Origin of the sequence: Acidithiobacillus sp. AC3 (assembly GCF_050261095.1) — a bacterium.
In the GTDB taxonomy this organism is placed as follows: Bacteria; Pseudomonadota; Gammaproteobacteria; order Acidithiobacillales; family Acidithiobacillaceae; genus Igneacidithiobacillus; species Igneacidithiobacillus copahuensis.
In genome coordinates this window covers 171,233-286,575 of sequence record NZ_CP189838.1, presented here as the reverse complement: position 1 = coordinate 286,575, position 115,343 = coordinate 171,233, and the positions used below count along the sequence as shown (strand labels likewise).

Annotated in this window: 97 protein-coding genes, 1 tRNA gene, 1 pseudogene and 1 riboswitch (2 of these 100 running past the window's edge); of the genes and pseudogenes, 38 read left to right on the top strand and 61 right to left on the bottom strand. The window is 59.4% G+C overall.

Annotated features, from left to right (window positions below; translation table 11 throughout):
• Window positions 1-411: the 3' portion of a YeeE/YedE family protein gene (locus tag ACQAYK_RS01300; RefSeq protein ID WP_215873135.1), read on the top strand. Its footprint begins 39 nt before the window's first position; only the last 411 of its 450 coding nucleotides appear in the window; the start codon falls outside the window, past its left edge; it ends in the stop codon at window positions 409-411.
• A 14-nt stretch (window positions 412-425) separates the two neighbouring features.
• Here ACQAYK_RS01300 and ACQAYK_RS01295 read toward each other — a convergent pair whose 3' ends face one another.
• The 5 genes from ACQAYK_RS01295 to ACQAYK_RS01275 all read right to left on the bottom strand — a co-directional run bounded on the left by ACQAYK_RS01295 (window position 426) and on the right by ACQAYK_RS01275 (window position 9,565).
• Window positions 426-2,513: a phosphocholine-specific phospholipase C gene (locus ACQAYK_RS01295; protein WP_215873134.1), complete on the bottom strand. Its 2,088-nt coding sequence runs from the start codon at window positions 2,511-2,513 to the stop codon at window positions 426-428.
• Window positions 2,506-3,285: a tetratricopeptide repeat protein gene (locus ACQAYK_RS01290; protein WP_215873133.1), complete on the bottom strand. Its 780-nt coding sequence runs from the start codon at window positions 3,283-3,285 to the stop codon at window positions 2,506-2,508. Before ACQAYK_RS01290 ends, ACQAYK_RS01295 begins: the two co-directional genes overlap by 8 nt.
• A gap of 20 nt (window positions 3,286-3,305) precedes the next feature.
• Window positions 3,306-6,206, bottom strand: a complete 2,901-nt coding sequence (locus ACQAYK_RS01285; RefSeq protein ID WP_226826842.1) for a bifunctional YncE family protein/alkaline phosphatase family protein — start codon at window positions 6,204-6,206, stop codon at window positions 3,306-3,308.
• Window positions 6,207-6,278: 72 nt separating this feature from the next.
• The gene (locus tag ACQAYK_RS01280) at window positions 6,279-8,606 is read right to left on the bottom strand and encodes a TonB-dependent receptor (protein WP_215885456.1); all 2,328 of its coding nucleotides are present in this window, start codon (window positions 8,604-8,606) and stop codon (window positions 6,279-6,281) included.
• A 209-nt stretch (window positions 8,607-8,815) separates the two neighbouring features.
• Window positions 8,816-9,565 (bottom strand): 2OG-Fe(II) oxygenase, encoded by a 750-nt coding sequence (locus ACQAYK_RS01275; RefSeq protein WP_215871190.1) that lies wholly within the window; start codon window positions 9,563-9,565, stop codon window positions 8,816-8,818.
• Between the two features lie 94 nt (window positions 9,566-9,659).
• Between ACQAYK_RS01275 and ACQAYK_RS01270 the strand changes: the two genes are divergently transcribed.
• Window positions 9,660-10,622 (top strand): EamA family transporter, encoded by a 963-nt coding sequence (locus ACQAYK_RS01270; RefSeq protein WP_215871191.1) that lies wholly within the window; start codon window positions 9,660-9,662, stop codon window positions 10,620-10,622.
• Between the two features lie 5 nt (window positions 10,623-10,627).
• Here ACQAYK_RS01270 and lnt read toward each other — a convergent pair whose 3' ends face one another.
• The 7 genes from lnt to ACQAYK_RS01235 are packed head-to-tail and all read right to left on the bottom strand — an operon-like array spanning window position 10,628 to window position 17,640.
• Complete coding sequence (gene lnt / locus ACQAYK_RS01265; protein ID WP_215871192.1) at window positions 10,628-12,124, bottom strand: apolipoprotein N-acyltransferase; 1,497 nt, start codon at window positions 12,122-12,124, stop codon at window positions 10,628-10,630.
• A 5-nt stretch (window positions 12,125-12,129) separates the two neighbouring features.
• Window positions 12,130-13,008 (bottom strand): HlyC/CorC family transporter, encoded by an 879-nt coding sequence (locus ACQAYK_RS01260; protein ID WP_215871193.1) that lies wholly within the window; start codon window positions 13,006-13,008, stop codon window positions 12,130-12,132.
• Entirely contained in the window at window positions 13,001-13,501 is a 501-nt protein-coding gene (gene ybeY, locus ACQAYK_RS01255; protein ID WP_226826844.1) for an rRNA maturation RNase YbeY, read from the bottom strand. The genes ACQAYK_RS01260 and ybeY overlap by 8 nt, the downstream gene beginning before the upstream one ends.
• Entirely contained in the window at window positions 13,498-14,472 is a 975-nt protein-coding gene (locus ACQAYK_RS01250; protein ID WP_215871194.1) for a PhoH family protein, read from the bottom strand. The genes ybeY and ACQAYK_RS01250 overlap by 4 nt, the downstream gene beginning before the upstream one ends.
• A gap of 10 nt (window positions 14,473-14,482) precedes the next feature.
• Window positions 14,483-15,823 (bottom strand): tRNA (N6-isopentenyl adenosine(37)-C2)-methylthiotransferase MiaB, encoded by a 1,341-nt coding sequence (gene miaB / locus ACQAYK_RS01245; protein ID WP_483168032.1) that lies wholly within the window; start codon window positions 15,821-15,823, stop codon window positions 14,483-14,485.
• The gene (locus tag ACQAYK_RS01240) at window positions 15,774-16,175 is read right to left on the bottom strand and encodes a type II toxin-antitoxin system RelE/ParE family toxin (protein ID WP_483167767.1); all 402 of its coding nucleotides are present in this window, start codon (window positions 16,173-16,175) and stop codon (window positions 15,774-15,776) included. The genes miaB and ACQAYK_RS01240 overlap by 50 nt, the downstream gene beginning before the upstream one ends.
• Entirely contained in the window at window positions 16,165-17,640 is a 1,476-nt protein-coding gene (locus tag ACQAYK_RS01235) for a protein adenylyltransferase SelO (protein WP_483167766.1), read from the bottom strand. The genes ACQAYK_RS01240 and ACQAYK_RS01235 overlap by 11 nt, the downstream gene beginning before the upstream one ends.
• An 80-nt stretch (window positions 17,641-17,720) precedes the next feature.
• Between ACQAYK_RS01235 and ACQAYK_RS01230 the strand changes: the two genes are divergently transcribed.
• Both ACQAYK_RS01230 and ACQAYK_RS01225 read left to right on the top strand, forming a co-directional pair.
• On the top strand, window positions 17,721-19,004 hold the full coding sequence (locus tag ACQAYK_RS01230) for a DUF445 domain-containing protein (protein WP_483167765.1): 1,284 nt from the start codon (window positions 17,721-17,723) through the stop codon (window positions 19,002-19,004).
• A 145-nt stretch (window positions 19,005-19,149) separates the two neighbouring features.
• The gene (locus ACQAYK_RS01225; protein ID WP_483167764.1) at window positions 19,150-19,476 is read left to right on the top strand and encodes a hypothetical protein; all 327 of its coding nucleotides are present in this window, start codon (window positions 19,150-19,152) and stop codon (window positions 19,474-19,476) included.
• Here the strand turns inward: ACQAYK_RS01225 and ACQAYK_RS01220 are convergent.
• From ACQAYK_RS01220 to glgC, 5 genes are read right to left on the bottom strand one after another with little or no spacing between them, the layout of a single operon-like run.
• Window positions 19,473-20,258 (bottom strand): glutamate racemase, encoded by a 786-nt coding sequence (locus ACQAYK_RS01220; protein ID WP_483167763.1) that lies wholly within the window; start codon window positions 20,256-20,258, stop codon window positions 19,473-19,475. The two genes, ACQAYK_RS01225 and ACQAYK_RS01220, sit on opposite strands and share 4 nt — an antisense overlap.
• On the bottom strand, window positions 20,258-21,199 hold the full coding sequence (locus ACQAYK_RS01215; protein ID WP_483167762.1) for an ROK family protein: 942 nt from the start codon (window positions 21,197-21,199) through the stop codon (window positions 20,258-20,260). The genes ACQAYK_RS01220 and ACQAYK_RS01215 overlap by 1 nt, the downstream gene beginning before the upstream one ends.
• Window positions 21,196-23,196: an alpha-amylase/4-alpha-glucanotransferase domain-containing protein gene (locus tag ACQAYK_RS01210; RefSeq protein WP_483167761.1), complete on the bottom strand. Its 2,001-nt coding sequence runs from the start codon at window positions 23,194-23,196 to the stop codon at window positions 21,196-21,198. The genes ACQAYK_RS01215 and ACQAYK_RS01210 overlap by 4 nt, the downstream gene beginning before the upstream one ends.
• 12 nt (window positions 23,197-23,208) lie before the next feature.
• The gene (locus ACQAYK_RS01205; protein ID WP_483167760.1) at window positions 23,209-24,906 is read right to left on the bottom strand and encodes a glycoside hydrolase family 57 protein; all 1,698 of its coding nucleotides are present in this window, start codon (window positions 24,904-24,906) and stop codon (window positions 23,209-23,211) included.
• A 4-nt stretch (window positions 24,907-24,910) separates the two neighbouring features.
• Window positions 24,911-26,212 carry a glucose-1-phosphate adenylyltransferase gene (glgC, locus tag ACQAYK_RS01200; RefSeq protein WP_483167759.1) on the bottom strand — a complete coding sequence of 434 codons (1,302 nt, stop codon included), beginning with the start codon at window positions 26,210-26,212 and terminating at the stop codon, window positions 24,911-24,913.
• Window positions 26,213-26,374: 162 nt separating this feature from the next.
• Between glgC and ACQAYK_RS01195 the strand changes: the two genes are divergently transcribed.
• From ACQAYK_RS01195 to ACQAYK_RS01175, 5 genes are all read left to right on the top strand, one after another.
• Window positions 26,375-26,944 (top strand): class I SAM-dependent methyltransferase, encoded by a 570-nt coding sequence (locus ACQAYK_RS01195; protein WP_483167758.1) that lies wholly within the window; start codon window positions 26,375-26,377, stop codon window positions 26,942-26,944.
• Between the two features lie 33 nt (window positions 26,945-26,977).
• A complete protein-coding gene (locus tag ACQAYK_RS01190; RefSeq protein WP_483167757.1) occupies window positions 26,978-27,490 on the top strand; it encodes a chorismate--pyruvate lyase family protein in 513 nt (170 codons plus the stop codon).
• Window positions 27,487-28,353 (top strand): 4-hydroxybenzoate octaprenyltransferase, encoded by an 867-nt coding sequence (gene ubiA, locus ACQAYK_RS01185; protein ID WP_483167756.1) that lies wholly within the window; start codon window positions 27,487-27,489, stop codon window positions 28,351-28,353. Before ACQAYK_RS01190 ends, ubiA begins: the two co-directional genes overlap by 4 nt.
• A 219-nt stretch (window positions 28,354-28,572) precedes the next feature.
• Complete coding sequence (locus tag ACQAYK_RS01180; protein WP_483167755.1) at window positions 28,573-30,711, top strand: primosomal protein N'; 2,139 nt, start codon at window positions 28,573-28,575, stop codon at window positions 30,709-30,711.
• A gap of 99 nt (window positions 30,712-30,810) precedes the next feature.
• Window positions 30,811-31,014 carry a cold-shock protein gene (locus tag ACQAYK_RS01175; protein WP_163098445.1) on the top strand — a complete coding sequence of 68 codons (204 nt, stop codon included), beginning with the start codon at window positions 30,811-30,813 and terminating at the stop codon, window positions 31,012-31,014.
• Window positions 31,015-31,095: 81 nt separating this feature from the next.
• Here ACQAYK_RS01175 and ACQAYK_RS01170 read toward each other — a convergent pair whose 3' ends face one another.
• Entirely contained in the window at window positions 31,096-32,907 is a 1,812-nt protein-coding gene (locus tag ACQAYK_RS01170; RefSeq protein WP_483167754.1) for a DEAD/DEAH box helicase, read from the bottom strand.
• A 59-nt stretch (window positions 32,908-32,966) separates the two neighbouring features.
• Window positions 32,967-33,590, bottom strand: coding sequence for a hypothetical protein (locus ACQAYK_RS01165; protein WP_483167753.1), 624 nt, complete (start codon window positions 33,588-33,590; stop codon window positions 32,967-32,969).
• Window positions 33,591-33,709: 119 nt separating this feature from the next.
• Here ACQAYK_RS01165 and ACQAYK_RS01160 point away from each other — a divergent pair, with 119 nt between their 5' ends.
• From ACQAYK_RS01160 to ACQAYK_RS01095, 14 genes are all read left to right on the top strand, one after another.
• Window positions 33,710-34,717, top strand: a complete 1,008-nt coding sequence (locus ACQAYK_RS01160; protein ID WP_483166925.1) for a sodium:calcium antiporter — start codon at window positions 33,710-33,712, stop codon at window positions 34,715-34,717.
• Between the two features lie 36 nt (window positions 34,718-34,753).
• Window positions 34,754-34,829, top strand: a tRNA-Arg gene (locus ACQAYK_RS01155).
• A gap of 421 nt (window positions 34,830-35,250) precedes the next feature.
• On the top strand, window positions 35,251-36,324 hold the full coding sequence (locus ACQAYK_RS01150; RefSeq protein ID WP_483167752.1) for a tyrosine-type recombinase/integrase: 1,074 nt from the start codon (window positions 35,251-35,253) through the stop codon (window positions 36,322-36,324).
• Entirely contained in the window at window positions 36,321-36,992 is a 672-nt protein-coding gene (locus ACQAYK_RS01145; protein ID WP_483167751.1) for a hypothetical protein, read from the top strand. Before ACQAYK_RS01150 ends, ACQAYK_RS01145 begins: the two co-directional genes overlap by 4 nt.
• Window positions 36,993-37,133: 141 nt before the next feature.
• The gene (locus ACQAYK_RS01140; RefSeq protein ID WP_483167750.1) at window positions 37,134-37,343 is read left to right on the top strand and encodes a hypothetical protein; all 210 of its coding nucleotides are present in this window, start codon (window positions 37,134-37,136) and stop codon (window positions 37,341-37,343) included.
• Complete coding sequence (locus tag ACQAYK_RS01135) at window positions 37,340-37,774, top strand: hypothetical protein (RefSeq protein WP_483167749.1); 435 nt, start codon at window positions 37,340-37,342, stop codon at window positions 37,772-37,774. The genes ACQAYK_RS01140 and ACQAYK_RS01135 overlap by 4 nt, the downstream gene beginning before the upstream one ends.
• A complete protein-coding gene (locus ACQAYK_RS01130) occupies window positions 37,764-38,666 on the top strand; it encodes a toprim domain-containing protein (protein ID WP_483167748.1) in 903 nt (300 codons plus the stop codon). The genes ACQAYK_RS01135 and ACQAYK_RS01130 overlap by 11 nt, the downstream gene beginning before the upstream one ends.
• Complete coding sequence (locus ACQAYK_RS01125; RefSeq protein WP_483167747.1) at window positions 38,660-40,117, top strand: AAA family ATPase; 1,458 nt, start codon at window positions 38,660-38,662, stop codon at window positions 40,115-40,117. The genes ACQAYK_RS01130 and ACQAYK_RS01125 overlap by 7 nt, the downstream gene beginning before the upstream one ends.
• Window positions 40,114-40,395: a hypothetical protein gene (locus ACQAYK_RS01120; protein ID WP_483167746.1), complete on the top strand. Its 282-nt coding sequence runs from the start codon at window positions 40,114-40,116 to the stop codon at window positions 40,393-40,395. Before ACQAYK_RS01125 ends, ACQAYK_RS01120 begins: the two co-directional genes overlap by 4 nt.
• A gap of 327 nt (window positions 40,396-40,722) precedes the next feature.
• Window positions 40,723-40,929 (top strand): hypothetical protein, encoded by a 207-nt coding sequence (locus ACQAYK_RS01115; RefSeq protein ID WP_483167745.1) that lies wholly within the window; start codon window positions 40,723-40,725, stop codon window positions 40,927-40,929.
• 478 nt (window positions 40,930-41,407) lie between these two features.
• Window positions 41,408-41,830: a hypothetical protein gene (locus tag ACQAYK_RS01110; RefSeq protein WP_483167744.1), complete on the top strand. Its 423-nt coding sequence runs from the start codon at window positions 41,408-41,410 to the stop codon at window positions 41,828-41,830.
• 1,318 nt (window positions 41,831-43,148) lie between these two features.
• Window positions 43,149-44,624: an undecaprenyl-phosphate galactose phosphotransferase WbaP gene (wbaP, locus tag ACQAYK_RS01105; protein WP_483166926.1), complete on the top strand. Its 1,476-nt coding sequence runs from the start codon at window positions 43,149-43,151 to the stop codon at window positions 44,622-44,624.
• Between the two features lie 171 nt (window positions 44,625-44,795).
• Entirely contained in the window at window positions 44,796-47,372 is a 2,577-nt protein-coding gene (locus tag ACQAYK_RS01100; RefSeq protein ID WP_483167743.1) for a plasma-membrane proton-efflux P-type ATPase, read from the top strand.
• Window positions 47,373-47,402: 30 nt separating this feature from the next.
• Entirely contained in the window at window positions 47,403-48,794 is a 1,392-nt protein-coding gene (locus ACQAYK_RS01095) for an NAD(P)/FAD-dependent oxidoreductase (protein WP_215872861.1), read from the top strand.
• A gap of 18 nt (window positions 48,795-48,812) precedes the next feature.
• Here the strand turns inward: ACQAYK_RS01095 and ACQAYK_RS01090 are convergent, their stop codons facing one another.
• The 20 genes and pseudogenes from ACQAYK_RS01090 to ACQAYK_RS00995 all read right to left on the bottom strand — a co-directional run bounded on the left by ACQAYK_RS01090 (window position 48,813) and on the right by ACQAYK_RS00995 (window position 72,689).
• Window positions 48,813-49,979: a MalY/PatB family protein gene (locus tag ACQAYK_RS01090; protein ID WP_215872860.1), complete on the bottom strand. Its 1,167-nt coding sequence runs from the start codon at window positions 49,977-49,979 to the stop codon at window positions 48,813-48,815.
• 213 nt (window positions 49,980-50,192) lie between these two features.
• Window positions 50,193-51,188 (bottom strand): NAD-dependent epimerase/dehydratase family protein, encoded by a 996-nt coding sequence (locus tag ACQAYK_RS01085; protein WP_215872859.1) that lies wholly within the window; start codon window positions 51,186-51,188, stop codon window positions 50,193-50,195.
• Window positions 51,166-52,305 carry an NAD-dependent epimerase/dehydratase family protein gene (locus ACQAYK_RS01080; RefSeq protein ID WP_215872858.1) on the bottom strand — a complete coding sequence of 380 codons (1,140 nt, stop codon included), beginning with the start codon at window positions 52,303-52,305 and terminating at the stop codon, window positions 51,166-51,168. The genes ACQAYK_RS01085 and ACQAYK_RS01080 overlap by 23 nt, the downstream gene beginning before the upstream one ends.
• A 289-nt stretch (window positions 52,306-52,594) precedes the next feature.
• Window positions 52,595-53,014, bottom strand: a pseudogene (locus ACQAYK_RS01075) (NAD-dependent epimerase/dehydratase family protein); the annotation flags it as partial.
• A gap of 53 nt (window positions 53,015-53,067) precedes the next feature.
• Window positions 53,068-54,194 (bottom strand): IS3 family transposase gene (locus ACQAYK_RS01070; RefSeq protein WP_480082161.1). Its coding sequence is split into 2 segments (ribosomal slippage): window positions 53,068-53,925 and window positions 53,928-54,194, totalling 1,125 coding nucleotides; the frame shifts between segments, so codons are not numbered across the junction.
• A 60-nt stretch (window positions 54,195-54,254) separates the two neighbouring features.
• A complete protein-coding gene (locus ACQAYK_RS01065) occupies window positions 54,255-54,788 on the bottom strand; it encodes an NAD-dependent epimerase/dehydratase family protein (protein ID WP_483167742.1) in 534 nt (177 codons plus the stop codon).
• Window positions 54,789-54,969: 181 nt separating this feature from the next.
• Entirely contained in the window at window positions 54,970-56,340 is a 1,371-nt protein-coding gene (gene pelG / locus ACQAYK_RS01060; protein WP_215872856.1) for an exopolysaccharide Pel transporter PelG, read from the bottom strand.
• A 2-nt stretch (window positions 56,341-56,342) separates the two neighbouring features.
• The gene (pelF, locus tag ACQAYK_RS01055; protein WP_215872863.1) at window positions 56,343-57,839 is read right to left on the bottom strand and encodes a GT4 family glycosyltransferase PelF; all 1,497 of its coding nucleotides are present in this window, start codon (window positions 57,837-57,839) and stop codon (window positions 56,343-56,345) included.
• A complete protein-coding gene (locus tag ACQAYK_RS01050; protein ID WP_255789986.1) occupies window positions 57,839-58,741 on the bottom strand; it encodes a hypothetical protein in 903 nt (300 codons plus the stop codon). Before ACQAYK_RS01050 ends, pelF begins: the two co-directional genes overlap by 1 nt.
• A complete protein-coding gene (locus tag ACQAYK_RS01045; RefSeq protein WP_226827350.1) occupies window positions 58,738-60,021 on the bottom strand; it encodes a PelD GGDEF domain-containing protein in 1,284 nt (427 codons plus the stop codon). The genes ACQAYK_RS01050 and ACQAYK_RS01045 overlap by 4 nt, the downstream gene beginning before the upstream one ends.
• A 10-nt stretch (window positions 60,022-60,031) precedes the next feature.
• A complete protein-coding gene (locus tag ACQAYK_RS01040) occupies window positions 60,032-60,565 on the bottom strand; it encodes a hypothetical protein (RefSeq protein WP_215872648.1) in 534 nt (177 codons plus the stop codon).
• A 24-nt stretch (window positions 60,566-60,589) separates the two neighbouring features.
• Window positions 60,590-62,062: a hypothetical protein gene (locus ACQAYK_RS01035; protein WP_255789982.1), complete on the bottom strand. Its 1,473-nt coding sequence runs from the start codon at window positions 62,060-62,062 to the stop codon at window positions 60,590-60,592.
• Window positions 62,059-63,699: a tetratricopeptide repeat protein gene (locus tag ACQAYK_RS01030; protein WP_215872647.1), complete on the bottom strand. Its 1,641-nt coding sequence runs from the start codon at window positions 63,697-63,699 to the stop codon at window positions 62,059-62,061. The genes ACQAYK_RS01035 and ACQAYK_RS01030 overlap by 4 nt, the downstream gene beginning before the upstream one ends.
• Window positions 63,696-64,547 (bottom strand): hypothetical protein, encoded by an 852-nt coding sequence (locus ACQAYK_RS01025; RefSeq protein ID WP_215872646.1) that lies wholly within the window; start codon window positions 64,545-64,547, stop codon window positions 63,696-63,698. The genes ACQAYK_RS01030 and ACQAYK_RS01025 overlap by 4 nt, the downstream gene beginning before the upstream one ends.
• On the bottom strand, window positions 64,525-67,287 hold the full coding sequence (locus ACQAYK_RS01020; RefSeq protein WP_215872645.1) for a bifunctional glycoside hydrolase/polysaccharide deacetylase family protein: 2,763 nt from the start codon (window positions 67,285-67,287) through the stop codon (window positions 64,525-64,527). The genes ACQAYK_RS01025 and ACQAYK_RS01020 overlap by 23 nt, the downstream gene beginning before the upstream one ends.
• 128 nt (window positions 67,288-67,415) lie before the next feature.
• Window positions 67,416-68,276 (bottom strand): phosphoribulokinase, encoded by an 861-nt coding sequence (locus ACQAYK_RS01015; protein ID WP_215872644.1) that lies wholly within the window; start codon window positions 68,274-68,276, stop codon window positions 67,416-67,418.
• Window positions 68,277-68,365: 89 nt separating this feature from the next.
• A complete protein-coding gene (gene metF, locus ACQAYK_RS01010; protein WP_215872643.1) occupies window positions 68,366-69,193 on the bottom strand; it encodes a methylenetetrahydrofolate reductase [NAD(P)H] in 828 nt (275 codons plus the stop codon).
• On the bottom strand, window positions 69,193-70,599 hold the full coding sequence (gene ahcY, locus ACQAYK_RS01005) for an adenosylhomocysteinase (protein ID WP_215872642.1): 1,407 nt from the start codon (window positions 70,597-70,599) through the stop codon (window positions 69,193-69,195). Before ahcY ends, metF begins: the two co-directional genes overlap by 1 nt.
• Window positions 70,600-70,616: 17 nt before the next feature.
• Window positions 70,617-70,696, bottom strand: a riboswitch (S-adenosyl-L-homocysteine riboswitch).
• A gap of 9 nt (window positions 70,697-70,705) precedes the next feature.
• Window positions 70,706-71,875: a methionine adenosyltransferase gene (metK, locus tag ACQAYK_RS01000; RefSeq protein WP_215872641.1), complete on the bottom strand. Its 1,170-nt coding sequence runs from the start codon at window positions 71,873-71,875 to the stop codon at window positions 70,706-70,708.
• A 112-nt stretch (window positions 71,876-71,987) separates the two neighbouring features.
• The gene (locus ACQAYK_RS00995; RefSeq protein WP_226827344.1) at window positions 71,988-72,689 is read right to left on the bottom strand and encodes an outer membrane beta-barrel protein; all 702 of its coding nucleotides are present in this window, start codon (window positions 72,687-72,689) and stop codon (window positions 71,988-71,990) included.
• On the opposite strand from ACQAYK_RS00995, the gene ACQAYK_RS00990 reads away from it, so the two are divergent.
• On the top strand, window positions 72,688-73,632 hold the full coding sequence (locus tag ACQAYK_RS00990; protein WP_215872639.1) for a carbohydrate kinase family protein: 945 nt from the start codon (window positions 72,688-72,690) through the stop codon (window positions 73,630-73,632). The two genes, ACQAYK_RS00995 and ACQAYK_RS00990, sit on opposite strands and share 2 nt — an antisense overlap.
• A gap of 1 nt (window position 73,633) precedes the next feature.
• Here the strand turns inward: ACQAYK_RS00990 and ACQAYK_RS00985 are convergent, their stop codons facing one another.
• Window positions 73,634-74,020: a rhodanese-like domain-containing protein gene (locus ACQAYK_RS00985; RefSeq protein ID WP_215872638.1), complete on the bottom strand. Its 387-nt coding sequence runs from the start codon at window positions 74,018-74,020 to the stop codon at window positions 73,634-73,636.
• A gap of 277 nt (window positions 74,021-74,297) precedes the next feature.
• Here ACQAYK_RS00985 and ACQAYK_RS00980 point away from each other — a divergent pair, with 277 nt between their 5' ends.
• The 10 genes from ACQAYK_RS00980 (at window position 74,298) to clpA (ending at window position 86,160) form a co-directional block, all read left to right on the top strand.
• Entirely contained in the window at window positions 74,298-74,513 is a 216-nt protein-coding gene (locus tag ACQAYK_RS00980) for an antitoxin MazE family protein (protein ID WP_226827342.1), read from the top strand.
• A gap of 14 nt (window positions 74,514-74,527) precedes the next feature.
• Window positions 74,528-74,836, top strand: a complete 309-nt coding sequence (locus tag ACQAYK_RS00975; RefSeq protein WP_255789971.1) for a type II toxin-antitoxin system PemK/MazF family toxin — start codon at window positions 74,528-74,530, stop codon at window positions 74,834-74,836.
• Between the two features lie 281 nt (window positions 74,837-75,117).
• Complete coding sequence (locus tag ACQAYK_RS00970; protein ID WP_483167741.1) at window positions 75,118-77,628, top strand: glycogen/starch/alpha-glucan phosphorylase; 2,511 nt, start codon at window positions 75,118-75,120, stop codon at window positions 77,626-77,628.
• 37 nt (window positions 77,629-77,665) lie between these two features.
• Window positions 77,666-79,195, top strand: a complete 1,530-nt coding sequence (gpmI, locus tag ACQAYK_RS00965) for a 2,3-bisphosphoglycerate-independent phosphoglycerate mutase (RefSeq protein WP_215872634.1) — start codon at window positions 77,666-77,668, stop codon at window positions 79,193-79,195.
• Window positions 79,192-80,625, top strand: coding sequence for a murein hydrolase activator EnvC family protein (locus ACQAYK_RS00960; RefSeq protein WP_255789967.1), 1,434 nt, complete (start codon window positions 79,192-79,194; stop codon window positions 80,623-80,625). The genes gpmI and ACQAYK_RS00960 overlap by 4 nt, the downstream gene beginning before the upstream one ends.
• 20 nt (window positions 80,626-80,645) lie before the next feature.
• The gene (locus tag ACQAYK_RS00955) at window positions 80,646-82,064 is read left to right on the top strand and encodes a S41 family peptidase (protein WP_215872633.1); all 1,419 of its coding nucleotides are present in this window, start codon (window positions 80,646-80,648) and stop codon (window positions 82,062-82,064) included.
• 21 nt (window positions 82,065-82,085) lie between these two features.
• Complete coding sequence (locus tag ACQAYK_RS00950) at window positions 82,086-82,658, top strand: DJ-1 family glyoxalase III (RefSeq protein ID WP_255789964.1); 573 nt, start codon at window positions 82,086-82,088, stop codon at window positions 82,656-82,658.
• Window positions 82,659-82,707: 49 nt separating this feature from the next.
• Entirely contained in the window at window positions 82,708-83,484 is a 777-nt protein-coding gene (locus ACQAYK_RS00945) for a peptidylprolyl isomerase (protein ID WP_215872632.1), read from the top strand.
• A 114-nt stretch (window positions 83,485-83,598) separates the two neighbouring features.
• On the top strand, window positions 83,599-83,907 hold the full coding sequence (gene clpS, locus ACQAYK_RS00940) for an ATP-dependent Clp protease adapter ClpS (protein ID WP_215872631.1): 309 nt from the start codon (window positions 83,599-83,601) through the stop codon (window positions 83,905-83,907).
• Window positions 83,908-83,910: 3 nt separating this feature from the next.
• Window positions 83,911-86,160: an ATP-dependent Clp protease ATP-binding subunit ClpA gene (gene clpA, locus ACQAYK_RS00935; RefSeq protein WP_215872630.1), complete on the top strand. Its 2,250-nt coding sequence runs from the start codon at window positions 83,911-83,913 to the stop codon at window positions 86,158-86,160.
• On the opposite strand, the gene ACQAYK_RS00930 is transcribed toward clpA, so the two are convergent.
• The 10 genes from ACQAYK_RS00930 to ACQAYK_RS00885 form a co-directional block, all read right to left on the bottom strand.
• The gene (locus ACQAYK_RS00930; RefSeq protein WP_226827336.1) at window positions 86,157-86,456 is read right to left on the bottom strand and encodes a hypothetical protein; all 300 of its coding nucleotides are present in this window, start codon (window positions 86,454-86,456) and stop codon (window positions 86,157-86,159) included. The two genes, clpA and ACQAYK_RS00930, sit on opposite strands and share 4 nt — an antisense overlap.
• 91 nt (window positions 86,457-86,547) lie before the next feature.
• Entirely contained in the window at window positions 86,548-87,072 is a 525-nt protein-coding gene (gene ppa, locus ACQAYK_RS00925) for an inorganic diphosphatase (RefSeq protein WP_215872629.1), read from the bottom strand.
• Complete coding sequence (gene kdsB / locus ACQAYK_RS00920) at window positions 87,069-87,845, bottom strand: 3-deoxy-manno-octulosonate cytidylyltransferase (protein WP_215872628.1); 777 nt, start codon at window positions 87,843-87,845, stop codon at window positions 87,069-87,071. Before kdsB ends, ppa begins: the two co-directional genes overlap by 4 nt.
• Window positions 87,842-88,024: a Trm112 family protein gene (locus ACQAYK_RS00915; RefSeq protein WP_438266990.1), complete on the bottom strand. Its 183-nt coding sequence runs from the start codon at window positions 88,022-88,024 to the stop codon at window positions 87,842-87,844. The genes kdsB and ACQAYK_RS00915 overlap by 4 nt, the downstream gene beginning before the upstream one ends.
• Window positions 88,021-89,022 carry a tetraacyldisaccharide 4'-kinase gene (lpxK, locus tag ACQAYK_RS00910; protein ID WP_226827334.1) on the bottom strand — a complete coding sequence of 334 codons (1,002 nt, stop codon included), beginning with the start codon at window positions 89,020-89,022 and terminating at the stop codon, window positions 88,021-88,023. The genes ACQAYK_RS00915 and lpxK overlap by 4 nt, the downstream gene beginning before the upstream one ends.
• Window positions 89,023-89,029: 7 nt before the next feature.
• Entirely contained in the window at window positions 89,030-90,175 is a 1,146-nt protein-coding gene (locus tag ACQAYK_RS00905) for a hypothetical protein (RefSeq protein WP_215872627.1), read from the bottom strand.
• On the bottom strand, window positions 90,172-90,855 hold the full coding sequence (locus ACQAYK_RS00900) for a lysophospholipid acyltransferase family protein (protein WP_215872626.1): 684 nt from the start codon (window positions 90,853-90,855) through the stop codon (window positions 90,172-90,174). Before ACQAYK_RS00900 ends, ACQAYK_RS00905 begins: the two co-directional genes overlap by 4 nt.
• A 3-nt stretch (window positions 90,856-90,858) precedes the next feature.
• Window positions 90,859-91,275, bottom strand: a complete 417-nt coding sequence (locus tag ACQAYK_RS00895; protein ID WP_215872625.1) for an ExbD/TolR family protein — start codon at window positions 91,273-91,275, stop codon at window positions 90,859-90,861.
• The gene (locus tag ACQAYK_RS00890) at window positions 91,272-91,889 is read right to left on the bottom strand and encodes a MotA/TolQ/ExbB proton channel family protein (RefSeq protein ID WP_215872624.1); all 618 of its coding nucleotides are present in this window, start codon (window positions 91,887-91,889) and stop codon (window positions 91,272-91,274) included. The genes ACQAYK_RS00895 and ACQAYK_RS00890 overlap by 4 nt, the downstream gene beginning before the upstream one ends.
• Before the next feature lie 98 nt (window positions 91,890-91,987).
• Window positions 91,988-94,177, bottom strand: a complete 2,190-nt coding sequence (locus ACQAYK_RS00885) for a ComEC/Rec2 family competence protein (protein ID WP_483167740.1) — start codon at window positions 94,175-94,177, stop codon at window positions 91,988-91,990.
• Here ACQAYK_RS00885 and ACQAYK_RS00880 point away from each other — a divergent pair.
• Window positions 94,162-94,734 carry a DUF2062 domain-containing protein gene (locus ACQAYK_RS00880; protein ID WP_215872622.1) on the top strand — a complete coding sequence of 191 codons (573 nt, stop codon included), beginning with the start codon at window positions 94,162-94,164 and terminating at the stop codon, window positions 94,732-94,734. The genes ACQAYK_RS00885 and ACQAYK_RS00880 overlap by 16 nt on opposite strands.
• On the opposite strand, the gene ACQAYK_RS00875 is transcribed toward ACQAYK_RS00880, so the two are convergent.
• The 6 genes from ACQAYK_RS00875 to ACQAYK_RS00850 form a co-directional block, all read right to left on the bottom strand.
• The gene (locus ACQAYK_RS00875) at window positions 94,731-95,420 is read right to left on the bottom strand and encodes an ABC transporter ATP-binding protein (protein WP_215872621.1); all 690 of its coding nucleotides are present in this window, start codon (window positions 95,418-95,420) and stop codon (window positions 94,731-94,733) included. The genes ACQAYK_RS00880 and ACQAYK_RS00875 overlap by 4 nt on opposite strands.
• Window positions 95,413-96,657 carry a lipoprotein-releasing ABC transporter permease subunit gene (locus ACQAYK_RS00870; RefSeq protein ID WP_215872620.1) on the bottom strand — a complete coding sequence of 415 codons (1,245 nt, stop codon included), beginning with the start codon at window positions 96,655-96,657 and terminating at the stop codon, window positions 95,413-95,415. The genes ACQAYK_RS00875 and ACQAYK_RS00870 overlap by 8 nt, the downstream gene beginning before the upstream one ends.
• Window positions 96,654-98,138, bottom strand: a complete 1,485-nt coding sequence (gene lysS / locus ACQAYK_RS00865) for a lysine--tRNA ligase (protein ID WP_215872619.1) — start codon at window positions 98,136-98,138, stop codon at window positions 96,654-96,656. The genes ACQAYK_RS00870 and lysS overlap by 4 nt, the downstream gene beginning before the upstream one ends.
• A 21-nt stretch (window positions 98,139-98,159) precedes the next feature.
• Window positions 98,160-99,258, bottom strand: a protein-coding gene (gene prfB, locus ACQAYK_RS00860) for a peptide chain release factor 2 (RefSeq protein ID WP_215872618.1) whose coding sequence is annotated in 2 segments (ribosomal slippage) — window positions 98,160-99,182 and window positions 99,184-99,258 — 1,098 coding nt in all. Because the reading frame shifts where the segments join, the coding sequence is not laid out codon by codon here.
• 278 nt (window positions 99,259-99,536) lie between these two features.
• The gene (fghA, locus tag ACQAYK_RS00855; protein ID WP_215872617.1) at window positions 99,537-100,382 is read right to left on the bottom strand and encodes an S-formylglutathione hydrolase; all 846 of its coding nucleotides are present in this window, start codon (window positions 100,380-100,382) and stop codon (window positions 99,537-99,539) included.
• A 5-nt stretch (window positions 100,383-100,387) separates the two neighbouring features.
• On the bottom strand, window positions 100,388-101,497 hold the full coding sequence (locus tag ACQAYK_RS00850; protein ID WP_215872616.1) for an S-(hydroxymethyl)glutathione dehydrogenase/class III alcohol dehydrogenase: 1,110 nt from the start codon (window positions 101,495-101,497) through the stop codon (window positions 100,388-100,390).
• Between the two features lie 221 nt (window positions 101,498-101,718).
• Here ACQAYK_RS00850 and ACQAYK_RS00845 point away from each other — a divergent pair, with 221 nt between their 5' ends.
• Window positions 101,719-103,902: a TonB-dependent receptor plug domain-containing protein gene (locus ACQAYK_RS00845; protein WP_215872615.1), complete on the top strand. Its 2,184-nt coding sequence runs from the start codon at window positions 101,719-101,721 to the stop codon at window positions 103,900-103,902.
• Window positions 103,903-103,915: 13 nt separating this feature from the next.
• Here the strand turns inward: ACQAYK_RS00845 and ACQAYK_RS00840 are convergent, their stop codons facing one another.
• Window positions 103,916-106,180 carry an FdhF/YdeP family oxidoreductase gene (locus ACQAYK_RS00840; RefSeq protein WP_255789949.1) on the bottom strand — a complete coding sequence of 755 codons (2,265 nt, stop codon included), beginning with the start codon at window positions 106,178-106,180 and terminating at the stop codon, window positions 103,916-103,918.
• Between the two features lie 151 nt (window positions 106,181-106,331).
• On the opposite strand from ACQAYK_RS00840, the gene katG reads away from it, so the two are divergent.
• The gene (gene katG / locus ACQAYK_RS00835; RefSeq protein WP_215872613.1) at window positions 106,332-108,509 is read left to right on the top strand and encodes a catalase/peroxidase HPI; all 2,178 of its coding nucleotides are present in this window, start codon (window positions 106,332-106,334) and stop codon (window positions 108,507-108,509) included.
• Here the strand turns inward: katG and ACQAYK_RS00830 are convergent.
• On the bottom strand, window positions 108,498-110,015 hold the full coding sequence (locus ACQAYK_RS00830; RefSeq protein WP_215872612.1) for an MFS transporter: 1,518 nt from the start codon (window positions 110,013-110,015) through the stop codon (window positions 108,498-108,500). The two genes, katG and ACQAYK_RS00830, sit on opposite strands and share 12 nt — an antisense overlap.
• Window positions 110,016-110,088: 73 nt before the next feature.
• Here ACQAYK_RS00830 and ACQAYK_RS00825 point away from each other — a divergent pair, with 73 nt between their 5' ends.
• Complete coding sequence (locus tag ACQAYK_RS00825; RefSeq protein ID WP_215872611.1) at window positions 110,089-112,563, top strand: heavy metal translocating P-type ATPase; 2,475 nt, start codon at window positions 110,089-110,091, stop codon at window positions 112,561-112,563.
• On the opposite strand, the gene ACQAYK_RS00820 is transcribed toward ACQAYK_RS00825, so the two are convergent.
• The 3 genes in view from ACQAYK_RS00820 to thrC are tightly spaced (at most 2 nt apart) and all read right to left on the bottom strand, a layout consistent with a single transcriptional unit that may run on beyond the window.
• Window positions 112,560-114,320, bottom strand: coding sequence for a single-stranded-DNA-specific exonuclease RecJ (locus tag ACQAYK_RS00820; RefSeq protein WP_215872610.1), 1,761 nt, complete (start codon window positions 114,318-114,320; stop codon window positions 112,560-112,562). The two genes, ACQAYK_RS00825 and ACQAYK_RS00820, sit on opposite strands and share 4 nt — an antisense overlap.
• Window positions 114,321-114,322: 2 nt before the next feature.
• Window positions 114,323-115,282, bottom strand: a complete 960-nt coding sequence (locus ACQAYK_RS00815) for a hypothetical protein (RefSeq protein WP_215872609.1) — start codon at window positions 115,280-115,282, stop codon at window positions 114,323-114,325.
• On the bottom strand, window positions 115,282-115,343 hold the 3' end of the coding sequence (gene thrC, locus ACQAYK_RS00810; RefSeq protein WP_215872608.1) for a threonine synthase. The gene runs 1,072 nt beyond the window's last position; the window shows 62 of its 1,134 coding nt (coding positions 1,073-1,134); its start codon lies beyond the right edge, outside the window — the gene reads right to left on this strand; its stop codon occupies window positions 115,282-115,284. Before thrC ends, ACQAYK_RS00815 begins: the two co-directional genes overlap by 1 nt.

Here is a 115,343-nt window from a genome sequence, read left to right as displayed (position 1 = left end):
GGCATCGGTCTCAATGTTTCCGGGATGACGGACCCGGCAAGAATCAAGGGCTTTTTTGACGTCTTTGGTGCTTGGGATCCCTCTTTGATCTTTGTGATGGCGGGAGCTCTCGGGGTCAGCATGGTAGGTATCACACTGGTGATTCGTCGGGGCAGGGCCCTCCTGGGCGACAAGCTAGGGGTGCCGACGCGCCGGGATATCACCCCCTCACTGCTGATTGGATCTTTCCTCTTTGGCAGCGGCTGGGGACTTGCCGGTTACTGCCCGGGCCCGGCCCTCGCATCCTTCGGCACACTAGAAACCGAAGTCGTGCTGTTCTTTGTTGCCATGATCGCCGGCATGTTTGCCCACAACCTCTTTGAAAAATGGCAGCTCCGTCAATCCGCCAAGGGAAAAAGGGCAACGGCCTGATATGCCTAGCTGAATCACACCCGTAGGACGGGGGCTACGTTGGCGGGGTCGGTCTTGCTCAGATGGCCGGTTTCGACATGCCCTGCCAAACGCCAAACATGGGCCTGGTCGGTAATCCGCAAGTCATACCACTGATCGCTCTGCTCTAGAGAAAAATCTAACGCCCTTTTTTCCCATTTTCCTAAGCGGACGCGACGTTTTTCGGCACCATACGCAGCGTCCTCGATCTCCACTTCGCGCGCTGAGGCGGATCGGTTCTCCAGAACCAACCGAAGATTGCCGCCCGGGAGCAGGTATTCTTCGCTTACCCGTAGCGAAGACTGCCCTTTCCCCTGTAACTTGCGAATGAAGCCATTGGAACCGTAGACAGTCAGTGCAGCGGGAACATCCTTGGGCCAGGCGATATGGTCCTCCAGCTGATGGCCGGCACCGATGGTATAGCGCTGGGGCAAACCCCTGCTGCCATCCCAGTAGGCCCAACAACAGATCCCCAAACTTGACGGGTTCTGGCAGCGAACCAGATAGCCACCGGCGCCGGCTTCGATTTGCAGAGTCTGGCGGTAGTCGATAGGTAGAGCAGGACGCTGACCTTCTTCCTGGGGAGGGATGCCTTGCTGCGTTCCCGCCACCGGTACCTGCGGCAGAGGCAAGTCTGCCACTGCCCGCTGGACCAGATTGAAGTTATTGGCGGTACTGGGCAGAAAGTATTGCCGAAGGTCGGCGCGGGAAAAATCAAAGGCCGAAGTCAGATCACCCGCAACCGCCCGCCGCCACGCTGTGATGTTTGGCTCGCTCACACCAAAGCGCTTTTCCACAAAGCGCAGAACCGAGGTATGGTCGAACACCTCGGAGCAGACCTTGCCCCCCCGACTCCATGGCGAAATAACGATCATAGGAGTGCGCGGCCCCATACCGTAGGGCAGATCGTCGGGAACAAACAATGGAGCTTGACGCGGGTTGACCAGATCGTGCACTTCGCCGGCGGTGCTGACGGTACTTTTCCCGGGCCGCACAGGGGTCGGTGGTTGCGGCGGAATGACATGGTCGAAAATGCCGTCGTTCTCGTCATAATTGAGAAAAACCACGGTTCGTGACCAGACCTTGGGATTGGCGGTCAACGCCGCCAGTACCCGCGCGATATACACCGCGCCATAGGCAGGGGCATAAGAGGGATGCTCGGTATAACCAGCGGGTGCGACAATCCAGGAAACCTGTGGCAGGCGGTCTTGGACGACATCTTCTTGCAACTGGCGAAGGCTGCGCACCGAAATGCCACGCTGGCGCAGAGGAGAGTCACTTGGGGCATTCACGTACTGACGAAACATCTGCAAGGGATTGTCACCGTAGTTCCCTTCAAAAGGTTTCTCCAGGCTCAGGGTGGTCCCCTCTTGGTAGACCTGCCAAGAGATTCCAGCCTTTTGCAAACGCTCAGGATAAGTCGGCCACCAGACGGGCGGGTATTTTTTTGGATCGGTAATGTAATCATCGTTGTTGATCAGGGGACCTCCGCCCTGGCCGCTGGGATCGACCATACCTGTCCAAAGATAACTGCGATTGGGATGGGTCGGTCCCGCCAACGAGCAAAAATAGTGGTCGCAGACGGTAAAGGCATCGGCCAGGGCGTAGTGATAGGGAATGTCCTGGCGCAGATAATAGCCCATGGTCCGGTCGGTCTTGGCCAGCGGCCAAGCATTGAAGAGTCCGCCGGCGTTGGCAGCGTGGGTGCTATACCAGCTATGATCGAGATCACCGACTACCTGGGCAGAGCTGGTCAAAGTATTGAGATGATAGGGAAGAATCACTTCGCTCGCATCAGACAGACGTGGCTGTTCCCAGATGCTTTTGCCGCCAGGAATGGGCAGGGGAAAACGATCGTTGTAACCACGCACTCCCGAGAGATGCCCAAAATAGTGATCAAACGAGCGATTTTCCTGCATGAAAATGACAATATGCTCGACGTCCTCGATGCTTCCACTGGCCGCGTGCGCCGGGGTGGCCAAGGCCCGCTGAATGGATAAAGGCAGAGTGGCAGAGACCGCCCCCATCAGGGCCAGAGATTTGAGAAATTCACGGCGATTGACGCCCGCGTTGCGCTCATTCATGAGATTTTCCTCCATTGGAAAGGACTTTCAGCTCGGCAACAGCCTCGGGGTATCCCTTCTCGGCGGCCTGCTGCAGCCAATGCAATGCTTTTTTATGGTCTTTAGGGACCCCATACCCCTTGCTGTAGGCAAGAAAAAACAGCATATCCGCATACGGATCGCCGTCTGCGGTCGCCTGCTGCAAGGTATGAAAGGTCTCTGCGTAGAGCTCTTTGGCCTTCTGCGCATTTTTGGGAACCCCCCAGCCCTTGGCATAGCTCTCAGCAAGATAAAAAGTGTCAGGGACGATTTCCTTCACATCTTCGGCATAGCGCGCCCAATAAGAAGCCCTGCGCGGATCTGCGGCAAGACCTGGGGCTCCATTCAAGTACAGGACGGAAAGCTCGCGCGCCGACCAAGCATTGCCCTGTAGCGCTGCCCGTGTCAAAAACCGAATTTGTTGCTCCGTATTAGCCGCAGAGGCAGGGTCACGTCTCAAGTAATGGGCGAGAACCTGACTGGCCCAACCACTACCCATTCCACTGGCTTTCACCAGCCAGGGTTTGGCAGACGCGGGGTCGCCTTTGCAGGCCCAATAGGCAGCCATTGCCACCACGCCATCGTAGGATCCAGATTGTGCGGCGCGCTGGATTTGCGCGAGCGCCGCGCTATCCTGCTGCAGGCAGGCGGCGGACGCCTCCGCCAACGGACCTTTCCAGCGCTGCGTGGCGGCGTGAGCACCGTTGCTCATCAGACCGATCGCCGCGATCCCCAGAGCCAGTGTAATTTTCATGACTCCTCGTCGCAAAATCGTCATGGTAGATTTCCTTCATTGGCTTCATACGCGGCAATTGTGGTGCCGTGCGCCGCTGCATAGCGCCGCAGGCGCTCTTGCAAATCTTCATAACTACCTAAACCCTTACTCGCAATCCATTCTTGGCGGAGCTGCTCGGGACCTGCCACCTTCAGTAAGGAGGTCGGGGTATAGCTTTGCGCAGCCGTGGGCTTTGTCAGCCCAGCACCATGGGGATCGGTATGACGTAGCAACCAGTTTTCAGTAAGGACATGACCGGTGGCTCCCGCCTCGCGCCGCAGGAGCAAGCGATCGCTACACTTGCCAGCGTTGAATTCCACCGGTACCTGCATCGGTTGCACGGGCATGGGATCTTGACGCGCTTCTTTCCGCCAGATCCCTCCGATTACCTGAGCATTGGCATCCCACTGCGACATGGGTGGCAAATTCAGTGTGGCTTCGATGGTACGCACGATATTGACCTGCGACAGGGGTTCGGAATCAATCATGCCAGCTTTTACCCAAGGCCCCATCGCCAGAGCAAAGGTGCGATGTGCGTTGATATGATCCGCACCTGACTGCGCGTCATCCTCATTCAAAAACACCAGCATGTGTTTCCACTGCGGCGTGCTCGCCAGATAATGCAGGAATTTGGCAGTCGCATGATCATTATCAGCGACGTAATAATCCGGACTGTAGTAGCAGGGAGATAAACCTGCAGTGTGATCATCGGGAATCCAGATGAAAATGAAATGTGGAAAGCGCTTGCCGGGATGCCGTTCGAGCCAGGAGATTGCCGCTCTCACTCGCGTATTATCCAGCAGCATCCGATCCCAACCCGGATAGGTCTGATCTACGTGTGCCAAGAGTGCCTCGCGGAGAACTCCGTCACGCGCACGGCTTAAATCCTCGCCAAAATCCTCAAACGATACATGCTGCGACAAAAGATCGTTAAACAAATACAAACGCTCTGGGTAGCTCATCCAGGGATTGGTGTAATTTCCCAGATCTTTTCGGCTGTACTGATAGGGGTTGTGACTACCGGGAGCCCCCGGGGTCAGGCTCGAAGAACCTCCGGGTCCGGCATTCCACAACAGCCCCCGATTCGAGTAATACGCAGGCCAAAGGCGTTGTACCACGTCGGAATCCGATGCCCCGTCGGTCCACTGGTGTCCCTGGGCGGTTACCTCACCATCGGCCATAAAATTGACAAAGAGGGTGTTGTGCGGTGCCCAGACATGATAGAGATTTGGCAACTCTCTAGGTCCGTAAAGATCGAATTGCGGATCTGCCCATTTCCCAGCCACCTGATATTTTCCCAGATCCTCATCAAACGTCTTATTTTCCCGCAAAATAAATACCACATAATGAATATGTTGGCGGAGATAGCGGGTAACTTTGGTATTGGCAGTAGCCAAGTCGTGCCGCTGCACGCTGCTAAAGCCATCATCCGCCAAGGCCGTTTTTGTCCATTGCGGTAAAGATTGATCCAGATTATGCAAAGAAACTTTTTGTAAAACGCCATGCATCATGTTACCGACATACTGCCACTGCAAATTTGGACCGGTACCAAACCCTTTGGCAGCGACCACGTACAGATTCTCCCCCTGTATTGCGATAGCGGATGGATACCAGGCTGTCGGTATGAGACCGAGCCTTTTCCCGGTCTGCCCGTTGTAAACGGCGATATCGTCATTGCCAGCATTGGCTACAAAAAGTCTGCCCTGACTGTAGGCGAGCCCATCGGGATAGCTGCCCGGCGGCGCATCCGGATAGGGGCTATCGGAAATCACTTTTTTTGGCCGCAAAGTGACGCTATCGATCTCGACAAGGGCATCACTGTTGGCATCGGCCACCCAAACATCGGGGCTATTCGGTACCGCTACCATCGCTGTGGGGTGTGCTCCCGCCGCCACACTACGCGGCCCGAGCACTGGGGCGGTATGAACTTCTCCCAACACACCCAAGGTCTTGCGATCCAGGACCGTCACTCCGTCGCCCGCCCAGTCACTGACCACCAGGCGTTGCCCACCATCGGCCAAGATCACGGCAAATGGGTAAGCTCCCACATTGACATAGCGAGTCTGGCCTGTCTGGAGATCAATTCGCGCGAGACTATTCGACAGCATTCCAGTGACGTAGAGATGCCGACCGTCAGGACCAAGGACCAGAGAATCGGGATAATATAACCAGGATTTCTTTCGATGATCCCCTTGGTAGGTGTATGGATACTGATTCTTGGGAAAAGGTTGCCAGGCCAAGTGGTAGACGTGCGACAAATGAACACGCTCGTTCTCGACCTGAAGTGCATAAACCGCATTCGCGTTGCCACCAGTGGCGAACCAAGTATGGTTAGGTCCGGCAATCAGTCCTTGAAAGAGATCTGCATGACCGATTGCTAACGTCGGGATTTTTTTTGGATTGGCCTCGGCTTTGAGGGATGCTTTGGCCTCCTGCTCGCGGGTCGCAGCGCTCTGATCGGTAGTGTAGACCGTTCCGGGAGCGCCAGCATGCCTCGCGTCGGTGGCGATACCAGCCCCACCGGGGGTTGCAATGGCCACTTCCTTGCCCGGAACCGCCGAATTCAGAGCGGCAAAACGCGTCTTCCGTTGCAAGTCGTAGTCATACCAAGTGATGGTCTGAAACGGCGTTGCACCGTTTGCCAAGACTCCCACGCCGTCCGGACCGAGGGCCAACTGCGTTGGGAAGTTGGGCGTACTCATCACCGTACCGACGGGCGTCACTTTACGCCAAGTGGGTAATATCCCAGTGTACTCCGCACGGTTGGCCGGAGTGATCGTCACGGGGCTATCGAGGACAGCCGCGTCAGAAGTGGATGATACCGTGGCCAGGCTCAATCCGCTGAACACTACCCATAGGTATCTCCCCATTACACAGCGCCGCTTTTTATGCTTTTCCATGCCCGATCTCCAACCTTCTATCGCGTCCGCAAGTTGTTCCGAGAAGCAACCTCCTTACATGCCTGCGCCAACTCAGAATTTGACGCTCACGCTGCCAAATATTTGCAACGGAGCACCGGCATAGGCAAACAAAGAAGGTTTCTCAGTGGGGTCATAACCTCCAGTCGCAAGGTAAATATCAGATTCATATTTACGGTTTAGCAGATTATACAGCCCCAATGTAAAGGTGGTCTTGCGTACTCCAGGGATAAGCTGGTTGAACGCTACCGTTTGGTAATTGGCAGACAAGTTGACTAGGTTATAGGCGTTTATAGTTTCGTTGGTTGGCCCACCACTGACATTATCATATAGCGTTTGTCCGCCAGAATACTGATCACTAATGGTTGGTTCCACGATTCCTCCGGGCACCCGGATCTTGTAGGAGGCGGAAATATTGAAGGAATAATGAGGAATCCCAGCCAATCTCATACCATCAAAAGACTGACCGGAATTGTTGTGATCGCTGGTATAATAAGAGTGCTGCACGTTGGCCGATCCATAGAGATATAATTGCCACACTGGTTTCCATTTTACATAAGCATTGACACCCTGATAAACCGCATTGCCAAGATTGTATCCGGAAGCATTGAATTGTGTCACAGATCCAGAAACGCCGTTGAGCAGATTCGTCAGATAGTCATGATAATAGTTGATACCGGCATTAAGAGTATTATCGTGAAATCTCAGCCCCGCTTCATAGTCCTGTGCCTTGGTAATCGGAATATCAGCCGGATTGATTTTAATGCTCTGCAAATAGGCGCCATAGGCCAAGTCCGTCTCATTCTGATAGGTTTCGCTATAATTTGCATAAATTGAGAAATTTTTCGTTATCCGATAATTTATACCAACGGATGGTTCCAGACGAGTGAAGTTGGTTTTTGCCCCGGGCGTTGCGGTGATATAAGTGGCCGTCGTATCCGGATTTATCAGATCGCTCATGGAGGTATAAAAACCAGCCAAGGCAAGACCGGGAGTAATCCGCAAATTTCCGTGTAACAGTTTTGCCGTATCCTGGGCAAAGAGATCACTAAAGAGACTGTTGATTTCCACATTATTGTACACATAGGGATTCTGTTGGGAAGTTCCCAAATAGGGATTCCATAGCTCCTCATTGGTATCGTATTGCTGGTAGGACAGCCAGCCACCAAGGGCAACGTCGTTATAGTGAGAGTGCAAAGTCACGTCCAGGCGATCACCAAAGGAATTGTTGGTGGGCGCGTAGTGCTCTGCGGCTTCGGGATTATAGGTTGTCGCACCGTAGTTGAAGTAAGCTTGGTGCAGACGATACGCATGCCGATACCAGGGGGTATTTTTCAGTTGCCAGCCAGCGCCCAGATCAAACAATTGCTGTGAGTAGAGAATCCAGGAGTCGACAATATCGTCCTTGTACCATAGATCAGCAGAAGGAACATAGTAAAATCCACTGGTCTGCTGACTCAGCAGCTGACCGGGCTTGCCATAGCCATTTACGGTGTACCCTGAAATTGGCGTTACAGGGACAGTAAGGCTGTGTGTTGCATCGGATTTTTCATAATAGAACCCAAGGGTGAATAGTCCGTTGGAGAAAGGATGGGCAGTTTTCATGTATACCGACCAGGAGTGCTGCGGCCAGTTGCTCGGCCCCTGAAAAAAGGAATTTGCACTGGTGTATCCGCCAGCTAGGACCGTAGACCAGCCATGGAATGCGCCGGTATTAACCGAGAAACTTGCCGTCTTGCTACCGTAGCTACCGAAGGAAAGGTTCGCTTTCGCGTTGAATTTTTCGGTAGGCTGTAGCGGAACAAAGTTAATTGTTCCTCCCATACTGTCGTACCACCGTTGCTGGGGGTTACCTGGACCATATACCACGTTAACGCCGTGGATCATAGTGAGGATGGGAATCTGACTGGAGTTCCACTGCCCGTCATTGGTGATTTGGTTGTTCATGGGCACGCCATCGAACAACACGCTAATCTGGTTGCGATAGGTATTTCCACTCCACCAACCGATCCCCATGCCGTTTATGGTGATATTGTAGCGCCCCGATCCATTTTGTGGATTTTCGCTCATGATATGGACCCCTGGTGCCGTTGCCAGCAATCCTGCTGCACCGGAGTTGGGGCTGATCATTTTCTTGTTTTCTTCGTTCAGCGTGACCACCGACTGCGTCGACTGGAATACCTGCTTATTCGTTAGTGTCTGGTGCAGGGGCGCGGTTTTCTTATCGTATTCACTCAGCTTCGCAGAGGAGGCCGTACCGTTCACCTCCCCCACATTCACTGCAGACTGGCTGGGGGTGGCATCGGCAGCAAGAGCAGGTAGGGCGGCAACTTGGGCAGACAGGGCGACGGCAATGGACGAAAGCAATAGCTTTTTCTTCATAGCGATCCTCAGCGGTAAGTTTTATGACCGCGAAATCGTATCACCAGAATGTTACACTATGATGAAAGCTAGATGACAGTTTTATGTTATTTTTATGACAAATAGCTGACAAACACGGCATCGATCAGATTTTATTGCACAATTCCAAAAAGTTTCGCCCAAGTGGAAAATCGTTTTGAACGACACAGGATCTGTGGTACTGGACCATACTACCCCGCCAGACGGTAACCGTCTGCGTCCTTGCCACGAATGCGGCGCCAGAGAACTTGGCCACTCAGGCGGTTGGCGACAACGATAAAGACCTTGCGGTAGGCGCCCGGGGGACAGCTCACAGCTTTCACCGCATGCCAGGAGTGATCGGTCTGGGCGAAGAGAAAACTCTGGTTGCCTAAAACCCGCGAGGCGGCCACCTCGCGCAAGTCGGAAAAATCGGGAGCCGAGTGCCGCGGCCATCGGCCAGCATCGTCCGCCAAGACCAAAGTTTGGCCGCCCCAGGACTCGTCCCAATCGTCTTCGGTATTGCAATAGAAAATGTGCGAGCCGATCTTGCGTCGCGCGTCGGTATGCGGGGATACCGACGCGCCAGCCGGGGCGTAATGCCAATGCATGGTCAGGATCACCGGACTGCGCGGGCGCAGGCCGAGCATGGTACGCCAAAAATTCAGGTAGGCCGGGGAGTGCAATTCGGTAATGAACTGCCGCCACAGGGGCGACAATTGCGCATCCAGAGATGGTCGGTACTGCAAGGCCAGACGATCATGATTTTTCTGTCCATGGGCGCGGGTTTTACCAATATGGTTTTCAAACAGTTCCGGCGATGGCAATTGAGCGCAAAGTTGAGGAAAGACTTCGGGGCGGATGAAGTCCCTGATCCGAAGCCAGGGGTAGGGCGCAGTACCCTGAAATCGTTGCGCGTTTGCCGAACACCCCTGCACTGTCTCGTCCCATAGAACCTTCATCGTCTTGTCCTATGCTTGCTATCTGTCGACAGTATAATACAGGCTAGGTATCCATTCCATTTACCGCGCTGGGCAAACTCTCTACTCTTCGTCGATGCTGATTTTTCCATTACGTGTAGCCCATCTGGAAATCCCCCTGTGGATTCCCATCACCCTCTTTGCCGCGATCATGCAGACCTGGCGCACCGGCCTGCAAACGCGACTGAAAGGCACACTGAGCGCCGAGGCCGCAAGCTTTGTGCGTTATCTGTATGCTCTGCCCTTGGAACTTTTGGCACTGCTCTTTCTGCTCTGGCGTTTTGGTGACGACCCATTTATCGGGACGCAGCCGCTCTTTTTGTTCTTCTGCCTGGCAGGTGGCGTCGCGCAGATCCTTGGCACACTCTTTCTCGTGCGCTCCTTCCACAGTCGCGGCTTGGTCACAGGGACCGCCTACGCCAAAACCGAGGCGGCACAACTGGTGATCTTGACGGTACTGTTTCTGGGTTCCGAGATCCAGGCCATGGCCATCCTTGGCATCTTTCTGGCATTGCTCGGCGTCCTGTTGCTGTCTGGGCAGGGCTTCGCATTTGTAGAGCGCGACTTTTGGCGCGGCCTACGCGAGCCCGCCGCCCGCTATGGATTAGCAGCGGCGTTTTCCTTTGCGCTGACCGCCATAGCCCTGCGCGCTGCCAGCCAGCACGGTGATCCCCATCTTCCTGTCTTAGCTCTGGGCTTGTGGATGCTGCTGGTCACCAATACCCTGCAAACCCTCTTGCAGGGGTCCTGGCTCTTATTGCACAAGCGTGCAGACCTGCGCGCCAGCCTGCACCAATGGCGTGTTGCCTGGCCGGTTGGCGTGCTCTCGGCACTGGGTTCCTGGGCGTGGTTCAGCGGTTTTGCATTGACGCAGGTCGCCCTGGTGCGCGGCCTGGGGCAGGTGGACACCCTGCTCGTCTTTCTCTTTGGCCACCGCATCCTGAAAGAACGCCTCGGCCGGGCGGAGATCGTTGCGACGCTCCTGATCGTGCTGGGGGCCTTGTGCATCATCGCGCCCGACATTCATTGGCACGGTTGACACGGTTAGGACTGCGCCTTCCGGCGGGGCCGCAAGGCCCAAAGTAATAGGAGTAACGAAAGGCCGAGGTAGGGCCAGTTGCCATAGCGCGCAAAAGGCGTCTCGCCAGCCATCGGCTGAATGCGCGCATTGAGGGCGGCATAACTGAACTGCGGCAGTTGCGCCAAGACCTGTCCGGTGGGCAGGATCACCGAAGTAATACCGGTGTTGGTGGCGCGGATGTCGGGCTTCTGCTCTTGCATCGCCTGCATTACCGCCATCTGCAGGGTCTGTGCCGAGGCCGTGCTGTGGCCATACCAGGCGTAGTCACTGCTGTTGACGAGGAAGGTTGCCCCTTGAACCACTCCTTTGCGCACATCACGGGAGAAGGACTCTTCATAGCAGATGGTCATTCCTGCCTTTTGCCCGTCCACCGGCAGTACCGAAGATCCGTCTCCCGGGGTAAAGCTACCAAGACCCGGTAGAAAATGATGCACCAACGGGCCGAGAATCCTGGGAAAGGGGATATACTCGCCAAAAGGAACCAGATGTTCCTTGCGGTACCAGCGAACCGGCGCATTTCCGTCGATTTCCATGATGGCATTGTAGTAACGCCCCTGGGCATCTTCGGGAATGCCGATCATCAATACGGCGTGGTATTTGGCAGACCAGGCCTGTAGTTGCTGGATGAGCAGCGGGATCTCCGTTTGAAAGATGGGAAAGGCGGTCTCTGGCAGAACAACGAGCTGTGTTCCCGGCGGACTCGCCACGATCAGGCGCACATAGCGCTCGAGGATGTCGTTGATGCGGCTGGCATTCCATTTTTCGCTGATGGGAATGTTGCCTTGCAAGAGCCGCACCTGCAGCGGCGCGCCGGTGGGATCGGTAAAACGGACGGTGGCGGCAAAAAGGGCCACGGCAAAGATCAGCAGAATGGCCGAAGCGCCCATGGACCAGACCGCAGCATTCCGCCGCTGGCTGATGACCCAGGCGCCAATACTCGCCACCCCCGCCGTCGCCAGTCCCACCCCATATTGGCCAAGCCAGGGGGCATATCCAGAAAGAAAATCTCCGGCCTGGGTATAACCGACCGCCAGCCAGGGAAAGCCGGTCGCCACCCGCGCTCGGAGGAACTCGGCAAAGACCCAGAAGAGGGGCAAAAGCCACCAGCGTGCCGTCGGCGAAAAACGTCTGGCCACGCCCATCGCCAAGGCTGGATAGAGGGCACAATAGGCAGCCAGCAGCGCCACCGCCGCCCCTGCCAGAGGCCAATCCATATGGGCAAAGTTGTGCAGAGTAATAGATAGCCAGTACACCCCGGAACTGAAGGCCGCAAAACCAAAGAGAAAGCCCAGCCCCGCAGCACGGCGCGGCGAGCTGCTCCGCTGCACCAGCAAAAAAAGGAGGCCCAAAAGAACGAAGGCGAGCCAAGCCTGGTGAAAGGGTGCAAAGGCCAAGGGCCAAACTGCACCCAGGGCAAGTGCCGCGAGAGTGGGCCAGGTCCGGATCGGTGAAAAAGTCATGCCGCTTAGAGTTCCGCGTCGCTATCGCGTTCCACCGTCGTTACCCCCGCGGCAGAACTGGGCGCGGTCAGACGGAAACTCTGCACACGCCGGCGATCAGCGCGCAGGACTTCCAGCTGCAGGCCCTGTACGCGCAATTTTTCTCCCACCCGAGGAACGTGTCCCAGCTCCCGACTGACCCAGCCACCCAGGGTATCGGCATCGTCATCCTCCAGCCGTACCGCAAAGGCGGCATTGAAATCCTCCAGAGGAATCAGGGCGTTGACCAGATAATCGCCATCTTCGCGGGGGACGATCATGACGTCTTCGTCGATGTCATACTCATCTTCGATCTCGCCGACAATGATCTCCAGCACATCCTCGATGGTGATCAAACCGGCAACACCACCATATTCGTCCACCGCCAGAGCCATGTGATGACGACCGGTGCGGAATTCGTAGAGCAGGTGGTCGAGATGCTTGCTGTCGGGGATGTAGGTGGCCGGCCGCAAAAGCTCTTCGATCGTTGGTGTGGAACCTTGCTGGCAGGCGCGCAGCAGATCCTTGGCGAGAAGAATGCCGCGCACATCATCACGATCATCACCGACCACCGGATAGCGAGAGTGGCCCAACTCCACCACGCGGCGGATGACCTCGGATACGGGACGGTCGATTTCGATGACTTCCATTTGTGCACGCGGGATCATGACATCGCGGACGGTCATCTCGCCGATGCGAAAGATGCCGTCGATCATGCGTGCCGATTCGGCATCGATGATCTCTCGCTCACTGGCCTCGCGGATCAGCTCGAGCAGACCCTCCTGATCCTCGACATTACCCCGCAGGGACTGGGTGAAACGCTCCCACCAGCCGCGGGAGCGCTCGCTACTTCGGTCTTCACTCATTTGCTTGCATACGATACGGGTCGGCCACACCCAGTTGGGCCAGTAAACGGGTCTCCAGCGCCTCCATGCGGCTGGCTTCCTGCTCTTCCTGATGATCATAGCCGAGAAGATGCAGGGCACTGTGGATGAGGAGATGGCGATAATGGTCACGCAAAGGCTTACCCTGTTCCTCGGCCTCGCGGCTGATGACCGCGGGACAGAGGAGAATGTCGCCCAAAGGACGGCTGCGACCAGGCCAGATTTGCGTCGGTGCCGGGAAGGAAAGGCAATTGGTGGGCTGCGGCCGCTGTCGGAACTGCTCGTTGAGCGCGGCGATCTCAGCACTGCTCAGGAATTGCAGGGAGACCTCCAGACGCTGGCCGTCGGCGTCAGAGTCCGTCAGGGCCAGGGCCAGGGCAGCACGCAACAGGCGCCGGGAGGGAATCCCTGCCCGTTCCGCTGCGCGCAATTCCGGACTCAACTGCATCCGCAAGACGAAACGTGGAGCACTCATGCTGGGGCATTCCCGCGATCATAGGCTTGGACGATTCGCGCCACCAAAGGATGACGCACGACATCGGCACTATGGAAAAAACTCATCGACACCCCTTCGACGCCGTTGAGGATGTCGATGGCCTGCACCAGTCCGGAAGGCTGCCCGCGTGGCAGATCTACCTGGGTGACATCGCCGGTGATGACCACCTTGGCACCGAAGCCCATCCTGGTCAAAAACATCTTCATTTGTTCTGGCGTTGTGTTCTGCGCCTCGTCGAGGATGATGAAGGATTCGTTGAGGGTACGACCACGCATGTAGGCCAGGGGTGCCACCTCGATGATCTGCCGTTCCATCAGCTTGGCAACCTTCTCAAAACCGAGCATCTCGTAGAGGGCGTCATAGAGTGGGCGCAGATAGGGATCGACCTTTTCCGCGAGACCGCCGGGCAGAAAGCCAAGGCGCTCCCCCGCTTCCACCGCCGGGCGCACCAAGACCAGACGCTGCACCTGCTGTTTGTCGAGCTGCTCGACGGCGGCCGCCACCGCCAGATAGGTCTTGCCGGTACCTGCCGGCCCCACGCCAAAGGTCAGATCATGCTGACGGATGGCTTGCAGGTAACGGCGCTGCCGCGGCCCGCGGCCGTTGATCCAGCCCTTACGGGTGAGAATCCCGGCGATCTGTGCGCTGTCGCTGTCGTTCTCGGCCTCCAGGACATGGGCCTGGAGGCAATGATGCACCCACTGCTGGCTCAGGGAGCGTCCCGCCCGCACCTGCCCATAGAGTTGCCGTAACACATCGGCGGCGGCCTGCACGGCGGCAGGCTCGCCACTGAGGTGGTAACGCTCGCCGCGCTGGGAAATGACCACGCCCAGTCGCCGCTCTACCTGCTTGAGATGGGCATCGAGTTCCCCGGCGAGTTCTGCCAGCTGTGCGGCACTGGCCCCCTCGGCGATGAACTCCCGATGTTCCGCGGGCGCGGCAGGCTCCATCGCTGGCGTCTCAGGAGGCCGCACGCATAGCCGTCAAACGCCCACGCAGACTGTTGGGCAGGGCTTCGGTGATCTCCACCGCCAGCATCTGCCCCGCCAGCCCCTTGGGCCCGGCAAAATTGACCGAGCGGTTGCAACCGGTCTTGCCGGTCCACTCGTTGGGGTCACGCCGCGACGGGCCGGTCACCAGGACATTCTGGGTGCTGCCCACCAGGGCGCGGCTGTAGTCCTGTGCCAGCTGATTGATGCGCGTTTGCAGGATGGCGAGGCGCTCCTCCTTGACCGGCTCAGGAACGCTGTCTTTCAGCTTCAGGGCCGGGGTATTGGGACGGGGGCTGTATTTGAAGGAAAAGGACTGGTCGAAGCGCACCTGGTCGATGAGATCCATCGTCGCCTGAAAGTCGGCATCGGTCTCTCCCGGGAAGCCAACGATGAAATCTGAGGAAAAACGGATCTCCGGGCGCGCCTCGCGCAGGGCCGCCACCTTCTCGAGATACTCCGCGATACTATGCTTGCGGTGCATGCGCCGCAGGATACGATCGGAACCGCTCTGTACCGGCAGATGCAGATGCGGCGCCAGAACCGGTAGATCCCGGTGCGCGGCAATGAGGCGCTCGCCCAGGTTGTTGGGGTGTGAGGTGGTATAGCGCAGGCGCTGTAGCCCCGGCAAGAGCGCCAGACGACGCAGGAGATCGGCAAAATCGGCATCACCGATCAATCCAGAAGGTGCACGATAGGCATTGACGTTTTGCCCGAGCAGGGTGATTTCGGCAACTCCCTGATCGAGCAACTGCCGCACCTCACGCACGATCTCCGGCAGCGGCCGGCTGTATTCGCGCCCGCGGGTATGTGGGACCACACAGAATGTGCAAAATTTGTCGCAGCCTTCCTGGACTGTCACAAAGGCGGTCGCCCCCTGCCGCCCCGGTCGCTCCGGCAGGCGGTCGAATTTTTCCAGCTCGGGAAAGCTCAGATCGAGCTGAGGCTGCCGCTCCGCCAGTCGTGCGTCGAGCAGATCCGGCAGGCGATGCAGGGTCTGCGGCCCAAAGACGATATCGACAAAGGGCGCACGGCGGCGCAGGCGCTCACCTTCCTGACTGGCGACGCAGCCACCGACGGCGATCAGCGGCTGGGGATCTCGTTCTTTCAGCGGGCGCCAGAAGCCCAACTGAGTGTAGACCTTGTCCTCCGCCTTTTCGCGGATGGAGCAGGTGTTGAGGATGAGCAGATCGGCTTCCTCCGGACTCTCGATGAGCTCCATGCCGTGACTGCGCGCCAGCAGTTCGGCCATGCGCTCCGAGTCATACTCGTTCATCTGGCAGCCAAAGGTTTTGATGTAGAGATGCCGCAAGTTCGCTTCCAAGACTTCCTTCTAAAACGCCATGATACGAGGGGGATTGGGGGGCTGGCAAGGCGGAGTATCCGGTACGCAATCGATCGCCCACCCGATAGCGCCAGAGGCCACCGAGTGGGCCGGTCAATGCCTTGCCCGTACGCCTCGGGTCTTCCCGTCCGGCGATACGCTCGTCCAGAAAGTCCAGGATCCGTCGTGCCGTCGCTTTGTGGAGCTTGCGTAGCTGCCCTTTGGCGGTCTTGGTGTATTCGTAGTCCTCGAGTTCCGCAAGGCCCTGCTCGATGATTTCGCGCAGATAGTACGCCTTGGTACGCCCGGTATGGGAGGCAAGATAGGTGTCAGGTCCCACAAAAGGTGCGGTACGGTCCGAAGCTGCCGGGCATTGGCTCGCTATAGGGAAGGTAGTCGGGGCGGGCGGTGTAGGGATCGGCAAGGACGGTCAGGAGTTTTTCCAGGGGACGGGAATCGTTGCCCTGGCTGGCCGCAGCGAGGGCGATTTCTACCTGGTGGTTACGTGGGATATAAAGCGGATTGACCGCATCCATGGCTGTGGCGGCAGCGGGCCGCGCATCACCCAGGCGCGCGTGCCAGCGTGCACACCAGGGAGCCCAGCTCTTGGGGATCGCTGGAATGCCCAGGCGCTCTCGCTGCGCTGGGTCCATGGCCTGCAGATCTACTGCTAGACTGCGGAAAGCGAGGGTGAAATCCGCATGTTCCTGGTCCAGCAGCAGTAGAAAATCTTCCATCAGCGCATCATCCTCGGCGCTAACCTCGGTAATCCCGAGTTTTTGCGCAAAGGTCTCCCGCCAGGCCTGCTGGTAGAGCTGCGGAAAACGCTGTAGGGTCTCCGTGAGACGGGCGATGGCTTGGTCGACGTCATCATCCACCAGGGGTACCAGGGATTCTGCCAGCCGCACCAGATTCCACTGACCGATGCGTGGCTGCTCGCCATAGGCATAGCGGCCATTCTGATCGATGGAGCTGAACACCGTCCCGGGATCGTAGGCATCCATGAACGCACAAGGCCCAAAGTCGATGCTCTCGCCGGCGATGCTCATGTTGTCGGTATTCATGACCCCATGAATGAAGCCCACCCCCATCCAATGCGCGATGAGCCTTGCCTGCCGCTGCATCACCGCATCGACCAAGGCGAGATAGCGCTCAGCGCCAGACAGTTCGGCGAGCTCGGAATAGTGACGCGAGATGGCATAATCGGCCAGACGACGCAGCAAGTCCTCCTGCTCGCGCACGGCAACAAACTGGAAGGTGCCCACGCGCAGATGGCTGGCTGCCACCCGCGCCAGAATCGCCCCCGGCAGTGGCTGCTCGCGCTGCACCGCTTCGCCGGTAGCCACCACCGCCAGCGCGCGCGTAGACGGAATGCCCAAGGCATGCAGAGCTTCGCCGATGACGTACTCGCGCAGCATCGGCCCGAGAGCGGCCTTGCCATCCCCCCCGCGGGAGAAGGGAGTACGTCCCGAACCCTTCAGGTGCAGGTCCCAGAGTTTACCGTGGGGATCACGGATTTCGCCCAGCAACAACGCGCGGCCATCGCCAAGTTGCGGGTTGAAAACGCCAAATTGGTGCCCGGCGTAGGCTTGGGCAACGGGGCGGCTACCGGAGGCCAAGCGTTGTCCGGAGAAGAGTGCCGCGCCGTCGCTGCGCAGTACCGCTACCGGCAAGCCCAGTTGTGCGGCCAGGCCCTCGTTCAGGAGCAGGAGCTTGGGGTTGGGGACTGGCGCCGCCTGCCATTCGCTATAGAGCCCCTGCAATTGTTCGGCAAAGTTGCTTTCGAGCTGTAATTCCGCTTCCATTCCCTGCTCCTGTCTGCACCCGCGCACAATGACAGAAAGGCCAATGCCCGGGCAAGAGAGGACAGTGCTATGCTTGGCGCATGCAAAGCCCAACTCCCAGCAATCGTCTGCGTCGGAATCGACGCTGGGCACTCGCCCTTCTCCTGCTCGCTTTCGCCCTCTTTGTCTGGGCCTCATTGGAGAATGGGCAAGGGGGCTACGCTTGGTTGCTCGCGGCCAGCGAAGCGGCCATGGTCGGCGCCCTCGCCGACTGGTTCGCAGTGGTGGCGTTGTTCCGCCATCCCCTGGGAATCCCCTTTCCGCACACCGCCATCCTACCACGCCGCCGCAACCAGCTGGCGCAGCGCTTGGCAGAATTCATCCGCGAACACTTTCTGCAGGAAGACGCCATTTTACGCCTCGTCCAACGCTATTCCTTGGCGAGTGGATTGGCTACCTGGCTACGGCAGCCGAAAAATCGGGCGATCTTTGCCGAACAGGTGCAGCAGCTCGTCTATCGCGCCCTGCAACTGGCGCAACTGGAGCCCTTGCGGCAGAGCCTCGCCAAAAGTCTGGGGGCACAGCTGCGGCAACTGGATCTGTCGCGCTGGACGGCGCAGATCCTGCAACTCCTGACGGAAGATGGTCGCCATCAGGCCTTGCTCAGCGACGCCATCGCCCGTCTCGATGACTGGCTCACCCAGGAGAGCGTGCAAGAAGAATTGGCAGAACAAATCGAGAGACTGCTGCAACGCGCCTACCCAACGCTGTTTTCCTGGCTCGGAGCGGTCGTCGACCCCGCCAATCTGAGTCGCAATCTGGCACGCAATCTGGTTCGTGCGGCGCAGGAGACCCTGAGCGAGATCCATCAGGACCCCGAGCACCCCAAGCGCCAGGCCTTCGATCTTTGGCTCCAGGAAAATCTCTTGCGCCTGCAGCAGGATCCAACGCTACAGGCACGCATTCGGCGCTGGCAGGAAGGGCTACTCGCGCACCCCGCGGCGCGCGACTATGTAAGCCGGGTAGTCAACGATCTACAGCAATGGCTCTTGCAGGATCTGCAGGCACCCCGGTCGCGCAGCCGTCAGCTCTTGCGCAGGGGCGCGGGCTGGTTTGGCGAACTGCTGGATACCCAGCCGCAGTTGCGCCAGGCGATCGACGGCTACGTGGAAGAGAGCGCACGCCGCCTGCTCCCCACGGTGCAGGACAGCTTCACCAAGCACATCGAGGACACCATCCGCGCCTGGCCGATGGCCGACATGATCCGCGTTCTCGAAGAGGGTATCGGCAGCGATCTGCAATACATCCGTATCAACGGCACCGTGGTGGGTCTACTGCTGGGGCTGCTCATCCATGCCCTTTTCGTGCTGCTGGCTACGGGATGAATGGCTCTTTCGGCACTTCCGGCGGAGCAGAGAACGGTCCGATCGGGGCAGTGAAGATCAGGGCAGCACGAATATCTACGGTCGATAGGGCCGGAACATTTTTTGCTTGCCTTGGCACAGTAATATGACCAATGAGGAGTAGATCATGAAGCCGTTGCTTGTCAGCACCCTTGCCTGTGCCGCCCTGCTCTGCAGCAGTCTTGCCTTTGCCGCCAATGCCACTGATGCCCAGAAGGCGATCAGTGCCGCCCAGACCGCTATGGCTAAGGCCGAGAGCATCCACTACCAATGGTTGGACACCCCGACATTCCTCAAGGAAGCAGAAGCCGCAGAAAAGGCCGGTAAATATGATGAGGCGGTCGCCAAGGCACAGCACGCGGAGGAGTTGGCCAATCTCTCCTATGCCCAAGGCGAAGCGCAAGCCAAGAAGTATAACGTCACCCTCGGCAAGAACGGCATTAGCCTCAACTAGAAAGGCAGGATTTGGGCGCGTACTCCCGCGCCCTGCAGGAGCCTTTGGGCAGCAGCCATTTTCTGATCGGCATCCGTCGAAGCGCTGAAGTGCAGGGCCAGCGGCTCGCCGGGGGCCACAGGAACCGGCGGCTCGCACCGATGCAAAAGACGGTAGAGTTGCCGCGCCACGCCATCGTTACCATCAAAGATAGTCTTTCCAGCGGACCACACCGAAATCTCCTCGCGCAGCCAACAGTAGTGGGTGCAGCCCAAGACCAGCGCTGTGGCGTCCCCGGCTTCTGCGGCGATCTTTTCCTGCCAATAGTCGCTGGCACGCTCACGCCAGTCCACGCGTTGTCCCTCGATAATCTCCATCCAGCCCGAGCAGGCCAGCGCCCGTACCCGGCGTTCCGGATCACAATCCCGGAGAAGTTTTTCGAGCTTGGCGCCGCGCACGGTAAGCTCGGTAGCCAACAACAGCAGCTCTCCGCTGCTTTCCTGCAGAGCCACCTTGATGGCAGGCTCGATACCGATGATGGGCATGGACGCGTATTGGCGCAGTGGTGCTGCGGCAGCACTGGTGGCGGTGTTGCAGGCGATCACCAGGGCATCGACATCGAGTTGCAAAAAGCGCTGGTAGGCCGCCTTCGTAAAGGCCTGCACCTCGGCCACCCTACGATCACCATAGGGTGCGTTGGCGGTATCCGCAAAAAAGAAATATTCCGCTTCCGCGAGATAGCGGGTACAGGCCAACCACGTACTCAGACCGCCAAGGCCCGAGTCGAAAACCCCGACCCGCATCAGGCGGTCAGCACTTCTCGGGCGAGCAGGGCCGCGCCACGCATACCGGCTTGATCATCGCCATTGCCGGCGGCGATCTCTACGGTGTCTTGCAGTGCCGGAATCATGTTGCGGCGCAGTTGCTGACGCAGCTCTTCGCCGAAACAATCCCAGGCCGCACTGAGCCCCCCGCCCACGCGAATCTGACGAGAGTCCAGCACCTTGACGACATGCGCCAAGGCTTGGCCGAGATGTTCCGCCAAGGTTTGAAACGCCCGCAATGCTCCAGGATTCTGATCCTGTGCAAGCTGGGCGATGATCTTGGGATCGGCTGCCATGCCGGTGTATTCCAGATAACTGGACACCAACCCCTGCGCCGAGGCGTATTGTTCCAGGCAGCCCTGGTTGCCGCAGCCGCAACGTCGTCCACCGGGCACGACGATGAGATGGCCAATCTCCATCGCCGCACCATCTTCGCCGCGCCACGGGCGCCCGGACTGGATCCAGCCCCCCCCTACTCCCGTACCCAGCCCGACATAGATCAAGGACTGCATTTCGGGATGGTCCTGGCGCAAGGCCCAAAATTCGCCAAAGGCTGCCGCATTGGCATCGTTTTCGAGCAATACCGGCACCTGCAACTGCTCGCTGAGCCGTGCTTCCAAAGCAAAACTTTCGAGATGTGGGATATTGGGTGACTGCCGCAAGAGCCCGTCGGCGGTCACGAAACCCGGAAAGGCAACCCCCACTCCGTCGATCTGCGGGCATTGCTCACGCAAGCGGTGATAGCCACTGGCAAGGGCCTCCAATACCAGCTGCTGCGCCGGACCTACCTCTCCGGCCTGGGCGCAACGTTCCCGCAGGTTCATTTCCGTGCGGTAGCTGGCGACACACTGCGCACCGTCAAAAACGCCAAAGCGTACATTGGTACCGCCCACATCTATCCCGAGATACAAAGCACTCATCTGCGTTCCACCTGAATTTGCAAGGAGGCAGAAAACTCCTCGCCAACGACAGGCCAGGTCAGCTCCAGCACCCAAGCCTGCATGATCTTCTCAAAGCCGGCCTCGGACTGCGAGACCGTCCGGTGCGGCCAAGCCTGCCAGGCTGTCTGCTCAGAAAGCTGAATCTCGACACTGCCCCCCAGCACCGCGTCATCGAGACGAAATTCCCGTGCGCTACCGGAGAGCGTCGCGGCGAAGCCCCCGACCACGGCGGCATCCACAGACAGGCAGCCTGCCGGTCCATCACAACTCGGCATGGCCAGATAGATACGCGTAGTGAACGTCGTTGCGGCAGCCTGTATCCCTTTGCCCGCGTAGCGAACGGATAGACAACCGTTTCGCAGATCAAAGGATTTTTCGAGTTCCCAGGCTTCCTGCTGGGCCAGGAAGCGCGGCGTCTTCGCCCCGGCGATGGCTTGATATTGCAGCGCTTCACCACCCAAGCGATCGACGAAGCTTTGACAGGGGAGATCATCGAAAAGCAGATCGTCCGCGTGAATAGCCGTTTTGAAACTGACCCGGTCATGGGCCGAGGCAATGCCGCCAGCATTCTCCGCTTCTGCCGCGCTTTCCCCCTGACGGATCTTGTCGTAGTAGGCCTCGTCGTGGCGTGCCAGGGTATCGGCAAAATCATGCTCGCTCGGGTAGTGATTCCATTCTTGGATGCTGGCGTAGGGCAGATGCAGCACAATCTGCATCTGCGCATCATGATAGAAGCACTCTTCGCGGCCATCGAGGTCGACATCTTCCCAGATCATCGCCGGCCGTTTGCGCACTTGGTCGAGCCCTGCTTCGAGACGCGTCAGGTGATGGTGCACGGCACGCCGCAAATGCGGAAGATAAATACCGCCAAAGAGCCCGTGCCAATACGCATCGTTGGCCTGCGCCGCGTGCAGATCAGCACGCAGGGCCTCGGTCTGGCGTCGCTTGGGCAGGGCATGAAAACGAGCAGACAACTGCAACATGCGCTTGTGCATCCAGTTGGATTCGGGATAGCGATGCAGGAAGCCCTTCCAGATTCCCCCGCGGATGAGGGCCTTGCGTGCATCCAGACGCCCCGCATCACGCTCCTGCTGCAAGAAGTGCTCGTACTCCCGCGCCACATTGGGGCTCAGGGTCCATTCGTTCATCTCACTGTAGGATACCGTCGGCAGGTAGATCATGCCGCGCGGGCGCCGGGTCTTGCGATAGGCGGCAAAATGCTGGGTTTCGATGCTCTCCGAGGCCAGCACGCCCTCGATAAACTGCGCCAGCCAGCCGCGTTCGTAGACCCAGTTGTAGGTTTCCGGCCAGAGACCGAATTTTTCGATATCATCGAAATAGATCGCCGTACTGCCCGGCTGGCGCACGCCTTGCTCGTGCAGAAACGCAATGGCATCCGCCACCTCGGAGAAGGGCAGCCGGTAGCGTAGCGCCTCGGAGATGGGGAAGACATCAATGCTCTGGCCGTTTTCCTCCGTACGGTAAAAACTGCCGAGATCCTCTCTTTCCAGCCCTGCACAGAGGAAATGGTAATCATCGACCAGCACATAGCGAATGGCGGAGTCGACCAGCGCCGGGACCACCGAGGGATCCCAGACCCGCTCGGTCAGCCAGGCGCCTTCCGGGCGCTGGCCAAATTCTGCTTGCAGCCGGCTGCTCATAGACTGTAATTGTTCGATGCGATCGGTATACGGAATCGCAGCCAGCACTGGCTCGGTATCGCCAGCCCCTACCAGCTCTACCTGCCCACGCGCCACCATGCTGCGCAGGAGATCCATGGTCTGGGGATGCCGTTCGGACATGTAGGCCAGCAACCAGCCACTGCTATGAAAGGCAAAGGCAAAGTCGGGATAGCGATCGAGCACCTGCAAAAACGGGTGATAACAACGTGCTACCGCGTCGTCGACGACCTCGGGAAAATTGCCGATCGGTTGATGGGCATGGACTCCAAAGAGCAGGGGCAGGGCATCGGGCATCGTTTGCTTTCCTCAGGTGTGGCCACGGCGCATGGTACCACCAGCCTCGGCGCTGCCGCCGCCCTGACTGATGGCTTGATCGAGTTCTGCTGGCGCTGGCTGCTCCAGCAAATCGTAGAGTTGCCGCAGGTGATCGCGGTACAGGCCATCAAAATCGCGTACGGCATCACCAGGGTTATAGTCGCCAAACCACCAGAACCAGTCCGACCCCTCACAACGAGCGAGCTGTTGGCGAATCACTTCTTGGCGCTCCGCAGAGAAGCTACCGATCTTCTGGTCCACCGCCAGCTTGGCATGGCAAAGCAGATCCCAGGCACGATTCTTTGCCGGGTCACCAATCCAGGTACTGAAATTTCCATAGACCCAGCTACCCGCGGCGAGCTTGAGCAGGTCTTGGGCGGCATCGCCATGATCGCGCACATAATCGCCAAAGGTACAGAGCTGAATGTGCGGATGGTTACTCAGGAGCCGGTAGAGCTCGCTGAGAAAATAGTAGCCATTGTAGGGGTAGTATTCCCACGCATTCTCGCCATCCAGAATCACGCTTACCACTGGCGCCGGCTGGTCTTCGGTATCGCGCCAGATCGCCTCCAGACGTTGCACGAAGTCCGTGGCCGCATCATGTCCAGACCAAGTCTTGTAGTCGAAGCCGATGCGATCCGAGAGCGAATCATCGCGAAAAAACAGATGCGGTCCCTGGCCGGCCAAGCGATAGGCACGATACAGGTACTCTGCCCTTCCCTGGGCTGGCGAGCGATCCGGAAAGGAGTGATGCAGGCTGCGCCCGAGGACACCCTCCCCCGAGGCTGTCCACTGCAATCCCTCTTCGCCCAGCAACTCCACGAACTCTGCGGAAACCCCGCCTTCGGCCGGCCAGATTCCGCGGGGAGGCTCCGAAAAATGCTGGCGATGACTCGCCAGCGCTCTTCGCAATTGCCGTTGTACTCGCTCTTTGCCACCTGGGTATTGCGGACTCTCGGGCAATGGCGCATCCGGCAATCCGTCGCGCGCCGCCTGAAAATCCAGCAGCAGGGGCGCGATCGGATGCTGGTACGGCGTGCTCGAGAGCTCGATCCGGCCCGCCTGCGCCAAAGCTTGGTAACGCGGCAACAGGCCGGAAATGGTCGCACCGAGACAGTCGAGCAACGCTATGCGGTCGACCGCCGAATAGCCGCTGCCCTTGGCCATCAAATCCTGAATCGTTGCACTTTTTCGGCGCAGGGTCTCGCCAGTCCAGGCCAGGTGATACCAGACCAGGAGGTCGGCGAGATATTGTACCGAGAGGTAATCGCCCATCTCCGCAGCGTCTTGCCGGATGAATTGCCAGAGCTCGTAGAGGCGCCGGTAAGCGGGAAAGGGGTTGAGCATGTGCTCAGGGTCGAGGCGAAAACACTGGTCGAGTATGATGTGCCGGTCTGCCGCGCCAAGGGATTTGAGGTCGGGGGTAGCCAAGGCCCGCAGCAGCGGATCACGAAACTGGCGCGTGCGAAACTGCTCGGCATAGTCGTCGAGCTGCTCGACCAACACCGGAACGAAGTTGAATACCGCCCGCGCCAGAGGATTCTCCTCCAGGTGCGCGACCATGTCGACGTAGTCCTTGCAGGCGTGGAGATAGGTCCAGGGGAAGCGATATATCCCCTGGGCATCGCGGTAATCCGGCTGATGCATATGCCAGCAGAAGACGACGTGCAGGGAGCGCGCTGGCGTCATACCGTCACCTCACAAAGTGTAGTTGCTGTCCGAGAGACTCGGGGGTGATCAGAGTCACGCCATTGGGCGTGCGATGAAAGCGCCGCGCATCCTCTTCCGGGTCTTCTCCCACGATCAGACCGGCAGGGATCACCGTACCCTTGTCGACCACCACCCGGCGCAGCCGCGCGCCTTCGCCCATTCGCACATTGGGGAGAATGACCGAATCCTCGATCAGGGTGTGACCATCATTGACCCGCACGTTGGAGAACAGTAGCGAACGCCGTACCGTCGCACCACTGATAATGCAACCGCCAGAAACGATGCTGTCGAGCGCCACACCGCGACGACCATCATCGTCAAAGACAAACTTGGCCGGCGGCAGCTGTTCCTGATAGGTCCAGATCGGCCAGCGGCTATCGTAGAGATCGAGATCCGGGGTCACATGCACGAGATCAATATTGGCGGCCCAATAGGCATCGATGGTACCAACATCGCGCCAATAGCAGCGATGGCTATTGGAGCCGCCCATGCCGGTGGTCACGCAGCTGTGGCGGAAGCGATGCGCCATCACCCGGTAGCGGGAAATCATGTAGGGAATCAGATCGTTGCCAAAATCGTGGCTGGAATGCGGATCGTCGGCATCGCGAATGAGCTGTTCGTAGAGGAAATCCGTGTTGAAAACATAGATACCCATACTAGCCAAAGCCTTTTCGGGATGGCCGGGCAGCGGGGTCGGGTTTTCTGGCTTTTCCGTGAAACCGACGATGCGATCCTCATGGTTCACCGACATCACGCCAAAGGAACGTGCCTCCTGGAGCGGCACCTCAATACAGGCCACGCTCATATCCGCCTGACTCTGCACGTGCTCGGCGAGCATCTGGCCGTAATCCATACGATAGATGTGGTCGCCGGCGAGGACCATCACGTAGCGGGGTCGATGCGCCCGCAGGATATCGATATTCTGGAAGATGGCATCGGCGGTACCCTTATACCAGCTGGTATTCATGCGCTGCTGCGCCGGGAGAATCTCGATGAACTCGCTGAATTCACCACGCAGGAAGCCCCAACCAAGCTGCAGGTGGCGAATCAGGCTATGGGCCTTGTATTGGGTCAACACCCCGACCCGACGAATGCCCGAGTTGATGCAATTAGAGAGACAGAAATCAATGATGCGAAACTTGCCGCCGAAAGGCACTGCCGGTTTGGCCCGCCAATCCGTCAGCGGTCCCAGGCGGCTGCCACGTCCTCCAGCCAAAACCAAGGCCAGAGTATTCTTGGTGAGGTTACTGACGAAACGCGGTGAATTGGCAACGGCTTCGGACATGATGGCGACTCCGGAAACAAATGGCCTAATAGATTTCCCTTTGCACTTACAGTATAGCTGCCCTGCCGCCCTTCCTTTCTTCCTGCTAGGCTTACAGAAGAAAGTACCGCATACCCAGGCGCCGGAGCAAGGCACCCGCCCTCGAGAGGAAACGCTATTGGCATGAACACACAGCAAAAAAATACCGGATTCTGGCACTTCACCCGCGAATTTTTTCGCGATCCCCGCGGTATTGGTGCGCTGTTTCCCAGCTCCCCATTTCTTGCCAAGCGCATGGCTGGGCTGGTACCTGGCGGCGAGGGAGCAGTAGTCGAGCTCGGACCGGGACTCGGACCGGTGACCCGCGCCCTGCTCGAGGGCGGCATCGCCAAAGCCGATCTCATTCTGATTGAACGCTCTGCCAACATGGTCCAACACCTGCGGCAGGAATTCCCCGGGGTAGAGGTCATTCATGGCGATGCCGCCGAACTGGCCACCCTGATTGGCGACCGCCTGCCGGTACGTGCCATCGTTTCCAGTCTGCCCCTGCGCAGCATCCCGCCGAAGATCGTCGAACGCATTCTGGCGGAATTTCCCAGGTGCGCGCGGCGCGGTACCGCCCTCATTCAGTTTACCTATCACCCCTTGCACTCCTGTACGGGCCTGAGCGCCAAATTTGCCCACCAGCGAGCCAGCTATGTATGGCGCAACCTGCCGCCAGCACGGGTCGATTGCTTTCACTTCGGCGATTGACCACCTTCGGCAAAGGCAGGATCATGGTGATCCATGATCCCTTCGCGTCGCCACCGTCGTCATGCCGCCTGGGCACTCTGGCCTTGGTTATGTCTTCCCGCCTCCCTCACCGCGGCCTTGCGTCGTGCCTACGGGGCAACAGAATGGCCTCGCGCGCGGGTGCTCGGCTGTGGTCGTGCCCGCCCCCATCCCGAGGAACGTCGCGCCCTGGGCCTGAATCGGGCGGCCTGGGTCTACTGGCGAGAGGTGGAGCTGCATGGCCCCGATCCGCAAAAACCTGCCATCTGGGCCCGCTCCAGTTTTCCCTTGCGGGCCATCAGTCAGGGGCTACAACCCCTTACCCGCCATGGTAGCCGTCCCATTGGCAATACCTTGTTCCGCCATCGGCGCTTGCGGCGCAGCCCCATCCAGATCGAGATCTCCCCAGTCTATGGCCAGCGCCGACGCTGGCGGCGCAGCTCGATATTGCAGCGCGGAGCGCGCCGGGTTTGGGTGGAAGAACATCTCCTGCCCGATCTGCCGCGCTGGCGCGGGCGGGGCCGATGAACAGCGCTTGGCGTAGCCGTCTGGCGGCGTATGGGGCGCTGATGCGCATCGATCGCCCCATCGGCACCCTGCTCTTGCTTTGGCCCACCTATTGGGGGCTCTGGCTGGCAGCGGGCGGCACGCCACCCCTGGAATTATTTCTCATCTTTACCCTGGGAACCTGGCTGATGCGCTCGGCCGGTTGCGTCATCAACGACTATTTCGACCGCGACTTCGATCGCCAGGTCGCCCGTACCCGTAACCGCCCCCTGGCCAGTGGCAAGGTTCGCGCCCGGGAAGCGTTGTTGCTGTTTTTTGTGTTGTGCCTCTTGGCGGCCGCGCTCTTGCCGTTTCTGAATCTCCTGGTGTTCTATCTCGCCATCATCGCCGTTGCCATCAGCGCCGCCTACCCCTTGTTCAAACGCTTCACCCATCTACCCCAAGCCTTTTTGGGCCTGGCCTTTTCCTTTGGCATCCCCATGGCCTTTGCAGCAGTGCAGGATCATATACCGCCCATGGCTTGGTGGCTCATGCTCGCCAATGCCTGCTGGGTGATCGCGTACGATACCGCCTACGCCATGGCCGACCGGCCCGATGACCTGCGCGCCGGAGTTCGTTCTACCGCCATCTTGTTTGGACGCTTCGACTGGCTTGCCATTGCGGCTTTCGAGCTGGTCATGCTTGCCATTCTGTTGGTCATCGGTCTAGAGCTGCAGCTCCACTGGCCGTACTGGTTCAGTTTGACCGGCGCAGCAGTGCTGTTTCTCTACCAGCAGAGTCTTCTCGACGGCGATCGCGATAAGGCCTTTCGTGCTTTTCTGCACAACAACTGGGTGGGATTATGGATTTTCTGGGGACTGGTGGCATCTCTCGGCCATTCCTGAAGGAAAAATCAAGAATCACTTATACACAGTCTAGCCATGTACTGACGCTGGCAGGAGAAAATCAAGCAGTTAGCACGAAAGACGAAAATCAAGTTGAGAAACAATGAGTTATAAATGCCTATTTTTTAGGCATCGACAAAAAAGATAGTTAGCTCAAACTCTTTACGCAGTTGGACCCATTTCCTGCACAGACTTATCCACAGAAATTGTGGGAAACTCATGAATCGTGAAACACCCTGTATCGAAGTTGTTATCCTCGGCCCGCTGCCGCAAAGCTTCAGCTATCGTTGTGCCCTTCCCTTGCCTGCGCCTGGCTGCCGTCTACGCGTGCCCTTTGGGCGTGGGGAGCGCATTGCTATCGCGATTGGCCCATGTGTCTGTCCGCAGGACATCCTCCTCAAGGATGTCGCCAGCGTCCTGGACTGCGAGCCCCTACTCCCCCGCCCCCTGCAAGCCTTACTGGAGTTCGGCAGCCACTATTATCACCACCCGCTTGGGGCGGTATGGGAAACCGCTCTGCCGGCGCGGCTCTGCCAGGGGCATCCCCTCCCCGCGCTGACTCCCACGGTCTGGCGCCTGCGGTCTGACACCAGCCCATCAGAAAAGGGGCTGGGGGCACGGCAAATCGATCTTCTCCAGCGTTTACGCGAAGGCAGGGTAGCTAGCGCAGAACTCGACAGTAGCGATCGTCAGCGCCTGCGCCAATTTCTCGCGGACGGATGGATAGAAGAGGCCCCGCCCACTTTTCAGACTCGGGAGTCGCCGCTTCACCTCCACTCCGAGCAGGCCGGCGCGGTCGCCGCGATCCGTGCGGCCTCCGCATTTCAACCTTTTTTACTCGATGGGGTCACCGGCAGCGGCAAGACCGAGGTCTATTTGCAGGCCATGGAGCCACTGGTGCTGGCGGGAAAACAGGTGCTGTTTCTGGTACCGGAGATTGGACTCATCACCCAGACCGAGGCGCGCTGCGCTGCCCGCTTCGGGGCTGATCGCGTCGCCGTCTATCATTCGGGCCAGAGTGACGGGGAACGCCTGCGGGTCTGGGCGCAGGCACGCCAGGGTAGCATCTCCGTCCTTATCGGCACGCGTTCCGCCGTTTTTGTGCCGCTGTTACAACCCGCTCTGTTGATCGTCGACGAAGAACACGATCCCTCCTACAAACAGCACAGCGGTTGGCTCTATTCTGCCCGCGATCTGGCCCTGCGCCGCGCGCAACTCGAGGAGCTTCCCATCGTGCTCGGTTCCGCCACGCCATCCCTGGAGAGCCTGCACAATCGCCAACGTGGCCGCTACCGCGACCTGCGTCTGCGCGAGCGCGCCAGCGCCCGGCAACTTCCGCAAATCGAGATTTTACCCCTGCGCAAAAAGCGTCTGTTGGCGGGGCTGGATCCCGTCCTTCTGGGCGCCTGCGCAGAGACCCTCGCCAGCGGTCAGCAGGCATTGTTTTTTCTCAATCGACGTGGCTTTGCCCCGGCCCTGCTCTGCCATGCTTGCGGCCATGTACCCCACTGTCGCCGCTGCTCGGCACCCTTGACCTGGCACCGACGTCAGGCACGTCTACGCTGTCATCATTGCGGGCTGGAGGCCCCCGTACCTAGCCAATGCCCCAATTGCGGTGCCAGCGAAATCACCGGCATTGGCATGGGCACGGAGGGCCTCGAAGATTTTCTGCGCGAGCGCTTTCCCGACGTGCCCCTGCTGCGTATCGACCGCGACGAGGTACATAGCGCCAAACAATTAGCGGAGCGCCTGCAACAGGTCCTGCACACTCGACCGGCCATCTTACTTGGCACGCAAATGCTCAGCAAAGGTCACCATTTCCCCGACGTCAGCCTGGTAGGCATCGTGGATGTGGACCAGGGGCTGTACAGCGCCGATTTTCGCGCTCCGGAACGCTTGGCCCAGACGGTGATACAGGTGGCCGGTCGTGCCGGCCGCGGCGGCACTCGGGGACGGGTCATCCTGCAAACGCACCTTCCGGAACATCCTTTGCTGCTTGCCTTGCAAGGTGGCGCATACGGGACCGCGGCAAGCCAACTCCTCCGCGAACGCCAGCAGGCAGGCCTGCCCCCCTTTCGCGCCCTCGCTCTGCTGCAGGCCGAGGCGCAGCGTGCCGAACCCGTCTATGCATTTCTGCGCGCAGCACACGCCTGCATTGGCCCGGAATTGGAGTGCAGCGGTCCGATTCCAGCTCTACTCGAACGCCGCGCTGGCTATCACCGTGCCTATCTGTGGCTCGAGGGCAAAAGCCGCTCCGCACTCCATCGTGCCTTGGCTCGGGCCGTAGATCCCCTTGGCAAATTGCCCCAATCGCGGCGGGTACGCTGGAGCCTGGACGTAGACCCGCAGAATTTTTAGGACCTTTGCAAGAATTACCTACAGACGGTTGATATTTCCAGCGGAAAGCCTATACTGAATTTGGCCAGTTCGGCTGTTTTTATTTATTTGGGGTGTAACATGGCGGTTGGTACGGTAAAGTGGTTCAACGACAGCAAGGGGTTTGGTTTCATCACGCCGGAAGATGGCAAGGAAGATGTGTTCGTGCATCACTCCGCCATTGAAGGCTCCGGCTTCAAGACCTTGGCGGAAGGTGAGCGCGTCAACTTTGAAGTGACTCGCGGCCCGAAGGGTCTGCAAGCCGAGAAGGTCCGTCGGGCCTAATTAGCCCGCGCAGGGCAGTGTCAACTGCCCTCCCCCTTGCGGGGAAAACACTTACCGGCCCGGTTTACTGAGCCGGTATTTTTATGTCCGCCGCTCGCGCTTACGGGTACTCGGCCGGGTCACGCGACGCTCTTTTTCAGCAGTTTCAGCGGTCGTTTTCCGCCGCACTGCCGGACGCCGGGGATAGCTCTCCCGCCCGGCGTCGCCAGACGATAGTGGGCGGATCTGCAGGGGGCGGCCGCAGACCCAGGTCTTCTTCAGGTGCTCGATCACGGCGTCGTGGAGATCCGCGGGCAATTCCACCGTGCTGTGATCATGGGCAATTTGTACCTTGCGAATCAGACGGCTTGGCAAGCCCGACTCATTGGCAATAGCGCCCACGATATTTTTTACCTGCGCTCCGTGCTCTTCACCCACGTCCAGGCGATACATGCGCATATTGGGCTCCCCCTCAGCTGCAGAGGACTCGCGGCGCACCTGCGGCCTCTGCCGCTTGCCCTCGCCATCACGCCGTTCGCGACGTGGACGTGCGGGCGGCACCACAGTGTCCAGCGCTGCGGAGGGTCGGGTCTCCGGCGCTGGCAAGAGCGGCTTGTCCTTCTGCACCAAAAAGGCCAAAGCGGCGGCAATCTCTCCCAGGCCAATATCATGCTCCTCCTGATATTGGGCGATCAAGGATTCGAAGGGCTCCAGGTCCTCCCCCTCAATCACCGCGAGGAGCTGCTCCTTGAACTGCGCCACCCGACGATCGGCAACATCGGCAAGACTGGGCAAATGCATGGCCTCGATACTCTGCCCAGTGGCCCGCTCGATGGCTTTGAGCAGATAACGCTCACGCGGGGCAACAAAAAGAATAGCCTCCCCTTTGCGTCCGGCCCGCCCGGTGCGACCGATCCGATGCACATAAGCCTCGGTGTCGTTGGGGATATCATAGTTGATGACGTGGGTGATGCGCTCGACGTCCAGGCCACGGGCGGCAACGTCCGTAGCAATGACGATGTCGAGGGCACCCGATTTGAGCCGCTCGACGGTCTGCTCGCGCAACGCCTGACTCATATCGCCGTTGAGGGCACCACAGGCGTAACCACGTGCCTCCAGGCGCTCTGCCAGTTCGACGGTAGCCGTCTTCGTGCGCACGAAGATGATCCAGGCATTGCTGTCTTCCACTTCCAGAATACGGGTCAGGGCATCAAGCTTGTGGGTGCCACTCACCTGCCAATAGCGCTGGCGGATGGCAGACACGGTTTTCGTGGCACTTTTGATCTTGATTTCCACAGGCTCGCGCAGGTACGTGCGCGCAATCCGGTGGATGGCCTCGGGCATGGTCGCAGAAAACAGCGCCACCTGGCGCTCCTCCGGGGTGTGCTGGAGAATATCTTCGACAGCATCGATGAAACCCATGCGTAGCATCTCATCAGCCTCATCCAGTACCACCGCCTGCAGTCGGTCGAGCTGCAAGGTACGGCGACGCAGATGGTCCTGAATGCGCCCCGGCGTGCCCACCACCACCTGCACCCCACGCGCCAGTTGTTTCAACTGCAGGCCCATGGACTGACCACCGTAGATCGGGAGGACGTGAAATCCAGGCAGGTATTTGGCGTAGCTCTGCATCGCCTCGGCTACCTGGATGGCCAGCTCGCGCGTCGGCGCCAGCACCAGGATCTGCGGGAAACGCTGCGAACAATCAACGCGGCTGAGCAACGGCAAGGCAAAGGCCGCAGTCTTGCCGGTGCCGGTCTGCGCCAGACCGATGACATCCTTGCCGGCAAGCAGCGGGGGAATGCTCTGGGCCTGAATGGGCGATGGCTGCTCATAGCCAATCTCGGCTACGGCGCGCTGGAGCGGCTCGGCAAGCGCGAAATCGCCGAAACGCTGTGTGTTTTCCTGTCCCATTCCTACCCCCTACGCAATCGATTGCGCACTATACGCCAAATCTGGCGCCGGTGCATGACTCAGTCGGCAGCCAGCAATTCTTGCAATGCCGCCGCGATGCCCGTGTCGGCCCCGGGGCCATACGGCGTTTGTCCGGGCGTAAAGCGATCGCAAAAGGCGTAATCGAAGCTCACGTCCTGCAAGCCCAGACTGCCAAAGAGGCGGTTTTCCCAAGACTGATCATCGGCGTGGGGAACCAGCGTCGGCCAGGCGGACGCCGCAGCAGGTTCGAGAATGGGTCCAAAAAAGATTGCGCCGGGCTTGTTGCGCAAGCGCAGGGCACAGGAGCCGGCGGTGCGACCTGACATCGGCAGAAAGTCGATGGTGCGGGTGAGGCGCAGCTTGCTGTCCAGAGCGACATCGAGCTCAACGCCCATAGCCCTTCCCTCTATGGGTTGCGCCACCAAACGCAGACCTTTGTCCTGCCAGCTGGAGAGATCCTGGGCACCGAAACGACTCGGCAGAAACAGTACGGTCGGCGGCGCCAGCCTCTCCAGTTCTTGCCAGAGCGCGGCGTCATAGCGTGGGGCATTGACCAGAATGCCACCGGCATCCTTGTCGGCGATGTAATACGCCGCCGGGGTGTCCTCTCCACCCTCCACATGATGTATACTGCGGTCAAAGAAACGACAGAGTTCCTGCATAACACCTCTCCAGTCTGGAGGGATTCACCTTGGCGCAAAAATTCTTTGCGCGCAAGGACTGGGCGCCACAAAACGCAACGCTTATTCTGCCACTTTATCCTCCACCGAGATCTCGACCCATGGATATCGTCCAGCTTCTTCTCGCCCTCGTTCTCATTCTCCTCGCCGCCGAGCTGTTCACCAACTCCCTGGAACATCTGGGCCACCGGCTCGGGCTTTCGGAGGGAGTCACCGGCTCCATCTTTGCCGCCATTGGTACTGCGCTGCCGGAGACCATGGTACCACTGGTGGCGGTCTTTGCGTCGAGCAGTCTGGCCAGCCCGAAACTTGGCGAGGAGGTTGGCGTCGGTGCCATTCTTGGCGCACCGATGATGCTGTCCACCCTCACCCTGTTCCTAATGGCGCTTTTTGCTGCCGGACAGCGCGGCTGGCGGGGCGAGCTCCTGCCCGAGCGCAGCGGCCTGCGTCGCGATCTGTCCTGGTTTCTGGCCGCCTTCGCCCTGGCGACGATTGCGCTGTTCATTCCGCACCACGCCGCCATCGTGCGTAGTGCTATCGCCACCATCCTCGTCTTGCTCTATTTCTTTTACATTCTGCTCACGGTTCGTGCCTCGGCAGCCCTGGTCGCCGATGGTCACGCCACCGAGGCAGAAGCACCGCTCTACCTTTCCCGGCTGGGCCTTCCCAATGCCTTGCCGGTCATCTTCCTGCAACTGGCACTGGGACTGGCTGGCATCATCTTCGGCGCCGAGCTCTTTGTGCATGGAGTGGAGCATCTCTCCATCTGGCTGGGGGTTTCTGCGCTTATCCTCTCCCTGCTGATCGTGCCCGTAGCCACCGAACTGCCGGAAAAAATCAACAGTATTCTGTGGATACGGCGCAAGAAGGACACTCTCGCCTTTGGTAATATCACCGGTGCGCTGGTCTTTCAGGGGTCGTTGTTGCCCGCCATTGGCGTCTCTCTGACCCCCTGGTCACCTACCCCACCGGTGCTGCTCGGGGCAGTGCTGACTTTGTGCGCAGCGAGTTATACTTTTTTGCTCGTCTGGCGTGGCGTGCGTCTACGGCCCCTACATTTCCTCTTCAATGGGGTCCTCTATATGGCGTATTTTGCGGTGTTGAGCTAGGCGCAGAGCGTCCCAAGCTGCTACCATTGGCATCACGCCCCAGTAGCTCAGTGGATAGAGCAACCGCCTCCTAAGCGGTAGGTCGTACGTTCGATTCGTATCTGGGGCGCCAAGAAAAACAAGGCTCTAGCGTAACTGCTGGGGCCTTTTCTTTTGCCCGTGGGACACTGGCGGGACAGTACGCCGGAAACATGGGGCACAATTCCCCCCTCGACGCCTGCCCTTTTGGTGACACCCTCGACGCCTGCCAGCCTGTGGATAAGTGCCCTCACTGCCCCATGAGTGCCCCATGTGTAGGGGTGCAATAAAGAAACAGGAAAAAATACATAATGTTATTATTTCAGAGCTTCCCCTATATAAGCCCTTGTTGCTCTTTTTTGCGGGTTTGTTATACTGGATACAGACAAGCCGGGAAGGTGTACCAGCACCCGCCCGGCTCTACCACCGGCAAACCTGACAGAGAGGGCCGCCAATGGATACCGACAGCATACCGCACTACGCCCAGCCCCTCACCCTCTGGCGGGGGTGCTGACATGGCCGCAATCGAGAAACGCACCGCCCAGGACGGCAGCACGTCCTACCGCGTCAAGGTTCGCCTGAAAGGGCACCCGGTACAGTCTGCCACCTTTGCCAGTCTCACCAAGGCCAAGCAATGGGCGCAACAGACAGAGGCCGCCATCCGCGAGGGCCGCTATTTCCAGACGGCAGAGGCCAAGCGCCACACTCTGGCCGAAGCGATAGAGCGGTATGAAAGCGAAAACCTGTCAGCAATCAAGACGGCAGACAAGCGCCGCCCCTTGCTTCACTGGTGGCGCGATAAGCTGGGAACCGTAACGCTGGCGGACTTGGCAGCGCCAGCCATAAACAAAGCCTTGCAAGACTTGGCGAAAGAACCAAGCGAACGGCACCCGGACAGAACCCGCGCGCCTCAGACAATCGCCCATTACCGGCAAGCCCTCGCCTCTGTGCTATCCGAGGCCGTCAAAACATGGGAATGGGCAGAGCAAAGCCCCATGCACCGAGTGACAAAGCCAAAACTGCCAAGGGGCCGGGTGCGCTACCTCGACGACGACGAACGCACCCGCCTGCTGGAAGCTTGCAAGCAATCGAGCAACCCGGATTTATACCTGGCCGTCCTGCTGGCGCTCACCACTGGCGGCAGGCAGGCCGAGACAATGGGCGCGACGTGGCGTCAGATAGACTTGAACCGGGCAACCTTGACGCTGGAAGAAACCAAGAACGGCAGCCGCCGCACTCTGCACCTCACCGCGCCCGTGCTGGAATTGCTCAGAGAGCGGGCCAAGGTGCGCCGGATAGACACGGACTTGCTCTTTCCCTCGAAGGTGAACCCGCGCCAGCCTGTGAACTTGCGCCAGCCGTGGGAAAAGGCACTAGAGCAGGCAGGCATTGCGGACTTCCACTGGCACGATTTGCGGCATACGTTCGCCAGCTATGCCGCCATGAATGGGGCCAGCCTGCCAGAGCTTGCCGCGCTGCTGGGGCATAAAACCCTCGCCATGGTGCAACGGTACGCGCATTTAAGCCCTAGCCATGTTGCCGGGATAGCCGAGCGGGTAGCCGTTGCGATTGTAGGGGGTGCGTCATGAGTGCCGCCGAAGAATACGCTGAAATCCAGAAAGGGGCGGCAGCATGGCTAAACGACGCGACGCCAGAGCAGAAAAAGAAGATTGCGGACACCGTGCAGCAAGTCGCCGCCATGGCGGCAGCGGCAGGGAAGGCGCTGGATTCGATACTGAAACGGCATGGAAAAAATATCCTCGCCGGTCCTGTGCAACTGCCAGACAATACCGCCCAACTCTTGCGCGCCATGGTGGCGGAAGGTGAAGCCGCCGCCGCTTTCATGGATACACTCGCCAGCCTGCAAGACAATCCCACTGTTGCCGCCTCGCCTTTCGTTTCAAGTTTTGCAAAGCGCCTACATGACGAACTTGCCCAATGCTATGACCCGCGCGACGTGCTGGCTTCCCACTATGCCGAACGTGAGGAATCAGAGAAGAAACGGCAGACGCGGGACGCGGTAAACAGTCGGAAGGACAGAAAGGCCGCCAAAGAAATCCAAGCGTTTGCCCTCGCCCTCTACCGTCAAGGCCCCTTTGGTGGCGGGGTTTGGCGCGACACGGTAACGGCTGCGCGCAATATCGAGAGCAAAGTTAATGCGAGAGCCGCCGAGCTTGGGTGGCCTCGCAAGAAAACGTCCAAAAGCTACCTTGTTGTCCAGCGTTGGATTGAGAAAGGTTTGAACTCTACGCCGTAGAATTGCAACAGAATTGAACTCTACGCCGTAGAATTTAAAAACATAAGCAAGAACAGTGCGTTATCTGTTCTCTTGCCTGTTGTTGCCTCATATCTTGGCTATCGCGCTAACGTTAGCGCGATTGCGAAAGGTAGCAACACCATGGCAACACTTCTCACGATAAAGCAGTTTTGCGAACGTCAGCCGGGAATTAGCGAATCGGCTCTACGGCAGGCCATTTTCTACCAAGGCGACAAGCTGGAAGAATCCGGGTGTATCGTCCGAATGGGCCGCCGAATCCTCATCAACGAGCAGCGTTTCCTAGACTTCCTCGCCTCTGGTGGGTTGCGCCGGATTCGAGGTGCAGCATGAGCGCCCGGAAACGGACAGAGCAGCCGGACTTGCTCGCCGATATAACCGGGTTGAGGAAGTTTGGACAGACAAAACAACGCGAACCGCGCGACTTTCCAGGCTCTGACAATCCACGGCATAAACGCATACTTTCTGCGCTCATGCACCGCTATTGTACCCGCGAGGAAATCGACGCCATAAGCGGGGCAAGCAATGGGCCAGAGGAAATCCGGCAACTGCGAGAGCTTGGCCTTGAATTGCCTTGCTACAAGTTGGGAACGTATGACCGGGACGGGTTCTGGACTTGGCGCGGGGTGTACGCTTTAACGCTGCGAGATAAGCAGCAAGTCATCCGAGCATCAAGCTGTAAAGGTGGCGCGGGCAACGCCACCCAGGGCAAAACGAGCGCGACGAAAGCCACCAAGAAAGGGGGCAACCGCCATGAAAAATGATAGCACAACTGCCGCTGACATTATCGCCGAGTTTGCCGCCGCCCTCGCCTCTGGTGGAATCGAGCTTGCCCCAGGGCAGGCAATCATTGCAGATGGACGCTTGCACCGGGTACGCCTCACCAATGACAGGCCGGGACAAAAAACAGGCTGGTATCGCCTGCACGCTGATTGCCCGCCTGCTGGTGCTGGTGGCGATTGGCGGACTGGTTGCCGGGTGAATTGGTGCAGCAAGCGCCCGGAACGCCTCAGCCCAGCCGAGAGGGACGCCCTGCGCCAGCGTATCCAACGCGAGCAGGCCGAACGTGAGGCCGAGGAACAAGCACGACACCGGGAAGCCGCCCAGCGGGGCGCATGGGCTTGGAATCATGCCCAGCCTGCCGACGCCCGGCACCCGTACCTAGTACGCAAGCGTCTTGCGCCTGGTATCGCTCGACAGCGTGGGGCCTCGCTGGTTCTGCCCATTCTCGACTTTGGCGGATACCTGCGCGGGGTACAGTACGTCCAACCGGACGGGCAAAAGAGATTCCTTGCGGGCATGAAGAAATCCGCCGCGTGGATACCTGCTGGCACAAGGCCGGACGGTAGCCGCCCGCTCTGGATAGCCGAGGGCTGGGGCACCGCCTGCGCACTGCAATCCATGCGCCCGGCAGTCTGCTGCATTGCCGCCCTCGACGCTGGGAACCTCGCCAGCGTAGCCATAGAAGCCCGGAAACGCTGGCCCAGCCTCGACATTGTGGTATGCCCTGACTTCGACAAGATAGGCCGCCAGAAAGGACGGGAAGCGGCAGAGAAGGCCCGCGCCCGTATCGTTCCACCGCCTGCCGAGACTTCCCCAGGTGCTACGGATTGGCTCGACGTGCTGAACGCGCGGCAGGGGGTGCGCTCATGCTGAACGACGAAAACGACTGGACGCGCGACGTTCCGCCCTTTGGCGACGAACAGCCAGAGAGCGCCGGGCCTGCTGGCGCTGAGATTCCAGAGGCAGCGCCGCCCGTGGAAATCCCAACCGTGGACGTGGCCGGGGTAATCGATAGTCCCTCACCCGCGCCGGATTTTGTCTGGGCGGACAGGATACCTCGCGGGCATGTTTGCCTACTGTCTGGGCATGGCGGCAGCGGAAAGAGCACGTTTGCGCTGCAACTCGCCGTTGCCGTGGCAATGGGTGCGCTGCTGCTGGGGATACCCACTGAGCCGGGCCGGGTGTTGGTTTTCTCAGGCGAGGACGCGGGACCGCTCTTGCGGGTGCGCCTTGCCGGTATCTGTAAGGCGCTGGACGTGAACCCGCGCGCCTTGGCGAAAAATCTGCTGGTGCTGGACGGCACAGAAACCCCAAGCCTTGGGGAATCGGTACGGGACAGGGACACGGGCCGGGACTATATCGCGCCTACCGCGACGTATGAGCGACTGCGGGAAATCGTCACCGAGTGGCAGCCTACCCTTTGCGTGGTGGATAACGCCAGCGACGTTTTCGAGGGCAACGAAAACGACCGGGCACAGGTTCGGGGTTTTGTGCGCTCTCTGGTGAAAATCAGCCGCCAGACTGAGAGCCGCCCGGCAATCCTGCTGCTGACGCATACGCCGAAAGCCAGCGTAGGCGGTAGGGGCGAGAGCTACAGCGGCTCAACAAGCTGGCACAATTCCGCCCGCGCGCGGCTATCGCTCACGCCAGACAGGGACGACGCGGGCCGGGCAGTTTTGAGCCTCGACAAATTGAACTTAGCACCAGCAACCGCCGAGCCGTTGCGCCTGGTGCGGGGTGCGGGTGGCGTCCTGTATCTCGACGAGGGCGGCCCGGACATTGACGCAATCATGAACCGAGAGCCGCCAAAGGACGCAATCTTGCGCCTGCTGGGTGAATTTGTGGCCCGTGGCGAGTGGGTATCTTCCCAGCCCAACGCGCCCAAAACGAACGCATGGGCCGCGCTCTCTCAAGAACCCGACTTCCCCAAGGGTATCAAGGGGCAGGGACAGCTACAGGGAATCTTGCGCGACTTGGAACGAGAGGGCCTTATCGAGCGCACCACCTACCGCACCCCAGCCCGAAAAGTGAGGGAAGTGTGGGGCCTCACCGCCAAGGGTTGGCAGTCGCTCGGAAAGGAACCGCCAAAGGCAGACGAAGCCGAGCCGGTAGAGACTGCGCCAAGTGCGCCGAGTGCGCCGAGTGCGCCAAGTCCAGAAGTTGGAACACTTGGAACAGTAGGAACAGAAGAACATGGGGACGCAGGCGCGCCAAGTGCGCCAAGTTCCCCTATAGAGGGTGTGGGAGTAGAGAGCGCACGGGAGTTGGCGCACTCGACAGCTTCCACCATGGCGGAATCAGTCACGGAAGGAGGCACGATATGAAAGCGCGCCACCTCATGCTGCTATGGGACGGACTACCCGCCTGCAACCTCTTGGCGGTAGAACACCCGCCCAAGGAACGGCAGCCACAGCGATATAGCGCCGGGGCCTGCTATTCCTCTTGGCGGGGCAGTTCTGAGGACTTCGCCGCGCTCTTTGCCGAACTGGTGGACGTATGGCGCGCCAACCCGCGCCAAGTGCTGGCGCAACTCGCCAAGGCAGAGGACGCGCCGGTATGGGTGCGCCAGCTGCTGGCCGCTTTCGAGGGGGTAGCAGAATGAGGCCCTACAGCACGCCGAAAGGGGCAGGGACAGGCAACCACAGCACCCCAGCCGAGAAAATCGAACAGCGGGCAGATTTGGGGCCATTACGGGCAATCGTGAAGTGCCAGGACTGCGCCCACTACACCCCGGACGCTATCAACCCGCCGTATGGTATGGGCCGCTGCGCTCTCACGATAACGGGACTGCCCCCGCCGCCTATCCATGGGAACGATATGCGCTGCTGCTTTCCCATGGCACCGCGCCGCTGCCAGCAATTCGCACTGCTAGAGCGTGCTAATAGCACTGCTACTAGCAGGACTTAGCACAACCAAGAGGATTGACGCCATGAACGAAACCGAACGCGCCGCCATTCGTCAGATATTCGCCAGCCTGCCCGCCCTCGACGCGGCAGAACTCACCCTTGGCGGCACCCGTTACCGCTGCCGCCGCTGCGGGCCTTGGGTGCTGATAGACAAGAAACGCGACGGCAGAGGGTGGGAAATGCTCACCGAGTGCAGGACGGACGCTGTAAATCGCCAGCAACGGGCCTAGCGTGCCCTCTGTTCAATTCTGCGGGGGTGAGCAGTACCCAATCACCACCAAAGCCCATGCAAGCGATTCTAGGGCCTCTCTGCGCAAGTATTTGCAGTCTATAAAAAAGGGGCGCGGGTGCAAGAACCCTCGCCGCCATGTTGAGAAATGTTGAGATTCTCGCGCGTATGCAAGGGCAAGTTCCTAAAAAATCCCAAAACCTCGCGCGTAAGCCGCCCGGCAACATGCTCAAAATTGCTCAAATCACCGCGCGCGAGCCGTTGACGAAATCGAGCGCCCGGCCTAGTCTCTGGGCTAGGTGCTGAACACACCTACAGAGCGGAACCGCCCCGACAGTTTGCGGGTTTTCTTTTGCCCTTTGGCCGGGGGTGCGGCTAATACAACACCCTGCGGGGAAATACGCCCGGCGCTCTCTGTGCGCTGTTCAGCCCCTGGCCGCCCGCCGCCGTTGGCGGGTAATCAGCTAGAGGGCTTTGCCATGAAATACACTGAACCAAAGCGATATTTTCCGCGTAGAGTTGCGCCGCCATTGGCTGCGCTGCCATTCGTAACCCAGACAAGGCGCGCCCGCAATCTCTGGGCCGTCCCGCCTGCTAACGACTACCTGGACGCCTGCGAGATTGGCGCAGAGTATGCCGCGCACTACGTCCAATACCTCAAGGATAACCCGGAAAGCGTAGGGTCCAACCTGCTTGGCCATATCGCCGCCGACATCGATTTTACCGCCCCCAGCCCTCAGCATGGTTACTGGGTGGGGTTCTTCTCGACGCTGGAAAAGCTTGTCTACTGGGCAGTCAAGGACGCGGATGTATACGGCTACGTTGACAGGCTTGCCGCACAAAACGAGGAACTGCGCGAAGCAGTCCGGCAAGAGGAACGCCGGGAACGCCTCAAGCAGTAACCTGCAGCCCCGCCGCGGGGCTTTCCGTCATCCACCGCCAGCAAGCCGCTTTCCTTGGCCTCTGCTGGCGTTTCTGTCTCTGGTGGCACACTGGCCCCACCCGCAACGCTGGCGCACTCTGGCACTGTTGCAAAACGTGGCAATCCTCGCGCGCGCGTATCCTTCCGAACCCTCGCCGCCCTTCTGAAAACTTCTGAAATTCTCGCGCGCGTACATCTCGGAAAATCCCAGGCCGGGGCCGTTAAAGCGTAACCGGCAACGTGACCGACAACCGCCAATGCTGGCGCGGGATTGCGAGGCATTGTGACCGGGGCGATTATGAGCGCATACCCTGAACAGCGGCAGGGCCTCAGTGCCCATTGTGAGCGCGTTGTGAGCAGCGCCAGCCAACAGGAAAGCGGCAGGCCCCGCTGTTGCAGTCCACGCCGCCAGCAAGTGCGGACGACTGCTGACAAATGCTTACTTCCTCGCGCGCGTATGTCTCTCGAAATTGCCGCTGCCCCATGGGACACTCACGGGACACTAAGGGGCAAAAAACGGGCAAAATCGGGAAATATCCAGAGCAGAGCAATTTCTGCACGTAGCTGTTTTTCCTGTTCTGTTTGCTGCTGGTTTGTTGCCTGCAATGGTAAACCCGGCCCCTCCTAAGCGGTAGGTCGTACGTTCGATTCGTATCTGGGGCGCCATAGTAAACAATAAGTTACGAATTTGCATTGCATGCCTCTCTAATTTATGCCCCACCCTGGCGGCATAGTTGCGTCAAGTTCAAGGCGACAGCAGTGGATCCGAGGATCAAGACCATGTGCCAACCAGACCCCAATGCAAAGCCCAGAGATACCCCCGGCGGTCGCCGTTGGAGAAATCCAGACGGATAAGGACAAGAAATATCTTTACCGTACTGATAAATCATCTTGTTAAAAAGAAAACTGCGCATTTGTACCAGATTTGATACGTCCTCAGAAAAACCTCCACATAGCGGTGCATCTTCCCTGGCTGCATGTTCCAAACACGTCAACTGGTCTAACAGCAAAACCTTTCTAGACCTTGACAGGACACCGTTTTCTCTGGTTTCATCCGCACATTGGCGTGATCGGAGATTGCGACCTGGGCCATACATCACCAGAACTCCTATCCTCTGCCCTCGCTGCATCCCCAACGAGATTGTCGGCGGTTTTCGATCCGGGGCACGTGCTTGGTCGAGGAATAGTATGCCATTCGCGCAATGCCATGCTGATGATTCGGGCCGGTCAAAGACATATACGAGCGAGACGCAGCTCTTCGTGCTTCCCTCGCCACATCTAAGGATGGAGAGTTGCCAGTGACAACCGTGAAATCCACCGTCAGAACCGAACACAGTCTTCCCTGGCAGCGTCTGGTGCCCTACTTCCTCGGCATAGCGGACGCGCTGGCTCTCTTCGCCGCGTTCTATTTCGCGCGCATTTCGCATGCGCTGTACTACGGTATTGACCCCCTGCAAGTACTCCTGCACTGGTGGGGCGAGATCGTTCAGGTAAACATCCTGTTATTCTTTTTGCTGGCGGCCACGGCCATTCTGGCCTTTGCCTACAAAGGCCATTACGCCCGGCGCAAGGCCTTCTGGGACGAAATGGGGGAAATGGTCGGGGTGTTGACGGTACTCGTCGTCCTCAACGCCTCCTTGGCGTTTGTTGGCAAGTGGCCGATGTCGCGCCTGTGGCTCTTCTCCACCTGGGGATTGGCTTTCCTGTTCTTGCCGGCCAGTCGGCTGGTAATGCGGCGCATCCTGTATCATCTCAACGCATGGAATCGCCCTGTGGTGATCGTCGGTTGCGGGCAGAACGCCGCGGAAGCCATTCGCGCCCTGGACAGCGAGCCACTTCTCGGCTATGAGGTGCAACGGGTACTAGTGCCGGAAGGTGCAACGCCACCCGGCGATGGTTTTCCCGCCCGCGCTCCAATCCAGACCCTGGACAATAATCCACTGGAGACCCTGGCCCGGCTGGGCGACCCCCATGTGATTCTGGCCTTGGACATGGACCAGTGGGAGGCGCAGGAGCGGCTGATCCGCACCCTCAGCTTCAGTTACCGTAACCTGACCATTGCCCCGCCCCTGCGCGGCTTACCTCTCTTCGGGCTGGAAACCATGCATTTCTTCAGCCATGAAGTGCTCATGCTGCGGGTACGCGACAACTTGGCGCGGCCGGCATCGCAATGGATGAAACAGTTTTTCGATCTGTTGGCTACCAGCCTGATTGTGCTGATGCTGGCGGTACCAATGCTGGTGATCGTCTTGCGCATTCGCCGCGAAGATGGAGGTCCTGCCTTTTTCGCTCAAGAACGCATAGGCAAGGACGGCAAACCCTTCCCGTGCCTGAAGTTTCGCAGCATGGTGGTGGACGCTGAACAAAAGCTGAATATCTATCTGGATGAGCACCCTGAAGCGCGGGCCGAATATGAGCGCAACTACAAGCTGCGGAATGACCCCCGAGTCACGTCCATCGGGCGCTTCCTGCGCCGGACCAGCCTGGACGAGCTACCGCAGATCTTCAATGTCTTGCGCGGCGAGATGAGTCTGGTTGGTCCGCGCCCCCTCCTCGAAAAGGAACGTTCCCGCTATGGCGAGGGTATCCACCTCTACACTCAGGTGCGCCCCGGCATCACCGGACTCTGGCAGATCAGCGGTCGCAGTAACACCACCTTTGCCGAGCGGGTACACCTCGACGCTTGGTATGTGAAGAATTGGTCCCTTTGGTACGACATCGTCATCCTACTGCGCACCGTCAAGGTCGTGTTCCGGCGGGAGGGTGCGTATTGAGCGGGCCGTCTACGATAGCCCCGTCATTGGCCCCACAGTTCGCTCCAGGGAACAGATACCCGCTCCGGGGCCTTTATCAGAAAACGCAGACATTCCTGACTTGCACTATCCTATAGGCGTGTCCGGTTATCGAAGATACGTATTCATGAACCGCACGGGGAGGTGTGCAAAATGGCAGTGGAACACGACCCAAAAGAATGGGAACAGATGGCGCCCGAAGCTGCTTTTCAGGCGCTCGACAGCAACGAAAAGGGGCTCAGTGCCGCAGAGGCGACACAACGACTACAGCAGTATGGCGAAAATGCCTTACATGAAAAGGAAATTCCCCTGTGGCACCGGCTGCTCTCCTACTTTTGGGGCCCTATCCCGTGGATGATCGAAGTCGCCGCGGTGTTATCCGCCATCAATGACGACTGGAAGAGCTTTTTTGTAATCTTCGCCATGCTGCTGATCAACGGTGGCATTGGCTTCTGGGAGGAAAAAGGCGCTGCCGACGCCCTCAAGGCCCTAAAAAACCAACTAGCGCTCAAAGCGCGTGCTCTGCGCGATGGCCAGTGGCAGGAAATCGATGCCGGCACCCTGGTACCGGGGGATGTCATTCGCGTGCGTCTGGGAGATGTGCTGCCCGCCGATGTCAAACTCTTTTCCGGCGACTATCTTGCCGTCGATCAATCGGCGCTGACCGGCGAATCGCTGCCCGTCAACAAAAAGCCCGGGGCGGTGGCCTACTCCGGAACCATCGCCAAGCAGGGGGAGATGCTCGCCCTGGTCTATGCCACCGGCAGCAAGACCCTCTTTGGCCGCACGGCAAGTCTGGTGCAGAAGGCGGCCCCCGTTTCCCACTTTCAGAAGGCCGTGCTTGGCATCGGCAATTTCCTCATCATCCTCGCCCTGGTCCTATCGACGATCCTGATTGTCGTCGAGCTGGTGCGAGGGCTGCCGTTCTTGGAGCTGCTGGCCTTCATTCTGGTCGTCGTCGTGGCGTCCATCCCTGTCGCCATGCCTGCCGTGCTGTCCGTGACCATGGCGTTGGGGGCCTTAGCCTTGTCGCGCATGAAAGCGATCGTGTCCCGCCTGACCTCCATTGAGGAAATGGCCGGGGTCGACATTCTCTGCTCGGACAAGACCGGCACCCTGACGCAAAACAAGATCACTCTGGGAGATACCGTGCTCTTTCAGGCCAAGGAGGAGCAGGAGGTGATTGTTGCCGCTGCTCTCGCCTCCCGCGCCGAAGATGCCGATGCCATCGATCTGGCCGTGCTCGCTGGCCTGCAGGATAAGGCCAAGCAACTGCAAGGTTTTCAGCAGGACAAGTTCATCCCCTTCGATCCCGTTTCCAAGCGCACGGAAGGACAAATCCAGGGTCCAGACGGCAAGCACTTCCGTACCTCCAAGGGCGCTCCCCAAGTTCTCATGGATATGGCCAAACTGGACGGTGATGCGCGCAGCAAGGCAGAAAAGGCGGTAGAGGACTTTGCCGCCAAAGGCTTCCGCACCCTAGGGGTCACCCGCTCTGATGACGACGGTGCCAGTTGGCAGTTTCTCGGTATTCTCTCGCTCTTCGATCCACCACGGGTTGATTCCAAGGACACCATCATTGAGGCGCAGCAGCATGGCATCGAAGTCAAGATGGTGACCGGTGACCATCAGGCCATCGCCAGCGAAATTGCTGGACAATTGCATCTCGGCACCCACATCCTGACCGTCGACGAACGCCTATCGAAGTACGCCGAAACCGGGCAGCTCGCAGATGGCTTGGGTGCGGAAATCGAAAAGGCCGATGGCTTTGCGCAGGTATTCCCCGAGCACAAATATGCCATCGTCAAGGTCTTGCAGCAGCGCGGACATATCGTCGCCATGACCGGCGATGGCGTGAATGACGCTCCCGCACTCAAACAGGCGGATGTCGGCATTGCCGTGTCCGGCGCGACCGACGCTGCCCGTGCGGCCGCGGCGCTGATCCTCACGGCTCCGGGCCTGAATGTCATCGTCAAGGCGGTAGAGGAAGCCCGGCGCATTTTCGAGCGGATGATGAGCTACACCGTGTATCGCATCGCCATGACCCTCGATATCCTCTTTTTTGTCGTCATCACCATGCTGATCTTCAATTCCTACCCGCTCACGGCAATCATGGTAGTGCTTCTTTCCTTGCTCGATGACATCCCCATCATGAGCATTGCCTGGGACCGTACTGCGGTGCAGGAAAATCCGGTGCATTGGGAGATGACGCGGGTGCTCAGTCTGGCCTCGATGATGGGCCTGCTGGCTTTGGGCGGCACCTTGATGCTGTATCTGCTGGGCCGTTTTGCCTTTCAGCTGCCCAACTGGGAACTGCAAACCCTGATGTTTTTACAACTTATCGCCGGCGGGCATTTGATGCTCTTTCTGACGCGCACCCGTGGCCCTTTCTGGAAGCCACCGTATCCAGCCCCCATCCTGCTGCTTGCCATCCTCGGTACGCAGATCGTTGGCATTGCCATCGTCGCCTTCGGCTGGTTGATGCCGGCCATTCCCTGGGTGGCGATTGGCCTGGTCTGGGCCTACAACATTGTGTGGATGCTTGTCGCAGACTTCGCCAAGCTCGCCATCCATCGTGCCATGGATCATCGGCAAGGGCATCAGCTGCGTTTTCTCAACACCCTCAATCGCTCTCTGCATCCCATGATTGCCGAGATCGAGGCGGGAGATGCCGCGCTGCGACGCCAGGTACAGGGCCTCTTGCACGCGAAAAAAGATCAGGAAAAGTAAAGAGTTCGAAATCCACGGGAGGAAAGACAGATGGCGGAACAAACTACGGATGTCTTGATCATTGGTGGCGGCCCCGCGGGCATGATGTGCGGGATCACCGCAGCGCAGTTTTCACCGCATAAAAAAGTACTGGTGGTACGTCCAGAGAGTGACGCAGTCATCCCCTGTGGCATTCCCTACATCTTCGGTACCCTGGGCGGCACCGACGAGGATATGGCAGGGCGCGCGCCGCTACTGGCGGCAGGTGGCCAGTTGCAGATCGGCCAGGTCAAGCAGGTGGATCGGCAGCAGCGGACAGCCAGCCTGGACAATGGCGATGTCATCCACTGGGAGCGCCTGGTTCTCGCCACCGGTGCCGACAATTTCATTCCCCCCATCTCCGGCCTTGATCTCGCGGGAGTATTCAGTATCCAGAAGGACTACAACTACCTCGATCAACTCTTCAGCACCCTGATCCCCAAGGTCAAGCGCCTGGCGATCATTGGCGGGGGCTTCATTGGTGTGGAATTTGCCGATGAGATCCGCAAACGGGGGATCGAAGTGCACATCATCGAGATGATGCCGCATCTGATGCAGGCCGCCTTCGATCTCTATGCCTGTACCGCAGTGGAAAAACAGTTGCAAAAACATGGGGTACAGATCCATACCGGCTGCAAGGTAGAGGCAGTAATCGCCGACGCCTCGGGCAAACAGGTCGCCGGGGTGCAGATCGCCGGGCAGGATCTTCTGCCCGTCGATGCGGTATTGGTCGCTATCGGCACCCGTCCTCGCACCCAGCTGGCGCAGGACATGGGCCTTACCCTGAGTCGCTCGGGGGGAGTCTGGGTAGACGCCTTCCAGCGCAGTCGCGAAGACCCACACATTTTTGCCGTGGGTGATTGTGCACACAAACAGGATTTTTTTACCCGCAAGGCCAGTCACGCCATGATCGCTTCGCAGGCCGCCGCCGAAGGACGCATTGCCGGGATGAATCTCTATGGATTGCGGGAGTTGCGTTTCAATGCCGGATCGGTCAGCGTCTATGCCAGTGAAATCGATGGTTTGGCCTTTGGTGTTGCCGGCATGACCGAGCACCAGGCAGAACAGGAAGGCTTTCCCATCCTCGTCGGCGAGGCCCGCTTGCCTGATCATCATCCGGCGGCCATGCCCAATACCACGGAAATCTACTGCCGCGTCATCTTCGCCCGCGATTCCCTACAGCTATTGGGAGGACAAATACTGGGTGGTACCACGACCGGCGAGCTCGTCAATACCATTGGCCTTGCCGTACAGATGCGCGCCACCGCACCCGATCTGGCGAGCATGCAATTCGGCAGCCAACCGCGCCTGACACCGTCCCTGCATCCCCTGGTTGCCGCTACCGGCGATGCCCTGCACAAACATTTTCAAGGGCAGCACCCCTGTGTGGAATCGCCTGCCTGAATCCGGGATGAGCCCCGCTCAGGCCTGCGCAGCGGCCGCCTTGCGCAGCAGATCCAGGCCGTCTGCCAAGAGCTTCCGCGGCGTTCCAAAGTTGAGGCGAACAAAACCAGACCCACCCTCACCAAAGGACGGGCCCCAATTCAGGCCCAAGCCGGCATCGAGGATCCTCGCCTCGATTTCTGCGTCGCTCAACCCCCAGGCACGGAGATCCAGCCACGCCAAATAGCCAAAATCCGGCTTCCGAAAGCCAATCTCTGGCAGGTGCCTCTGCAAAAAGGACTCCAGGAACTGGGCATTATCACCAAGGTAGCTCTGCAAGGCCTGCAACCACGGCCCCCCTTCCTGCCAGGCCGCACGCAGGGCGGCCTTGGCGAAGGTGTGGGTACCGAGGATACCGCTACGCCGTAGTTCTTCCACAAACTGAGCTTTGGCTTCGTCACCCCGGAGCCATGCTACCGCCCCCCCAAGTCCTGCAATATTGAAGCTCTTGCTTGCCGAGGCGAGGACGATGGCGCGGGGATCCAGCTTTCCCATGGGGGTGTGGACCTGGTCGGGACGGCTGAGGTCGGCATGAATTTCGTCACTGATAATTCGTACCCCATGACGCTGGCAGAGGGAGACCAACTGCTGTAACTCCTCTGGGGTCCACACCCGCCCCACCGGATTGTGCGGGGAACAGAGCAGCAAGAGCCGCGCCTGCGGCAGTTGTGCTGCCAGGGACGCAAAGTCGATTTCGTAGCGAAGGCCCGCATCCTTGCGCAAGGGTACAGAGATCAAGCGCCTGCCCTGCCCCGTTACGGCAGCAAAAAATGGGGGATAGATCGGTGGCATGACGATGATTCCATCGTCCGGCTGGGAAAATGCGCGAAGCGCGGCATTCAGTGCCGGCACCACCCCCTGGACCAGGATGATCTCGTCTGTACTGACCGTCCAGGAATAGCGTTTGCGCCACCAGTCAGCCGCCGCTTCGTGCACTATTTCATCATGATCCGGGTACCCTAACACCGGCTCTGCCAGACGCTCTTCCAAAGCGCGCAAAATATTGGGCGCGACCGGGAAATCCATGTCGGCAACCCACATCGGAAACACCGGCCTGCCGAATTTCTGTCGCGCTCCCGCCCATTTCACGCTATCCGAATCCCAGCGATCTACCACGCCATCAAAGTCGAACCGGGCTTCCATCATGCGGCATTTCCTGAGCTGATCGAGATGTCCATATCTATCTTTGGGCCCAGCTGGGATGGACATTTCCGTGCTGGAGCAATTCTACCAGCATGATCATACCAGCCGGGGGCCAAACAAGCCCAGTTCGCAATCTTTCAGCAAGCCTAATCAAGACAGGAGTAATCCGACCATAGGGGTTGCGTGCGGAGCCAGCTGCGGAGCATCCGCAAGAGCCTAGGAGGCATGACGCAACTTTTCCCAGTGGTCTGCATACCAGTCCAGGGTTGCACGTAGACCATCGGCCAACGACGTCTCCGGCACCCACCCTAGATCTAGACGGGCGCGCTCGATTTCTAGGTATTTTATCGCTGGTTTGCTGCGTGGATCCCCGCGAAAAATAGGTGTACGCCGCTCTCCGTCGTATAGCCAACTTAATTCCGTAGCGACATCAGTGATGGAAGTCGCCGTACCGGTACCGAAATTGAAGGCCTTACCACCGTGGTTCCCCAAAGATTCGCCCAGTTTCAGGTAGGCATCCGCCATATCGGCGATATATAGAAAATCCAGCCTGGAACTTCCGTCATCCCGGGCGCCAAAATCGTAGTCCTGGCCTTCGAGTAGATTGTAGATGGCCCTCGGAACCAAGCGGCTAAAATTGATATCGCCTGGGCCGTAGGTATTCATAAAACGACAGACACCAATTTGCAGGTCATAGATCCTGGCATAACTGCGCGCAACACAATCACCTGCGACCTTTGACGAGGCATAGATATTGTTAGCGTCTAAGGGCGGGTCGGACTCTCGCAAGGCCCTTTCATCGGTGGTCATTCCGTAATAGGCACCACTGGAGGCAAAAACCATGCGTTCCACTGTGTCGACATTCCGCATTGCCTCAAGCAACGTGTAGGTCCCCATGGCATTGACACTGAGCGTCTCCCAGGGCAGGACGTTGCTGGTGGGGACGATCGGCTGGGCAGCCAGATGGAATATCGTGTCGATGGCAAAGCGGGAGAGGTTCAGGCGGACGAAGTCACCATCACGGATATCACCGAGCCAGACCTGGGCATGCCGATCAAGACCCTGGATCTGAAAATAAGACCAGGGAGAGACCAATCGATCCAGGACGAAGACTCGGGCACCCAGGGCGAGCAACCGCTCACACAGATGTCCACCTCCAAAGCCCGCCCCACCGGTTACCAGACAGTTTTTACCCTGCCAAAAGCTGGCCATGCTGCACGTCCTCACTGGCAGAACGATAGTGCTCACGATAAAAACGAATGGTCTGTTTCAAGGTATCGAGGAACTCGGTCGTTGGCTGAAAGCCAGTATCGTTCTTAAGCTTTTCACCATTCAGGTGTTGCTTCGTTATGGCATGCACGGTCGAGGCAGTGGCATGCACCTTGACAGCAATGCCATTGGTGAGAATGGTACGCGCACGCTTCGGATCCACCTCCGCCTCCACTTCCGCCGCCATCTCGACAATGGTGCGAAGCATGGCAGGTGTTCCCAGATACGTGCCTCCAGCCAGATTATACACCTCCCCCCGACAGGCGGCGCAGTACGCCAGCAGAATGATGGCATTGATCAACTCGTCCACAAAGAGGTAGTCCCGCTGGTGTTCAATGGCGTCGAAATATAACTCCGGAGCGACCGGTTCAGCCTCAGCAAACATGCTTTGCATGGCTTTTGGCAGAAGACGGTAGCCAGTATTGAAATCATAGGGACCATAGATATTACACATCCGCAGGGTCACTGTAGGCAACTGAAAGGCTTCATGATACGTTCGTGAAAACACGTCGGCAGCAAGCTTGGCCGAATCATATACCCCAATGCCTCGCAACGGGGTCTGATGCTCAAAATACGAGTCACCCTCCATCTCGCCATAGACTTTATCCGTGGACGCGAGGAAAATCATGCGAGGTTTGTGGGCTGACAAGCGACATGCCTCCAACACGTTGATCCAACCCATGGTATTCGCCATGATCGTGTCGTATGGTGCTGTCAGTGCCTTTTCGATCACCGACGCATAGGCAGCAAAATGGAAAATATAGTGGAAGCGGTTTTGATCAATAATTTCCTGCATGGCTGCCTTATCGGTCACATCGGCTTCCACGATATTCAGCTTGTCGCGGAGACGCAGTCGGGAGCAATTGATCATCGACAGGCGTTCGCTAGAAGTATCGATGTCCAATACCGTCACCTCTGCGCCACACTGCAGCATTCGGTGCGCCATATGCCCGCCGACGAAGCCAAATCCGCCAGTAATCAGAACCCTTTTGGCATGAAAATTCTCTCGTAATTGCTCTAGTTTTGCAGCTCCCGACCCACCGCTGATTTCCTTCAACATTCCGACCCCCTGCTGTGCAGCGCCACGTTCTATCCCCTGGCATGACTCGCTGTCATCGCACAAAACCAGACTCACCGCCAGACCTAGGAGAATTTAAGCAGAAAGTATGCCAGACCGTATGTTGCTGTATTCATATTATATTAGAAAACGCTTATACTGCTATCTGTATCAGAAACGATACGCGCTCGTTGTCGAATTCACCAATCCTTTTTTAATCATATGGTTGTATTTGTTACAGCAATCATACAAAAACATCTGCGATAGGTAGATTACAAAGCCAAGCCCACAATTACGCTGCAGAACAGCGCTCCAAAAGGGTGCGCAGGCCGCGGTTCAGAGGAATATTTGCTTGTCCAAGGACCTGCTGCATACGACTCACATCCGCCTGGGAATGACGGATGTCACCGGACTGCCGGGGCACCCATTGCATCTCTCCCTCACCAAGATTCAGCTCGATCAGAAGTTCGGCTAGCTCCCCAATAGTCGTTGCCGTACCACTAGCAACATTGACGACACCGTTGACAGTCCCCCTCAACGCCGCCAGATTCGCGCGCGCGACATCGGCGACATGAATAAAATCACGCTCCTGAAGCCCATCCCCGCGCACCGTCAGCGGCTGCCGGGAATGAAGCTGCTCGACGAAGCGAGAAATCACGCCACTGTAAGGCGAGTGAGGATCCTGTCGTGGCCCATATGAGGTGGCCCCCCTGGATTGGACAGCCTGCTGGAGTGATTAAGCTCTGAACCTGTTTCCATGGCGGGTCAGGCCACCAGCCTTTGTAAACCTTCTGCATAGACCACATCGGGTGTTCTGTCTCCCAGAGAGGAGTGCGGTCTTTCGGCATTATACCAGTCGAAGTAGGCTCTGAGGCCAGCTTTCAGCTCGGTTCCAGTTTCTGCTGGCCGCAGGTAGACGTGCTCGTATTTGACGGTGCGCCAAAGCCGTTCGACAAAGACGTTATCTAGGGCCCGGCCTTTGCCGTCCATACTGATTCGAATGCCGTGCTGGCGGAGTACAGAGAGGAAGGACTCCGCGGTGAACTGAGCGCCCTGATCCGTGTTGAAGATCTCGGGGGTGCCATAGCGGCGTATGGCCTCTTTCAGGGCCTCTACGCAGAAACCCGCATCAAGACTGTTGGAAACCCGCCAGGACAACACCTTACGACTGAACCAGTCCACTACGGCTACGAGGTATTGAAATCCTCGTGCCATGGGCAGATAGGTCACATCCGCGGACCAGACCTGGTGGGGACGGTCCACCGTCACGCCACGCAACAGATAAGGATATTTTGGGTGCTGGGGATGGGGCTTGCTGGTGTGTGGTCCGGGCGCCACCGCGGCAATGTCGAGGATACGCATGGCCCGGTGTACCGTTTTGCGGTTGACCACGACATTCTCCGCTTTCAGCATCCGATGGATCTGCCGCCTACCCATGAATGGAAAGGCGGTGTAGAGGCGATCGATCGCCCGCAACAGCCCGTCGCCCATCGGCCGAGGATGCGCGCGGTAATAGACCGTACTGCGGGGCACGCCCAAAAGAGCGCATTGCCGTTGCACAGAAACTGGGGTTTGGGCCCGGTCGATCATTTGGCGCCTTTCCCGATCCGAGACATGAGACCGGGCCTGGAGGCTAAAAAATCGCGTTCCATCTCCAGCTGTCCGATCTTCCGATACAAAGCCTGCACGTCCACGGGCTCCTCGGTCCGGGACTTTCCCCGTTCAAAGGCCGTGGCCGCATGCTCCACCAGCTGCCGGCGCCAGGCATTGATCATGGTGGGGTGTACCCCAAATTCTTGCGCCAGCTCGGCCATCGTCTTATCGCCCTGCAAGGCCGCCAGGGCTACCTGCGCCTTGAATTCCGGCTTGTACTGCTTGCGTTTTCCCTTCATCCCTCGACTCCTTTCCTGAAGCCCAGAGCTTAACCCCTTGTCCAACTTTCGGGGGCCACTTCAATACACGTTGAAGTAACGCAGACCAAGCTGAGACAGACCATACAAGCGCCCAAACAACTCCGCATAGAGCTCATTACTGTATTTTTCCAGGCCATAGGGCGAGATGGGGCGTAGCGGAGCCGTTTCTTGCACGGGCAACACCTCTGGATCACCGTAGACTGCCGCCGAAGAAGCGTATACCACCCGCAGCGAATGGCGACGCGCCCGCTCCAACACCCGCACGAATCCGACGATATTCTGCTCAGCGGACCGCACAGGATCTTCCAGACTACGCTGTACGGAAACCTGGGCAGCCAGATACAGGACCGCACTCACCCCTGCAACAGCCGTCTGCAAGATCGTTGCATCCTCGACACTGCCAACGATGATTTCCAGCTGCGGATGGCTATTCGGTAGATTTTCACGATGGCCCGTAGAAAAATCGTCGAGAACTCGCACCGCGTAGCCCTCTGCCAGCAAGTGGTCGACTGTATGGGAACCAATAAAGCCCGCACCGCCAATAACCAGTATCCGCTCCCTCATTATTTTCATCTCCTATGAACAAGTACCACCGGAAACCTAAATGGCACGTATCACTCCCTATATACTCCATACATGGCCGAACTTCTGATTAATGGACCGGCCCTCTTGCACTACTCACTATCCGCTGCTTTTGCGATTTTCCCGATACTCAAAACGACAGAACTTCTCCTTTCTTACTCATCACCAACGCTCAACGTGCGCGGATAAAAGTCAGGTAGTCAATCCGCTCAAGATCGCGGGCGAGAAGATAAATTCCCAGCGTGTCCACCAAAAACAGTGCGATGACGAATCCCATACCATAGAAAAACGGTCCCGCACGCAGTGTCAACCAAGTAAAAAACAGGTTCCCGATAAAAAACAAAACACTCAACACCATCGCCCGAACACGCAAATCAAGATAAAAATAGACGTTCAACAGGCTCATAAGCAAGAGCTGCAAGCTTACGCCGACAACGTCAAACTCAAAAATTCTGGCATAGTTCTGTGAGTAACCCAAAACGTGCAGCAGTTGCGGCGTGAAGGCAAAAGCGAGGAGAACCGTCGCCCCTTGGATTTTGGCGATGTCCCATAGTCCGGCTCGCGTCGCCATGACCATGCCGATCTTGGCGGCGTGCAACTCCGCCAATGTTCCACCCTCAACGATCGCTCGATTGTACGATTGATATGCCTCTACGAAATCGGTTTCCAGACGGAACAGAAACACCGCGAGTCCCGGCACGATGGTGAGATAACTGAGAAAAATGGGCACGTCATAGATCGGTGAGGCATATAGCGGTCCGATGACCTGCTCACCAGTTGCTGGATCAAACCAAAAAAGAAACTTATCTGCCCAAATGGCCGCATTGAAAGCCAGACCAACCAGAGAAAGTGACCAAAACAAGCGATTGGCACGCTTTTTCGGCCATTTCAGATACCCCGGAAACTCTCTTATAACGGTGATACCCAGGCCTAACAACAGAATCATTTGGCCCACCGCAAATGCTGCAAGGTAACCCGGCAATCCCCAGTGGCGACCCCCAAAAACTCCCAATAATATGACTGTTGCATAGGCGAGGAAATACCAACTCACTAGCGCTTTATAGTCCTTCAGACTGGTGCCCATGATCGTCAGCACCCATACACCACAGAGTTCGACAAAACTGAATCCCATGAGAATCTGGTAAACCAGAGACGTCCCTTGAAACAAAAACAGCAGGACCAGGATCGCGAATATCGCGCCCGGAACAATTGCCGTTACCAGCATGGTGAGCAATATCGTCACTACGGAACGTGCCTGCCGTGCAAAAAGCATATCGGCGATGTATCGGGTAAACAGCAATTGCATTGGCCCGGTAAAAATGAGCGATACTGCAATCAGGTAAGTGACAGAGACCTGAAACTGAATGATGGGTAGCGTTGCCGATCGGTCGCTGACAGCCAGGAAACCAAGGAGCAGTATTCCAAAAATCGATAGCAGCCATGGTCCGGATGAGACAATGCCGGCGTAGCCATAGGCCTCGATCAGCGCCAAGTAGCTATTTCGGCGGAGAATACGACGCAACTCAAAACCAATGCCGGCCATCGTCAATTCCTTCTCAGAGACTGGTCGTACAACTGTCGATACGCTGCAAACATCTGCTCTTCGCGATACTGGCTCTCCACACGTTCGATCGCCTGCTCGCTACAGCGACGCCACTCCGCAGGATTGTCCAGGAGCTCGTATATTGCTTTCGCCATCGCCTGCGCGTCTGCGATAGGTACTACCTTTCCGGCGGCACGCGGATGATCTGCGTTCGCGCCGAGGATGAGTCCCCGACAGGAGCCTACATCGGTACTGACCACGGGAACACCCGCCGCAAAACTCTCGAGAACCGACAGTGGCAGCCCCTCGCTAATGGAACTCAATACCGTGAGTCGCACATCCTGCAGTATCTCAGTGACGGCACGAAAACCCAAAAACTCCACCTGATTTTCCAGCCGAAGATGGCGCAGCAGCAGCATGCACTCCGCGAAATACTCCTCGTCCTCTTCCGTGGGGCCAACAATCCAGAAACGGGTACTACGACCCTGGTCGCGGGCAACTGCAGCGGCGCGGATAAAAGTCTTGATGTCCTTGATTGGGACCACTCGTCCAATCAATGCCACAATATCCTGCCTCTCGGCATAGTCTCGGCGACAGGAGACAAATTTCTCTACCGCAATCCCGTTGGGAATCGTTTGCAACTTATCGGGGCTGGCGCCATCGGCAACCTGCAACGAAATCACACCACTGTAAAGATTGATGATTTTATGGGCTTGGCTGTAGGCTATTTTACCGAGCAGGGCAAAAAAATTGATCCAGAGCTGCCGTAGATAATGGATGTGCCCGGCGCGCTGCAAGAATTCTTCGTCTTCCTGGATCCAGCGGGCCAGCATCAGGTCGATACGGCGCTCCTTGGTATAGATGCCATGCTCGGAAATGAGCAACGGCCGACCTTGCTGGTGGCTGAGTAGGGCGCCCAAGTAGCCGGCATAGCCGGTTGAGGGACAATGCATGATCTTGGCCTGGGGTGCATTTTCCATGGCTTTCTGCATCACCCAGAGGGGGGCATGCATACCGCGAATCGTCCAAAAATAATCGATGAAGGGGGGCTGGTCAGGGATCTCTGCATAACGCGCGAGGAAATACTCCCATATCGCTTCGGAATACAAAAAAGTCTGCTGACTCATCGAAAAGTTATTCGCATAAGCGGCAAGATTGAGCCCCTCTTGCTTGCCGGCGATACAATGTTTCATTTGCTCGTGAGCAACTTCAACCGACTGCAAATCCGCTCGCTTAGCCCATAATTCAACCTTTTTCGGTGGAAGCTCGTTACTGTCATGGAGGAAATATTCCGCAAAATAGTCTACGTTCTCCGGTAATGCATAAGGCGTGGCGGTGTATTCGTCACGGGCACTCCCTAAAAAAATGATGCCGAAACGATACTCGGGAAACCCTTGCATCATGCGATTTACCCAAGACGAGACTCCGCCGCGGACGTAGGGAAAAGTCCCTTCAAGAATCAGTAGGACATCCACGGCTTGGGCCGATGTACGTATCATCATTTCTGACCTAACCAGAAACGATAGGACGCACTGTAGCGCGGGGAGAGCAGCACCTCTGGATGCTTTCTATAAAGCATCTGCAAACGCCGGACATCACGTTGCCGATAAAGCGCGGCCGCCCGATACGGTGCCAGCACACTTGATGCCACGTTTGCCTGCTCGGCTTGCTGAAAAAGCTCCATCGCCTGGCCTACAGCGCCCATCTCCAACGCTCGCAGCCCTCGCAGCATAGCTGGCGCCTGTTCCACAGCTTGATCATCGGGCCCAAGCTCAGGCTTCGTTTCCTCTTTGCGCAGTACCGGATCGGCCAGCTCACGAGAATCTGTGTGTTCGATGTTCCAATGCAACCAGGCTAGATAATCCTGCAGCCGCTGGCGCAAGCGGGGGCTGGAATGGTGCTCAATATCCTGCTGCAGATCCAACAAGAGTTCCGTATTTTCCTGTTCGCGCTGATCGAGGGCTGCGTAGGCCAGCAAGCGGACCTCTTCGGCCTCGTCACGTAACGCGGCGCGAAGCAAACGGGTTTGTTCGGCAAAACGGGAGGAAACGATCTGGGAAAGCGCTTCCACCCTCTGACCAAGATTCCTGGATCCTCCTAGCCGACCTGCCACCGCCCCCTCTGAGGCAGCAGAAATGCGCAAGCGAAAATCTCGCGCAGGCGCTGGGACGAGAATCGGCTCGACTTCGGCAACGTGAATACGGTGCCGCACGGAACGCAGCGCAATCGCATAGATTAGGGCAAGCACCGCGCCCAGCAATGGGAGAAAAACGCTGAGCATCAGAAACAGCAGCCACGCTGGCAACCAACCTTGTGACGCCCTCTCTCGGGGTACAATGATGCTCGCCCCTAACGATGCCATCAAGGCGATTAAAAAATAGAGGATAGCGACCAAGGTCACGGCGAATCTCCCTCTTCGAGGAAGGCACGAATCTGGACAACAGCGTCTCTGCCATCAAGCTCTAAGGCATCTCTTCGTTGAAATACCTTTTCCCAATCGTTTGGGCAGCTTTCCTGGATCTGTGTTTCCACTCGCCGCAGGTAGCCCTCGACCGCACTCTGGCCGGAAAATGGCAGCAGTACCAGCAGATACAGCCCGTTATCACCGCGATGCAGCCACAACACATCCAATCCGCGACGCAGGTTCTCCATGCTTCGCACAATCGCCTCCGCTTGCTGGGCATCCCGCAGAACGTAGCGAACACAGAATCCCACATGCACCACGATTTTTGCCAAACGCTGCAGTTGCAGAAAATCAACAGCGAACTCTGGCGGACAATCGGACCAACGTTGCAGTAATTGCTGTGAAAATTGAACCGCGTTGGAATAGTTACAAAGATACTGAAATAAAACTTCTACGATCTGCAAGTTTTCTCTGCTAATAGCAAAAAAAGACATCTCTTCAATGGCGAGATAATATGCGACTCCGACTTCTTCCCGGTGGACATGGACAGACAGATATTGCTGAATCTGTGCCAAATCAAGGCCTGCAATGTTCTGGCTATGACTTTGGGCAACGGCGTGGTACCAAACAGGATCCAACTCATTCAAAGCGGCAACGTCACCGAAGCTCGCCAGCAAGACGGGATGCGCATTCGCACCGGAGCGAGAATACCAGGCAGCGACCTGGAGCCCGGCAAGCTGATTCAGAAAATACAAGACTCGGGACACGATCTCCTGGTTCAGGATACCTCGATTGGCAATGAGACTACGTCGCAGATCTTCTAGGGCACTACGCACCGAGACGGGTTTGTAGAGCAGACTTTGCTCCAGGCGATCGAGGGAGATTCTGGTGACGTAGAGATCATCGGCGAGCTGGCGTAACCGGGTCGCGGTAATTTCTTCCTCGAGCGCACGTCCGGTCTCACGCCGAAACCAGTACGCACTGAACTCCGCGGCAATGAGGACCACCAACAACGTACCGGCAGCCAGCTCCAGGCTGACTCCCAGCGGATAGGGATGCCAGAGAAAATTACTTGCCAGGATCATCATGGAAGCCAGTGCCGGCAGGAACGCGTAACGCAACGCGATAAGCAAGGGAATCAGCATCAACCAAGGAAATCCCTGGGTGAACAACAGGGGATCGTGGGGACGCAGAAAATTACTGAGCAATAATGCACCGATCGGCAACAGAATTGCCTCGAGCCAGCCCTCGCTCCGTCGTGGCAGCGCCGTCAACATACCCATGATGCTAGTGTAGCGCGCGATTGAGGAGACGCTGGATCAGGCGTTGCGCAACTCCTCCCGTGCCGCCACGTCCCAGGCTTCCGCCATGGGCACTCCCCACCCCACTCCAAACCACTTTATCGTTGGCAACATCGACTACCCACAGCGTCATGGCCACTTCCGGTTCGGCATTGATCCCCGCACGATAATCCCATTCATCGACACTTCCCGCGAGGGCATAGCGAGCTCCATCGGCACGCGCCTGACGCAACGCGTCCGCATATTCCCGCTTCCAGTCGCCACCAAGAAGGGCTTCGGTACGGGTATTGATCGGTAGATTCCCGAGTACCGGACGCCCCTCACTCTGCAAGGTACCTGCAGCGATCGCCGCCGCACGGGCATTGGCCATCGGCGTCTCGGTGTTATTGGCAAAGGGCAACACTGCCCAGGTGGATCCCTTGTTATCCGCGAGCGGGCCGGCAGTTTGCACATTCATGCCGGCACAACCACCAAGCGAAGCTATCAGCCCTACAGAAACGACCACTGCGCGCCAATTCATCTTGATTTTCCCCCTCTTCGATTCTTAAAAATAAAAACGATACCCGAGACGCACTACGCGCTGGTTCAAAGCTAAGCCATTTCCTCCCTGCCCTTGAGCGAAACCAATACGCAATCGATCTGGCCCAAAAACCGAGGTACTCAAACCTGCATCAAGCTGATATTGCGGGCCAAAGCGGGTATTTTGGTACACATTCAGAGCTAGGTACGGGGTCCAATCGCTGGCCACGGCCCGCTCCCAGGTTCCCCACTGCACTCGCATGCCGATATCGGCATAACTACCGGGCAATACAAGATCCGGGGTACGGGCATCCGGCTGCAACGCGGACGCGAGTACCCCTTGCAACTGGCTGACGCGGGAAAGATCGTGATAATCCGCGAAGGGTCCGACCTGGAGCTCCCAAGGGCCGAGATCATGACGCCACAATAAGGAGACCTCAGCGAAACGATCGCTGCCCAGCGCATCCCCGTCTTGTCCCTGATATTGCCGCCATCCCCCGCCGATATTGCCCAGCCAAGAGCCGAAGCGCTGCGCCCACTGCAGATCAACGCGGTTGACCATGCCTGCCGCTGCGAGAGCAGGGCTTTGCAAGCTACGATCATGATAGTCGAAGTTTGCCGAGAATTCGCCGCTGTCAGTAGCTTGCCAGGCAAGCGAAATACGCCCACTCACAGTGTTGCGCTCGGCTTGATAGCTTCCCAACAAGCCCTCTATCTGCCAACGCGGATCCTGCCAGCGGATACCGACCAGATCGCGGCTACTCCACGAGGGTACACGCAGCAACTGAGAGGCCGCAGACGCAGATTGGGCCAGGGCATCGGCGTCGAACACTAGGCTCCAACGGTCATTCCAGGCGATACGTCCACGTAGCCGCGGTCCATAGAGGCTGAGGCCATTGAAACTTTGCCAATGGCCTGCTAGGTCAACGTAAGTGGCACTTTCCCGCACGGCCTCCAGGTATTGGCGGCGTAGAAGGCGATCAAACGGATCGATCTGCATAGCCGACAATGCATCCTGCCGCGCTTGCCGGTAGCGCCCCAGCTCCATCTGCGCCTGCATTCGGTCGCGCACCGGTAGACCCTGCGGGTGCCGCAAGAGACGCGCCAGGGCGGGCGTATCGTGGGCATGCAACGCCAAGCTCAATTGCACCCAACGCGGCGTCGGTTGCGGGTTCTTGGCGACCAACAGTTGCGCGAGGCCCCAGTATCCGTGCGCCAGGCTCCAGGATATAGCGGGCAGAAAGTCGCCCCGGCGTGCCGCGGCAAACAACACATCGCGCGTCACATTGCCGCCGGCGGGCGCTGAGGCCAACGAATCGGCAAGAGTTCGCAAAGGGTCTTGCGCAAAATCTTCCTCAGGTGTCGGCTTGGGGATAGGAACAGCATGACCAGCGGGCTGGGACGAGGTAGCCTTCTCGCCGTTCGCGCGAGCCAAGGTTGGATACAGAAAAGAGCTTGCCGTCAGCAACGCCAAAACGCCCAGCCCCTTATGTCTCACCGATCACCCCCATCCGTAGCGCGTAACTCCTTAGCACTTTGCCAGGCCGCTTGACGACGCAAGCTCCAGGCTAGTCCGGTCTGACCAGTGCTCTCCCAGAGCGATGCCTCGTTGAGTAAACGTAGCGCCCGCGCGCTGGGCGCCGCAGCGTCTGTGGGTAAATATAGGGCCTGCCGGTTCAGATTCAGACGCTCCAGGGCATTACGCACAGCATCGCGCAGGGCGGGTGCCGGTTGGGCCGTATCCCCCACCAGGACTGCGCGCAACAGGCGTAGTTGGCCGCTGTCGATAAGCATCCACAGCAAATTGTTTTTAGCGACAGTATCATCGGGGTTCAGTCGAAGGGCCTGGGCATAGGCATATCCGGCAAGATGGTAGTCAAGACGCGCATTGGCCCATTGCCCCATCGCCAGCCAGTAGGCGGGAAAATTCCGCAAACCATCAGGGTCGGAATTTGCCACCTCTTGCAGGAGCTGCCCCAAAGTCTGCCAGTGTTTGGCCGCAGCGGCATAATACAACCCCTCGAAATAAAAAATCGGCAGATGGTATTTGCGCCATCCGAGCATGGCCACCGCCAGAGCCGCCTCGGGTTGTTCGTCACCAGTCAATCGCACCAAACGTTGCAAATCATATTGACTGGCAGCGCCCAGAAGATAAAGCGTCTTTTCTGCCTGCAATGCGGCATCATGATCATGCAACTCCCAGGCGAGAACGGCATACAGTTGCCAAAACGGAACATCTTCCAGGGTCGCTTGCCCACGAACGCGCTCCAGCGCAGCAAAGGCCAGACGATAATTGCCCTGCATAGATAACAGACGCGCTTCTTCGATCGCTATCGAGGGAGCGGAACCATACTGCCCTGCACTGCGCTGCAAGGCGTGCAGGCTCGCTTCGATGTCACCCATCTGATAACTGAGATACGCCTTCTGATTCAGCAGATAGCGACGCGGGCCGAAACGTTGAAGCGCAGAATCAAGGGCCTGCAACGCACGGTCTGGTTCACCAAGCTGCCCATATGCATAGATCAGGGACTTCCACTCTGCGTCACTGAGCGGTCGACTGCGCGCCGCCGGTGCCAGCATGCTGATGACGATATCTGGCCGCTCCAGGGTAAGCGCCAAGGAAATGGCTTCTCCCTGTGCAGCCGCATCGCCATGCTCCGCCAACCAATGCTGTTGGCGCAATACCTCTTCGCGCTGACCTAACCAGCCCGCAACCTCGATCAACCGCTGCCGCCACACCCGGTCGTCTGGCCGTTGCTGGACGGCCGTAAAGGCCAGCCGATATGCCTCTCCAAGATCATGGCTTTGCAAAAAGGCACTGTAGGCCAGATCGTAAAGCTTTTGCGAATATTTCGCTGGATAGGGCTGCACTTCCAAGGGTGGACGGTACCAGGATGGTGATACACCGCCCTGGTCCAGGTAACTCATCCCCTTGCCCGATTTTTGGCTGGCCTGTAAATCCGCGGCAAAGGCATTTGCATCCTCTTTTTGCCGCAGATATTTCGCCCGCCATTCTGCGTCGTCAGAAGCCAGGCTACCGGGAGCCTTCCACCAATCCGAGGGCATCGAAGCGGCGAGCGCTGGCATTGCGCACCATACTAGAACGAAGCTGATCGTGAGGGTGCGAATCTTCATGACCTCTTCTCGCTGGGGACATTGCGCAGCAATTCGCGATGCAGCCACTGTGCGGCCAGCTGTGGGCGATCAGCAGACAGAGCAAGCTCCGCCATGGCGAGCACCACCTCATGGTCCTGCCATAGCTGGGGCAATTTCTGTAAAGTCGATTGCGCTACCTGCAGGGCGGCTTCTGCACCTTTTCCACCTTCTACCCATCGTATCCCCTGCAAGAACCAATGCTTCGCGCGTTCGCTGTCATGACTCTGTGCCGCAAGCTGCAAAAGGAGCGCCCCAGCTTTGGCCGGCTGATTACCCGCTGCCCAGGCATGTGCTGCAGCAAGCTGATCGGCCTCCCGCTCTTGCGGGTCTACTGTGGCGGCCGCCAGCCACGCCTGTGCGCTGAGGTCATAGGCACCCAGAGCGAAGGCGTCCCGCGCGAATGCTTGCCATTGGCCAAGCGACCAGGCACCCAGTGCATACAACGCCGCTAACTGCGGCCGCAAGTCCCGCATCGCCGCCTGACGTCTCGGGGACTCTGCGGGGATGGCGAGCGCTTGCGTTTTGGCAATCCGCCATTGCAGCAGACGCGCCTGACGGTACAAAGGGCCGTCGGGATAACGCAATACGGGAGCGATTTGCTTTTGCGCCGCACTATACTGACCACTGCGCAACATCAGTTCCGCACTCTCCAGATGCGCCCGCGCATCGGCAGCGCTCTCCTGAAAAAACAAATGACCATGCCAACCATACTGCCAAGCGACACCGGCGATCACCGCCAGCACGATCGCGACGAAGAGCAGCAGGCTCGCCGGGCGGAGCAGATGCGCCCGACCGCCAGCCTGATCAGCTTGGCGGGCAGTGGACATCGACGCGCACACGCTGCGAATTGCTCTGGATCTGCTCGGAGCTTGCTACTGCCTTGCCGTTCAGCCTTACCGAACAACTCTGTATATTGGCGAGCTGGAGCTGTACCGGCACGAAACCATCGAGCTGCGCGGTAAAGCCGTTGGCATTTTCCTGATACGCGCTGATGGGCGCGTTGGCGCTCCTGATGTACGGTATCTTCGGAGCAGTGGATTGCAGCCCCAAAAGCACAGAGTTCTGGCCATCCATGTGCACATAGTAGGCATCGTTCGGCGTATCGTTGTATCCCGCAATGCCCGAGCTGGCCGCGAGGTTGGGATATCCGAGGCCCTTCGGCATCCGCAGCTCACGTAAGTCCGTGGCGTTACCAATCCAGAAACCATCGCCCTCGCGGGCAATGTGGATGGTGAAGAAATTGTTGGCGATATGCGCATAATCAGCGACATAGACCGGCGTAATGGATTGAGTCAGAACCCAGTCATAGACCTTCTCCAACGCCGAAAGGGAAGCGAGTTTGGTCGCCGTATACCAGTGGGTATAGATGTCGATCGGCTTCAAGCGATGGGGTTTGTTGGTCATTTCAAATGTCTGGATGACATTGATATATCCCCAGAACGGTCCATGCCATTGGTTGGTAAAGTAATCCTCATTCGCATCCGGAGCAAAGACCTGCAACCATTTACCGCGGAAGATGCCAATGGGTGGAACCGCAGTAATGCTCGGGTCCTTTTTGCTGATATAACTGTCCCCACCATTGATGTTCATCAATCCGGCCCCATACGCAAGGCCCACCACCTGCGCATCAGGTTCACAGTCCCCCGACCACTGATCGATCACGACCTGCTTACCAGGTGGCGCGAGGTGTTTATCAATCCACTTGGCGGCACCCACCGCCTCCATGTAGGGACTGAATTTGTAGCCCGGGACTGGCAGATTGATACCAGGATAATCTTTCCCGGCTTCAATTGCCGGCCAATTGAAGGGATGCGACCACATATGCGAACCAATTTCCACATAGGGCAGACGGAACACCTCGCGAGCCACCTCGGTACCCAGAGGCGCGAGCGCTGGATACAGGCCACGGTCACCGGGGAGCAGGTCGCCGACAATGATGGAACCCGTAAACGGCAACTTGTATTTCTCTAGTATCCGGTGCATGTATACCTCACCGGCAATGTGGTAAGGCGGAAATTGTGCTCGGCTGACAAAGCCGTCGCCGTCGGTATGCGCCATGAACAGACGCCGTCCACTTTCGGTCGTTGTATCCGGAACCGGCATCGGCGGCAGGCGCAAGGCTTCCCGATAGAGCGCAAAAGGATCGATCAACCAACGGGTATCCTTGTTCGGCAGAGTCTTCAAGATGTAGGGCGACAAGACATAACCGCCCCACGGGGTGATGGCTGCTGCATCTTCGCTGCTGCCCGAGCTATCGCGTACATGCAGCCAAATCTGGCTGCCCGCTGGAGCGTTCACGCCGAGAAAATCCCGGGTGCTGGCCTGCACCGGCATTTCGTAGTTCATTTCCTTGGCCGCACTGGCAACCTCTGCGGAACTCGCCGTGACAGACTGCGGGCGGGACATTTCCAGCGCTTGGTAGAACTCTGCGTCGAGATCGTCCTGAAAATCTCCCATCAGCAGGATGGGTATTCCCACCTTTTTCACCCCATGTAACCAACGCGAGAGACCAGCAACATCGGTCACCGGATCGCCATCACTCCAGAGTACAACCCCTGCGTATTCCCCGGCGTAGGGAGCTTTGGGCAACCCATCGGATAGCCGACGGAATTCCGGAATATATCCGAGATACTCCAAAGGCATGGCACCATTGGCAAACGCCTCACTGTACTCTTCTGGGCCGGTGCTGTTGTACAGGATCAGAACATGCCGTGGCATCGGTTCGCGCAAGCCAGCGCCGACAGCCGTCAGCTCGGCATTGGTCACATAGGGGATAAAACCCAGAGCCCGGATCTTCTCGGCATCCTCCCACCAGCCTTCACGATTGAGCTTGGTCGGCAGATAGTCGATCACAATAGCCGGCAGACCATAGGATTGTGCTTTGCGCAGTTCCGTGACAAGCGCCTCGCGGTTGCTTGCCGACACTTCCTGATAGCTTTGGGTGGATTGATTCCATTCGTGGAACAGCGACTCTGCCAACACGGCAGACAGATCCTGGTGAATCTGGGGCAGTACCGAAAAGCCCCGATTCGCAATCAATTGTGCTTGTGGATGCGCCGCCTTGATGGCCTGAATCAGATCGACGAGCCCCTGTTCCTGCGCCCTCCGTGCCATACCTTTGGTGACTGCCTCATAGGAATCTAGAGTATCCAGGAAAAATCCGCGGTAGCCCTCCGCCCAGATGGGATCAATGACTTTCTGTAGGAGAAAATCACGACATTGCGCATGCGCGAGATCAATGATTTTACCGCCCCAAGCGGCATTGCGACCCAGCACGCAGGATTCTGGAAGCTGGGCGTAGCGATCGTCACCGGGAGTCGTTTCGCCAATACTGACATAGGCAAAGACTTTTTGCTGCGGATCGAAGGCACTGGGTAGCCGATCGCCTCCGGGATTGACGACCACCCAATCAAAATCGTGGAACGCTGCGGGCGCGGCGCCATCTCCGTAGTAAAATCCAACACTGGGCTGGGAAGCGGCTTGTGCAGGCAATAGGCCCACCCATAGTACCACCAAGACCCCAAGTACCGCCGCAATCCGCGGATGCTGGAAAGAATCCAAACGCATACGTCCCCCTTATGTGTCCCTCACATTAGCAAGCTACGTGATAATTGCAAGAGAACGCATCGAGTTCGATCCCGCAAAAAAGCCGAGGACATAGCCTCGGCCCCCTTGACTCAACTCCCGCCCGAAACTTAGCGCTCCGACAACATCCGCTCGATGCGCGGCCCGAGAATCAGCTCCATGGCATAGCCCATCTTATTGCCCGGAATAACGATGGTGTTCTTCCGCGACATGAAGCTGCCAGGAATCATCTGCAGCAGATACGGAAAGTTTTCTTCCTTGTGATCGCTGAAGCGGATCACCACCATACTCTCATCGGGCGTAGGAATATCGCGAGCGATGAAAGGATTGGAGGTATCCACCATTGGTACCCGCTGAAAGTTGATATGCGTGCGACTGAACTGCGGGGTGATGTGGTGGATGTAATCGGGCATGCGCCGCAGGATGGTGTCGACAATGGCCTCGGCGGAATAACCGCGCTGGGCATTGTCACGATGGATCTTCTGGATCCACTCCAGATTGACCACCGGCACCACACCGACGAGCAGATCGACATAGTTGGCCACATCGTGCTCTTCGGTTTTCACGCCGCCGTGCAGCCCCTCATAAAAGAGCAGGTCGGTGCCGGACGGAATGTCCTGCCAGGGCGTGAAGGTGCCCGGGGCACTGCCGCGCAGCTCGGCCTCGGCATCGTCGTGCACGTAGTAGCGCATCTTGCCGGTGCCGGTCTCGCCATATTGGCGGAAGAGCGCCTCCAAGGAGCCAAAATCATTGCCTTCCGGGCCAAAATGGCTGATGGTCTTGCCTTCGGCAGCGGCTTTGGCAATCGCTTCGCGCATTTCGACACGATTATAGCGGTGGAAGCTATCGCCTTCGATCACTACCGGGTTGACATCCAGGCGGTGGAAGACATCGTGAAAAGCATGTTTGACGGTCGTAGTACCCGCACCCGAGGACCCGGTCACCGCAATGACAGGATGTTTTTTCGACATGGAACTGCTCCTTGATAGGCAAAGAAAAGGGTAGCGCGCAGCGGGCGCGACAAATTAGCCAAGAGTGTATATCAGCGCAGTGGAATCGCTCAAATATCCAGACGTTGCGCGATGGCGAGCGTAGCCTCCGCCTGGTTCAAGGTATAAAAGTGCAACCCCGGGGCCCCCTCTCGCAGCAGGAGATTGCACTGGCGCGCGACCACCTCGGCAGCCACTTCGCGCTGCGCCTCCGGTTCATCGGCGTAGGCTTCCAGCAGCAGGCGCAAGTAGCGCGGAATCTCTGCCCCACACTGGGCAGAAAAACGGGCAATTTGCTCAAAATTATGGATGGGCATCACCCCGATCAGAATCGGCACGGTCACTCCGCGCCGCTCCAGCTGGTCACGGAGCTGCAGATAGGCATCGGGGTTATAAAAATACTGGGTGATCAGCGCGTCCACCCCAGCTTCGGTCTTAGCGACAAGATAATCCAGATCCGCACGCGCATGCTGCGCCTGTGGATGGACCTCGGGATAGGCCGAAGCGAAAATCTCGAAGCCACCGAAGTCGCGGATGAAAGCGACCAGATCGCTGGCATGACGGAAGAATCCCGGATTTTCCATCCCTTCCGGCAGGTCACCGCGCAGGGCGACAATCCGCCGCACCCCCCAGTCCCGGTAGCGCTGCAAGAGCTCCCGAATCCCCGCCTCGGTAGAACCGATGCAGGTGAGATGCGGCACTGCCTCATAGCCATTCTGCCCCTGAATGAGACGCACCGTGGCGAGGGTACGCTCCTGCGTGGAGCCGCCCGCGCCATAGGTAACCGAGGCATAGGCTGGGTGCAAGGCCGCCAGGGCGGCCATGCTCTCGCGTAAGCGCTCTTCGCCCGCCGAATTCTTCGGTGGAAAAAACTCCACCGAGATTTCCGGCGTCTTCATCAGTAGCGGTAGGCGTCGTTCTTGAACGGGCCATCCACCGGCACGCCCAAGTAGTTCGCCTGCTCTGTGGTCAACTGCGTGATCACTCCGGCAAAGCCCTCGACCATGTAGCGTGCTACTTCCTCGTCGAGCTGCTTGGGCAGCACATCCACCCGAATCGCCTTGGCCTTTTCCGCAGCCGACAACTTGGCGAAGCCTGCCTGATACAGGTGGATCTGCGCGAGTACTTGGTTGGCAAAGGAACCGTCCATGATGCGACTGGGGTGACCCGTAGCGTTGCCCAGATTCACCAGACGACCCTCGGAGAGAAGAATCAGGTAGTCATGACTATCAGGGTTGGCCTTGCTGCCACTGGCGACATCGCGATAGACCTTGTGCACCTGCGGTTTCACTTCTTCCCAGGCCCAGGTCTTGCGCATGTAGGCGGTATCGATCTCATTGTCGAAATGGCCAATGTTGCAGACCACCGCGCCATTCTTCAGTGCCGCCAGCATGCGACTATTGCAGACGTTGAAGTTGCCCGTAGCGGTAACCAGCAGGTCGGTCTGCGCGAGCAGATCTCGATTGACGCAGGCGTCGGAACCGTCATCCACTCCATCCCGGTAGGGGGAAACCACTTCGTAGCCATCCATGCATGCCTGCATGGCGCAGATCGGGTCGACTTCCGTCACCCGCACGATCATTCCTTCCTGACGCAAGGAAGCAGCGGAACCCTTGCCAACATCACCATAGCCCAGCACCAGGGCGCGCTTGCCGGACAACAAGTGATCCGTGGCACGCTTGATGGCGTCATTCAGCGAGTGACGACAGCCATATTTGTTGTCGTTCTTGCTTTTGGTTACGGAATCGTTGACGTTGATGGCCGGGATCTTGAGGCTGCCCTCTTTGAGCATTTCCCAGAGACGATGGACGCCGGTGGTGGTCTCTTCCGAAACTCCGTGGATTTCGCTCAATAGTTCCGGACGCTTTTCATGCAGGAGGCCGGTCAGGTCACCACCATCGTCGAGGATCATGTTCGGCTTCCAGCCCCCCGGGCCGGTGATGGTCTGCTCCACACACCACCAGTATTCTTCTTCGGTCTCGCCTTTCCAAGCAAAAACCGGGATCCCGGCCGCGGCAATGGCCGCCGCCGCCTGGTCCTGGGTAGAGAAGATATTACAGGAAGACCAGCGCACCTCCGCCCCCAGAGCCACCAGGGTCTCGATGAGGACAGCAGTCTGGATGGTCATATGGATACAGCCGGCAATGCGCGCGCCCTTGAGGGGTTGTTCCGCGCGATACTTCTCGCGGATCCGCAGTAAAGCCGGCATTTCCGTCTCGGCAATACGGATTTCCTGGCGACCCCAGTCGGCCAGAGAGAGGTCGGCAACTTTATAATCAGCTTGGTCTTGCAACACGGCATTCATCGGGACTTATCTCCTTTGAAAGACGAGCGCGGTTGAAGCAAAGACCCGCACCGAGCCTGACCGCCGGACCGCGACGGCTGCAGCGCCCCTCGGCACAGGTAAAAAATCAGTTCAGGCCGGCCGCTGCACGCAAAGCCGCGGCACGATCGGTGCGCTCCCAGGTAAACTCCGGCTCCTCGCGGCCAAAGTGCCCATACGCGGCGGTCTTGCTGTAGATCGGCCGCAACAGGTCGAGCATCTGGATGATGCCCTTGGGACGCAGGTCGAAATGCTCGCGCACGATGGCGGCAATACGATCGTCGTCAATGACGCCGGTACCAAAGGTATCGACCATCAAACTGACCGGCTGCGAGATACCGATGGCATAGGCTACCTGCACCTCGCAACGCTTGGCCAGCCCCGCGGCAACGATATTCTTGGCAACGTAGCGACCGGCATAGGAGGAGGAGCGATCGACCTTGGAGGGGTCCTTGCCCGAGAAGGCGCCACCGCCGTGACTTCCCTGCCCGCCGTAGGTATCGACGATAATCTTGCGGCCGGTCAGACCGCAGTCACCCACGGGTCCGCCAATCACAAAGCGACCGGTGGGATTGATGAAATACTGGGTGCCCTTGTGCAACATTTCTGGCGGCAGAACGGGCTTGATGATTTCCTCCTGCACCGCCTCCACCAACTGTGTGTGACTCACATCGGGGCTGTGCTGCGTGGAGAGAACCACCGCATCGATGGCCACTGGGCGGCCATCCTCATAGCGCACCGTCACCTGGCTCTTGGCGTCGGGGCGCAACCAGGGCAAGCGGCCATCCTTGCGCACCAAGGCCTGCCGCTCGGTCAGGCGGTGCGCGAAATAGATCGGCGTGGGCATCAGCACGTCCGTTTCGTCGCAGGCAAAGCCAAACATCAGCCCCTGGTCGCCCGCCCCCTGATCCAAATCGAGGCCGGCCCCCTCGTCGACACCCTGAGCAATATCCGGCGACTGCTTGTCGAGAGTCTGCACAACGGCGCAGGAGGCCCAGTCAAAACCCATCTCGGAGGAATCGTAGCCAATCCGGCGCACCGTCTGCCGCGCCACGTCGGCGTAGTCTACCTGCGCCGCGGTGGTGATCTCACCGGCAAGGACAATCAAACCGGTGGTGATCAACGTTTCGGCAGCGACTCGCCCGCGCGGGTCCTGGGCCAGGATCGCATCAAGGATGGCGTCGGATATCTGATCTGCAACTTTATCGGGATGGCCTTCGGACACGGACTCGGAGGTGAAGAGATGGGTTTTGGACATGCGGACGGCTCCTCGGCTGCTGGCGATGTCAATCGCAGAAAAGTGAGGCAAATATAGCAGAGGGTCCGACCACAAGAAACTGAAAGGCGCTCATTGCAAGCGCGAAAAACCCTCAAGACCCCGATTGTGTCGGTGCGATAATGGGGAAGGCGCGCTTGTCCTCGCTGCCCCCCCAGAAGTAGGAAATGCCACCCGTCACCTGGACATTGTTCAGGGCACCCCCCTGCGCACGCGGGGTGTCGAAGAGGACTTGATCCTGCACGCCAAGACGCAGACCGAAATGATCACCCAGGCGCTGCTCGTAGCCCAGCCCAAAGATTCCCAAAAGCGAAGTGCCACGGCCGACTTGCTGGTTAAACAGATCGCTCGACGCACCAAGCCCCAGCGAGAGATAGGGGGAGGAATTTCCGGAAAAGGCATAGTAGTTGCCAATGAGGGAACCACTGTACTGATTCGCGTTGCTTTTGCTCTGATCTTGCAGTCGCGCAAAGGCCGACGCGATCTGCCACTCGATACCCAAATGCCGCCCCAAACGCTGCCCGACACGCAGACCTACCGTGCCCCCGCCATCCAAATGGCTGCCCGACCCGAAGAACGTGTTGCCACCAAAGAGATTGACATAGGGCTGATCCGGGGCAGCCATTGCCGCGGCCGGCAGCACTGCCAGCCCAGCAAACAGCAATCCAGAAAAAAGCCCCAAAGCTCGCATCATTCGCACCCGATGACCACATTGTCGTACAATGGCCACATTGTAGTCCTCAATCGTGCAAATTGCCACTCGTATCCGTTGCAAAAAATCAACAGGAGATTCCATGCCGACCCTTATTTGCGGTTCCCTCGCCTTCGATACCATCATGGTCTTTCAGGACCGCTTTCAGGAGCACATCCTGCCCGATCGTGTGCACATGCTGAACGTCTCCTTCACCGTACCCGAGATGCGCCGGGACTTTGGCGGCTGCGCCGGCAACATCGCCTACAACCTCAAGCTTCTCGGCGGCGAGCCGCTGATCGTCGGTACCGTTGGCCAGGACTTCGGCCCCTACGCGGAGCACCTGCAGCATCTGCACATTGCCAGCAGCCATATTGCGGTTCTCCGCGATCAATATACCGCACAAGCCTTCATCACCACCGACCTCGATGACAACCAGATCACTGCCTTTCACCCTGGAGCGATGATGCAGGCGGGCAAGAATCGTCTCGCCGGGCAGATTCCAGCGGGAAGCCGCTGGGGCATCGTCGCCCCCGATGGACTCGATGCCATGGTGCAACACCTGCACGACCTGCGGAGCGCCGGGGTGCAGACCATCTTCGATCCCGGCCAGGCCCTGCCCCTCTTCGATGGCGACACCCTACGCCAGATGATCAGCGAGGCCGATTATCTCAGCGTCAACGATTACGAGTGCGGCATGATCCAGTCGCGCACGGGTTGGGACTTGGCAACCCTCCGCAGCAAGCTTAAGGCTTTGATCGTCACCCAGGGCGAGAAGGGTTCGACTATTTATCAGGGCGAGGAAGAGATCCGGATTCCAGCGGCCAAGGCCAGCGCCGTCGTCGATCCCACCGGCTGCGGTGATGCCTATCGTGCCGGCCTGCTCTATGGCCTGGAGCACGATTTGCCGTGGGCAACCTGTGGCCGCATCGCGTCGCTTATGGGCTCCTACAAGATCGAGGTTGCGGGCACCCAGAACCATCGCTTCACACACAACGAGTTCGTACAGCGTTATCAGGACAGTTTTGGCGAGGCCTTACCTGCCTGAATCAGCTTTCGATGGGCTTATCCTCGGCTTCCCAGACGACCATGCCGCCGGTGAGGCTGTAGACCCGGGCGAAGCCCATCTGCGCCAGGGTAACGGCGGCAAAGGCAGAACGGGTGCCGCTGTCGCAGTAGAGCAAGACTCGGCGTTCCCGCGCCCGCGACAGCTCCGGGTGGGCCTTGCCATACTCGAGGTCTGCCAACGCTTCCAAGTGACCGCGCGGGACGTGATGGGCCCCAGGCAATCGCGCCCGATGAAAATCCTCTGCCTCCCGCACATCGACGATCAACACGTCTTCACCGGCGTCCAGCCATTCCTCGACCACATCACAATCGACTTCAGAGATTTGTGCCCGCGCCTCACGGATAAAGTCTGCCAAGCTTTTTGCCATAGTTTACCTGCTCCTGCGTCACCGCTTTCCGGAGCGGCTACCATGGCGAGGAAATCGGCAAAAGGCAAGCTTGCCAAAGACCCGTGTTAGCCCCAAGGCGTAATGTCCTCTTCGGCTTCCAGTGGCCGGGTATTGACCTCTAGCAACGGCCTCAAGTCCCCAATCTCCACGTCCAACGGAATAGCTATTCTCCCGATCGACACGTCTCTCACGACTTGTTGCATGTAACCGTATGGAGTGGGTAGGATGTCGCATGGTTCTCTAGGGAGGCTTGGCGATGGCGCACGTCAATCAGCGGGTACAAAAGCACCGTGAAGCTCTGCGCAGGGAAGGGCTTCGTCCGGTGCAGATTTGGGTGCCTGACACGCGCCGCCCGGACTTCGCGGAAGAGTGCCGTCGCCAATGCCTGATTGTGGCCCAGGCCGATAGTGCCGACACCGCCATGCAGCAGTTCATGGATGAAGCCCTGGCTGATGGCTGGCCGGAGGAGTGATACGCGGAGACCTTGTGACCATCGCCATGCAAGGTGACTTTGGCAAACCACGGCCCGCGCTGGTCATTCAAAGTAATCAGTTCAGGGACCTGGGCAGCATCACCGTGCTGCCAATCACCAGCACTCTTATTGACGCGCCATTGCTTCGCATCACCGTTCAACCGGGCACGGAAAATGGTTTGCAGAAACCATCACAAGTCATGGTGAACAAGGCCATGACCATCAAACGCGATAAGGTGGGACCTGCTTTTGGACACATCGATGCGAATACTCTGGTGGAGGTCGAGCGTTGTCTGGCTGTGTTCCTGGGGATTGCGAAGTGAGCCGCGCTTCGAGACGATCAGTCGCGTTTGCACAGCCCTGCGGGTACGCATGGTCACGCAATCTATGTACTGACGCAGCCTTGCTGAGGTAGCGTTTTGAAAAATTTTTCCTATTTACAAAGCGTGGTTGGAAGGGCACCGCTAATCTGCGCGACGCCAGCCAGCGTCCTGCGCATATCCAGTTGGCAGGTGTCTGCATATATGCACCTTGCGGACACTTCTCAAGGCCATAAAAAGGTTCTATGCTGACCTCGAGTCCTGCAGCGAAGAAGGAGTCCGTCGTGATACGCAAACGCAGCAAGAGCGCCGAATGTACCCTCCCTCCCCTAGGCATGAATGCCGAGACCCTTTGTCAGGACAGCCAACACTATCTCTTCCGCAGCCTGGGGGTTCCCGTCGCCGAAGCCGCTACCGACAAGATTGCGCGTAGCGTCTACACCGCTCTGGGCATGGCCTTGCGCGATCGCTTGGTAGAGCGCTGGAACCAAAGCGAAGAACGGCGCACCGAAATGCGCGGGAAACGGGCGTTTTACCTGTCCCTGGAATTCCTGCTCGGGCGCAGTCTGAACAATACCCTACTCAACCTTGGACTCGAAGAGGCTGCCGAAACGGCCTTGGCCTCCCAAGGTTGGGAATTGGCCGAGCTGGCCGAAAAAGAGGCCGATGCCGGCCTCGGTAATGGCGGTCTTGGCCGCTTGGCTGCCTGCTTTCTCGACAGTTGCGCAAGTCTCGCTCTACCGGTTACGGGCTATGGCATCCGCTACGCTTATGGCATGTTCCGCCAAGAAATTCACCACGGCGAGCAGGTCGAAGAACCTGACCATTGGCTCAAAAATGGCTACCCCTGGGAAATCAAGCGTCCGGAGCGGGTACGTCGCATCCCCTACGGCGGGCACAGCGAAGTCTATATCGACGCTGCCGGCAAAAATCGCTTTCGTTGGGTAGATACCCATGATGTCCTGGCCGTGCCCTACGACATTCCCATCCCTGGCTATGCCAATGACGTCGTCAACACCCTGCGCCTGTGGCGCGCCGCCGCCACCGACGTCTTCGATCTCGGGGAATTCAACGCGGGGGCCTATCCCGAGGCAGTTGCCGCGAAAAATGCCGCCGAGCATATCAGCATGGTGCTCTACCCTAACGACAGCAGCGAAAACGGCAAGGAATTGCGTCTGCGCCAGCAGTATTTCCTCGCCTCCGCCAGCCTGCAGGATGTCCTAGCTGACTGGGTCGCAAAGCATGGGGAAAAATTCTCCCATTTTGCCGAGCAGCATGTCTTCCAGCTCAACGACACCCATCCCAGCATCTCGGTGGCCGAACTCATGCGTCTGCTGATCGACGAACACGGATTGGATTGGAACGCCGCCTGGAAGATCACCAGCAGCACCATGGCCTACACCAATCATACCCTACTCCCCGAAGCGTTGGAGCGATGGCCGGTGCGTCTCTTTCGCCAGCTCCTGCCGCGCGTGCTGGAGATCATCTACGAGATCAACGCGCGCTTTCTGCGCGAGGTGGCGCGCACCCACCCCGGTGACAGCGGCCTGCTCAGCCGTGTCTCCTTGATCGAAGAAGGCCCGGATCCCATGGTACGTATGGCCAACCTGGCGGTGGTCGGGAGCTTTTCCGTCAATGGTGTTGCCGCCCTGCACACCGAGCTTCTGTGTCGCGAGCTGTTTCACGACTTCTATCAGCTCTGGCCGGAACGCTTCAACAACAAGACCAATGGCGTCACCCCGCGCCGCTGGCTGCAGTCTGCCAACCCCGAGTTATGCAAGCTGATCAGCGGCAAGATCGGCAGCGACTGGCAGCAGGACCTGGCCGGGCTGCAGACACTCTCGCCCTTTGCCGATGACAGTCGGTTTCGCAAGAGCTGGGCCAAGGTCCGCGCCGCCAACAAAGCGGCACTCTTTGACATCATCAGCGAGCAGACTGGGGTGGCCATGATCCCCGGCGCCTTGCTCGACACCCAGGTCAAACGCATTCATGAATACAAACGGCAGTTGCTCAATGCCCTGCATGTGGTGCACCTCTACGACCGCATCAAGCGCGGTGATCTGGAAGGATTCACGCCGCGCAATGTGCTCTTTGCCGGCAAGGCGGCGCCCGGGTATTTCATGGCCAAGCGCATCATTCGCTTCATCAACGAGATCGCCCGTACCATCAACGCCGACCCCGACACCGAAGGCCTCCTGCGCGTGGTGTTTCTGCCCGATTATCGGGTCTCGCTGATGGAAAAGATCTGCACTGCCACCGATCTCTCCGAGCAGATCTCCACCGCTGGTAAGGAGGCATCGGGCACTGGGAACATGAAATTCATGATGAACGGGGCATTGACGATCGGCACCCTGGATGGCGCCAACATCGAGATTCGTGACGCCGTAGGTGCCGAGCACTTTTTTCTCTTTGGCCTGAATGCCGAGGAGGTCGCCCATCTGCGCGCGCAGTATCAGCCGCAGCACTTCATCGATGCCGACCAGGATCTGGAGCGCGTCTTGCAGCTCGTCCGCAGCGGCTATTTCAACCCCTATGATTTTGGCCTCTTCGATTGTCTGCTCGACGCCGTACTCTCGCCTCATGACCCCTGGATGGTGCTAGCCGACTTCAGCAGTTACAAGCAGAAACAGCAGGAGGTGGCAGGACTGTGGCGCGATCAGGATGAATGGCTGCGGTTCAGCATCCGCAATACGGCGGCGAGCGGGATCTTTTCCAGCGATCGTACCATCCGCGAATACAACGCCGATATCTGGCATCTGACGCCCCTGGTAGCGGAGGGCGCCAGTCTTGGCTAGAATCCGCGGGTGTCGGAAAAGTTTGTGAAGGAGTCAGGTGAGTACATCGTCCGTTCGCCCTGTGGTATTGCTCATTCTCGATGGCTGGGGCTATCGCGAGGCGGCGGCAGATAACGCCATTGCGCTGGCTCACACGCCGCACTGGGATAGCTGGTGGAAAACCCACCCGCATGCCCTGCTACAGGCATCCGAGGCTTCGGTCGGTCTGCCCCGCGGGCAGATGGGCAACAGTGAGGTCGGGCACATCAACATCGGTGCCGGTCGGGTCGTCTATCAAGAGTACGAACGGATCAATCGTGCCATCGCCGATGGCAGCTTCTACCAGAATGCCGCACTGGTGCAGGCCGTGGATGCGGCACAGCAACACGGCAAGGCGGTGCACATCCTCGGGCTGCTCTCTCCCGGTGGGGTACACTCCCACGAAGATCACCTGATCGCCGGTTTGCGTCTGGCGCGGGAGCGCGGCGCCGAGCGGGTCTATCTGCATGCCTTTCTCGACGGGCGGGATACCGCCCCCCGTTCGGCGGCGGCCTCCCTGCGGAAAGTAGAAGACGCTTTGGCGCGGGAGGGCGGGTGCCTCGCCACCCTGATCGGTCGCTACTATGCCATGGACCGCGACCACCGCTGGGACCGCGTGCAAAAGGCCTATGATCTCATCACCCAGGGCCTTGGCACGGAATATCCGAGTGCCGAAGCCGCCCTGGAGGCGGCCTATACCCAAGTGGAAAGCGACGAGTTCGTGCCTGCAGCGCGGATCGGACCCGCGGCGCGGATAGAGGACGGCGATAGCATCGTCTTTCTCAATTTTCGTTCTGATCGCGCCCGCCAGATCACCCGCGCCTTTGTCGAGCCGGACTTCTCCGGCTTCCCGCGTGCGGTCGTGCCGAAACTCTCGGCCTTCGTCACCCTGACAGAGTACAGCGAGCAGCTTCCCGTGCAGGTAGCCTTTCCACCGAGCCGTCTGCGCAATACCTTTGGAGAGTGGATTTCCCGCTTTGGGATGCGGCAACTGCGCATCGCCGAGACCGAGAAATATGCCCACGTGACGTTCTTTTTCAACGGTGGCGAAGAGCAGGTTTTTGAAGGGGAAGATCGCGTTCTCATTCCCTCGCCCAGCGTCGCTACCTATGATCTGCAGCCGGAAATGAGTGTTCGGGATCTAGCAGATCGCCTGATTGCCGAGGTGCAGGCTGGTCAGCATGATGTCATCATCTGCAACATTGCCAACCCCGACATGGTCGGACACAGCGGCAAACTGGAGGCCGCCAAGGCTGCGGTGGAGGCCGTAGATCAAGCCCTGGGCCGTATCGTGCCGGCAGTGCGGGCACGCGGCGGCGAGGTGCTGATCACCGCGGATCATGGCAATGTTGAACAAATGCTCGACCCGGAGACCGGCCAGGCACACACTGCGCATACCTGTAACCCTGTGCCCCTGCTCTATATTGGCCGCTCCGCCCGCCTGCAGGAAAGCGGCGCGCTGGAGGATCTCGCCCCCACGCTACTACAGCTGCTCGGCCTGCCTAAGGCCCCGGAAATGAGCGGGAAAAGTCTCATCGAGCATACGTGAAGGATCTGACCCCTACTGCCGTCCTGCTGGGCAGCGCCCTTTTCTGGGTAGGCATCGGCGCCGCCCAGGCGAGCAATCTGCCGCAGAAAATTCACGAGAACAAGGCCCGCCTGGAGTCCATCCACCAGAATGTTTCGGCGCTGCAGGCGCGGTTGGCGGATAAGCAGAAAACCCAGGCAGAGCTCCGTAGCGAGATCGCCCAACTCGACCAGCGTATCCAATCCACCCAACACCAGCTGCAAGGCATTCAGCAGCAGCGCCAGCAAACACAACAGGAAATCAGCAAACTGCAAGGTCAAATTGACAAGCTGCAACAAGAATTGCAAACGCAGAAAAAAATCCTCGCCGAGCAGTTGCGCGCCGCCTACATGTTGGGTGGGGAAACCCCACTCGCGGTCTGGCTGCAAACGGAAAAGCCGGCCGAAATCGGGCGCCTCAGCGTCTACTATCAGGCCTTGGCCAAGGCGCGTCTAGAATTGATCGCGAAGACGCAGACAACGGGCAAAGAGATCATCAAGACGCAGGAGCGGAAAAAGCAACAAGAGTCCCATCTCGCGCAACTGGCAGGGCAGACGCAACATCAGGAAACCACCCTGGAGGCCCAACGGAATCAGCATGCCACACTGGAAGAACAACTGGTGAAGCGCATTGCCGCCGATCAGGCCAAGATTGCCAATCTGCAGGCCAACGCCAATATTCTGAACGGCTTGGTGCAGCGGCTCTCGGTGCAGTACGCGCAGCAACTGGCAGCGGAAAGGGCGGCGGCCGAGGCTGCGGCACGCAAACGCGCGGCCGAACGTCTGGCGGCAGAGCGGCGGGCGGCAGAACAAGCCGCGGCCCGTGCGGCTGCAGAACGGCGGGCTGCCGCGCGCGCCGCGGCGCAGGAGCGTGCCCGGATCGCGGCGCAAGCCGCCGCCGAGCAAAAACGTGCCGAACAGCTGCAGAAAGAGCTGCATCAGCCACCCCCGCCAACGCCGGTGCAGGCTCCGCCAATTGCGACGGTTCCGCCGGCCACGCCCAGTATTGCCCCGCCAACCAACAGCGCCGTGGGTCACGGCAGCTTCCCTCCTCCCGTCAGTGCGCCGGTGCGCCATCTCTTTGGCACGCCGCGGGTACAAGGCGGGCCGAACTGGCAGGGGATTACCTTTGCCGCGCCAGCGAGCACGCCAGTACACGCCATCGCCCCGGGCATGGTCCTATACGCCGGTCCGTTGCGTGGTTATGGCGAGATCGTCATTGTCCAACAAGCCAATCTCGTTCTGGCCATTTACGGGCACCTGGCCAAGCCGGCCGTGCAGGTCGGTCAGAAGCTGCAAACCAGTAGCCTGGTAGGGACGGTCGGCAGCGGCGGTGAGATGGGCGATGACGGCCTCTATCTCGAGATCCGCAGCCAGGGTCACCCGGTCAACCCATTGAATTTCATTCGCTAGCAGTGCAAGGTTCTGGAGCCATGATGACGACGCGCATTCTGCAAATCTGTATACCCGTCCTGACCATCGTGGTCCTGGCTCTGGGTCCGGTTCCTGCCCGGGCAGAAGAGAGTCAGACCATTCCCCTCCAGGAAATCCAGACCTTCAGCCAGGTGTTTGCGCTGATCAAATCGGACTACGTCGACCCTAGCTCCGACCAGAAACTGATGCAAGGGGCCATCGCCGGTATGGTGCATGCCCTGGATCCACATTCCGCCTATCTCACTCCCAAGGAATGGAAACAGATGCAGGTCTTCACCGATGGCCGCTTTGGTGGCGTGGGCATCGAGATCACCCCGGATCATGGGCTCCTGCGGGTGGTCACTCCCATCGACGGCACCCCCGCCGCGCGGGCAGGGATTCATGCTGGCGATCTCATCATCAAGATCAATGGCAAAGCGGTGGAGGGTCTGGGTCTGCAGAAGGCGGTGGACGAGATGCGTGGCAAGCCGGGTAGCCAGGTCAGTCTCACCCTGCTGCGACCGCACAGCAGCGTCCCCCTGCAGGTCACCCTGACGCGCGCCATCATCAAGGTACAGAGTGTGCGCTACCAGATGATCGCCCCCGACTACGGCTATCTGCGCATCAGCCAGTTCCAGGATAACACCGGCAATGCCGTGCAGGCGGCCGTCAAAGAGCTTGAAAAGGATGCCGATGGCAAACTGAAGGGACTCATTCTCGATTTGCGCAATAACCCGGGTGGGGTACTGCAGGCGGGAGTGGAAACCGCCGACACCTTCCTGAATCAGGGGCTGATCGTCTATACCAAGGGCCGCACCGGGAGCAGTGACATGCGCTTTCGCGCCCATGGTCCCGACCTGCTGCATGGTGCCCCCGTGATCGTATTGATCAACGGGGGTACAGCCTCCGCTGCGGAAATCGTGACCGGCGCCCTTAAGGATGATGGCCGCGCTTTGGTGCTCGGTAGTCGCAGCTTTGGCAAGGGTTCCGTGCAGTCCGTCATTCGCCTGGATAACGGTGGCGCACTCAAACTGACCACGGCGCTGTACTACACGCCAGCGGGCTGCTCCATTCAGGGGCAAGGAATCGTCCCCAACGTTGCCATCGTCCCCAGCAACCCGGAAGAGCGACAGATCGATGCCGCTTTGCTCAAGGAATCGGAATTGGAGGGAATGCTCGAGGCGCCGGACCAGTGTCAGAAAGTGCAGCCACAGTTCGAGATTGCGGAGCCGACACCGCCCGCCACCAACCAGCAAAAGCAGACGCCGTCCGAGGGTCCGGATCTGGCCACCGATTTTGTGCTGCGCAAGGCCCTGGAGATTCTGCAGGGCAATGCCGTGGAGGTGATGCAGGATGGAAAGTCGGTAAAAAAAGTCGTCCCGTTACCGATCTATCCCAGTCGGGATAAAAATGCCGACGCCAGGGTCAAAGCTGCCTGAGTGAGAATGCAGGGGGAGAAGGTGGCGCCAGTACCGAAAGTAGTCATTCCGATTGCCGATGGTTGCGAGGAGATGGAGGTGGTAATTTGCGCCGACATTCTGCGCCGCGCCGGCGCGGAGGTCTGTCTGGCCGGAGTGGATGGCACGCGTGCGGTCACCGCCTCCCGGGGCGTGCGCCTCCTGCCGGATTGCAGTTGGAGCGAATGTGCCGATGCGCCAATGGATCTGCTACTGCTCCCCGGCGGAGCGGGTGGGGTGGAGCGCCTGCGGCAATCCACCAGCTTGCGCAACAAAATCATCGAGCGTAGCGCCGGTGCTGAGAGAGTCGCGGCCATTTGTGCGGCTCCCTCTTTGCTTGCCGAGCTGGACGTACTGCGCAACAAAAAAGTGACCAGTTATCCCGGCGCCCTCGATCCGCAGAGCACAGACTATCAATTTCAGACTGCGACCGTCGTTGTCGATGGTTCGCTTACCAGTTCCCGCGGTCCGGGGACCGCGATGGACTTCGCTCTCGACCTCGTCGTCCAGCTCTTTGGCCGGGAACGGGGAATGGCGGTGGAAACGGCCTTGCAAAGGCCACCGGTTTACCTTTGATCTGTCCCCATGGATAATGCTTCGTCTCAATCAAACTGAAGGAAAACGCATGAAACTTCGCGCAGTTGTTCTCGCCGGCATGGTCGGTGCTTTTTCTCTGCCCGTCTTCGCTGCGCCAGCGGCTACCGTCAATGGTCATGCCATCGACAACAGCCAGGTGCAGGAAATCATGAGCATGAGCCCGGACCTCGCGAAAGAGCCCAATGCTCGCGAGCAGGTCATTCAGAATCTGGTCAACATGGAAGTGCTCTCGCAGTATGCGGATCAGCACGGCCTAGCCCAGTCCGCAGCGGTGCAGGAACGCCTGGGCCTGGCCAAGCGGCAGATCCTGGCGGACGCCGCGGTCGAATCCTATGTCAAGGCCCATCCCGTTTCCCAGGCCGACGTTCAGAACGCCTACGACAAATTCGTCGCGGCCATGGGCAAGAAAGAATATGAAGTGCGCCATATCCTGGTGAAGACCAAGGCTGAGGCGGACAAGATCATGGCCGATCTGAAGTCAGGCCAGAAGTTCGCCAAGCTTGCCGAAAAGTACTCCATCGACAAGGGTAGTGCCGCACACGGTGGCGAGCTCGGCTGGATCGTTCCCGGCATGGTGGTACCACCCTTCGCGCAGGCTGTGGAAACGGCGCCCATCGACAAGCCCGTCGGCCCGGTACAGACCCAATTTGGTTACCACATCATCGAAGTGCAGGCTACCCGACCGGTCACCCCGCCTTCCTTGAGCTCCATGCAGGACCGTATCAAGGCCCAGCTGCAGCAGCAGGAGGCCGCCAAGTTCGTATCGGATCTGCGGAGCAAGGCTACCATCAACATCACCAAGTAATTTCTCGTTACTCTGGCGCTGCAAGGGCCGAAGGGGTTTCTCTTCGGCCCTTTGCCTTGCCTGGAGCCGGATCAGGCGCCACAATGAATGGAGAGAGTTTTTGGGAGTATTGGTGTGGCAACGCGAAGAAATCCTCAGCAACCTGTCCTGGAGCGGCAAACCCAGATCCGCGAGCCGCGCCTGTATCGGGTCTGTCTGCTCAACGATGACTTCACTCCCATGGACTATGTAGTACGCATCCTCGAAGAATACTTTCACAAGAGCCACGAAGACGCCCTCCAGATCATGATGGAGGTGCACAATCAAGGCAAAGGCATCTGTGGGGTCTACCCCTTTGATCTCGCGGAAACCAAGGTCACCCTGGTCACGGCTGATGCCCGTCAGCATCAGCATCCCTTGCGCTGTACCATGGAAAAGGAGTGAGCGATGATCGACAAGCCCTTGGAACAGTCCATCAATCAGGCATTTCAGACGGCGCGCGAATTTGGGCATGAGTATGCCTCGGTCGAGCATCTGCTGCTGGCCTTGCTCGACAACCCGGCCAGCCAAGAGGTGCTGGATGCCTGTGGCGCCGACCGCAAGCGCCTCGGGCGCGAGCTCAGAGGATTCCTGAGCAAGAAAATTCCCTCCCTGGGACAGGCCGGCACCGTCAACAGTCAGCCCTCCATCGGCTTTCAGCGGGTGATTCAGCGTGCTTTATATCACGTGCAGTCGGCCGGCAAGGATGCCGTCACCGGTGCCAATGTGCTGGTCGCTCTCTTCGCTGAGCGGGAATCCCATGCAGTGTATTTTCTGCAGAAGGAACATGTATCGCGGATGGATGTGGTTACCTACCTTGCCCACGGGCATCCGCGCGACGATAGCCAGGAAGAAGGTGAAGAACCAGAAACCGAGAAAGAGCAGAACAAGTCTGGCAAGGATCCGCTGTCTGCGTATACGCGCAATCTCAACGCCCTGGCCCGGGCTGGACGCATCGATCCGCTCATTGGTCGCGCCCATGAATTGGAGCGCGCATTGCAGATTCTTGCCCGCAGACGCAAGAACAACCCGCTCTTCGTGGGTGAGCCCGGGGTCGGCAAGACGGCCATCGTCGAAGGTTTGGCACGTGCCATCGTCTACGGCAACGTGCCGGAAATTCTGGAAAACGCCACCATCTATGCCCTCGATATGGGTGCCCTGATCGCCGGCTCCCGCTATCGTGGCGACTTCGAGGAGCGCCTCAAGGCAGTGCTCAAGGCCCTACAACGACAGCCCAAGGCCATCCTCTTCATTGACGAGATCCACACTATCGTCGGTGCCGGTGCCGTTTCCGGGGGGGCCATGGATGCCTCCAACCTGCTCAAACCCGCTCTGGCGGCAGGGGAGCTGAAGTGTATCGGCGCTACCACTTACCAGGAGTTCCGTCAGCATTTTGAGAAAGACCGCGCCCTCAGTCGCCGCTTTCAGAAGATCGACGTGCCCGAGCCGAGCCCGGATGAGGCGGTCGAGGTGCTCCGTGGACTCAAACGGCACTTCGAGAATCATCACCACCTGCGCTATACCGACGCCGCCTTGCGTGCAGCCGTGGAATTGTCCATCAAGCATATCCACGACCGGCACCTGCCCGACAAGGCCATCGACGTCATCGATGAGGTTGGCGCCGCCCAGGCCCTGCTCCCGCCGTCGCGGCGCAAGAAGAGCATCGGCGTTCATGACATTGAGGAGATGGTGGCCAAAATGGCACGTATCCCGGGCAAGTCCGTCTCTCTCGACGACCGCACGGCACTGAAGAACCTCGAACGCGACCTGGGGCTGGTGATCTTTGGTCAGGATCGTGCCATCCGCGAGCTGAGCGCGGCCATCAAGCTCTCCCGCGCGGGGCTGCGGCACGCCGAGAAACCGATTGGTGCCTTCCTCTTCTCCGGCCCCACGGGCGTCGGCAAAACCGAGCTGACCCGGCAGCTGGCACAGCTTTTGGGTATTCCGTTGCTGCGCTTTGATATGAGCGAGTATATGGAGCGGCATAGCGTGTCGCGCCTCATTGGCGCACCGCCTGGCTATGTGGGCTACGATCAGTCTGGTCTGCTCAGCGATGCGATTTTGAAGCAGCCGCATGCCGTTCTGCTCCTCGATGAAATCGAAAAGGCGCACCCGGATATCTTCAACGTGCTCCTGCAGGTCATGGATCATGGCAAACTCACCGATGCCAGCGGCCGGCAAGTGGATTTCCGCCAGGTGATTCTGGTCATGACCACCAATGCTGGCGCTGAGGAACAGGGAAAGGCAGCGATCGGCTTCGTCCAGAAGGCGAACGAAACCGGCAAGGAAATGGAGAGCATTCGGCGGATCTTCGCGCCCGAATTCCGCAACCGCCTCGACGCCATCGTGCCCTTCTCCCCCCTGGCGCGGGAGGACATTCTGCACGTGGTCGACAAGCTGCTCATGGAACTGGATGAACAGCTCCTGCAGAAGGGATATAGCCTGGAGGTCAGCAGCGAGCTGCGCGACTGGCTAGCGAAGAAGGGCTACGATCCGCTTATGGGTGCGCGGCCAATGGCGCGGCTGATTCAGGAGGAACTGAAAAAACCGCTGGCGGAACACATCCTCTTTGGCGATCTCCCCAAGGGCACGCAGATCAGTGCAACCCTGGAAGGAGACAAGGTCGTCCTGCGTCTCCCCGAGACCGCTCCCGTCTAACGCTGGCGGCGCCAGTAAGGCGCCAGCAGGCGGGCTTCCGGTACCTCTTCGAGAATGGCGGCGGGGATTTCCACGGTCAGGCCAGGACGTGCGCGGATACTCACCCAAAGCAGATTCATGCGCAGGTTGAGGTCGGCAAAGACCACCCAATTCTGGTAGCGCTGCAAGACGCCGCCCACCAGACGCAGGGTGCGCAATTGCCGCTCGCTGCTGTGGCGCCGCAAACCGGGGAAGATCATACGAAAGTCGGCAAGCAGGTGGCCGTACTCATCGCGGCTCGGGACCCTCTGCCACAACGGCCCGTCGGCCTCCAGCCGGCCCCAGGACAAGGCAGCAGGCAGAGCAGCGGAAGCCGGGACTAGGAAGGTACCGGCCTGCGCGCAAGGCTTATCCCGGGAAGCGGGCAACGTCCTTTTGGATGATTTCACGGGCGGCTTCGACACCGGACCAATCCTTGAGTTTTACCCATTTGCCGGGCTCGAGATCCTTATAGTGCTCAAAGAAATGCCGCACCTGATCGAGTAGGGACTGCGGCAGATCCTTGACGTCCCTGATCGCCTCATAACCGGGTGCGATCTTGGCATGGGGCACGGCAATCACCTTCATATCCAGGCCTTTCTCATCTTCCATCGTCAACACGCCTACCGGACGGGCACGCAGGACCGTGCCGGGCGCCACCGGCTGCGGGGAAACGACCAACACATCCGTGGGATCGCCATCATCCGACAGGGTATTGGGGATGAAGCCATAGTTCAGCGGATAGTGCATGGCGGTAAAGAGAAAACGATCGACAAAGACGGCTTCCGAAGCCTTGTCGACCTCATACTTGATGCTGGAGCCTTGCGGAATCTCGATGACGACGTTGATGTCATCGGGGACGGCCTTGCCGGCGGGGATTTCCTTCAACTTCATGCAGAACACTCCTCCTGGGTGGAAAATGCGGCCCGCACGCGGGCCAGATCCGCGGGGGTATCGACCCCAATCGGCGGAACAACATCGCTACAGCATACCCGAATTCGGTATCCGCGTTCGAGTATCCGCAGTTGCTCCAACGACTCCAGCTCTTCCAGGGCCGAACGCGGCCAGCGTGCATACTCCTGCAGAAAGCCAGCACGATAGGCATAGAGACCAAGGTGGCGCCAATGCTGGCCTGCGGGCAATTCGGCGCCTTCGGTCAACGGATAGCGATCACGTTCCCAGGGAATGGGAGCCCGGGAGAAATACAAGGCATCCTTGGCGGCGTTCAGCACCACCTTGACGGCGTGGGGATCGACCAGTTCTTCCCAGTGGGTCAGGGGCACCGCTGCGGTGGCGACCAGCAGAGCCGGATCTTCGGCAAGGGCGGCAGCCACCGCATGCATCAGTGTCGCCGGCATTTGCGGTTCATCGCCCTGCAGGTTGACGATGATTTCGTCCGCTGGCAATCCGAGAATCTGAACCGCCTCGGCCAGGCGCTCGCTACCGCAACTGTGACGCGAGTCGGTCTGTACCGCCTCGCCGCCATGTGCGCGCACTGCCGCCAGGATCTGCTCGTCGTCTGCCGCTACCACCACGCGTCCCGCACCACTGGTCAAGGCACAACGCCGCACCCTCTCGATCATGGGCAGTCCGCCAATGGGCAGGAGCATTTTTCCCGGAAGGCGGGAAGACGCCATGCGCGCCGGAATGAGAACGGTAAAACTCACTTGCTTTCGCCATCCAACGGCTCCGCATCTTCCAGCAGGAGGACCGGAATGCCATCGCGGACCGGAAAGCGCAACCTGCAGCGACTGCAGCAGAGGGCGCTCTGCTCTGCGCAAGGCAGGAGGGGGCCTTTACAGGCCGGACAGGCGAGCAGATCGAGTAAACGGCGATCGATTTTCACTGTGGACTCCTCCAGGTAGCCAGCCGCTGATCGAGCCAGTGGCTGAAGGATGGCTCCCAATGGATACCGATCTCCAGCACCCAAATCTCTGGGAGACCAGCCAACTGCATGCATTTTACGGCATCCTTACTGGTTATGACGAGGGGCGCGCTTATATTTACCAGATCCTGCTGGCGAAAGACGTGATGGTCGGGGAAGGAATGCAGGGTTACCTGCGCTCCCAAGACCTCCAGCGTGCGTTGGAAACGCTCCGGACGGGCAATGCCGGTAACCGCATGGACGTGGCGATTGCGCAACGCCTGCAGTGGCAGTTCCTGCACGGGATCGTGCAGGGGCACCAGGCGCGTAGCCTGCTGCTCGAAGCGAAAACAGGGCGGAGCGATACCCACGAGGTCTGCACTGCCAGCGGCGGCAGGATCGCAGAGCAGGGCATCGGCGGCCTGCAGAGCCGTTTTCGCCTCGCGCAGGGGACCGGACGGCAGGCAACGCCCGTTACCCAGGGGTCTTTCCCCTTGCAGCAGGAGGAGGGAGAGACTGGGTTGCAGGGCAAGATGCTGAAAACCATCATCGAGAACGACGATGTCGTGCCCAGCATTGGCGGCAGCCAAGATGCCGGCATGGCGGCGGCGACTGAGAAAGACCGGAGCTACGCTGCGCAGCAGCAGGGGCTCGTCGCCGGCACGGACGGGAGAATCGTCCGGAAGCACGGCATAGGGCTCCTGCGGTGGGTGCGCGCCATAGCCGCGGCTGATAGCGGCTGGATGCCAGGAGTGGCTTTGCAGGTAGCGGAGCAAAGCCATCGTCATCGGAGTTTTCGCGCTCCCTCCCACGTTGAGATTGCCCACAACGATGCTCGGCAAGGCTCCGGGCAGACGCCTCGCCCGGGCGCGCCGCCGCGCTGCCAAGGCGCAATAGATGGCACCTAAGGGGCGTAGGAGATAGGCACCGACGCCACCGGCGTACCACTGCCGCTCCAGCTCCTGGCGCCAGCTCAGCAAACCGGGCTTACCAATCGAAGACCCGCTGCAAGAACTCCGGCAAGCGCTCCCCGGCCACGCGACGCTCCTGCCAGAAATAGCGCCGATAGGCATCGGCCTCTTCCCGCGCCGCAATGGGCTCCGCCAACACCGACGCCCAGTGCTGCAGCACTGCGGCGGGCTGGGCCAATTGGCGCGGCTCGACGGTCAGGGTGCTGGGCAGTGCCCATTGCAGGCCCAAGCCCTGACTGAGAGGGCGCCCACCGGCAAAGATCTGCCATAACTGCATATTCCCGACAGCGAGGAGATGCACAGCGTCACAGGCAGCCGCCAGGGCGGGGTGCCAGCGCGCTTCGTCCACCCGCAGAATACTGCCGACCTCCACCGGCTCTCGTCGCCACGTGGACAAGACTGGCAGACTCGCTGCTGCACCAACACCTTCGAGAAAAAGCAGGCCACGCCGGCGCAGAGGGGAATTCTGCCAGGCGGCTATCCAGGTAGGCCAGTCTCTGGCCTGTAAACCCGTCACCCAAAACAAGGCATCGCCCTGGCTGCCCAGGATCAGATTGCGAAAATTGGGTTCCACCTGCGCTACCGTCACCAGCGTGAGGAAATCCACTGGCTCCTGCAAACCAACATCACGGGCGAGGGACTCCCACTGCTGATATTGCCGCTGACTGCGTGGGTAAACGGCCTCCCAGGGAGTGAGGCCGACAGCCCCCGTGGGTGGGGCGGCGATCGCCAAGGCAGGGGTACTCTTCTCTCCGAGCAATCTCGCCAGGGTGGGACTGGGCACCCGCCCCAAACCCAGATAGCGCAGGGGACGCAGACGCTCTAGGGTGGTAGCCAGGGCACGGGGATGGGCGCAGGGGCCAAACCCATAGCCCAGACGCTCGATGCCCGCCGTGCTCTCCGGGAACAGCGTCGCATCTTCCCGTTCGAAGGTCAGGATCATGCGCAGATCGCGGCGTTTGTCACTGATCGCCCGACAGAGCTCGACGCCCAGCCGCAGATCGTCATGTCCGCTGCCGCCCTGTAACCACAACACGGGACCGCGATCCCCGGGGAGCTTCAGCCCCCCCAAGCGGGCGTTGGCCTGGGCCAGACGTCCCGTCCGAGCGTCCTGCCAGCTCGCCCAGCGGGCACGCCAATAACTGGCTCCGTAATAACTCATCCCTGCCATCCTTCTTCCACCCGCTCCATCCTGCGGTCCGCCCGCTGCCGCTGGGCCCGCATCTCGTCCTCCAGCTTCTGTTGCAGAGCGAGCATCTCGGACGGAGAGGCGTCGGCCGCAATGTACATCGGCTCTCCCCAAAGCACCACGGCGCGACTACCGGGCAGGGGGAAGAGAAAGTGATCCCAACTCGCAAAGCGACGTCCCCAGCGCGCCGAAAAGGTGACCGGAACAACCGGAAGCCCGGTCCAACGCGCCAGCTCCAGCACCCCCGCCTGCAATTGCTCGCGGGGCCCGCGTGGGCCATCCGGGGTGATCGCCAGATCGTAGCCTTCCCGCGCCGCCCGCAGCATCCCCTTGGCCCCCTTCAAGGCGCCACGCCGACTGGACCCGCGCACAGCTTCATAGCCCCAGTGCGACATCACCTGGGCGATCAGTTCGCCGTCGCGATGCTCGCTGATCAAAATTTTCACTCTTCGCCCGCCTATCCGCTGGTAGGCCGCCGGAATCAGGGCGAGACGCCCATGCCAGAAAGCCAGAATGATGGGCTGCCCGGATTCGCGCAATGCACGAATGCGATCGGCGCCCTCTTCCTGCCAGCGCAAACTCTGGGCAACCCCTCGTAGCACCAAGGCAGCCAGCGCGGCGGCACGGGACTGCCAGCGCCCTGCCAGGCGCACGGCTCAGCGTCCCGCCGGACTCAGGGTCGCGAAACTGATGCGCGTCAATCCCGCCGCCTGGGCCGCATCGAGAACGTCGATCACATACTGCTGAGTGGCGTCCTTGTCGGCACGCAAGACGATGACACGCTCCGGATCCTCGGCGGCCAGGGCCTTGAGGCGGGCCAGCAGATCGCTCATCGGCAAGCCATGGCCGTCGATGGCCACTTGCCCCGTCGCACTCAGGTCGATGGTGATGGGGGTTTTGGGTTCGCCCTTGGCGGCTTGCTGCGCCTTGGGTAACTGCATCGAGATGTGACTGTGCTGCACAAAGCTCGTGGTGACCATGAAAAAGAGCAGCAGCACCAGGACGATGTCGACCATGGAGATCACGTTGATCTCCGGCTCCTCATTCCTTCCACCCCGCGAGCGAAAATTCATGATTTTCCGCCTGCCAGCAAGTTGACCAGTTTCAAGACATCCTTCTCGGTAGCCAGCACCAGTACCTCCACACGCCCGCGGAAATAGCGATAAAAGAGCAGACTGGGGATGGCGACGATCAGGCCCGCCGCAGTGGTGATCAACGCCTCGGCAATGCCGCCCGCCAGGGCCTTGGGATCGCCCATACCCACCGCACCAATGGCAGCAAAGGCATGCATGATGCCAAAGACGGTACCGAGCAGGCCGAGCAGCGGCGCGACACCGGCAATACTGCCCAGGAAGTTCAGGTAGCGATCGAGATGCGCCATTTCGTGGCGCCCGGCGTCCTCGACGGCCTCTTTGATGGCGTCTCGTGGCTGCCCCACCTGCTGCAGGGCAACCAGAAGAATACGTGCCAGGGGCGTGTCGTTTTCATAGAGCTGCTTGACGACTTGCGGCAGTTTCCCCGCTTCCACCATGTCGGCAACCCGCTCGACCAGACCCTGCGGCACAACCCGCGCCCGCCGCAGCACCCAAAAGCGATTACCGACGATAGCCAGGGCCAGAATCGCGGCCAAAATGAGGATGGGCAGCACAAAACCGCCCAGGCTGAACAACTCTACGAGATCTCGCACGCAACACTCCCGCCAGATAACTTACGGGGAGCGACTATAGCATAAGCACCAGATTTGCCGAGAACCTTTCTGTTACGCCTGGTGAGCAAGAGCGGGGATCACGCCAACTCCCAGTACGGACGGGGACGCGCGGCCTGTGGCAGATGCAAGCTGCCGCCTTGCCAATGCCAGGGCGGCCCGGGGTCTTCGCCAAGATAGCGGATACTGGCATAGGGGTACTGGTGCAGCAGGGCATGGCGTTGCCAGACATCCCAGGTATAGGGTGCAAAAATCAGCTTGGGGGCAATGGCGAAATGCGCGGCAAAAAAACGTTTTTCCGTTGCCTCGTCCATATCCCCCAAAATCAATACCCGCCCGGCATCGAGGCTGAGCACGCAAGGCTGCACTGGGGCGAAGTGCAGGACTCGGCCACCGGGGATGACACCTTCGGCACACGCACCTAGGGGTCGATCGGCGGCCCCCAGGCGATTGCCAAGCGGAATCAGGCTCTCTGTAGCAGCCGGCAAGGGCTGCGGCAGGCTCAGATCACCAAGCACCCAAACGCGCAGACGACTCTGTCCAGATTTCTGCAACTGCGCTGCGAGCAGTGGTGTCAGGGCTCGCTGATCCGGGCGATGCCAGAGGTTGGCGGTGTAGAGTCCCGTCTCCCGGCCGGAGTGCCAGAACAACGCCATTCCCTTGCCCACTGGCAGCTCTTCCAGGCGGAAGCCATCCGGCACCGGCCCCGGCGCCAGGAGGGGTACAAAACCGAGATAGGCCAGATTCCGTCCCGGCCAATAGCGCGGCAGCAGGAGCAACGCAAAGAGTATGGCGCTGGCGAGTGCCGCCCAGAAGCGCCCCGGCGTCACCGTCAGCAGGGCCCAGGGCCAATGGCGCAGCCAGTCGAGCAAGGCGGTTACGGCCTGCATTTCCAGGGCTACGAGGCGAAAGAGCAGGCGGTAACCCAATTCCCAGTCCAGCAGCGAGAAGGCTGCGCCGAGCAAGGCCAAGGGCACGGCGAGTAGCTCGATCAGCGGTATCACCAGCAGATTGGCCAGCGGCGAGATCAGCGAGATGCTGCCAAAGAGAAAGGCAAGCAGCGGCAGCAGCAGGATCGAGACTCGCCACTGCGCCGCCAGGGCCTGGCGCCACTGGCCTTCCTCCATGCCCAGACTGATCAGCACCGCCACCGCCAGGATCGACAGCCAGTAGCCCAGATCGATGACCTGCCCCGGATCGAGCACGGCCATCATCGCCGCGCTGAAGGCAAGGCCGGACCACGCCGCATGGCGGCGGCCCAGCAAAGCTGCCACGCTGGCGGCGGTAATCATCCAGGCAGCGCGCTCCCCCGGACTTTGCATGCCCGTCAAGTAAGCATAGGTCCAGGCTACCGGGATGGCCGCCAGGAGCGCCGCCTGCTGCGCTGGCCAACGGCGGACGAGGGCCGGAACACGGCGCCAGAGGGAGCGCCAGAGCCAGAGAAAAAAGCCGGTGATGACGGCCACATGGGAACCGGAAATCACCAACAGGTGAGCGGTACCGGTATCCCGGTAGATCTGCCAAACGCTTGGGGGAAGCTGGTTGCCGATACCCACCGTCAGGGCCTGCACGTAGCCCGCCCAAACCCGCGGCAGGGCGGCGTTACTGGCCTGGGCCACGCGGCTGCGCCATTGTGCGAGCAGGTCCAGAGGATGCCAGGAAGAGGCTGGCAGGGGCGTGGCGGAGACAATCTTGCCCGCACCCAGCAAACCCTGCCAGAAACGCTGTCGTGGCAGATCGACAAAGGCGCTGTGGCGCAGGGTCTGCAGCGATTCCGATCGGATTTCCAGGCGCCAGCGTTGGCCGGTGACCGGGGCTTCGGGTAGGGCTCCGTGCAGCTCGATGAGAGAAGGTATACGCGCCATCAGCGCCGCCGGCTCGCTACGCTCCGGCACCAGATGCAGACGCCACTGACCGCGCTGCTCCTGCGGGATATCCGCAATTCGCCCGGTAATAGTCAGCGATTGTCCGGCGGGAAGGACTCTTTCGAGCAAGTGCCGCGCCTGTAGTCCAGCAATCAGAAAGGCCAAGGCGACGGCTGCGGGCAACAGCGCCTGATGCCAGCGCCAGCCCAAGAGGAGAAAAAGCAGTAGCGCCAGGCCGACTGGTAGTTGTGCTGGCAGAACGGTAAAGCTCTGAAAGAGAATCACCCCGACCAGCAACGCCAGCGACACGGCGAGCAGCCCTGGCCAGGATTTGGACCAGCGCGCGAGACTCGCTAGACTAAGCCCTCTTTGTCCCGACAGGATTCCCTTTGCGCCTGCCCGCATTTCTTCGCCTCCCGAGCCGTGAGGAAATCCTCCGCAAACGCCCTCTGGGGCGTTTTACGCACTATCTGACTCACAGTGCCTACTGGCAACTGAAGCGCAGTAATCTGGCGAGAGCGGGCGCGTTGGGTACCTTTATCGGCACCCTTCCCTATTTTGGGCACGAGCTCACGATTCTCATTCTGTGTCTGGTCTTGCACCGCTGGCGGCGCATCGACGTCAATGTGCCCCTGGCGATGCTCCTGCCCTTCATCGTCACCGGCCCGCTCACCATCGTCGAGGTATTCTACGCTTCCTACCAGCTCGGCTACTGGCTTCTGCAGCAGGTGCACCTGGCCCCGGCCATCACCATCCATTATGCCGACATCCAGCGCCTGGTGCATGGCAACATGGGATTGCTGTCCATGGGAGACCGTCTGTGGCATGCCTACTGGGTCACCTGGATCGGCAGCATTCCCTTTGGTGCCACTCTCGCTGCCATCGTTTACGTCGGCATCCTGCTTGGCTGGCGCGGATGGGTCAACTGGCGCCTGTTTCGTCGCCGGCAAAACCGCAACTAGAGAGCAGCGCTGTCCTGTAGAGTACCATCGCGCAAGTGCAGCACGCGCGCCATACGTTCCGCCAGGGCGGGCTCATGGGTGACTACTACCATAGCCGTTCCCAGCTCAGCATTGAGATCGAGCATCAGCGCGTGCACCGCCTCGGCAGCGCTGCGGTCGAGATTCCCCGTGGGTTCGTCGGCAAGGAGCAAGGCTGGGCGGGTCACCAGGGCACGGGCCAGGGCCACGCGTTGGCGTTCACCACCGGAGAGCATCCCCGGCTTGTGCTGATAGCGTTGCCCCAATCCCACCCGATCAAGCAGTTCCTTGGCCCAGGGCTCGCCTGCGGCCCGCTTCTCTCGGCGGATAAGCAAGGGCAGTAGCACATTCTCCAGGGCAGTAAACTCCGGCAACAGGCGATGCAGCTGATAGACGAAACCGATGCTCCGATTGCGCAGGCGACTGCGCTCCGCCTCCCCCAGGCGGTAGAGATCCTGCCCCAACACCCGCACAATGCCATCACTGGGGCGTTCCAGGCCGCCCATCAGATGCATCAGCGTACTTTTGCCCTGTCCCGAGGCGCCGACGATGCCCAGACGTTCGCCGCGGCGCAGCTCCAGATTGACGTCGCGCAGCACCTCCAAGCGTCCCGCGCCGAAGCTGTAGCCATGACGCAGGTGTTCCACCTGCAAGACGAGATCACTCATAGCGCAACGCCTCTGCCGGATCGACGCGGGAGGCGCGCCAGGACGGATACAGGGTCGCCAGCCAGCTCATCAGCAGCGCGGCGATGGCCACATGCACCACGTCTGCCGGCTCCAGGCGGGAAGGCAACTGACTGATGGAATAGACCTCGGGCGAGAGAAACTGCACGTGGAAGAGCTGCTCGATGAAGGGCACGATGGTCGGGATGTTCAGCGCCAGCAACACGCCACCGAGCACCCCGAGGGCCGTGCCAAAGAGGCCGATGATTACCCCCTGCACCATGAAGATCAGCATGATGCTGCGTGGCCGCGCGCCCAGGGTGCGCAGAATGGCGATATCCGGTTCTTTATCGGTCACCACCATCACCAGGGTAGCAACGATATTGAAGGCCGCCACGGCAATGATCAGCGACAGGATAACGAACATCACCAGCTTTTCCATGGCCAGGGCCTTGAAGAAGTTCTCGTGGGTCTGGGTCCAGTCCTGCACGTAAAAAGCGGGCCCCAGGATCTTTTGCAAACGCGCCGCAAAGACGGGGGCAGCAAAGGGATTCTGCAATTGCAGGCGCAGGCCGGTCACCCCGGAGCCCAGGTTGTAGAGCGCCTGGGCGTCAGGGAGGCTGATGTAAGCCATACCGCTGTCGTAGGCGTAGATGCCCACAGAGAAGAGCCCAACGACGGTGAACTGGCGCAGGGTCGGCGTCACCCCCAGGGGCGTAACGCCCCCCTTGGGCGAAATCAGGGTCACCTTGCTACCGATGGTCGCGCCCAGTTGGCGGGCCAGGGCACTGCCCAAGACGATCCCCCAGGGCTGTTTCTGCAAGGCATCGAGGCTTCCCGCCTGCATATCTTGCGCCAAACGGTTCACCCGTCCTTCCAGCTGCGGATCGATACCCTCCACTAAGGCCCCACTCACCAGCCCGTCGTGGGAGAGCATGGCCTGGGCCTGGACGTAGGGCGCCACTCCGGTCACCCCTTGTACTTGCGAGAGATTTTTTTCCGACTCGCGCCAGTCAAGCACTGGCACCCCGTTGCCCTGCACGATGACGTCCGAGGTGACGGCCAGGATGCGGCTACGCAGGGTATGATCAAAGCCGTTCATCACTGCCATCACGGTGATCAGGGCGGCTACCCCGATCACCATGCCCAGAATGGCCGTACCGGTAATGAAGGAAATGAAATGGTTGCGCCGTTTGGCGCGGGTGTAGCGCAGGCCCACCCAGAGTTCGAAAGGGCTCATGCCTGCTCGGGCCGCAAATGGGGAAAGAGGATAACCTCGCGGATGCTGGGCTGGTCGGCCAGGAGCATCACCAGGCGGTCGATGCCCATGCCCACCCCGGCAGTGGGCGGCATGCCATACTCCAGCGCACGGATATAGTCGTGATCGTAGAACATCGCCTCGTCGTCACCGGCCTCCTTGGCCAGGACCTGGGCCTGAAAGCGCTCGGCCTGATCTTCCGGATCGTTGAGCTCGGAGAACCCGTTGGCCAGTTCGCGCCCGGCAATGAAGAGCTCGAAGCGGTCGGTGACTTCGGGATCGGCGTCATTGGCGCGCGCCAAGGGGCTGACTTCCGTTGGGTATTCAATGATGAAGGTGGGCTGTTGCAGTTGCGTTTCCACGGTCTTTTCGAAGATCTCGATGAGGCGCTTTCCCCAGCCCCAGCCCGCCTGCACCGGCATCCCCAGTTCCTGCAATTTTGCCGCCAGGACTTCGGGATCGCGCAGATTCTTTGCGCGCAGATCCGGGTTGTAGGCCCGCACGGCCTCGGCCACGCTCAAGCGCGCGAAGGCGCTCCCCAGGTCGATCTCCTGCCCCTGATAGACGATCTTCGTCTGCCCCAATGCGGCCTGTGCTGCTGCACGAATCAGCTGCTCCGTGCGATCCATGGCGATGTGATAATCGGCATAGGCCTCGTACCATTCGAGCATGGTGAACTCGGGATTGTGGCGGGTGGAGATGCCCTCGTTGCGGAAATTGCGATTGATCTCAAAGACGCGTTCGACACCGCCGACCACCAGCCGCTTCAGATAGAGCTCGGGGGCGATACGCAGATAGAGGGTCATATCGAGGGCATGGTGGTGGGTGACGAAGGGCTTGGCCGTCGCGCCACCAGGGATCGGCTGCATCATCGGCGTCTCGACCTCAGTAAAGCGCGCCGCCGAGAGCCCCTGACGCAACGCCGCCACCGTCGCCGAACGGATCTGGAAGGTGCGCCGCGCCTGCTCGGTAACGATGAGGTCCACGTAGCGCTGGCGAAAGCGGGTTTCGGCATCGCTCAGACCATGCCATTTTTCGGGCAGAGGGCGCAGGGCCTTGGCCAGCAACTGCAGGAAATGCACGCGCAGGCTCAACTCGCCCGCCTTGGTGCGGAACAGCGTCCCCTCGACCCCGATCACGTCGCCCAGATCGAGTTCCTTGAACTGCGCGTAGGCACCCTCGCCCAGCTCATCGCGGCTGAGAAAGAGCTGCAGGCGGCCGCTGCCATCCTGGAGATCGGCAAAGCTCGCCTTGCCCATCACCCGCCGCGTCATCAGGCGTCCACCCAGGCGGGCGCTGATCGGCTCCTGCTCGAGCGCTGCGGCGTCCATATCGGCACAGCGCCGTTGCAGATCGCCGGCCTCGGCATCGCGCCGGAAGGCATTGGGATAGGCGCGGCCACCCTCGCGCCAGCGCTGCAGCTTCTCCCAGCGCACCTGCATCTGATCGTTCCGCTCTTCCATGCCTTGTCCTCGTTCCCTGCCTCAGAGTCCGGCCTTCAGGGCCGCCTCGATGAAAATATCCAGACCACCATCGAGCACCTTTTGCGTATCGCCCACTTCGACACTGGTACGCAGATCTTTGATCCGTGACTGGTCGAGTACATAGGAGCGGATCTGATGCCCCCAGCCGATATCGCTCTTACTCTCCTCCAACGCCTGCTTTTCCGCTTCGCGCTTTTTCAGCTCCATCTCGTACAGCTTGGAGCGCAACATGCGCATCGCCTCGGCGCGGTTCTTGTGCTGCGAACGATCGGTCTGGCAGGCCACCACGATACCCGTCGGCACGTGCGTGATACGCACCGCCGAGTCGGTCTTGTTGATGTGCTGACCGCCAGCGCCGCTGGCGCGATAGGTGTCGGTCTTCAGATCGGCGGGATTGATATCGATTTCAAAGCTGTCGTCGATCTCGGGATAGATAAAGATACTGGCAAAACTGGTGTGCCGCCGATTACCGGAATCGAAGGGCGACTTGCGCACCAGACGATGGACTCCGGTTTCCGTGCGCAGCCAGCCGAAGGCATGATCGCCTTTTACGTGGATACTCGCCGATTTGATCCCTGCCACCTCTCCTTCCGAGACTTCCACCAGCTCGGCGGCGAACCCATGCGCCTCCGCCCAACGCAGGTACATGCGCAGAATCATTTCCGCCCAGTCTTGCGCCTCGGTGCCACCGGCACCTGCCTGGATGTCGACGAAACAGTCAGCGGCATCATGGGGGCCAGAGAACATCCGCTGAAATTCCAGCTTTTCCACCGCTGCCAGGGCCTGATCGAGATCGGCATCGACGGCTGCCAGAAGCTCCGCGTCATTTTCGCCCAGAGCCAGTTCCAGCATCTCAGCGCTGTCGGCGACCTTGGTGGCGAGCTCATCCATCGGCCGCACGATGGCCTCCAGGCTGGCACGCTCCCGCCCCAGTTCCTGTGCCTTCTCCGGCTGGTTCCAGATCGCGGGATCCTCGAGCTCCCGCCCGACTTCTTCTAATCGGCCCCGCTTTTCTTCGAGGTCAAAGATACCCCCTCAGGCCGTCCAACCGGGCCTGGAGATCGTCGCGCAGGGCGCGCATCTCATTCACTTCACGCATCGCAAATCCTTGTCTCGTGAGACTCCAGACCATGATCTGCCTGGCGCCAAAGGCGCATAGTATGCGCAAAGATTGCTCTAACGACCAGCACCGAGAAACATCACCGAGAAACATCTGCTATCCGAAGGCACGGATCTGTTTCACAGGATCGCGGTCATTGAAACCGAAGTGAAAGCGTTTCAAGGTCGGTCTGGTCAATCAGACCGTCAGGGGACTGCGGGTCGTTTCCAGAACCGGTCCCGTAAACGGAGAATGCCGAGCCTGGTGAAGAGACAAGCTCACACCTGTAGCGCCGCCGCGTGGTGCCGCAGGTGCTCTTCCATAAAGCTGGAGATAAAATAATAACTGTGGTCATAACCAGCGTGTTCGCGATAGCGGAGCGGCTGCCCGGCCTCCGCGCAGGCGGCAGAAAAAATCTCCGGCCGCAGCTGTTCTTTCAAAAAGGGATCGGCCAAGCCTTGATCCACCAAAATTTCTCCCGGGAATCTTTGGCGCAGCACCAATCTGCTGGCATCCCATTCCGCCCAAGCTTGGCGATCTTCCCCGAGATAACCGGTGAAGGCCTTCTCTCCCCAAGGCACCTGGCCGGGAGCCGAGACGGGAGCAAAAGCCGAAACGGAACGATAGCGCTGCGGTTCGCGCAGGGCACAGATCAACGCGCCATGCCCACCCATGGAGTGGCCCATGATGCTCGCCCGCGTCGCATCCACGGAAAACTCCTGCGCCAGGAGAGCGGGTAGTTCCTCGGTCACATAGTCATACATCTGGTAGTGCTGCTGCCAGGGGGCCTGCGCAGCACGCAAATAAAAACCCGCACCCATACCAAAATCCCAATGGGCATCATCACCGGGCAGACGCGCCTCGCGCGGGCTGGTATCCGGCGCCACCAGGATCAGCCCCAGCTCGGCAGCCCAACGCTGGGCGCCCGCCTTGATGAGAAAGGTTTCCTCGGTGCAGGTGAGGCCAGCGAGGTAATACAGCACGGGCAGCCGCTCTTTCTGTGCCTGCGGCGGCAAGTAGACTGCAAAGCGCATGGGCGTCTGACAAGCATTGGAGAAATGACGAAAGCGCCTGACGCTGCCGGCAAAGCAGCGATTTTCGGCAACACATTCGAGCTCCATCATCGCCCTCAGAAGGTAATGACGCTGCGAATCGACTTGCCTTCGTGCATGAGGTCGAAGGCCTCATTGATCTGTTCAAGCGGCATCACATGGGTGATGAGGTCGTCGATATTGATCTTGCCATCCATGTACCAATCGACGATCTTCGGCACATCGGTACGCCCGCGCGCACCCCCGAAGGCCGAGCCGCGCCAGTTGCGTCCGGTCACCAGCTGAAAAGGCCGGGTGCTGATTTCCTCGCCGGCACCCGCCACGCCGATGATCACCGAGGTACCCCAGCCCTTGTGCGCGCACTCCAGAGCCTGACGCATCAACTGCGTATTCCCCACACACTCGAAGGTGTAATCCGCTCCACCGCCGGTCAAGCCCACCAGGTAGGAAACCAGATCGCCCTCGACTTCCTTGGGGTTGACGAAATGGGTCATCCCAAATTTTTCAGCCAAAGCGCGCTTGCCGGGATTGACGTCGACACCAACGATCATGTCCGCGCCGACCATCCGCGCTCCCTGGATGACGTTCAGGCCAATGCCGCCCAGACCAAAAACCACCACCTTGCTGCCGGCCTCCACCTTGGCGGTAAAAACCACCGCGCCGATACCCGTGGTCACGCCACAACCGATGTAACAAACCTTTTCGAAAGGGGCATCCTCGCGAATCTTGGCTACGGCAATCTCCGGCAACACTGTGTAATTGGCAAAGGTAGATGTGCCCATGTAGTGATGCAGCATTTTGCCATTCAGTGAGAAGCGACTGGTACCGTCGGGCATCAAGCCCTTGCCCTGGGTCGGACGGATGGCCTGACAGAGATTGGTTTTGGGGTTGAGGCAATACTCACACTCACGACATTCCGGGGTGTAGAGAGGGATGACGTGGTCACCCGGCTTGAGCGAACGCACATTGGGCCCGACCTCGACCACCACCCCTGCCCCTTCGTGGCCGAGGATGGCGGGGAAGAGCCCTTCCGGATCGGCCCCGGAGAGGGTGTAGGCGTCGGTATGGCAGACGCCCGTGGCCTTGATTTCGATCAGCACCTCGCCGCTTTTGGGTCCTTCCAATTGCACGGTTTCGATGGAAAGAGGCTGCTGGGAGGCGAAGGCTACGGCTGCACGAACGTCCATGGGATCTCCGAAGTCAAGGAATGACAGAAAGATACCATCCGGTATGTAAGCTTGGCAAACTTCGTCCGAAAAAAACCGATGTATCAGAATATAGCTATTTATTAACTATAAAATGGAAATTTTACTTTATGGATAATCTTGTCTTAAGCACAAATTAAAACATTCCATTCGCCAAAATATCACCTCCAATAGATCATGCAGAAAACCTTGGAGTGAGCAACATGATCTTAAAAAAACTCAGATTTGCGATGTATCTGGCGATGATTACGACGAGCGTACCGGCCGACGCGGAAGCCGCCGAGCCCAGCAATATCGACCCCACTCCTCTCCTGGTACAGGTACAGGTGCACAACAGCGCTGAAATCGGGCAACAGACGGAAACATTCACGCACCCCGCCAGTGGTGCCGACAGCAGCCACCTGCTCGACTTTGTGAGCGGCGCACAGAGTGTCGCCTCAGGTGGCGTCTCTGCCTTGCCCTATCTGAATGGCCTGGCGAGCGATAATCTCAATTTGCGGGTGGACGGCATCTCGATCCCGAATGCCTGCCCCAACCAGATGATCCCGCCCCTGTCGTATCTGCCGTCCAGTCAGATCGGCAAAATCGAAGTCTACCCCACGGTGGCGCCGGTAAGTGTCAGCGACAACGCCATGGGGGGCACGATCCTGGTTTCCGCAACAGCGCCCATCTTTGCCAGCCCAACACAGAAATATACCTATGGCGGCAGCGTTGGCGCCTTCTATCAAAGCAATGGTGATATTCATGGAGAAAATCTCTCCGTATATGGCGCCACGCCGCATTTTTCCATTCAGTATGCCGGCAGTCTCAGCCAGGGTGACAATTATCAGGCGGCTAAGGGATTCAAAGCCGCGACATCCAGTATTCCGGCAAAAACCGTGGGCTCCAGCGCCTTCCGCAGCGAAAACCAGAGCGTGACCCTGGCTGGCCGTTGGAATACCCAAGAGCTCACGCTGCGCATCAGTCACCAGCACATTCCCTATGAGGGCTACCCCAATGTGCGTATGGATCTGACCGATAACCAGCAGACCAGTTTCAATCTGCACTATCGCGGCGGCTTTCACTGGGGCTTTGTCGATGCCCGAGTCTACAATGTTCTCATCCAACACGAGATGAATTTCCTGCCGGACAAAATCACCGCTATGGCACCAGAGATGCCCATGTATACTCAGGGAGTAAAAAATGGTCTGCGTCTGGAGTTCGGGCTGGATCTCAGCCCACAGGACCTGCTGCGTACCGGCATCGAGGTTGCACGCTATCACCTGAACGATTGGTGGACGCCAGTGCCGAGCAACCGGATGATGGGCCCGGATACCTTCTGGAATATCCGCGATGGTCGGCAGAATCACTACGACGCCTTTGCCGATTGGTCGCACCATTGGAGTCCGGAGTGGATGAGCCGCCTGGGCCTGCGTTTCGCTGCGGTAGACATGAACAGCGGGCCGGTGCAAGGCTACAACCCCATGATGTATGGGAATCCGGCCATGCCGGGCTCAGTGCCAGGGCAGTTCAATGCCGCTGATCGCTCCCGTAGTTTCAGCAACTGGGATCTCAGCGCCATTCTGCAGTATCACCCCACTGCCGCGACGGCCCTGGAGCTGGGTTACGCGCGCAACGTCCAGGCACCCAGTCTCTATGAGCTCTACCCCTGGTCCAGCAACCAGATGGCGATGTTCATGAATAGCTTTTCCGGGGATGGCAACGGTTACATCGGCAACCTGCACCTGCGCGCCCAGACCAGCAACACCATCAGCGCCAGCCTCCACCTAGAGGAAAGCCACTGGGATCTGCGGGTCACCCCCTATGTGAATTACATCCAGAACTACATCGGCGTCGAGCGCTGCCCAACGAGCTTGGGCGGCGCCTGCACCATCGCCAACCGTAACGTAGAAAGCGGTTTCGTGAACCTGCAATACCGCAACCAGAATGCCCTGATCTGGGGGGTCAACCTGCAAGGGCAGACACTGCTGCTGCGCAGCCAGCAGTGGGGGGACTTTTTCCTCGACGGAAAGATGGCCTATACCCGCGGTGAGAATCTCAGCCTCGACGTACCGCTCTATCGGATCATGCCACTGAATGGCAATCTCACCCTGCGCCAGGACTGGGGCCACTGGGAAAACTGGATGCGCGAGACCCTGGTCGCCAGCAAGACCCGGGTCGATCCCCTGCGCAATGAACTGCAGACGCCGGGTTACGGGCTGCTGGAACTGGGCACGCGCTATCGCTCCGGTCCCTGGCAGGCCAGTCTGCGCCTAGAAAACCTGCTCAACCAGCTCTACTACCAGCCCCTCGGCGGGGTGTACCTGGGACAGAAGCCATTTGTTTATGGCATCCCGCTACCCGGCCCGGGGCGGTCGGTGAATCTCGATCTCCGTTATCAGTTTTGAGATCGTAGTCCGATCAGCATGCCAGGCGCACCGCAATTCCTTTGGAAGCGGGCGTTTTCGAGAGCTTGTCGTGCTCCGAGATGGGAATCAGCGGGTTCAGCTCGGGATAATACCCGGCAACGGTACCGCGCGGGATCTCGAAAGATACGAGCTCCAGACCGTCCACCCGACGCTCTACCTCATCCGCCGCGTCACCGAGCAGCGATACCTTTTGTCCCGGACGCAGACCGGCATCCGCGATATCCGCGGCGTTCATGAGGAGCACATCGCGCGTACCCTCGATGCCGCGGAAGCGATCGGAATAGCCGTAGACCGTGGTATTGAACTGATCATTGGAGCGCAGGGTAATGAGCCGGTAGCGCCCTGGTGCATCGGCAAAATCCAGGGCATTGAGGCGTTCCGGCAGAGTGAATTCGGCCTTGCCGCTGGGAGTTTTCCAGACCCGCTCGCGCGCCGCGTTGACCCGCCAAAAACCTCCGGGCTTCTGAATCCGGGCGTTGAAATCATGGAAGTCCTCCGGGTAGGTAGCCGCGATCAGATCGCGTACCTGGCCATAGTCTGCTTGCCAGTCGTCCCAGCACAGCTTGGGATTGGGGTCCAGGGTCGCCTTGGCAATCCCCGCTACAATCGCCAGCTCCGAGCGCAGCTGCGGCGAGGCCGGTTCGCGGTGCCCGATGGATGGGTGGATCATGGAGAAGCTGTCTTCAATGGTCACGGTTTGATTGCCCGTCGCCTGCTCATCGATCTCCACGCGCGACAGGCAAGGGAGGATGTAAGATGCCTTGCCGGGGTACAAATGGCTGCGGTTGAGTTTGGTCGACACCGTCACCGTCAGCTGCTGCTGCGGCCAAACCTCCTGCAAACGTGCAATGTCGGGCATTGCCCGGAGCAGATTGCCGCCGAGGCTGATCGTGGCCGCCACCTCGCCACGTAGCAGGGCCTCACCAACCTCGACAATGTGCATACCGTCCTTCTGCGGCGGTTCAAAGTCGAAGAGGGCGCGCAGCTTGTCCATGGGAACGAGCGCCGCTTTTTCCGCGATGCCCACCGTGCGTTGCCCCTGCACATTGGAGTGCCCGCGCACTGGACAACAACCGGCACCGGGGCGGCCGATATTGCCGCGCAGCAAAAGAAAATTAACCAGCATGCCGACGTTCGTCGAGCCATGGACCTGCTGCGTCAATCCCATGCCGTATACGCCAATCACCCGTTCGGCAGCCATGTAGACCGCCGCCGCCGCGCGCAGAGCGTCCTCGCTCAAGCCGGTTTCCGCACAGATGGTCGCCCAGGACGTCGCCCGCAAAAAATCGAAGAAATCTTCGAAGCCATGAGTATGCTCGGCCAGGAACGCATGATCGATGACCGTACCACCCTGGGTTTCATCCGCCTCCAGGACCGCCTTGCACAGGCCAGTAAGGGCAGCGATATCGGAACCGGCACGCAATTGATGATATTGATCGGAGATTTGCGTCTCGTGGCCACTGAGCATATCCGACACGCTACTGGGATCGACAAACGCTACCAGACCCTGTTCCCGCACCGGATTGAAGGTGATGACCTTGGCCCCGCGCTTTTTGGCATCCTTGAGGGGATGCAGAAAACGGGGGGAGTTCACGCCGGGATTCTGACCAAAGAAAAAGAAGCAGTCAGCCTCGGCCAGATCTTCCCAGATTACCGTGCCTACCGGCGAGCCAATGACGCGCTTGAGACCGACGCTGGTGGTCTCGTGACACATATTGGAGCTTTGCGGCAGATTGTTGTTGCCATACACGCGGGCCAGCAAGGCGTAGAGATAGGAGGCCTCCAGACCGGCGTGCCCCGAGGCGTAGAATACCACCTGTTCTCTGGGCAAACGGTGCAGGGTCTGACCGATGGCGGAATAGGCCTCGTCCCAGGAGACCTCGACATAGCGATCCTGCTCGCGATCGTAACGCAGCGGTGCCGTGAGGCGTCCGGTCTTTTCGAGTTGGTGGTCGGACCAGCTACGCAGTTCGGTGACGGTATGCGACTTCCAGAATCTGGGTGTGCAGCGTGCCGAGGTGGTGTCCCAGAGGATCGCCTTGGCGCCATTCTCACAGAATTCGAAGGGATGGTAATTGACCGGCTTGGGCCAGGCGCAGGAGGTACACATGCTGCCGCCAGGCTTGTTGAGGCGTGCCAGGGTCTCCAGCGCCGCGGGGGTGGCCCAGCTCTCGCCGTAGATATGTACGATACCCTCTACCGATCCCCAGCCACCCGCCGGTGGCTTGGGAAGATTCACCTGGGATTTCCTTTCCACTGCCATTCTCCCGATTTTGTCCATACTCTTAGTATAGGAAGCCATCGTAAATCGTGCTCACCGAAGATAAATATAATCATTCTCTAATTTGACTTTGTTTAAAGATAGATTTTATCTTTCACAGATCATCCACCTGCAACAGGAGTTAGAAATGTCTGGAGAATGCCCGTTTCACCCCAGCCCCAACGTCGGAAAACAGAAACATAACCAGGAATGGTGGCCCAATCAGCTGAATCTCAAGATATTGCATCAGTTCACTTCCGCGACCAGCCCTATGGATCGCGATTTCAACTACCGCAAAGAATTCCTTCAGCTTGATTTGTCTGCAGTGAAGGCAGACCTCTTCGCTCTCATGCGCAACTCGCAGGACTGGTGGCCGGCCGATTACGGCCATTATGGCCCGCTCTTCATTCGCATGGCCTGGCACTCGGCAGGCACCTACCGCACCAGCGATGGCCGCGGCGGCGCAGGAATGGCGCAGCAGCGTTTTGCGCCGATCAACAGCTGGCCAGATAACGTCAACCTCGACAAGGCCCGTCGCCTGCTCTGGCCGATCAAAAAGAAATACGGCAACCGACTCTCCTGGGGGGACCTGATCATTCTCGCAGGCACCTGCGCTCTCGAATCCATGGGTCTACAAATCTTTGGTTTTGCTGGTGGACGGGAGGATGTCTATGAGCCCGACGAATCCGTGTACTGGGGACCAGAGGGCACTTGGCTGGAAGACCAGCGCCATGACGCAGACGGCGGCATCGATAATCCCTTGGCCGCCGTGCAGATGGGGCTGATCTATGTCAATCCCGAAGGTCCCAACGGTAAACCAGATCCCCTGGTATCCGCGCGTGAGGTACGCCAGACCTTTGCCCGCATGGCCATGAATGATTACGAGACGGTGGCCCTGACCGCTGGCGGGCATACCTTCGGCAAGTGCCATGGTGCGGGCGATGCCAGCATGGTGGGTCCAGCGCCCGAAGCGAGTCCTTTGGAAAACCAAGGTTTGGGCTGGGTCAGCACCTTCGCCTCCGGAAAAGGTGGCGACCAGATCGGCAGCGGTTTGGAGGGTTCCTGGACGCCTACGCCAACCACCTGGGACATGAGCTACTTCGAGGTACTTTTCGGCAATGAGTGGGAGACCGTCAAAAGTCCCGCCGGCGCCTGGCAATGGACCCCCACCCAACATACCGACGCCAACATGGCGCCAGCCGCCGCAGATGCCAGTAAGAAGGTACCGATCATCATGACCGATGCCGATATGGCTATGCGCCACGATCCTGAGTATGCACGAATTTGCAAGCATTTTTGGGAGAACCCCGAGGAATTTGCCGATGCCTTTGCCCGTGCATGGTTCAAACTCACCCATCGGGATATGGGTCCAAAATCGCGCTACTTGGGACCGGACGTACCCGCAGAAGACCTGCTTTGGCAGGATCCCCTGCCCGCCGTTGAATATCCGCTGATCAACGAACAGGACATTGCCGAACTCAAAAAACGGGTCCTTGCCAGTGGCCTGCCGACGCGCTCACTGGTATACACGGCCTGGTCAGCAGCCGCCAGCTTCCGTGGTAGCGACAAACGCGGTGGCGTAAACGGAGCGCGAATTCGCTTGGCTCCGCAGAAGGACTGGGCAGTCAATGAGCCGGAGCAACTGGCACAGGTGCTCGACAAACTGGAAACGGTACGGGAGGAGTTTCACGGCGCTGCGAAGGGTAAGAAAATCTCGCTGGCCGATCTCATCGTCATTGCCGGCAATGCTGCGGTAGAAGAGGCGGCAAGGGCGGCTGGCTATCCGGTGATCGTCCCCTTCCAGCCCGGGCGCGTGGATGCCAGCGCCGAGCAAACGGACGTCGAGTCCTTTGCCGTACTCGAGCCCTTCGCTGATGCCTTCCGCAATTATCAACGCGGCGAGTCGTCGGTGTCTGCAGAGGAGCTGCTGATCGACAAGGCCCAGCTTCTCGGGCTAGACGCACCCGAGATGGTGGTGTTGCTGGGTGGCATGCGCATGCTCGATGGCAATTACCAGAATAGTCGACATGGGGTCTTTACCGATCGTCCCGGTGTGCTCAGTACCGACTATTTCGTCAACCTTCTCGACATGAACAATGTCTGGAAAGCGGAAAATAGCGAGCAACTCTTTCGCGTCTGCGAACGCAGCAGCGGCGCAGAGAAATGGACGGCCACACGGGTCGATCTGGTTTGCGGCAGCAACTCGCAGCTGCGCGCCATTGCCGAGGTCTACGGGCAAGACGACTCCGGCCAGAAATTTGTTCAAGACTTTGCCGAGGCTTGGGCGAAGGTCATGCACGCCGATCGCTTCGATTTAGTCCCCTGACTCGCGAACCTGGGCCTGCGGATGCTCTGCATCCGAGGTCACAGGTAACGGTGCGCCCTCAGACGCCAATACCGTCGCCACATCGCGCGGATAGGTGAAGGCCGCGAAAACCATGGCGAGGCCGGCAATCAATAGAAGAATCAGCAACAGCAGAAAGGCATGCCCGAGGGCCTCGGCGCCTTGGTCACCGCTTTTCTGAAAATATCCAACCAAAAGCCCAATCATCAGCGGCGCCAACCCCACCAGAGTATAGCGCACCAGATTGCGTACACTTTCTGCTCGCCCCCACAAGCGCGAGTGCATGATATCGAGACGCGCAGCATCCAGAGTGGGATTGGTAGCGCCCAAAAACAAGGCCGCCAGAAAAAAACAAGGCGCCGCTACCCAGACGCTGGGCAGCAGGAAGGCCGGCAGAAAGGCCAGCACCGTCAGAAAGAAGGAGCCCGCTGCTACCCATACCCGCGCCGCAACAATGTGCCGGTGTAACAATCGATCTGCGAGCCAGCCACTGAGCAACACTCCGAAGATTCCGCCACTGCCTAGTCCCATGAACAGGATGCTGGCGGTATCAGCGGGCAGATCAAAGCGCTGCATGAGATAGAGATCGGCAAATACCAAAAGTCCGGTGAAATAAAAATAACTGGCCGATGAGCCGAGAACCAGAATGATGTTGGTACGAATGGTGACAATGTAACGTGCCGCCCGTATCCACGGCCAGCAGGTCGGATCCTCGTGCATCACCCGGTCGGGGTATGGCGAAATCGCCATCCGGCGAATCAGATCGGCAACCTTGTGGGAACGCGCTGGGGCGGAGTCAGCGCGCGAAGGGCTTGGGGAGCCGATGGCAATTTTTGCCATCGTATTGCGTTGCGGCTCTCGCAGATACCGTCGTATCACGACAACTCCCAATGACCCCAGCAATGCCAGACTCCAAAAAGCAAAACGCCAGCCCAGGAGGTCGGCGACGATACTCGCCACCAGCATTCCGATTCCCGCACCCAACAACTCACCACCGACAATCAGGCCAAAAATCCTGCCGCGCTGAGAGGGCGGAAAGTAATCCCCAGTCAAGGAGGCGACTACCGCGCCAACGGAGATACCGCTGGCACCGACCACAACCTGCGCCAGCAACAGCTCCAGATAACCGGGAATACAGCCGCTGGCAGCCATACCCAATGCCCAGCTGCCAGCAAAAATGGCCAGGAGCCGCACGCGCTTTCGCCGATCCACCCAGACCCCGGCGATCAGGGTGAGTATCGCGCCAGAGAGCGAGGCTACCGTACCCACCAGACCAAATCGCGCGTCGCTGATATGTAATGCGGTCTCCAGTGCATGAGCCAACGCCCCCAGTGCTGCGAGGTTTGCCGATGCCACCCCCAATACCGCGGCGAGTATTATCACTACCCGGGCACGATTGGGCAGATATTGTGAAAAGCGATATTCGATCTGCTCGTATTCGGAACAGAGCCAATGTTCCAGGTTGACGAGATTTTCCCTATTGATCATGGATGCAGTATAAGCGAAAAAGAGAACAGACGGCCTTGACCTTACAAACCAGTAAAGGGTTTATCCTGCAGCTATGAACGACACATTGACACCCGAATCCATCGATAAAAAGATCGCGCGCACCCCGAGCACCCAACGCCTGCGCGTGGGGGTAACGGGCATGACCTGTGCCTCCTGCAGCAGCCGGGTGGAACGGGCCTTGAACAAGGTGGCGGGGGTGGAAGCGAGCGTCAACCTGGCGACGGAAACGGCAGAGATCCAGTTTGATCCGGCGCAAACGCCCGCTGCCACCGTCGTTGCCGCCATCGAAAAAGCTGGCTACGGCACCCTCAGCGCCGAAGCGCAACTGGCCGTGGAGGGGATGACCTGTGCCTCCTGTAGCAGCCGGGTGGAGCGTACTCTGCGCCGTCTACCCGGGGTGCTCGAAGCCAGCGTAAACTTGGCAACGGAGCGCGCGCAGGTCCGCTATCTGCCGGCCAGCATCTCCGTCGACGAGATGATAGCCGCCATTCAGGCAGCGGGCTACGGCGCCAGAAACCTGGACCACAGCGAGGAGACGGAGGAAGGCGACCACAAGGCCGTCCTCCTGCACGCCATGGGCCGTGATGTGGTCCTCGCTATCAGTTTTGCCCTCATCATTCTTCTTCTGGCGATGGGATCGGCATTTTCACCCGCTTTTGCCGCTTGGCTAGAGACCAACGCGCCACTGCCCAAATTTTGGGAAGGCGTGCAATTTGTTCTGGCAAGTGTCGTGCTGTTCTGGCCCGGACGGCGTTTTTTCCGCCCCGGCTGGATTGCCTATCGTCATCTGTCTCCCGACATGAATTCTCTCGTCGCCACCGGTACCGGCGCGGCCTGGCTCTATAGCAGCCTGGTGCTTTTTGTCCCCTTCGTCTTTCCCGCCAGCGCTCGTCATCTTTATTTCGACTCCGCGGCCGTGGTCATCGCCGCCGTGCTACTCGGCAAATATCTGGAAGAGATCGCCAAGGGACGCAGTTCGGCGGCCATCCGCGCCCTGTTGCAACTGCAGACGAAAACTGCGCGACGCATCGATGCGCAAGGGCAGGAAGAGGAAGTGTCCGTTAGCCAATTGCGTCTCGGCGATCATCTCCTGGTACGCCCCGGAGAGCGTATTCCGGCGGATGGCCGGGTGCTGGAGGGCAGCGCCCATGTCGATGAAGCCATGCTCAGCGGTGAACCGATTCCGCAAAAACGCGAAGCGGGCGCCGAGGTCTTTGCCGGCACCTTCTGCCAGGATGGACGCCTGCGCATCGAGGTCACGCGCTTGGGGAAAGACTCGGTGCTGGCCCAGATCATTGCCCTGGTGGAGTCCGCGCAGAGCGGCAAGTTGCCCATCCAGGGTCTCGCGGACCGGGTGATCCGCATCTTTTCCCCGCTGGTTCTCGCCATCGCCTTGTTGAGCTTTCTGTTCTGGTCGCTTTACAGCGCCAACGTCAGTCTGGCATTGGCCACGGCCGTGGCCGTGCTGGTGGTTGCCTGCCCCTGCGCCATGGGTCTTGCCACACCAGCCGCCATCATGGTGGGCACCGGACGCGCTGCCGAACTGGGGGTCCTCTTTCGCAAGGGCAGTGCCCTGGAGATGCTCGCTGGCGTCGACACGGTATTGTTCGACAAAACCGGTACCGTCACCCGCGGCCGCCCGACCCTGGTCGCTCGCGGTGGTGCCCAGGAAGCGCTGGTGATTGCGGCGGCGGTCGAGCGCGATTCGGAACACCCCATCGCCCGCGCCATTGTCGATGCGGCGCCCACGCCTTCCCAGCCGGTCGAGAATTTCCGGGTGGTGCCTGGGCAAGGCGTCGAAGGGCAGTTGGCTGGCACCCAGGTGCGGGTGGGGACCCGGGAGTTTCTGGAGCAGCAGAATATCGCCATCCCCGAGGACGACGAACTGCGTAGTCAGGAAGCGGCCGGTGCGACTATCGTCTTTGTCGCTCAGGGCAATACCTATCTGGGCTGGCTGGCGGTGGCCGATGCCTTACGGCCCGAAGCGCCAGCCGTCTGCACCGCACTACGCCAGATGGGAATGAATCTGGCCCTGGTGACCGGCGACGGCGAGACAGCTGCGCACCGGGTGGCGAAACAACTTGGCATCGAGGAAGTACATGCGCGAATACTGCCGCAGGACAAGGCCAAGATCGTCCAGGAGGTTCAGGCTGGGGGGCGGCGAGTTGCCTTCATCGGCGACGGCATCAACGATGCCCCGGCCCTCGCCCAGGCGAATGTCGGAATCGCTCTGGCAAGCGGTACGGAGATTGCCATGGAGGCCGCCGACGTGACGCTGAGTCATCCCGACCTTGGCACCCTGGTCACCGCTCTGCGGGCAGCCCGGCAAACCCTGGGGCGGATTCGCGGCAATCTTTTCTGGGCCTTCTTTTACAATATCCTCTTGATTCCCCTGGCCGCCGGGGTCTTTTTGCCCTGGGGACTGCAGCTCAATCCCATGCTCGCTGGGGTTGCCATGGGCTTTTCCTCGATCTTCGTGCTTGGCAACAGCCTGCGCCTGCGACGCATCCGCGCCTTCGTCGCCTAGCACGGCTCCGCATGGCGAATCTGCAGTTGCAGGCGCGATTCACCGCGCCAGTCGTTGCGCTCCAGGGCATAGGCGAAACGGATTTGCTGGCCTGCCTGCACGGGATGCTCACCATCCTCACTGGCAAAGAACCAAATGGCGTCAAAATCCTCGCCACCCAGGCGCAGCGCAAGCTTAAGGTGGCGGCCATCACCCACCGGGCGTAGACTGCTGATCGTCCCTTCCGCAACAAAAAGGGGCGCCTCCCACTGCCGCCCAAAGGGCTCCAACTCGCTGATTTCCTGCAACTGTTCCATGCTGGGCAGGGTCGGCAGAGCGCCATCGGTCCAGATGCGTGGGCCAAGCGGTTCTTCTGCAAAATGCGGCGCCGCCAGCTCTGCCCAGGCGCCACGAAAGGCATCCAGGGCGCTGCGCCGCAGGGTGACCCCCCCGGCCCCGGCATGTCCGCCCCAAGCCAGGAAGGCATCGGGATGGCGGGCGGCGATCTGCGCCAGAGCATCCCGTATATGGAAAGCACCAACGCTGCGCAGTGAAGCGCTGACGAGATCAGGATCTTCCTTGGGAGTAAAAAAAGCCACCGGGCGACCTGTCGCCTCAACGATCTTGGCCGCGCAGATTCCTTGCACCCCGGCATGTCCTGCGGGGTCGAAGATGCACAGCGCCGCGGCATCGGAGCGGAGCTGTTCCTGCACCTGCCGCTGCGCCGCACCCAGCATCTGCGCCTGCACCGCCTTGCGCGCCTCGTTATCCTCCAGAAGCACGGCGGCGAGGCTTTCCGCCTCGGGCAGATTTTCGCTCAAAAACAGTCGTACGCTGTCCTCCGCCGAGTCGAGACGGCCACGAGCATTGATCAACGGTGCAAAACGAAAGGCCAGGGTAGCGGCGTCAATCTGCGCACTACTCCGGGTCAGGGCGGCGAGGGCGGTCCAGACCGGCCGCCGGCGAGCTCCGTTCATCAAGCGCAAGCCGTACGCGATGACGGCTCGATTATTGGGGGAGCGGGCCAGATCCACACAGTCCGCCACCGTCCCCAAGGCCACCAGATCCAGCAAGTCGCCCAATTTGGGGGCCGTGGCCGGCAGCAAGCCCGCCTTCTGCAAGCCCTGGCGCACCGCACAGCAATACAGCCAGGCGACATGGACGCCAGCCACATAGGGGTCGGGAAACTGCCCATCGCGGCGTACCGGATTGACGCAGGCAACCGCGCCGGCGGGCGGGCCCGCCTCCGGAATCCCATGGTGATCGGTGACGATGACGGTAAAGCCTGCAGCTTGCAGGCGGGCAATGCGCTCCTGATCGCTGCTGCCCTGATCGGCGGTGATCACCAGGGCCGGACGCGGTGCCTCGGCCAGAATGCGCTCGGTGAGCTTCTCCGAGACACCATAGCCATCGCGCAGGCGATGGCCGATGAAGCTGTGCAACCGCTCTTCCGGCACCAAAAAGTGGTCGCGAAAGGCCAGTTTCAACACCGCATGGGCAGAGGCACCATCGGCGTCATAATCAGAGATGAGGAGAATCGGCAGGCGCCGTCGCAGCGCGTCGATGGTGGCTTGCACCGCGACATCGATGTCGGGGAGCAAGTCGGGGGGACTCAGTTGCGCGAGCTTCCCCGATAGCAGATCCGCCACGCATCCGGCATACTCCGCGCCCAGGCGGCCAGCGATGATGCGCGCTTGCAAAGGGCGATAGCCAAGGGCCAGCGCCGCCGATTCTACTTCCGCAGAGACTTTCCGCGTGCAGATTTTCGGTCGTTGCATCGCTACCAATGTCCTTGTCGCAGCGCGGCGCCCGGCTGCCGACGGCGACGCCAGAAGGCCCAGCGGCTACGCGGTGACAGATACAGGTGCTCCAGACCATCCCCCTGGGCAAGTAGCCCGGTGTAGAGGTCGATGACACCGTGCCTTTGGCGAAAAGCGCGCAGCGCGGCTGCCTGTTGCTCGAACTGCGCTGCCACCTCGGGAAGACGCCAGTCCTCCGACCACACCCACAGCAGGGCCTCTGGCCAAGGATCCTGGCCAGGACTCCAGTCCGTCAACCCCAGCCACCGCTGGGCCGCGCGCAGCTCCTCGTCCGTCGCCGCCAGGTGGGTCCAGGGGCTTTGCGGGCGCTCGCTGGGCAGGCTTCCCTCGCCCCAAGGCCAGAAGTAACACCAGGGGTCGAGACCCTCGGCACTGCGCTTTTCGTTGTGGGAATGTGCGGCCAGCAGCATCTGCAATTCGTTGAGAAAGGCATGCACGGCGCGGGCATCGGCACCCTGTATCCGCTCCACCAAGGGTTCGTGGGCCCACACCGTATTGGGGTCGGGGGTGTGCAGCGCGAGGGGAGAGCGGCTGCACAGATACCAGCGCTGGCGGCCCCGCTGCAGCCGCCAGGGCATGGCGGCAAAATGAGCCTGAGCGGCGGCGAACAATGCGGCGTCCTCAGCCTCTGGCAACGTCCCAACGGGCGTCAGCACCGCCCTCCCCGCCTGCCCGCCAATCGCCACCGGCTCCAAGGCCAGTGTCCAGTCACCAGCGCAGTCTACGCCATCCTGCCATGCCAGCAGGGCGGCGGCTGGCAGCGATGCAGAAAAACCCAGGAGCCGGCCCGCCGCCTCCAAGCGGGATGGCGCCGCCAGGCGCTCGGCCCGGCCCTGCCCCCAAAGCCTTGGTAGCAACGTACCGAGCCTTTCCTCGGGCAATCCGTGCAGGCCCGTGAGCCACAGGCCCAGTCGTGACATCAGCGCTCCAGGATGGCGCGCTGCACCGCCTCCAGATTGGCATCGACGGTGACGACCGATC

Bases quoted from the DNA above. Each gene is read 5' to 3' on its own strand.
- ACQAYK_RS01295 (WP_215873134.1), bottom strand. From the start codon at position 2,513: ATGAATGAGCGCAACGCGGGCGTCAATCGCCGTGAATTTCTCAAATCT.
- ACQAYK_RS01290 (WP_215873133.1), bottom strand. From the start codon at position 3,285: ATGAAAATTACACTGGCTCTGGGGATCGCGGCGATCGGTCTGATGAGC.
- ACQAYK_RS01285 (WP_226826842.1), bottom strand. From the start codon at position 6,206: ATGGAAAAGCATAAAAAGCGGCGCTGTGTAATGGGGAGATACCTATGG.
- ACQAYK_RS01280 (WP_215885456.1), bottom strand. From the start codon at position 8,606: ATGAAGAAAAAGCTATTGCTTTCGTCCATTGCCGTCGCCCTGTCTGCC.
- ACQAYK_RS01275 (WP_215871190.1), bottom strand. From the start codon at position 9,565: ATGAAGGTTCTATGGGACGAGACAGTGCAGGGGTGTTCGGCAAACGCG.
- ACQAYK_RS01270 (WP_215871191.1), top strand. From the start codon at position 9,660: ATGCTGATTTTTCCATTACGTGTAGCCCATCTGGAAATCCCCCTGTGG.
- lnt (WP_215871192.1), bottom strand. From the start codon at position 12,124: ATGACTTTTTCACCGATCCGGACCTGGCCCACTCTCGCGGCACTTGCC.
- ACQAYK_RS01260 (WP_215871193.1), bottom strand. From the start codon at position 13,008: ATGAGTGAAGACCGAAGTAGCGAGCGCTCCCGCGGCTGGTGGGAGCGT.
- ybeY (WP_226826844.1), bottom strand. From the start codon at position 13,501: ATGAGTGCTCCACGTTTCGTCTTGCGGATGCAGTTGAGTCCGGAATTG.
- ACQAYK_RS01250 (WP_215871194.1), bottom strand. From the start codon at position 14,472: ATGGAGCCTGCCGCGCCCGCGGAACATCGGGAGTTCATCGCCGAGGGG.
- ACQAYK_RS01235 (WP_483167766.1), bottom strand. From the start codon at position 17,640: ATGGAAGCGGAATTACAGCTCGAAAGCAACTTTGCCGAACAATTGCAG.
- ACQAYK_RS01230 (WP_483167765.1), top strand. From the start codon at position 17,721: ATGCAAAGCCCAACTCCCAGCAATCGTCTGCGTCGGAATCGACGCTGG.
- ACQAYK_RS01225 (WP_483167764.1), top strand. From the start codon at position 19,150: ATGAAGCCGTTGCTTGTCAGCACCCTTGCCTGTGCCGCCCTGCTCTGC.
- ACQAYK_RS01220 (WP_483167763.1), bottom strand. From the start codon at position 20,258: ATGCGGGTCGGGGTTTTCGACTCGGGCCTTGGCGGTCTGAGTACGTGG.
- ACQAYK_RS01215 (WP_483167762.1), bottom strand. From the start codon at position 21,199: ATGAGTGCTTTGTATCTCGGGATAGATGTGGGCGGTACCAATGTACGC.
- ACQAYK_RS01210 (WP_483167761.1), bottom strand. From the start codon at position 23,196: ATGCCCGATGCCCTGCCCCTGCTCTTTGGAGTCCATGCCCATCAACCG.
- ACQAYK_RS01205 (WP_483167760.1), bottom strand. From the start codon at position 24,906: ATGACGCCAGCGCGCTCCCTGCACGTCGTCTTCTGCTGGCATATGCAT.
- glgC (WP_483167759.1), bottom strand. From the start codon at position 26,212: ATGTCCGAAGCCGTTGCCAATTCACCGCGTTTCGTCAGTAACCTCACC.
- ACQAYK_RS01195 (WP_483167758.1), top strand. From the start codon at position 26,375: ATGAACACACAGCAAAAAAATACCGGATTCTGGCACTTCACCCGCGAA.
- ACQAYK_RS01190 (WP_483167757.1), top strand. From the start codon at position 26,978: ATGATCCCTTCGCGTCGCCACCGTCGTCATGCCGCCTGGGCACTCTGG.
- ubiA (WP_483167756.1), top strand. From the start codon at position 27,487: ATGAACAGCGCTTGGCGTAGCCGTCTGGCGGCGTATGGGGCGCTGATG.
- ACQAYK_RS01180 (WP_483167755.1), top strand. From the start codon at position 28,573: ATGAATCGTGAAACACCCTGTATCGAAGTTGTTATCCTCGGCCCGCTG.
- ACQAYK_RS01175 (WP_163098445.1), top strand. From the start codon at position 30,811: ATGGCGGTTGGTACGGTAAAGTGGTTCAACGACAGCAAGGGGTTTGGT.
- ACQAYK_RS01170 (WP_483167754.1), bottom strand. From the start codon at position 32,907: ATGGGACAGGAAAACACACAGCGTTTCGGCGATTTCGCGCTTGCCGAG.
- ACQAYK_RS01165 (WP_483167753.1), bottom strand. From the start codon at position 33,590: ATGCAGGAACTCTGTCGTTTCTTTGACCGCAGTATACATCATGTGGAG.
- ACQAYK_RS01160 (WP_483166925.1), top strand. From the start codon at position 33,710: ATGGATATCGTCCAGCTTCTTCTCGCCCTCGTTCTCATTCTCCTCGCC.
- ACQAYK_RS01150 (WP_483167752.1), top strand. From the start codon at position 35,251: ATGGCCGCAATCGAGAAACGCACCGCCCAGGACGGCAGCACGTCCTAC.
- ACQAYK_RS01145 (WP_483167751.1), top strand. From the start codon at position 36,321: ATGAGTGCCGCCGAAGAATACGCTGAAATCCAGAAAGGGGCGGCAGCA.
- ACQAYK_RS01140 (WP_483167750.1), top strand. From the start codon at position 37,134: ATGGCAACACTTCTCACGATAAAGCAGTTTTGCGAACGTCAGCCGGGA.
- ACQAYK_RS01135 (WP_483167749.1), top strand. From the start codon at position 37,340: ATGAGCGCCCGGAAACGGACAGAGCAGCCGGACTTGCTCGCCGATATA.
- ACQAYK_RS01130 (WP_483167748.1), top strand. From the start codon at position 37,764: ATGAAAAATGATAGCACAACTGCCGCTGACATTATCGCCGAGTTTGCC.
- ACQAYK_RS01125 (WP_483167747.1), top strand. From the start codon at position 38,660: ATGCTGAACGACGAAAACGACTGGACGCGCGACGTTCCGCCCTTTGGC.
- ACQAYK_RS01120 (WP_483167746.1), top strand. From the start codon at position 40,114: ATGAAAGCGCGCCACCTCATGCTGCTATGGGACGGACTACCCGCCTGC.
- ACQAYK_RS01115 (WP_483167745.1), top strand. From the start codon at position 40,723: ATGAACGAAACCGAACGCGCCGCCATTCGTCAGATATTCGCCAGCCTG.
- ACQAYK_RS01110 (WP_483167744.1), top strand. From the start codon at position 41,408: ATGAAATACACTGAACCAAAGCGATATTTTCCGCGTAGAGTTGCGCCG.
- ACQAYK_RS01100 (WP_483167743.1), top strand. From the start codon at position 44,796: ATGGCAGTGGAACACGACCCAAAAGAATGGGAACAGATGGCGCCCGAA.
- ACQAYK_RS01095 (WP_215872861.1), top strand. From the start codon at position 47,403: ATGGCGGAACAAACTACGGATGTCTTGATCATTGGTGGCGGCCCCGCG.
- ACQAYK_RS01090 (WP_215872860.1), bottom strand. From the start codon at position 49,979: ATGATGGAAGCCCGGTTCGACTTTGATGGCGTGGTAGATCGCTGGGAT.
- ACQAYK_RS01085 (WP_215872859.1), bottom strand. From the start codon at position 51,188: ATGGCCAGCTTTTGGCAGGGTAAAAACTGTCTGGTAACCGGTGGGGCG.
- ACQAYK_RS01080 (WP_215872858.1), bottom strand. From the start codon at position 52,305: ATGTTGAAGGAAATCAGCGGTGGGTCGGGAGCTGCAAAACTAGAGCAA.
- ACQAYK_RS01065 (WP_483167742.1), bottom strand. From the start codon at position 54,788: ATGAAAATAATGAGGGAGCGGATACTGGTTATTGGCGGTGCGGGCTTT.
- pelG (WP_215872856.1), bottom strand. From the start codon at position 56,340: ATGGCCGGCATTGGTTTTGAGTTGCGTCGTATTCTCCGCCGAAATAGC.
- pelF (WP_215872863.1), bottom strand. From the start codon at position 57,839: ATGATACGTACATCGGCCCAAGCCGTGGATGTCCTACTGATTCTTGAA.
- ACQAYK_RS01045 (WP_226827350.1), bottom strand. From the start codon at position 60,021: ATGTTGACGGCGCTGCCACGACGGAGCGAGGGCTGGCTCGAGGCAATT.
- ACQAYK_RS01040 (WP_215872648.1), bottom strand. From the start codon at position 60,565: ATGAATTGGCGCGCAGTGGTCGTTTCTGTAGGGCTGATAGCTTCGCTT.
- ACQAYK_RS01030 (WP_215872647.1), bottom strand. From the start codon at position 63,699: ATGAAGATTCGCACCCTCACGATCAGCTTCGTTCTAGTATGGTGCGCA.
- ACQAYK_RS01025 (WP_215872646.1), bottom strand. From the start codon at position 64,547: ATGTCCACTGCCCGCCAAGCTGATCAGGCTGGCGGTCGGGCGCATCTG.
- ACQAYK_RS01020 (WP_215872645.1), bottom strand. From the start codon at position 67,287: ATGCGTTTGGATTCTTTCCAGCATCCGCGGATTGCGGCGGTACTTGGG.
- ACQAYK_RS01015 (WP_215872644.1), bottom strand. From the start codon at position 68,276: ATGTCGAAAAAACATCCTGTCATTGCGGTGACCGGGTCCTCGGGTGCG.
- metF (WP_215872643.1), bottom strand. From the start codon at position 69,193: ATGAAGACGCCGGAAATCTCGGTGGAGTTTTTTCCACCGAAGAATTCG.
- ahcY (WP_215872642.1), bottom strand. From the start codon at position 70,599: ATGAATGCCGTGTTGCAAGACCAAGCTGATTATAAAGTTGCCGACCTC.
- metK (WP_215872641.1), bottom strand. From the start codon at position 71,875: ATGTCCAAAACCCATCTCTTCACCTCCGAGTCCGTGTCCGAAGGCCAT.
- ACQAYK_RS00990 (WP_215872639.1), top strand. From the start codon at position 72,688: ATGCCGACCCTTATTTGCGGTTCCCTCGCCTTCGATACCATCATGGTC.
- ACQAYK_RS00995 (WP_226827344.1), bottom strand. From the start codon at position 72,689: ATGGAATCTCCTGTTGATTTTTTGCAACGGATACGAGTGGCAATTTGC.
- ACQAYK_RS00985 (WP_215872638.1), bottom strand. From the start codon at position 74,020: ATGGCAAAAAGCTTGGCAGACTTTATCCGTGAGGCGCGGGCACAAATC.
- ACQAYK_RS00980 (WP_226827342.1), top strand. From the start codon at position 74,298: ATGGCGCACGTCAATCAGCGGGTACAAAAGCACCGTGAAGCTCTGCGC.
- ACQAYK_RS00955 (WP_215872633.1), top strand. From the start codon at position 80,646: ATGATGACGACGCGCATTCTGCAAATCTGTATACCCGTCCTGACCATC.
- ACQAYK_RS00945 (WP_215872632.1), top strand. From the start codon at position 82,708: ATGAAACTTCGCGCAGTTGTTCTCGCCGGCATGGTCGGTGCTTTTTCT.
- clpA (WP_215872630.1), top strand. From the start codon at position 83,911: ATGATCGACAAGCCCTTGGAACAGTCCATCAATCAGGCATTTCAGACG.
- ppa (WP_215872629.1), bottom strand. From the start codon at position 87,072: ATGAAGTTGAAGGAAATCCCCGCCGGCAAGGCCGTCCCCGATGACATC.
- ACQAYK_RS00905 (WP_215872627.1), bottom strand. From the start codon at position 90,175: ATGAGTTATTACGGAGCCAGTTATTGGCGTGCCCGCTGGGCGAGCTGG.
- ACQAYK_RS00895 (WP_215872625.1), bottom strand. From the start codon at position 91,275: ATGAATTTTCGCTCGCGGGGTGGAAGGAATGAGGAGCCGGAGATCAAC.
- ACQAYK_RS00885 (WP_483167740.1), bottom strand. From the start codon at position 94,177: ATGCGGGCAGGCGCAAAGGGAATCCTGTCGGGACAAAGAGGGCTTAGT.
- ACQAYK_RS00875 (WP_215872621.1), bottom strand. From the start codon at position 95,420: ATGAGTGATCTCGTCTTGCAGGTGGAACACCTGCGTCATGGCTACAGC.
- ACQAYK_RS00870 (WP_215872620.1), bottom strand. From the start codon at position 96,657: ATGAGCCCTTTCGAACTCTGGGTGGGCCTGCGCTACACCCGCGCCAAA.
- lysS (WP_215872619.1), bottom strand. From the start codon at position 98,138: ATGGAAGAGCGGAACGATCAGATGCAGGTGCGCTGGGAGAAGCTGCAG.
- fghA (WP_215872617.1), bottom strand. From the start codon at position 100,382: ATGATGGAGCTCGAATGTGTTGCCGAAAATCGCTGCTTTGCCGGCAGC.
- ACQAYK_RS00850 (WP_215872616.1), bottom strand. From the start codon at position 101,497: ATGGACGTTCGTGCAGCCGTAGCCTTCGCCTCCCAGCAGCCTCTTTCC.
- ACQAYK_RS00845 (WP_215872615.1), top strand. From the start codon at position 101,719: ATGATCTTAAAAAAACTCAGATTTGCGATGTATCTGGCGATGATTACG.
- katG (WP_215872613.1), top strand. From the start codon at position 106,332: ATGTCTGGAGAATGCCCGTTTCACCCCAGCCCCAACGTCGGAAAACAG.
- ACQAYK_RS00830 (WP_215872612.1), bottom strand. From the start codon at position 110,015: ATGATCAATAGGGAAAATCTCGTCAACCTGGAACATTGGCTCTGTTCC.
- ACQAYK_RS00825 (WP_215872611.1), top strand. From the start codon at position 110,089: ATGAACGACACATTGACACCCGAATCCATCGATAAAAAGATCGCGCGC.
- ACQAYK_RS00820 (WP_215872610.1), bottom strand. From the start codon at position 114,320: ATGCAACGACCGAAAATCTGCACGCGGAAAGTCTCTGCGGAAGTAGAA.
- ACQAYK_RS00815 (WP_215872609.1), bottom strand. From the start codon at position 115,282: ATGTCACGACTGGGCCTGTGGCTCACGGGCCTGCACGGATTGCCCGAG.